Genomic DNA, 114881 nt, shown 5'->3' with positions numbered 1-114881 from the left:
GTGCGCTTGAGCAGGTCGCCGGCGAGCGGCTCCACCCAGGCGGGGTCGATCCGGCCGACGGTCCGGGCGAACAGCCGGCTGGTCTCGACGAGCTCGGCGGCCATCACGGCGTCGGGCTGCTTCTTCGCGAGCACGCTGCCCGGGAACACCACGAACCGGGTGTTCCGGGAGCCGAGGTAGTCGCGCTTCTCGCGGTCCCGCAGCCCGATCTGGCTGAGGAGTCCGGCGAGCAGTGCGCGGTGCACGGCGTCGCCGTCGTCGGAGCGGGACTGCCCGACTCGGACGTCGACCTGCTTCGCGGCACGGGAGAGCTGCCGGTACAGGTCCTGCCACTCGCGGATGCGCAGGTAGTTCAGGAACTCGGCCTTGCACAGCCGGCGGAACGCGCTCGACGAGAGTTCCTCCTGCTGGTCCTCGATGTGGTTCCAGAGGTTCAGCAGGGTCAGGAAGTCGCTCGTCGGGTCGGCGAAGCGGGCGTGCAGCTGGTCGGCGTGCGCGCGCTTCTCGAGCGGGCGCTCGCGGGGGTCCTGGATGCTCAGGGCGCTGACGATCGCGATGACCTCGCGTCCGACGCCCTGCCGTCCGGCCTCGAGCACCATCCGACCGAGCCGGGGATCGATCGGCAGCCGGGTCAGCTGTCGCCCGGACTTCGTGATGCGGCCGTCCTGGTCGACGGCACGGAGCTCGCGGAGCAGGTCGAGGCCGTCCTTCACGCCCCGGCTGTCCGGCGGCTGCAGGAACGGGAACGACTCGATGTCCCCGAAGCCGAGCGAGATCATCTGCAGGATCACCGCGGCGAGGTTCGTGCGGAGGATCTCGGGGTCGGTGTACTCGGGGCGTCGGCCGAAGTCGTCCTCGGAGTAGAGCCGGATCGCGATGCCGGCACTCGTGCGGCCCGCTCGACCGGAACGCTGGCTGGCGCTGGCCTGCGAGATCGCCTCGATCGGCAGGCGCTGCACCTTGGCCCGCGGGGAGTACCGCGAGATGCGCGCCGTCCCGGTGTCGATCACGTACTTGATGCCGGGCACGGTCAGTGAGGTCTCGGCGACGTTCGTGGCGAGCACGACACGACGGCGGATGCCCGGGGTGTGGCGGCGCTCGAAGACCCGGTGCTGATCGGCCGCGGACAGGCGGCCGTACAGCGGCAGGACCTCGGTGCCCGGGTAGCGCTTGCCCTCGATCGCGTCCTGCGCGTCGCGGATCTCGTTCTCGCCGGACAGGAACACGAGCACGTCGCCCGGGTCCTCCTGCGCCAGCTCGTCGAGGGCGTCGGTGATGCCCTGCAGGGTGTCGCGGTCGTCGGCTGCGTTGCCGCTGTCACCGGTGCGGGAGTCCGACTCGTCGTCGGCGTCGTCGTCCTGGTCTTCGGCGACGAGGGGGCGGTACCGGATCTCGACCGGGTAGGTGCGGCCGGACACCTCGATGATGGGGGCGTCGTCGAAGTGCTTCGAGAACGACTCCGGGTCGATCGTCGCACTCGTGATGATGAGCTTCAGGTCGGGGCGACGGGGGAGCAGCCGCTTCAGGTAGCCGAGCAGGAAGTCGATCGTCAGGGACCGCTCGTGCGCCTCGTCGATGATGATCGTGTCGTACCGCTTCAGGTCGCGGTCGAAGTGGATCTCGTTCAGCAGGATGCCGTCGGTCATCAGCTTCACGCGGGTCTCGGAGCTGACCTTGTCGGTGAACCGGACCTGGTAGCCGACGAGCCCGCCGAGCTCCCCGCCGCCCAGTTCTTCCGCCACGCGCTCGGCGATGGTCCGTGCCGCGATCCGGCGGGGCTGGGTGTGCCCGATGTGCTCACGACCGAGCTCGAGGCAGATCTTCGGCAGCTGCGTGGTCTTGCCCGAGCCGGTGGCCCCGGCGACGATGACCACCTGGTTGTCACGGATGGCGGCCGCGATGTCGTCCCGCCGCTGCGAGACCGGCAGTTCGGGCGGGTACGTGATGACGGGCAGCGGAGAAGACATGAGCATTCCAGGATACAGGCGCGCCGGGCGGCTGGTGCGTCAGGCGATCTGCTGGGCCAGGGCGTCCGCCGACCGGGACGGCAATTCGCACACCCGGTCGTGGCAGACGTACGCGGCAGGGTCGAGCACGTCGCGACCCTCGAACAACGAGAACCCCGCCTCGGCCCAGTCGCGTGCCTGCTCCGGCGTGGTGGTGGCGACGACCGTGCCGGGGCGCCGAGCACGGTGTGCCACGGCTCGCATCGGGTCGTCGGTGCCGCTCGTGACGACGACGACCTCGCGCGACGGCCGTTGCAGGGCGAGGGCGACACCGAGGGCGTCAGCGTGACCGAGGGGTCGCTCCGTCCCGGTGCGGGCGCGGTCGGCGACGAGTCGTGCCGCGGCGACCCGCAGTGCCCCGTCGCCCGTCAGCGCCCCGAGTGTCGCGGCGGCCGACGCCAGCGCCACGGTGCCGGACCGCATCGCGGTCTGCGGCTGTTCGCCCGTGGCCGTCCCCGCGGCGGCGAGCACCGGGTCGACGTCGAAGCGCTCGGCCAGGCCGTCGTCGACCAGCGAGCGTGCGACGGTCGCGTAGGAGACCTCGCCCGTCACCAGGGCCAGTTCGAGCAGCCCTTCGGCGAGCAGTCCGACGTCCTCGACGGTGGCCGGAGCAGAGGACGCCCCGCGCGGTGTGCTCGACCGCACCGTCACGTGGCCGTCCTGCACGTGAGCGGCGAGGACCGCGTCGGCCGCTCCCCGCGCGAGCGCGACGAGTTCCGGGTCACCGTGCCGTGCGCCGGCGATCGCCAGCCCCCGGATCGCCAGGCCGTTCCAGCCCGTGAGGACCTGGTCGTCCAGCGGTGGCGGGTCGAGCTGGGCGCGCTCGGCGACCGGTCGGCGGTACCACTCGCCCTCGACCCGACGGCCGTCGATGGTCGACTCGCTGTCCTGCGCGGCGACGAAAGCCCCGTCGGCACGGCGCAGGGTGTCCCGGAGGAAGTCCGCGATGCCGCGGGCCTGCTCGGCCCCCGCGACGGCGAGCAGCCCCGCGTTGTCGTAGAGCATCCGTTCGTAGTGCGGCACGCTCCAGTCGCGTTTGGTGGCGTACCGGAAGACGCCGCCGTCGGCGTCGGTCAGCTCGGACGCGCGGATCGCGTGCAACGACCGGTCGAGCAGCCCGTCGGCCTCGGCGTCACCGTCGGCCGCCGCGTCGGCGAGGAACTCGAGCAGCGGCGTGCTCGGGAACTTCGGCGCGCCGCCGAAACCGCCGTAGGTGGTGTCCTCTGCCTGGGACAACTGGTCCGTGACGGCCCGGATGGCGTCGACGGACGGGAGGCCCGGGTCGGCTCCGGCACCGCCCTCGCCCGAGCGGGCGGTCGCGTCCGCCACGGCGCCCTGTCGGATCGCCGTCGCGATGGCCGAGGCGTTCGCGTCGACCTCGTGCCGACGCTCGGTCCAGGCGTCGAGCACCGCGGCCAGGATCTGCCGGAACGCTGGGACCTGCCCGACCGGAGTGGGTGGGAAGTACGTCCCCGCGAAGAAGACGTGGCCGTCGGGCGTCAGGAACGTCGTCAGCGGCCAGCCGAGCTGTTGCGTGAACGCACTGGCCGACGCCATCAGGCTCGCGTCGACGTCCGGCCGTTCTTCGCGGTCGACCTTCACCGACACGAAGTCCCGCCGGAGCAGCTCGCCGATCTCCGGGTCGGCGAAGCTCTCGCGCGCCATGACGTGGCACCAGTGGCACGTGGCGTACCCGACGGACACCAGCACCGGGACCCCGCGCTCGCGCGCTTCGGCGAACGCCTCGGGACCCCACTCGCGCCAGTCGACGGGGTTGTCGGCGTGCAGACGCAGGTACGGGCTGACCGAGGTGCCGAGGCGGTTGTCGTTCATGGCTCCAGCGTGCCCGCCTGCGACTGGGGGGACCACCGCCCCGGGACATCTGTGGACGGGACGCCCGCTCTGCACAGGCCGAGCGGGGAGATCAGCGCTCGAGCCACCCCGTGATCGACGCGAGCCGTGCGGCCACCTGGGCGGGGCCCTGGCCGTCGGTGTCCACCCGGGTGACCGTCTCCGCGGTGGCCGAGTCGAGCCTCCCGGCCGTCCGCGTGCTGTGCGCGAGCTGCGACTGCGGGACCGCACCACCCGCTCGTCGTGCGAGCCGGTCAGCGGTCGCGCCGTCGGATGCGCGGAGCAGGACGACGCGCACCAGCGGATCGTCGCCCATCGCCGCAGCGAGGCGCTCGTGCTCGAGCACGGACACGGTGTTCGTGTAGACGAGCCGGTGGTGACCGATCGCCCGGTAGCCGGCCCAGATCATGGCCAGGTTCCGCTCGGCCAGGTGCGCCTCGGGGTGTTCGACGTGCGGTGCCGGGTGGGCGAGGTCGAGCACGTCGCCCTCGATCACCGCGTGCCGGACGTCCGCCGCGACGAGCAGGTCGTGCAGTGCCTCGGCCGCCGTGGACTTGCCCACGCCGGAACGTCCGCCGATGAACAGGACCTCGGACCGGAGCACCGGGTCAGCCCAGGTTGAGGGAGAGGAGCGCGAGTGCGGCATCCTCGGGGCCGTAGTCGAACAGGTGCTCCCAGAACGGGTCGTCGGCCCACGGGACGTCGCCGTCGGCAGGGGTGGCGTGGGCGGTCTCGACGAGCCATGCCAGCTCCGGGGCGACGGCGGTCCGGAACTCCGGAGGTTCCCAACCCAGGGCTCGTGCTGCCGTGGTGTCGAGGACGAACGGCGACGGCGACGACCAGGGCGTGCCGCCCACGAAGGCGGGCGCGTCCTCGTCGAGCAGGACCTCGTCGAACCGGTGGTCCAGGTGTCCGGCGATCGTGCGGACGATCTCGAGCACGGTCGGGGCAGCGGCGTCCGCGACGTTGAGGATCCGGCGGTCCGGTGCGTCCGCCACGAGGCGGACGAGCGAACCGATGCCGCTCGCCGCCGTCGTGTGGTCGACGCCGCGGCCGTGGTCGGCGAGCAGGATGCGCTCCCGGCCGTCGAGCACACGGCGGACGACGAACCACTCCCGCGGGCGGCCGATGCCGACGCCGTACACCTTCGACGGGCGGAGCACGGTGACCGGGGCGCCGTGGTCGAGCAGGACCTGTTCGGCTGCCACCTTCGCGGCGCCGTACCCGTCACGACTCGTCGGGTCGCCGTCCCCAGCGGCGACCGTGGGCTGGATCTCGGTGACCGCGCCGCCGAACACCGGCTTGTCGAGCGAGTTCGCGTGCCGACCCTGCTCGTCGGCGTAGACGGCCTTCGACGAGACGAAGACCGTCGAGCCGACGTCGTCGAGGAACGGCAGGAGCTGCTGGGCGTCGTCGCGCGTCGCGCCGACGGTGTCGACGAGCAGGTCGGCTCCGGGGCGGAGCAGGTCGCGCAGGACGGACCGGTCGCGGCGGTCACCGGACGTGCACGTGGCGCCGGAAGCGGTCAGCGCATCCGCTGCGGGGCCGCCTCGGCGTGCGAGGACGTCCACCTGCCAGTCGTCGCCGCCGCGGCCGGAGGCGTCGAGGAGCGCACGTGCGACGGCCGAGCCGATCCCGCCGGTGCCGCCGAGGATGACCGCGCGTCTGGTGCTCATGGTGCAACGGTAGTGCGGCAGGCGCGGCCGTCGTTCCGCGATCGGTTCCGTCAGGAGGCGAGCTGCTCGCGCCGCCACCAGTCGGCGAGCGAACCGTCGTAGACCTTCACCCGGTCGTGCCCGAGCACCGTCAGGGCGAGGGCGTCGACGCACGCGGCGCTGCCCACCCCGCAGTACGTGACGATCTCGTCGGCACCGATCACCGCGGCGAAGGCCCGCTCGAGTTCGGCACCGCGCAGGTACGCGTTCGTCTCGGGGTCCACCAGTGTGTCCGCCGTGATCGGGGTGCTGCCCGGCACGATCGGCGGGTGGTCGTCGCCGAGGGCGGCCCAGGGCGCGGCGAACACCAGGGACGCCGGTTCTTCGCCGGAGACCGCTCGGGTGACACGGTCGTGGTCGGCCCAGAGCGCACGTTCTTCGCCGGCCAGGAACGCGCCGGCATCGGGGTCGGACGGTGCCGCGGGGGTGCGGAGTGCGCCCACGCGGACCGGGCGGCCCTCGTCGCGCCACTTCGTGAAGCCACCGTCGAGCACCGCGACCGAGTCGAAGCCGAACGATCGGAAGATCCACCACAGGCGTGCCGACCACTCACCGACGCTGTCGTCGTAGACCACGACGGTCGAGGTGTTCGTCACGCCGAGCTGCGCCGCGGCGACCTCGAAGCGCTCGGCGCCGGGGCGGGTGAACGGGACGTCGGCGTCGGCGGCGGAGAAGTCGTCGATCAGGTCGGCGAAGCGGGCACCGGGCACGTGGCCGCGCTGCTCGTGGGCGTCCCGCCCGGGGAGCCAGGTGGTGTCGAACCCGGCCCCGACCGTGTGCACCGAGGCGTCGAGCACGACGAGCTCGTCAGCACCGAGGTGGTCTGCGAGCCACTGCGTCGACACGAGTGGTGAGGTCAGGACGGGGGCCATGCCGCACACCATAATCCGCACCCCTGACGTGGGCCAGAGTCGTGGACACACGGCGCAACCGGGGGTGGGGGCGGGGTGGCGCTGCTGACGCGGAACGACGATGTCGTCGTCGTACGACATCGACTCCGTCGCATCCGCGCGTGTGCAACTGTCGGCGCGTGCACGGAGCGACGATGTCGTCGTCGTACGACGTCGACGATGTCGTTCGGCGTTGGCACCCCCGCCGACGCTCGCCCCCGCCGACGCCCCTCCGGCACGCACGACGGCCCGCCCCGGCAGAACCGGAACGGGCCGAAGACGCGGAGCGAACCGCCGGCGTCAGTGCGCCGCGGCGGGGATGCTCCCTGTCGTCGCGGACCCGGCACGTGCGAGCCGCTCGACCCGCACCGACTGCCGGTTGATGAGCAGTCCGCCGGCCAGGGCGACGAGCACGAGCACGCCGGCCGAGATGCCGAACGCCACGTGGTACCCGTCGAGCGTGGCCTGGGCCTGCTGCAGTTTGGTCGGGGCGGCGGTCAGCCCGGACAGGCTGTTCGACACCACGTCGGCGAAGATCGTCGACAGCAGCGCCGTGCCGATTGAGCCACCGATCTGCTGCATGGTGTTGACCGTCGCCGAGGCCACACCGGCATCGGCCCGGGCGACCCCGGTCGTCGCGGTGTTCATCGCGGACGAGAAGATCGTGCCCATGCCGAGGCCGATCACGATCAGCGCCGGCAGGACGGTGCCCGCGTAGGAGCTGTCCAGGTCGGTGCGGAGCAGCAGGAGGAGCCCGGTCGCGGCGACCAGGCCACCGGCGAAGATGAGCACCTTCGGCCCGACGCGCGGCAGCAGGCGGCCACCGATCTGCGTCGCCGAGATCATGATCGACAGCGGCATCGGCAGGAACGCGAGACCGGTCTGCAGCGAGCTGAAGCCGAGGGTCTGCTCCAGGTAGTAGGTGAGGAACAGGAAGATGCCGAACATGCCGATCGCGACCAGACCGATCGCGATGAACGAGCCGCCGCGGTCACGGTCGAGCACGACGCGCAGGGGCAGCAGCGGGTGGGCGACGCGGGTCTCGATGAACACGAACGCGGCGATCAGCACGACACCGCCGGCGAGCATGGCGATCGTGACGGGGGAGTCCCAGCCGTTCGTCTCGGCGTTCGAGAAGCCGTAGACGACGCCGACGAGCCCGAGCGTGATGGTGATGACCCCGAGGACGTCGATGCGCGGACGCTCGACCTTCGGCGGCTTCTCCATGAAGACGAGGGCGCCGATCACGCCGAGCACGGCGAAGACGACGTTGACGTAGAGGCACCAGCGCCACGAGGCGTACTCGGTCAGCACGCCGCCGAGCAGCAGGCCGATGGCCGCACCCGAGCCGGCGATGGACCCGAAGATGCCGAACGCGCGACCGCGTTCCTTGGGGTCGCGGAACGTGGTGGTCAGCATGCCGAGTGCGGACGGGGCGAGCAGTGCGCCGAAGACACCCTGCAGCGCGCGGGCCGCGACGAGCAGGCCGAACGAGTCGGCCAGGCCACCGAGCACCGAGGCGACGGCGAAGCCGACCAGCCCGATGATGAAGGTGTTCTTGCGGCCGAACAGGTCGCCGAGACGACCGCCGAGCAGCAGCAGCGAGCCGAACGCCAGCGAGTACGCGGTGACGATCCACTGTCGCTGGTCGGTGCCGAAGTCCAGGTCGGCCTGGGCCGAGGGCAGGGCGATGTTCACGATGGTCGCGTCGAGCACGACCATCAGCTGTGCGAGGGCGATGACCGCCAGGGCGATCCAGCGGTGGTTGCTCTTGGCGGGGGTGGTGCCCGGAGTCGTGGGTGCGGTCCCGGTGGGGGTCGGCACGGTGTGTTCTGCCGTCACGGCAGCCTCCTTCGAGAAGGTTGGAGGGTGGGGTGGAGATGCGCGCCGTCGGGCACTCCCGAGATGTGGTGGTGACGAAACCGGATGCGAGGCATCCGTTTGTGGTCAGTGTAGACCGAAACGGAAGGAGGGCATCCACTTGTTCCCAGAAAGTGCAACTACGGTCGGATCGTGAGCACCACCGACTCCGTGTCCGACCTCGAGCGACCGCTGCGCGCCGACGCTGCGCGCAACCGCGAGCTGATCCTGCAGACGGCGCGCAAGTGCTTCGCCGAGCGCGGCCTCTCCGTCACATTGAACGACATCGCGCACGAGGCCGGCGTCGGGGTCGGCACCGTCTACCGACGGTTCGCCGACAAGGACTCCCTGATCGAGGCGCTGCTCGCCACCAAGTTCGAGGCCATGAACGACGCCGCAGCGCGCGCCGCGGACGTGTCCGACCCGCGTGAGGCGCTCCGGGTGTACCTGATGGGCGTCTTCGCGTTCCGTGCACGCGACCGAGCCCTCGCCGACGCCATCGTCCGTGCCGGCAAGGCCCGTCCGTCCATCGTGCAGGAGCGCGACCGGCTCGAACGCCAGGTCGCCGCGATCATCGGCCGTGCCGAGACCGCCGGCGTCGTCCGCCCCGGCTTCGATTACCGGGACCTGCCGATGCTCACCGCGATGGTCGGTGCGGTCGCCGACGCCACCCGCGAACACGACCCGGACGCCTGGCGCCGCTACGCGGAACTCCTGATCCAGGGCGTCCTGCCGGGCTCGGACGACACCGCGCCGATGCTCGGCGACCCGCTGGACCGCGAGTCGATCGAGCGCGCGCTGCACGCGCAGTCCTGACCACCGCCGGACTGGAGGCCCGTGGCGGCGTCGCCACGCGCCTCCAGTCCGGCGGTGGTCGCCACCAGAGCGCCCAGCGCGACGGGCGCGGCGAGCCCGGCCAGACCGGCTACAGCCAGCTGGGGACCCAGTAGTGCGACCGGACGAAGTCCCACGGCACCTGCATCGCCGTCCACATCGGGTACCAGTAGACCGAGGCCAGCACGACGACGCCCAGGTACACGCCGACCCACAGGATCGCACGCGACCGGCGTGACCGTTCGTCGCTCCGCCTGCCGAGCACCAACCCGATCGCGGCGGCCAGCGCCATCACCATGTAGGGCTCGAACGCGATCGTGTAGAACTGGAACACCGTCCGGTCGACGTACATCAGCCAGGGCAGGTACCCCGCCGCGACGCCGAGCAGGACGAAGCCGTACTCCCACTTCCGACGCAGGATCCAGAGCACGAGCAGCGCCACCGTGGCGATGACCGAGGCGTACCAGATGAACGGGTTCGCGATGCCGGTGATCGCCTCGCCGCAGCGGTTCGCCCAGCAGCCGTCCTGTCCGGCGTCCGTGCCGACGTAGAACATCGACGTGGGGCGCTGCATCACGAGCCAGAGCAGCGGGTTCGCCTGGTACGAGTGCGGGGTGTGCAGCCCGATGTTGAAGGCGTAGATCTCCGACTGGTAGTGCCACCAGTTCTGCAGGCTGTCCGGCACCCAGGCGAGCAGCCCGGTCCAGCGTTCGCCGCCCGAGGACAGCCAGTTGCGGTCCCATCCGTCCTTCGACACGAACCAGCCGGTCCACGACGCCACGTAGGTCACCGCGGCGATCGGCACGGTCAGCAGGAACGACACCGGTGCCTGCTGCAGCAGCGCGCTCGACGACCAGAACTCGACCCCGGCGCGGCGGCGCATCATCATGTCGCTGAGCACGGAGTACACGGCGAAGAACGCCAGGAAGTACACCCCCGACCACTTCGTCGCCGCTGCCAGCCCCAGGGCCAGGCCCATCGCGAACAACCACGGCCGCCACCAGAACACCGGCCCCCACAGGGTGGTCCGACCGGCGGCGGTACGGGCGGCGACCCACTCGTCGAGCCGCCGTTGACCCTGCCGTCGGTCGAGCAGCAGCGCCCCGAACCCGAGGATGACGAAGAAGGTCAGGATCCCGTCGAGGAGCGTCACCCGCGACATCACGATCGCCTGCCCGTCGATCGCGAGCAGGAAGCCGGCGAGCGTGCCGATCATCGTCGAACGGAACAGCGACCGGGCGATCACCGCGGTGAGGAACACCGTCGCGATGCCGAGCACGGCCACGGTGAAACGCCAGCCGAACGAGTTGTCCGCCCCGAACAACAGCATCCCGAGGCCGATGAGGTACTTGCCGAGCGGCGGGTGCGCGATGAACTCCGCGGCGCTCGTGAAGATGTCCGTCTCACCGCGCACGAACCGGTCGTCGGTCGTCGGGGCGGTGTCACCGCTCGGGTTCGCGGGCCAGGTGCCCTCGTACCCGAGGTGCACGATCGACCAGCCGTCCTTGACGTAGTACGTCTCGTCGAACACGAGCGAGTGGGGGGTGCCGAGGTTCACCAGCCGCAGCACGGCGGCGAGGAGCGTCACCGCGAGCGGACCCGTCCACCGCCACACGGCGACCCGCTGCGACGTGGAGAGCACCCGCCCCCACCAGTCGTCCAGGCGCGAGCCGACCGGCCCGTCGGGCACGGCCGTGCGGTCGTCGGTCAGCTCGCTGGTCATCGCTGAGCATCCTACGGATCGACCGTATGTCCCCGCTGCGACGGGGGTGCGGGGACAATGGGTGCGTGATCGTCCTCGCAGCAACGCCCATCGGCAACCTCGGGGACGCCTCGCGCCGTCTCGTCGAGACCCTCTCCAACGCCACGGTCGTCGCGGCGGAGGACACCAGGACCGCCATCCACCTGATGCGCGCCCTGGGCATCGAGAACCGTCCGCGGCTCATCGCCCTGCACGAGCACAACGAACGGGCGAAGGCGTCCGAGGTCGTCGAGCTCGCCCGCGACGAGGACGTCGTCGTCCTCACCGACGCCGGCATGCCCGCGATCAGCGACCCCGGCTTCCCGCTCGTCGAGGCCGCCGCGGCCGCCGGCGTCACCGTCACCGCCCTGCCCGGGCCGTCGGCCGTGCTCATGGCGCTCGCCGTGTCCGGGCTGCCCACCGACCGCTTCACGTTCGAGGGGTTCCCGACCCGCAAGGCCGGAGAGCGCCGCCGGGCGTTCCAGGCGCTGGCGGGGGAGCAGCGGACGATGGTGTTCTTCGAGTCGCCGCACCGGCTGGCCGAGACCCTGGCGGACATGGCCGTCGGGTTCGGGGGCGACCGCCGCGCCGCGGTCTGCCGCGAGCTCACGAAGCTGTACGAAGAGGTCCGTCGCGGGCCGCTGGACGAACTCGTCACGTGGGCGTCCGAGGGTGTGCGGGGTGAGATCTGCATCGTCGTCGCCGGCGCGGCAGAGGCCACCGAAGAAGCCACGCTCGACGACGGCGTGCGGCTGGTGCTCGAGCGGGTGGCCGCCGGCATGCGCATGAAGGAGGCCGCCGCGGCGGTCGCGGACGCGACCGGGCTGTCGAAGCGCGACCTGTACGAAGGGGCGCTCGCGGCACGCTGAGAGGGGCCCGACACGTTCGCGTCCGCCGGTCTGGAGGCGCGGGGCGGGCCCGTCACGGGCCTCCCGGACCCGGTTCTCCACAGTGCACCGCCGCACGCGTCATCGGAGTTCCGTGCGCCCGTAGGATGGTCCGCATGTCCGCCGGGTCCTCGTTCAGCATCACCACGCCGATCTTCTACGTGAACGACGTGCCCCACATCGGGCACGCCTACACCGAGGTCGCCGCGGACTTCCTCGCGCGCTGGCACCGGCAGCGCGGTGACGACACCTGGCTGCTCACCGGCACCGACGAGCACGGGCAGAAGATCCTGCGCACCGCCTCGGCGAACGACGTCTCGCCCAAGGAATGGGCCGACCGCCTGGTCAACGACGCCTGGAAGCCACTGCTCGACACGGTCGACGTCGCGAACGACGACTTCATCCGCACCACCGACGAACGACACGAGCGCGGCGTGACGGCGTTCCTGCAGAAGCTCTACGACGACGGCTTCATCTACGCCGGCGAGTTCGAGGGCTTCTACTGCGTGGGCTGCGAGGAGTACAAGCAGCCGAGCGACCTGGTCGCCGGCACCGGTGCGTACGAGGGCCAGCAGGTCTGCGCCATCCACTCGATCCCGGTCGAGGTGCTGGCCGAGCGCAACTACTTCTTCCGGATGTCCGACTTCGAGCAGCGCCTGCTCGACCTGTACGAGTCGAACCCGCTGTTCATCCAGCCCGAGAGCGTCCGCAACGAGATCATCTCGTTCGTCAAGCAGGGACTCCGCGACCTGTCGATCTCGCGCTCCAGCTTCGACTGGGGCATCAAGATCCCGTGGGACAGCGACCACGTGCTGTACGTGTGGTTCGACGCCCTGCTCAACTACGTCACGGCGCTCGGCTACGGCACCGACGACGACGAGGCGTTCCGGCGCCTCTGGCCGAGCGTGCACATCGTCGGCAAGGACATCGCCCGCTTCCACGCCGTCATCTGGCCGGCGATGCTCATGGCCGCCGGGCTGCCGGTGCCGGAGCGCGTCTTCGGCCACGGCTGGCTGCTCGTCGGCGGCGAGAAGATGTCCAAGTCGAAGCTGACCGGCATCGCTCCGTCGGAGATCACCGACACGTTCGGGTCCGACGCCTTCCGCTACTACTTCCTGCGCGCCATCACCTTCGGGCAGGACGGCAACTTCAGCTGGGAAGACATCTCGGCGCGCTACCAGGCCGAGCTCGCGAACGGCTACGGCAACCTGGCGTCACGCCTGGTCGCCATGCTGCAGAAGTACTGCGACGGCGAGGTCCCGGAGCGCGGCGCGCTCACCGAGTCCGACCAGGCGATCGACGCCCTGGCCGTCTCGGTCACCGAGCGTGCCGACGCCGCCATCGCTGCCTTCGCCCCGCACGAGGCGATCGCCATCGTGTGGGAGCTCGTCGACGCCCTGAACGGGTACATCACCGAGCAGGCGCCGTGGGCCCTGGCGAAGGACGACGCCAACCGCGAGCGCCTCGGCACGGTCCTGACCACCGCGCTCCGCGGCCTCGGCACCGTCACCGTCCTGCTGTCCCCGGTCATGCCGAAGGCGACCGAGAAGCTCTGGGCCTCGATCGGCGCCGGCGGGTCCGTCGCCGAGCAGCGGGTCGACCGCGCGTTCGAGTGGCAGGCAGCGTCGCACGTGGTGCCGCTCGAGAGCGGGCTCTTCCCCCGGATCGAGCAGGTCTCCGCGTGACCGACGCCGAGTCGCACGTCCGGTCCCGCGGGGACGGGGGGTCCGGTGGCTCGAAGCGCGACCTGACGTACCCGCCGCTGCCGCAGGCGCTCGTCGTGCCGGTGTACGACAACCACACCCACATGGAGATCGCCGACGGTGTCGGCGACGGGGGCGACGGTCCGCTCGAGTACCGCGAGCACCTCGACCGTGCTTCGAGCGTCGGCGTGCGCGGTGTCGTGCAGGTCGGCACGGACCTCGCCACCTCGGAGTGGTCCGCGTCGATCGCCGCTCGGGAGCCCCGGGTCCTGGCGGCCGTCGCGCTGCACCCGAACGAAGCGCCCGTGCTGCAGGAACAGGGGCTGCTCGACGAGCACCTCGCCGGCATCGAACGGCTCGCCGCGCTGCCGCGGGTCCGGGCGATCGGTGAGACCGGTCTCGACTTCTTCCGCACCGGCGAGGACGGCCGCGACGCCCAGGTCCGTTCGTTCGAGGAGCACATCCGCATCGCGAAAGAGCACGACCTCGCGCTGACGATCCACGACCGCGACGCGCACGACGCCGTGGTCGAGGTCCTCGACCGCGTGGGTGCCCCGGAGCGGACCGTGTTCCACTGCTTCTCCGGCGGCCCGGACCTCGCCCGGCTCTGCGCCGAGCGCGGCTGGTACATGTCGTTCGCCGGCACCGTGACGTTCAAGAACGCCGCACTGCTGCGTGAAGCGCTGCTCGTGGCCCCGCGGCACCTGATCATGATCGAGACGGACGCGCCGTTCCTGACGCCCACCCCGTTCCGTGGCCGGCCGAACGCGCCGTACCTCATCCCGCTCACCCTGCGGTCGATGGCGGAGACGCTCGGCACGGACGCCTCGATGCTCGCGGCCCAGATCGCCTCGAACACCGAGCTCGTCTACGGCGCGTGGGACGCCGAGCCCGTGACGGTGGACGAGTAGTCGTGGGTGCCCTGCTCGGCCCGGCGGAGATCCGGGAACTCGCGGCCGAACTCGACGTCACCCCGACGAAGAAGCTCGGCCAGAACTTCGTGCACGACGCCAACACCGTGCGGCGGATCGTGTCGGTCGCCGGCGTGACGCCGTCGGCACGGGTGCTCGAGATCGGCCCGGGGCTCGGGTCGTTGACGCTCGGGCTCACCGAGACCGGCGCGCCCGTCACCGCGGTCGAGATCGACAAGCGCCTGGCCGCCAAGCTCCCGTCGACGGTGTCGTCGATGCAGCCGGACGCCAGGCTGACGGTCGTGCAGCAGGACGCCATGACCGTCGCCGCCACGGACCTCGACATCGAGCCGACGCACCTCGTCGCGAACCTGCCCTACAACATCTCCGTGCCCGTGCTGCTGCACTTGCTCGCGACCTTCCCGTCGATCGAGCGGTCGCTCGTGATGGTGCAGGCCGAGGTCGGGTACCGGCTCGCTGCGGGCCCCGGCAGCAAGGTCTACGGGTCGCCGAGCGTCAAGGCCGCCTGGTACGGATCGTGGAGCACCGCCGGGTTGGTCAGCCGTCAGGTCTTCTGGCCGGTGCCGAACGTCGACAGTGTCCTGGTGGCGTTCGACCGGCACGAGCCCCCGGGGGACGAGCTCCTGCGGTCGCGGGTGTTCACGCTGGTGGACGCGGCCTTCCAGCAGCGACGCAAGATGCTGCGGCAGAGCCTGTCCGGGGTGCTCGGCGGCAGTGCGCACGCGTCCGAGGTCCTGACGGCGGCGGGTATCGACCCGACCGCCCGGGGCGAGGCGATCGGTGTGGACGACTTCGTGCGGCTCGGGCGGACGGTCCTGGCAGCCGCGGAGTAGTCCTCCTCGCGCCTGGCGCCAGCGAAATGCGGAATGTTTCGTGAAGTCCGTTCGATGCTCCTACGGTTGATCGCATCGACCGAGGGGACACCATGCAGCCGACCGAACCACGCCGACCGATCCGCCGCGGCCCGACCGAGGAACAGCTCACAGCGGGTCGTCGGCGCGCCCTGCTCAGCGCGGATCCTGGTCGGCCGCGGGGGCCGAGGATCTTCACCGACGCCGAGCGGCAAGCGCTGTTCGCTCGGACGCCGCGACCTGAAGGCACGTTCGAAGAACGCCGCGAGCGCCGACGGCGTGCGATCGAGTTGATCGATCCGGACTGCCGAGCCGAGCCCATCGCGCGCATCCGCCAGGCACGCTGATCGTGTTCGAGCGACTCAGATCCGGTGAGTTCGACGAGCATCGGGTACTGGAGTTCGACGGATGTACCAGCAGGCCGGATGTCGTGCTCGTCGAGACGAGTTTCATCGAATGCGTGCTGCACCGTGCGGAGCCGCAGCACGTCGGGGCGTCAGCGTTCAAGGGACTGCAGGCTGCACGTCGCCATGTGGCCGCATGGCGAGACCTGCTGCGGTCGACGCAACTGCACTGGGTCGGGATCGATGACGTCAGCGATGGAGTCCCAGGGCTGATCGAGGAGTTCGGCCTGACAGCCTCGGGTGCCGTGCACGTCGCCACCGCCATCTCGTCGAAGGTGGACGGTTTCGTGACGGTCGATCCTGCGTTCGGCGTCGTGGACAAGGAGCATCTCCCGCTGATCATCGACGCGAAGGGTGCGCAGCTGGCGCGTCGCCTGCGGGCCGGCTCCCGACAGTGAGCGGTGCTGCGGGGTCCTGCAGCCTACGATGACGGCATGACCGACGGAACGGTTCGCTCGCATGCACAGGGGATGGCGCCGGACCGCGTCCTTGCAGCGACGGGCAAGAAGCCCGACGACTGGCATGCCCTGATCGACCGAGCGGACGGAGCCACCATCGGGCACGCGGCGATCGCGTCCTGGTTGATCGGTCAGGGCGTCGAGCCGTGGTGGGCGCAGGGCATCACCATCGGGTACGAACAGGCCCGCGGGCTCCGCATCCCCGGTCAGCGCACGGACGGCACCTTCGCGGTGTCCGCCTCACGGCAGGTCCCGGGTGAACGAGAGGCCGTGCTCGATCGGATCGTCCCGGTGTTCACGGCGGCACTCGGATCCACGCCGACGTCCGAGCGACGCGGCGGCAGGCGCCCCTCGGCCCGCTGGACCTTCGCTGACCGCGAATCCGTGCTGCTCAACACCGAGGACGGTCCGAAGCCGGACACCGTCCGCATCTCGGTGCAGCGGGAACGGCTCGCCGGCCCCGAGCGGATGCCCGACGCGAAGGCCGAACTGCAGCAGCTCCTCGCCACCCTCTGACGCCGCGACAGGGCAACGTGCCCCTCGCACCGTGCGAGGCGCACCACGCCTGGTGCGAGGTTCCGTGTTCCGTGCGAGCCGAACTGCCTCGCACCGAACACGGAACCCCGCACCGTGCGAACGTGGGCCGTCGCCCGACTCAGTGCTCGCGGGACGCCATCATCTCGAGGATCTGCTGGTGGTTGCCGTTCCGCTCGGCGAAGCGCAGCGGGTGCACGTTCTGCACCAGGATCTCCGGGGCAGCGCCGGACTCGATGAGCGCCATGACCTCGTCGGCGAACGCGTCGAGCGGCATCCCACCGAAGTCGGCGCCGCCCATCAGGTCGGTCATGACGGCCGGCGGGGCGAGCTCGAGCACCTCGAGCGAGGACCCGACGAGCTGCTGACGGAGGGCCTGCGTGTAGGCGTGCACACCGGCCTTCGTCGCGCTGTACGTCGGCGACGCGGTGAGCGGGACGAACGCGAGACCGGACGTGACGGTCATCAGGGTGGCCGAGGGCTGGGCGAGCAGGTGCGGCAGGAACGCGTCGATGAGCCGGATCGTGCCGACCAGGTTCGTCTGGACGAGTTCGACGGCGTCGTGGATGTGCCCGGGGTCGCGGAGGTCCTCGTCGCGCATGATCCCCGACATGGTGATGAGGGCATCGAGCGACGGGTAGGCCTCGAGCACCGAGGTGGCAGCGGTCTCGATCGACGACGCGTCGGCGACGTCGATCTGCACCGTGCCGAAGCCGTGCTCGGCGGCGAGGGAGTCGAGGAGGGCCTGGCGACGGCCGCCGATGACGACGGTGCCGCCGGCGGCCTGCAGGCGCTGGGCGAGCGCGAGACCGATGCCCGAGGTCGCGCCGGGGATGAAGACGGTGGAGTTCGTGATGTCCATGACCACCACGATGCTCCGTGGGCAGGGTCGCAACCAGAGCGCGGTCATCGGGGGATCGGCGATCCCTGGCACCCGGGCCGGAAGCGGACGATGATCGACCCATGGACCGTGCCGCGCTCGCCGACTTCCTCCGCCGTCGCCGTGAGTTGCTGCGCCCCGAGGACGTCGGTCTCGGGCAGGGGCCACGACGCCGAACCCCGGGGCTCCGCCGCGAAGAGGTCGCTGCCCTCGCCGGCATGTCCGTCGACTACTACACGCGACTCGAGCAGCAACGCGGACCGCAGCCGTCCGAGCAGATGATCGCGGCGATCGCCCGGGCCCTGCGCTGCAGCCTCGACGAGCGCGACCACCTGTTCCACCTGGCCGGGCAGAACGCCCCGACCCGGATGCACCGCGCCGACCACGTCGATCCGGCGATCCTGCGGGTGCTCGACCGGCTCGAGGACACCCCGGCGATCGTCGTCAGCCACCTGGGCGAGACCCTGGTCGAGAACCGGCTCGCGGCGGCGCTCCTCAGCAGCTCGGTCGACCTGCCGGGCAACCGGCGGTACCAGGCGTGGCGGTGGTTCGTGACGGGGGAGGAGCTCGCGAAGTACGCGCCCGAGCAGCACGAGCGGCTGGGGCGGGTGGTGGTCGCGTCGCTCCGGGCGGCCGTCGGGCTCGCGGGCCCGGGCGACCGCCGGGCGACCGAACTCATCGCCGAGCTGCAGACGCGCAGCGCCGAGTTCCGCGACCTCTGGGCCAAGCACGAGGTGGCCACGCGCTGGTCGGACAACAAGACGATCGTGCAGCCGGAGCTCGGCCGCATCACCGTCGACTGCCAGGTGCTGCACACCGACGACCAGGCGCAGGCACTGCTGCTGTTCACGGCGCCCCCAGGATCGGAAGACGCGCAGAAGCTCGAGCTCCTCGGCGTCGTCGGACAGCAGACCTTCGCCGGCTGACGACCTCGCACGGTGCGAGGTCGACCACCGCCGGTACCGAACGGTGCGAGGTTCCGTACGCCGTGCGACGGCGAGCAGGTCGCACCGAGTACGGAACCTCGCACCGAGCGACGAGGACCCCGTGCGACCCGCCCCCACCGAGAAGCAACGCCACGTCACACACTTGGGCGCGTGCGGTATACCGTGCCTAGGGTGGGGGCGTGAGCACTCCGCGCGTGTACGTCATCCACGAGAACCCCGAGTGGTTCCCCCCGCTCGCCGCCGCCTTCGAGGCCGAGGGTGTCCCGGTCGAGGAGATCCTGCTGACCGAGGGGCAGATCGACCTCGCGGCCGAGCCGGCACCCGGCGTCTACTGGAGTCGCATGTCCGCGAGCTCCCACACCCGCGGCCACGAGCACAGCAAGGAGTACACCCGGGCGATCCTCGGCTGGCTCGAGCGAGCCGGCCGCCAGGTCGTCGGCGGCAGCCACGTGCTCGAGCTCGAGGTGTCGAAGGTCGCGCAGCACGGTCTCCTGCAGCAGGCCGGGTTCGACGTGCCGCGCACGACCGCCGTGTTCGGCACGACGACACTCAAGGACGCCGCCCGCACCTTCACCGACGGGCAGGACATCCCCTTCATCACGAAGCACAACCAGGGCGGCAAGGGCCTGGGCGTCCGGCGGTTCGACTCGCTCGCCGAGTTCGACGCCTACATCGACAGCCCCGAGTTCGAGGCGCCGGTCGACGGCATCACCCTGCTGCAGGAGTACCTGACGGCCCGCGAGCCCTTCATCACCCGCGTCGAGTTCGTCGGCGGCGAGTTCGTGTACGCGGTCCGCGTCGACACCAGCGCCGGCAGCTTCGAGCTCTGCCCCGCCGACGCGTGCGAGGTGCCGCAGGTCATCGCGGGTGCCGTCTGCGACGTCCCCGGCACCGAGACCGCCGGTGCGCCCCCGGCGTTCACCGTCCGGACCGAGATCACCGCCGAGCACCCGCTGGTCCAGCAGCTCCGCACGTTCCTCGCCGACCAGCGCATCACCATCGCGGGCGTCGAGTTCATGGAGACGACGGACGGCCGCACCGTCGTCTACGACATCAACACGAACACGAACTACAACCCCGCGGTCGAGGAGTCCGCGCCGGCGTCCGGCCCGCGCTCCATCGCGAAGTACCTCGGTGGTCTGCTGGAGACGCAGTACGCGGCGCAGCTCACGGCCTGAGAACGCAAGAACCACCGGACTGGAGGCCCGTGGCGGGCCCGCCACGGGCCTCCCGTCCGCCTTTCCCACACCCCCAAGGAACCAACGTGCGATTCGGATACTGGACCCCGCTCTTCGGCGGCTGGCTGCGCAACGTCGACAACGAGAACATGCCGGTCACCTTCGACTACGTGAAGCGCCTGGCGCAGCGCGCCGAGCGGATCGGCTTCGACCTGACGCTCGTGCCGGAGCTCAACCTCAACGACATCAAGGGCACGGCGGCGCCCTCGCTCGAGGCGTGGTCGCTCGCGGCGGCCATCGCGGCGACGACCGAGCGCCTGGAGATCATGGCGGCGATGCGTCCCGGGTACCACCTGCCCGCGGTGACGGCGAAGCAGGCGGCGACGATCGACGACATTTCGTGCGGACGGTTCACCTTCAACGTCGTGAGCGCCTGGTGGGCGGAAGAGGCGAAGCAGTACGGCGGGATCTTCTCGGAGCACGACGACCGGTACAAGCGCACCGCGGAGTTCGTCGAGGTCATGAAGGGCCTGTGGCGCGAGACCCCGTACTCGTTCTCGGGCGAGTACTACGACATCGAGAACGCGCACCTCGAGCCGAAGCCCCGCGTGACGCCGCGCATCTACGCCGGTGGGGAGAGCGAGGCCGGCAAGGCCGCGATCACCGGGTACGCCGACGCCTACGTCACGCACGGCGGCACGGTCCAGGAGCTCCGCGCGAAGATCGACGAGATGAAGCAGCGCCGCGTCGACGCCGGCCTGCCGCCGTTCGAGGCGTTCGGCATGGCCGCGTACGTGATCGTGCGCGAGACCGAGGAAGAGGCGCAGGCCGAGCTCGCCCGGATCACCGACGTGCAGCACGGCAAGGCGTACGAGTCGTACCAGGACTTCATCTCGAAGTCGCAGCTCGAGCACGTGCCCTCGCTCGAGGACTACTCGGTGTCGAACCGCGGCCTGCGCCCCGGTTTCGTGGGGACGCCGTCGCAGGTGGCGGACCGCATCCGGGAGTTCGAGGACGCCGGCGTCGACACGCTCCTGCTGCAGTTCTCGCCGCAGCTCGAGGAGATGGACCGGTTCGGCGAGCAGGTCATCCCGCTCGTCCGGCAGTCGGTCGGGGCGCAGTCCTGATGGGGGCCACGCCGACCAACGCCGAGGACGGCTGGGCGTTCGAGACCCGCCAGATCCGCGCCGGCTTCAAGGCCGACCCGGGCTGGGGCGCGAACGTGCCGCCGATCGCGCAGAGTGCCGCCTACGTCTACCCGTCGGGCGAGGACGCCGCCGCGCGATTCATGCTCGACGCTCCCGGCCACACCTACACGCGGGTGAACAACCCGTCGGCGGCAGCCCTCGAGCGCCGGATCGCCGACCTCGAGGGCGGGATCGGTGCGCTGGCGCTGGCGTCCGGGCAGGCGGCGACGTCGCTGGCCGTGCTCGGTGTCGCACGCGCCGGTGACCACGTGGTGTCGAGCGCCTCGCTGTACGGCGCGACCTACACGCTGTTCGCCTCGACCCTGCGGGACCTCGGCATCACCTTCACGTTCGTGCAGGACCCGACCGACCTGTCCGAGTGGGCGGCGGCGGTGCGCCCGGAGACGAAGGCGTTCTTCGGTGAGTCCATCCCGAACCCCCGCGGGGACGTCCTGGACTTCGCCGGGGTGGCCGGGGTCGCGCACGAGGCCGGTGTGCCGCTCATCGTCGACAACACCATCGCGACGCCGTACCTGGTGCGCCCGATCGAGCACGGCGCCGACATCGTCGTGCACTCGGCGACGAAGTACCTGGCCGGACACGGCAGCGCCATCGCCGGGCTCATCGTCGACAGCGGGAACTTCGACTGGGCGGCCCACGCCGACGCCTACCCGCAGCTGGCCACGACCGAGCAGTCCGGGTTCGCGAACACGAACTTCGCCGACAAGTTCGGGCGACGGGCGTTCATCCAGCGCACCCGCTCGAAGCTGTCCGCCGACCTCGGGCCCGCGATCGCACCGTTCAACGCGTTCCTGGTGCTCCAGGGCATCCAGACGCTGTCGCTCCGCATGGACCGGCACGTGTCGAACGCCGCCACCGTGGCGAGCTGGCTCGACGCCCACGACCAGGTCGAGCACGTGCACTACGCCGGCCTGCCGGACTCGCCGTGGCACCACCTGCAGCAGCGCTACGTGCCGAAGGGACCGTCGGCCGTGCTGTCGTTCGACCTGGCCGGCGGGGTCGCCGCGGGCCGACGGTTCGTGGCGGCGCTCGAGCTGTTCGACCACGTCTCGAACCTCGGGGACGTCCGATCGCTCGTCGTCCACCCGGCATCGACCACCCACGTGCAGATGACCTCCGCCGAGCGGGCGGCCGCCGGGGTGGGGGACGGACTCATCCGCCTGTCGATCGGCCTCGAGCACATCGACGACATCACCGCGGACCTGGCGCGGGGGTTCACGGCAGCCGCAGCGGGATAGGTTGGGCGCATGACCACGTTGGCCGCACCGACCCGCGTGCGGACGCGCGCCCCCGGCAAGATCAACGTGTTCCTGTCCGTCGGGGCGCTGCAGGACGACGGCTACCACGACGTCGCCACGGCGTACCAGGCGGTGTCCCTGTACGAGGACGTCACCGCCGAGGCCGCCGACGACTTCTCGGTCACCTTCACGGGGCCGATCGACACGAGCACCGTGCCGGTCGACGAGTCGAACCTCGCCATCCGTGCGGCCCGGCTCGTGGCCGACGCGGCCGGACACCGCGGTGGGGTGCGGCTGACCATCGACAAGCAGGTGCCCGTCGCCGGCGGCATGGGCGGTGGGTCCGCGGACGCCGCGGCGACCCTGCTCGCCGTCGACACGCTCTGGGGCACCGCGCTCGGTCGCGAGGAGCTGCTCCGGCTCGCCGCGCAGCTCGGCGCCGACGTGCCGTTCGCCTTCGCCGGCGGCACCGCAGTGGGCACCGGCCGCGGTGACGAGCTGAGCCCCGCGCTGGCCAAGGGAGAGTTCCACTGGGTCCTCGCCCTGAGCGACGACGGGCTGAGCACCCCCGCCGTCTACCGTGCGCTCGACGAGCACCGCGAGCGCTACCGAGCCGACATCTCCCCGGCGCCGTCGCACCCCGTGGTCGAGGCCAACGTGCTGCAGGCGCTGCGCGCGGGTGACCCCGACCTGCTCGCTGACTGCGTCCACAACGACCTGCAGGCACCGGCCATGCGGCTGCAGCCCCGGCTCGCGGCGACGCTGGAGCTCGGTGAGAAGTCCGGTGCCCTGGCCGGCCTGGTGTCCGGCAGCGGCCCGACCGTGGCGTTCCTGGTGGGCGACCGTGATGCCGCGCTCGAACTGCAGGTCGAACTCAGCGCCGCCGGCCTCGTCGCACTCCGGGCCACCGGTCCGGTGCACGGCGCACGCGTGGTGCACTGACCCGACGCCCCGGCACAGCCGTCGGCGGCTGGACCGCCACCGTCAGCGACTGGACCGCCACCGTCGGCGGTTGGACCGCCACCGTCAGCGGCTGTACTTCCAGAGGATGACCGTCCCGGTGTGCCAGTAGCGCACGACGTGGAAGCCCTCGGCTACCAGCGTCTCGGTGACCTGCGGGCGGATGTTCCGTGACTTGCCGCCGACGAACCACACGGTGTCGATGCCGGAGATCCGCTCGGGCACCGTCGTGGCCACGTCGCCGTTGACGTTCCAGAGCTGTCCGCGTTCGGCCCCGGTCTCGGCGACGGCGAGGTCGCGCATCCCGGTGAAGGCTTCGGGGTAGGAATCGGCGATGACCTGCGCGGTGGTGCCGGGGTGCCGCCAGACGCTGCCGAACACGACGCCCTCGTTCCGGTCGGTGCGCCGGTCCCGCTCGCGCTCGATGATCGCTGCGGCGTTCGCCCAGTGCGAGTCCTGCTTGGCGTGGGGCAGCCGGACGATCGTGCTCGTCGGGGCCGACACGAGCAGCATCCCGACGACCGCGAGCGCGAGCCACCGCCGGGGTCGGATCGCCGTGATCGCCAGGCCGATGAGCAGTGCGACGAACGGCAGGCTCAGGCTGGCGTACTTCGGGGTGTACAGGTGCTCCCCGGCCGTGGTCGCGCCGACGAGCAGTGCGGTGGGCAGGACCATCAGGGGGACGGCGACGCGGACGGCCTGCATCCGCAGCAGGTCGCGGGCGGCCGGGGCAGGGCGTCGGGCGGCACGCACGGCGAGCACGACCCCGACGATCATCAGGACCCACCCGAGCACCGCGTACGGCCAGACGGCACCGAACCACGCGGTCGCGACGACCTGGCGCACGGTGGCCCACCCGACGCCGGTGATCCAGCCGACCTGCTTGGCCTGCCCGGCGGCGAGCACGATGAACGGCGACACCACGAGTGCGGCGCCCACGGCGGCGACGCCCCAGCGCACGAACGCGGCTCGGTCGACGATCGGCGCGGCCACCGGACCGCTGCGCTCGGAGAGCACGGCGTCGCGCCGCGCGGCGCGGTCGGCGACGGCGGTCCAGAGGAGCACGACCCCGTGCGCGACGACGGCCAGGGCCAGGTAGACGTTGAACAGCACGGCGACCGCGGCGAGCATGCCGTAGACGACCCACCACCGGGTCGCGTGGTGCCGGATCCGGGTGCGGCGGACCGCGGTGATCCCCACGAGGGTCAGCGCGACGGCGAAGGTCGTGACGGTGGCGTACGGGCGCCCCTCGGTGCCGGCCCAGGCGACGCGGGGCAGGACCAGGAACACGATCCCGGAGACGACGCCGAGCCGCACGCCGCCGAGACGACGGCCGAGGGCGACGACGAGCCCGGCGGAGACCCCGATGGCGAGGGCACTCGGGAACCGCAGCGTGAACGGCGAGTACCCGACGAGCGTGAACCAGACGTGCATCACGGCGTAGTACAGCCCGTGGACGGCGTCGACGTTCTGCAGTTCGGCCCACAGCGCCGGCCAGCTCCGCTGGGCACTCGCGACGGTCGCGGCCTCGTCGTACCAGAGCGACGGTACCCAGCTGAAGGCCGCTGCGACGACGACGCCGAGCGCACCGACGGTGATCTCGGGGGTCCGGGCGAGGGCCCGGACGGCCGCCGCGGCGAGACCCAGCGAGCGCGCGCGCACCGACCCGTCCGACGTCGTGCGTCGGACCGGGACGGTACCGGTGCGGGGGGAACTCACGTCCGCGACCGTACCGATCTGCTCTGGGGATCCGCCGCGTCCAGGCACTGAACTCTCACATGCAGGAGTTCGGTGCGACGGGCCAGAATGACGGGATGGAACCCCTCGTCGCCCCCGCCGCCGCGCTCTCCCCGGGGCGGGTGCAGCTCGGTTCGCGGACCGCCGCGCTCGCCGAGGTCGGGGTCACCGGGCTGCGACGCCTGGCCACATCACGCGTCCTCGTCGTCGGGGCCGGCGGGCTCGGGGCGCCGGTGGTCGCGTACCTCGCCGGGATCGGTCGGCTCACCGTGGTCGACCCCGACGTGGTCGACGCCTCGAACCTGGCCAGGCAGACGCTCTTCACCGCCGCGGACGTCGGCTCGCCGAAGGCACGGGTCGCGGTCGCCCGAGCTCTCGCCGTCGACCCCGAACTCGACGCGGTCGCCGTGGTCGCGTCGTTCACGCCGGACCTGGTCGCCGGACACGACGTCGTGGTGGACGCCGCCGACTCGGTCGTGGTCACCCGAGCGATCTCGGACGCCTGCGCCGCGGCCGGCGTGCCGTTCGTGTGGGGCACCGTGCTCGGTCACGACGGGCAGGTCAGCGTCTTCCGCGACGCCGGGTCCGACGGCGTCGACTTCCACGACCTGCACCCCGACGCCCTGCCCGACGAGGGATCGTGCGCCCTCGACGGCGTCGTCCCCGCACTCTGCGGCGCGGTCGGTGCGGTGATGGCGGGACAGGTCTTCGCGATGGTCACCGGCACGGGCGACCCGCTGCTCGGACGTGTCCTGACCGTCGACGCCCGCCGGTGGCGCTGGACCGAGAGTCCCGTCCGTCGGGGGTCCGCCTCGCGTCGACCGGCACCTGCTGCCGGTGCCTCCGCGGCGCCGCGCATCGCGCCGTCCGCCCTGGCCGCCAGAGTGGCGGACCCGTCGGACCCGCTGGTCGTCGTCGACGTCCGGACCGCCGAGGAACGCGCGGACGGCGTGGTCGCCGGTGCCGTCACCGACGACACCGGCGCTGACGAGGTCGTCGTCTACTGCGCACGCGGACCCCGCGCGGACGCGTGGGCGGCTCGGCAGCCGGCCGGGAGGCGCGTGGCGGTGCTCGACGGCGGCTTCGAGGCCTGGCGTCGCGAGGGTCTGCCCGTGTCGATCGAGCACCGGTCCTGACCCAGCCTGGTCACCTCCACCGCCCCTGCCGCCGCATCCGCGGATAGGATCGGTGGATCATGACGCAACTGCGGGTACGGGAGGCTGCGGCCTTCCTCGGGATCAGTGACGACACCGTTCGTCGGCTCGTCGACGGCGGCACCTTCACCCGTGCCGCGGACGACGCGGGGCGAGCCGTGGTCGACGGTCGCGAGGTCGCCGCCTACGCACGGGAACGCAGCTCGGAGCTGACCGACCCGGCGTCCGCGGTGAAGAGCTCGGCGCGCAACCGCTTCGTCGGGATCGTCACCGACCTGGTCGTCGACACCGTGATGGCGCAGGTCGAACTGCAGTGCGGCCCGCACCGCGTGGTGTCCCTGATGAGTGCCGAGGCCGTCCGTGACCTGGGGCTCGAGGTCGGGTCCGTCGCGGTGGCGTCCGTCAAGGCCACGATGGTCGCGGTCGAGGCGCCCGCCCGGCACGAGGACGAACGATGAGCCGTCCCCGGCCGTTCGCGGCGCTGGCCCTCGCCGCCACCGTCGCGCTCGGGCTCGCTGCGTGCACGGCTCCGGACACGGGCTCGGGGGCACAGGCCCCGGCGGGCTCCGGCACCGAGGCGCCGACCGGTTCGATCACCGTCTTCGCCGCCGCGTCCCTGCAGCAGACCTTCACGACCCTGGGCAAGCAGTACGAGACCGCGCACCCCGGCGCCTCGATCCGGTTCTCGTTCGCCGGCTCCAGCGACCTCGTCACCCAGATCCAGAACGGCGCCCCCGCCGACGTGTTCGCCGCGGCGGACCAGGCGAACATGACGAAGCTGACCTCGGGTGACCTGGTGACCGGGTCGCCGCGGGCCTTCGCCACGAACACGCTCGAGATCGCGGTCGCACCGGGCAACCCGCGGGGCATCGGCGGCCTCGACGACCTGACGGCTCCGGGTGTCCAGCTCGTCACGTGCGCCGCCCCGGTGCCGTGCGGTGCCGCGACGGCGAAGGTCGAGTCCGCATCGGGCGTCGACCTCGAGCCGGTCAGCGAGGAGCAGTCCGTCACCGACGTGCTCGGCAAGGTCGAGTCCGGTCAGGCCGATGCCGGACTCGTCTACGTGACCGACGTCCGCGGGGCCGGCGGCAAGGTGGACGGGGTCCCGTTCGACGAGTCGAGCAAGGCCGTCAACACGTACCCGATCGGCGTGCTCCGGGAATCCCAGGACCCGGAGCTCGCGCAGGCGTTCTCGGAGTACGTCCGCTCCGCGGCAGGACAGCGCGTGCTCTCCGACGCGGGCTTCGGGAAGCCCTGACCCGTGGCTCCGCGCGCTGACGGACGGCCGCCGGTCGCGTGGTGGCTCCCGCTGCCCGCGGTGCTCGGCGGGCTGTTCGTCGTCGTGCCGGTGCTCGCGATGCTCGGCCGGGTGGACTGGTCGTCGTTCGTCGGGCTCGTGACCTCCACCGCGTCACTGACCGCGCTCGGGCTCAGCCTCGGCACGGCCCTCGCGGCCACGGGCGTCGCGTTCGTCCTCGGGTACCCGCTCGCCGTGCTGTTCGCGCGGTCGCGGTCGCGGTGGGTCGGCGTCGCCCGGGCCGTCGTGCTCCTGCCACTCGTGCTGCCGCCGGTGGTCGGTGGTCTCGCCCTGCTCGCGGCCTTCGGTCGGCTCGGGGTGGTCGGGGCGTTCCTCGACGACCACGGCCTGCACATCGCGTTCACCACGACGGCGGTGGTCATCGCGCAGACCTTCGTCGCGATGCCGTTCCTGGTGTCCTCGGTCGAGGGGGCGCTCCGCGTCGAGGGTGACCGGTACGAGCGGGTCGCCGCGACCCTGGGCGCCGGGCCGACCCGGACGTTCCTGACCGTCACGACGCCGCGGGTCCTGCCGGGGATCGTGTCCGGGCTCGTGCTGTGCTTCGCCCGGGCGCTCGGCGAGTTCGGGGCCACCCTGACCTTCGCCGGCAGCCTGCAGGGGGTCACGCGGACCCTGCCGCTCGAGGTCTACCTGCAGCGCGAGGTCGACCCGGACACCGCGGTGGCGCTGGCGGTCGTGCTCGTCGTGGTGGCGGTCGTCGTCATCGGGGCCTCGTCGTTCCGGACCCGCGGAGCCCTGGCGTGACGGCCGAGGCTGCGGTGGGAGTCCGGGCGCACGTCGTCGTCGGGCCGCGAGACGTCGACGTCTCGATCGAGGTCCGAGCGGGGGAGTGCCTGGCGGTCATCGGGCCGAACGGTGCGGGCAAGTCGACGGTGCTCGAGGCCCTGGCCGGGCTGCTGCCGATCGACTCTGGCCTCATCGAACTCGACGGGGTCCGTGCCTCGAGTCCACGGCACACCCTGCCCGCGCACCGTCGTCGGACCGGACTCGTCGCACAGCGGCCCGATCTGTTCCCGTTCCTCGACGTCGTCGGGAACGTCACCTTCGGGCCCCGAGCCGCCGGAGCCGGTCGCGCCGCGGCCCGGCAGCTCGCCCGCGATGCGCTCGACGCCGTCGGGGTCGCCGACCTGGCCACCCGAGACCCCGGGACACTCTCCGGCGGACAGGCGCAGCGTGTCGCGATCGCCCGGGCGCTCGCCACCGACCCGGCGGTGCTGCTGCTCGACGAACCGACCTCGGCGCTCGACGTCGGCGCGCAGGACGAGGTCCGCGCGGCACTCCGGACCGCCGTCGCCGGCCGGCCCGCGGTGCTCGTCACCCACGACCCGGTCGAGGTCGTCGCCCTGGCCGACCGCGTCGTCGTGCTCGAGGGCGGACGGGTGGTCGAGCAGGGCACCCCCGCGGCCGTGCTCGGTCGTCCGACGAGTGCGTTCGCCGCGACGTTCTCCGGACTCGCGCTGGTGCGCGGGACCGCCACCGGGGGTGGGATCGTGATCGACGGCGGGGGTGAGCTGGCGTCCGGGACGCACGCCGTGCCTCCCGGCCGGCCCGCCCTGGCCGCCTTCCACCCGACGGCCGCCGTGCTGACGCGGGACGGTGCCGGAGCCACGCGCACCGTCTCGTCGCTCGAGCCGCGCGACGGACTGGTGCGGGTGCGGGCCGGTGACCTGGTGGCGGACCTGACGCTCGCGCGGCTGACCGCGCTCGGAATCGCCCCCGGTGACGCGGTGTGCATCGACGTCCCCGCAGCCGAGGTGGCGGTCTACGCGCCCCGTGGTTGAGACAATGGTCGGATGACCTCCTGGTTCCCCAAGGTGTGGCCGGTGGCCACGCCGATCCTGGCGGCCGTCGTGCTCGCGTTCTCGTACGGCCGCTACGGGCTCGGCACCGCCGTGGTGGTCGTCGTCGCCGTCGTGCTCGCGGTCACGGTCCTGGCGGCCGTCCACCACGCCGAGGTCGTCGCACACCGGGTCGGGGAACCCTTCGGCTCGCTCGTGCTGGCCGTCGCCGTGACGATCATCGAGGTCGCGCTCATCATCTCGCTGTCGAGCTCGGGTGGTGCGCAGGCCGAGACCCTGGCGCGCGACACGGTGTTCTCGGCGGTGATGATCACGATGAACGGGCTGGTCGGCCTCGCGATCCTGATCGGGACCCTGCGGCACAACACCGTGCGCTTCAACCAGGAGGGCGCGAGCGCCGCGACCATGACGGTGGCCGCGCTCGCCGTGCTGACCCTGGTGCTGCCGACGTTCACCACCGGCACCGACGACGCCTCCTTCACGGGGACGCAGCTCGTGTTCGTCGCGATCGCGTCACTGGTGCTCTACGGGCTGTTCGTCGTCACGCAGACCGTGGCGCACCGCGACTTCTTCCTGCCGGTCAACCGTGCCGGCGGGGTGCTCGTCGAGTCCGAGGACGCCCACGCCGCCCGCCCGTCGGGACGCACCACGATGGTGTCGCTCGGGCTGCTCGTCGTCGCGCTCGTCGCCGTGGTCGGGCTCGCCAAGGTGGAGTCGCCCGCGATCGAGGCCGGGGTCGCCGCCGTCGGGTTCCCGCCGTCGTTCGTCGGTGTCGTGATCGCCCTGCTCATCCTGCTGCCGGAGGGCATCGCCGCGTCGAAGGCCGCCGCACGGAACCGGATTCAGACGAGCCTGAACCTGGCGATGGGGTCCGCGATGGCGTCGATCGGTCTGACGATCCCCTCGATCGCGGTCGCGTCGCTGTTCATGCCGGGGACGCTGCTGCTCGGGCTCGGGCCGTCGCAGATCGTGTTGCTCGCGCTGACGATCGTCGCGGCGGTGCTCACCGTGCTGCCCGGTCGTGCCACTCGGCTGCAGGGTGGGGTGCACCTGGTGATCTTCGCCGCGTTCATCGTGCTGTCCGTCTCGCCGTAGGGCTGGGCGGGGTCGGGTGCGGGCGGGGACTGGGTCCGGTCGGGGTCGGGCGCGGGCGCGGGCGGGCGGGGTCCGGGCGGGCGCGGGCTGCGCCGGGTCGTTCCGGGTGTACCTGGTCGAATCGGGCGTACCTGGTCGGAAGTTCCGACACGGTATGCCCGAAAGCACCAGGTATCGCGCGCGTTCTGGGAAGGAACGGGCGCGGGGTGCGCGGGCGCGGGCGCGGGGTCGAGTCGGGCGTACCCGGTCGTTCCGGGCGTACCTGGTCGAATCGGGCGTACCTGGTCGAAAGTTCCGACACGGTACGCCCGGAGACGCCAGGTATCGCGGGCGTTCTGGGAAGGAACGGGTGCGGGGTGCGCGGGCACGGGGTCGAGTCGGGCCTACCGGGTCGTTCCGGGTGTACCTGGTCGAATCGGGCGTACCTGGTCGGAAGTTCGCACCAGGTACGCCCGGAAACGCCAGGTATCGCGGGTGTTCTGGGAAGGAACGGGCGCGGGGTCGGGTCGGGCGTACCGGGTCGTTCCGGGTGTACCTGGTCGAATCGGGCGTACCTGGTCGGAAGTTCGCACCAGGTATCCCCGGAAGCACCAGGTATCGCGCGCGTTCTGGGAAGGAACGGGCGTTCTGGGAAGGAACGGGCGTACCGCTCAGCCGCCGAACTCAGCCGCCGGCGAAGGGCGGCATGACGTCGACGACCTCGACACCGTCGAGCGAGGTCGCCCGGTCACGCGTGGTCACGCCGTCGACCAGGTACGAGCAGCGCTCCTGCAACCCACTCCACCGCGCAGGGTCCGCCACGTCGGCCGCGTCGATCGCGGCGAGGGCGGCCTCGATGGTGGGGCCCGTCGTGGTCAGGGAGTCGACGCCCACGGCAGCGCGGGCAGCGGCGAAGAACCGGATCGTGGTCATGCCTCAGCCGCCGATCGCACTCATGCCACGCGTCGGGTGCACGAGCTCGTCGCTGTCGTCACCGTGGTCGCGCGGCTTCGCCCACATCGCGAGCCGCCAGAGCTCGGCGACCTGGTCGTCGTCCGCCCCGGAGCGCATCGGCCCGAGCACGTCGGTCTCCTCGTCGGAGAACAGGCAGCTGCGCACGTGCCCGTCGGCGGTCAGCCGGGTGCGGGTGCAGTCGGCGCAGAACGACTCGGTGATGCTCGCGATGATGCCGACGGTGCCGAGGGGCTCGCCGGTCACGGCGTCGTGCACGCGGTACCGCTCCGCCGGGGCACCGTCGCGCGGGGCGTCGTCCGGGGTGAGCACGAACGACGTCGCCAGCAGCGCGCGGATCTCGGCGGCGGTGATCATCGAGGTGCGGTCCCAGGCGTGGTCGGGGTCCAGGGGCATCTGCTCGATGAACCGCAGCTCGTAGCCACGCTCCAGGCACCAGCGGAGGAGCTCCGGAGCGGCCTCGTCGTTGATCCCGCGCAGCAGCACCGCGTTCACCTTGATGTCGAGTCCGGCGTCGTGCGCGGCCGACAGTCCGGCGATCACCTTGTCGAGGAACGGGCGGCGGGTCACGGTGGTGAAGACGTCGGGGTCGACGGTGTCGAGCGACACGTTCACGCGCCGCAGCCCGGCGTCGTACAGGCCCTGGGCGCGGTGGGCGAGGCCGATCGCGTTCGTGGTGAGCGACAGCTCCGGTGCGTCGGGCAGCGCGGCGCACCGGGCGATCACGTCGACCAGGTCGTGCCGGAGCATCGGCTCCCCGCCGGTGAACCGGACCTTGCGGACGCCGAACCGCGACGAGCCGATCCGCACCAGCCGCTCGATCTCCGTCGCCGTCATCAGGGCCTCGTCGGGGGCGAACGGCAGCCCGGCCGCGGGCATGCAGTACGTGCAGCGGAGGTTGCAGCGCTCGGTCAGCGACACCCGCAGGTCGACGGCACGACGCCCGAAGCGGTCGACGAGCCCGGCGGGAGCCGGGTCCACGGAGCCGGTCGTGCCGAGCAGGATCGCGGGTGCCATGGTCGTCAGCGTACGTGTTCCACGCGCCGGAACGACAGCCGCTCCCACCACCGCCGCCACTCGGCCCGCTCCGTGCGCAGGAGCGTGACGACCACGATGACCACCACGGCCGCGAGCAACCACCACCGGTAGGCGTCCGCCGACGGCCACACCCCGCGCAGCGCGATGGCGAGGCCGATCGACAACCACTCCCACCGCCCGGACAGCACCACGAACGGGATGAGCAGCAGCGCGTACCAGGGGTAGCGCGGCGTCACGGCGAGGAACGTCACGCCGATCATCAGGACCTCACCCGACCACGGCCGCGCCGGGTCGGACAACCGCCACGCCACGAACGCCGCCAGCAGCACCAGGAGCCCCACCACCAGGGTCGCCGCGTCGCCCTTGACCACGAGCGACACCAGCGCGAACCGGGAGCCGTCCTCGTAGCCCTCCTCGTTCAGGTAGCCGGGCAGGTACCCGAGCACGTCGAGCCCGGTCGTCAGCACGTAGGGCACGTAGAGCAGCCCGAACACCGCGATGCCGATCGGGATCGCCCACCAGGCCCGACCGCGGCCGAGCAACGGCGGGTACACGATCGCCGGGATGAGCTTCGTCGCGGTCGCAGCCCCGAGCGCGATGCCGCCCCAGATCGGCCGGCCGAAGGCGACGAGCACGACACCGGCAGTGGCGAGGGCGGCGCCGACGACGTCGACGTGCGAGTTGGTGACCGCCTCGGACGCGACGAGCGGCGACCAGGCCCAGAGCGCCGCCCACCAGGTCGGACGGCCGATGCGTCGGAGCACCAGGACGAGCCCGACGGTCACACCGAGCGACACGAGCAGCCCGGCGACCTGGAACGGCAGGTACTGCGCGGTCGCCGGCACGAAGAACCGCACCGCGGCGAACCACAGCTGCGCCATCGGCGGGTAGATCGTCGTGACGTCCGGCCGGTTGATCGCGGTGCAGTGCCCGTCGGCGCCGTCGCCGAGCCCGCGGAACCGGGGCTTCAGCGGATCGCACGTGCCGTCCACCTTGTCGGGGAACAACCAGTCGGGTCGGAGACCGGACAGTGCCGCGGACTGGGGGGTGTGCGCGTACGGTGAGACTCCGGCATGCTGGACGATGCCGTCCCACGCGTACCGGGCGGAGTCGGTGCTCGTGTTCGGCGGTCCGACCAGCGCGGCGATGCCGATCACCACCGCTCCGCCGATGACCATGGTGGTCATCCACCGGACGGGCACGAAACGCACCGCGAGCACGGCGATCACGAAGACGGTCCAAGCGATCAGCGTCCACGCAACGAATGCAGAACGATGGCCCGATCGGAGGAACCCCAGATGCGTGACTCCGACGGCGATGACGCCCGACAGGGCGAGTACTCCCACGACGGCCAGCACCGTGCCGATCCGGACGGCGGTGCCGTCGGCCAGGGACGGTCGGAAGGCACGCAGTCGGTCGCTCATGGTCCGTCGAGGCTATCCGGCCTCCAGCGCCTGCTGCACGACGGACGAGCAGCTCTGGCGTCCCCCAACCGCAACGCCCGCTCGGCGGTGGTGCTCGGGCGTCTGCTCGGCATCGCGTTCCTGATCTGCTTCGGCACCGGGATCTACAGCCACCTGCTGCAGGAACCGCTCGGCTGGATGCGGTTCCCGACCCGTCCGACGCAGCTGTACCAGTTCACGCAGGGCCTGCACATCACGACCGGGATCGCGATCATCCCGCTGCTGCTCGCCAAGCTCAACACCGTCGTGCCCGCCCTGGTGCAGGTGCCCCCGGTGCGCGGCGTGCTGCACCTGCTCGAGCGGCTGTCGATCGCGGTGCTCGTGTCCGCGTCGATCATCCAGGTCGTCACCGGCCTGCTCAACACGTACCAGTGGTACCCGTGGCCGTTCCCGTTCCGCCAGGTGCACAACGCGATGGCCTACGTGATCATCGGGTCGCTGGCCATCCACATCGCCGCCAAGCTGCCGGTCATCGCCCGCTACTGGCGGAAGCGCGACTCCTACGACGCGCACGGCCGGTTCATCGCGGACCCCGCGTCCGGCAGTGAGCTGCTCCCACCCGGCCTGGCGCAGCCCGCTCAGCGGGATCGCGCCAGCGATCCGCGGGATGCGCCGAGCGAGCTTGCGAGCGAGGGTCCCGCGTCCGCCCCGCACGCTGCGGTCGCCGAGACCACCGGGTCCACCGCCCCCGGCCTGCTGGGCCGCGTGTTCCGCTGGATCGACGGCGTCGACGCCGCCCCCGCCGGCGCCGAGTCCCGGCCCACCGGACCGGACGCGGCGCCGGAGACCCGCGAGGTGTCCGAGGAGCCGAGTACCGGCCAGCCGACGGCCGACGTGGGGGAGCCGAGCCGGGCCTCCAGGCCGACGCCGGACGCAGCCACCGGACGACGCCAGCGCATCGCCCGACGCGGGTTCTTCGCCGGCGTGACGGCGGCGACGGTCGGTGTCGTCGCGCTCACGGCGGGGCAGTCCTCGAAGCTCGCGGAACCGTTCAACGTGTTCGGCGCCCGTGGCCGCGGCATCGGCGCGAACGAACTGCCGGTGAACCGGACCGCGCGTGCGGCCGGGGTGCTCGCCACCGCGACCGCCGCCGACTGGACGCTCACCGTCGTCGGCCACGACGTGAGCCGGACGTTCGTCCGGGCGGAACTCGTCGCGCTCGGCACCGCGCAGGTCGACCTGCCGATCTCGTGCGTCGAGGGGTGGAGCCAAATGGCGACCTGGAGGGGCGTGCGGATGCGCGACCTGCTCGACGCCGTGCAGGCGCCGCAGGGGTCGCACGTGCGGGTGACGAGCCTGGAACGGCACGGCGGCTACCGGATCATGGACATGGGACCGGAGTACGCCGAGGACCCGACGACGCTCATCGCCCTCGAGCTGAACGGTGCGACGCTCGACCTGGACCACGGGTTCCCGGCGCGGATCATCGCTCCCGGGCGGCCCGGCGTGCTGCAGACCAAGTGGATCGAGAAGATCGAGGTGCTCCGGTGAAGGCCGCGCGGATCGTGCTCGTGGTGATCGGCGTGCTGGTCATCGCGTTCGGGGCGTACGTGCTCGTGACGTCCGTCAAGCCGAACCGCATCGGCGGACTCGGGGTGTGGCTGCTCGCGGCCGTGGTGCTGCACGACGCGGTCCTGTCCCCGTTCGTGGTCGGTGCCGGGTTGCTGCTGCGTCGGGCCGGACGCTCGCTGCGGGCCTGGGTGCTCGTCGTCGTGCAGGCGGCGATCGTGCTCGGCAGCGTGCTCGCCCTGGTGGTCCTGCCGGAGATCGCCGCGAAGGACCACGGGCAGAAGAACCCCACCGTGCTGCCGTTCGACTACGGCACGCGGCTGCTGCTCGTCGAGGGGGCGCTGCTCGTCGTGGTGGTGGTGGTGCTCGCGGTCGGAGTGGTGCGGTCGCGTCGCGCTGGCGGTTCGTCCGGTTCGTCTGGTTCGTCCGCCGTGCGCAGCACTGGTTAAAGGGACAACCTTTCGGTATGATCAGGTCATGACCGACGAGACCCCGTGGCTCACCCGCGAGCAGCTGCGCGCGTGGATGAAGCTCGTCGCGGTCATGGAACTCCTGCCGGCGGCGCTCGACCAGCAGCTGCAGCGCGACGCCGACCTGACGCACTTCGACTACATGGTCATCGCGATGCTCTCCGAGACCGACACCCGGACCCTGCGGATGTCGGCGCTCGCTTCGGCCACGAACGCCTCGTTGCCGCGGCTGTCGCACGTGGTGTCCCGCCTCGAGAAGCGCGGGCTCGTCACCCGGTGCCCGTCGACCTCCGACCGCCGCGCCACCGACGTCCGCCTGACCGACGCCGGGTACGCCACCATCGTCGAGGCAGCTCCGGACCACGTCCGCACCGCCCGCCGGGTGGTCATCGACGCGCTCTCCGACGAGCAGGTCGCGCAGCTCGACGGCATCGCGGCGTCGCTTCTGACTCGGCTCGACCCCGAGGGGCGTTTCGCAGCGCTGACCTACCCGCGCGAGGACGACGACACCGCGATCTGCGAGCAGCGGCTGACGGGCGCGGCGACGGACTGAGGCCGCCTGGTCTCCGCGTCCCTGCAATAGGCTCGCCGCATGACCGACCCCGCCGCGCCGTCCGACACGTACTCCTACCTCGGACCCGCAGGCACCTTCACCGAGGCGGCCCTGAAGCTCGTCGAGGCCGCCGCCGGCAAGCCCTGGCGGAGCGTCAACAACGTCGGTGAGGCCCTGGACGACGTCATGTCCGGCCGGTCGATCGGGGCCGTCATCGCGATCGAGAACAGCGTCGACGGCGGTGTCAGCGCCACGCAGGACGCCCTGGCCCGGATCCCCGGCGTGCGGATCGTGGGGGAGTACCTGGTCCCCGTCGACTTCGTGCTCGTCGCCCGGCCCGGCACGACGCTGGCCGACGTCCACACCGTGAACGCGCACCCCGTCGCCTACGCGCAGACGCACAACTGGCTCGAGGTGAACCTGCCCGGCCACGGCCACATCCCGGCGTCGTCGAACGTCGCCGCGGCCCTCGCCCTGCTCGAGGCGAACCCCACCGCCGACGCCGCCGTCGCGCCGCCCGGCATCACGGACCACCACGACGTCGTCGTGCTCGCATCGTCCATCGGGGACAACGCCTCGGCGGTCACCCGGTTCGTGCTCGTGTCGAAGACCCTCGCCCTGCCCGAGCCGACCGGCGCCGACAAGACCAGCGTCATCGTCGAGCTGCCCGCCGACCACCCCGGCGCCCTGGTCGACATGCTCGAGCAGTTCGCGACGCGGGGCATCAACATGGGGCTGCTGTCGTCACGCCCGATCGGTGACGAGCTCGGCCGCTACCGGTTCGTCATCGACCTCGACGGGCACGTGCGCGACGAGCGGGTCGCGGACGCGCTGCTCGGCCTGCGTCGGTTCAGCCCGCGCGTGACGTTCCTCGGGTCGTACCCGCGCGCCGACGGTGCCCGCCCCGAGGTGCCCGCGCGCTACTCGGACGCCGCGTTCGTCGAGGCGCGGGACTGGTTGCGCGCGATCGTGTCGGGCGAGCCCGGGGCGCGGTAGCGCGGCGCTGCGCGGCGTTCCGCCGTGCCGTGACGCCGTGTGGTGCGAGGTTCCGTAGTCGGTGAGAGCCCGCGGCCCTCGCACGGACGACGGAACCTCGCACGGAGCGACGGAGCGACGGAGCGACGGAGCGACGGAGCGAGCGATCGGGTCGGCTCAGGGCACCTGGCGCGAGCCGTGGCGGTCGTCCGCCGGATCCGGCACGCGCACGGAGAGCCCCATCGGGTCGATACGCGATCGGAAGGCGATGACCTCCCCCACCGGGTCGCCGTCGATCTCGAACTCGTCGGGCCGCTCGAGCCGCGCCGTGAACTCCTGCCCGCGCAGGTAGCGCAGGGGGCGCTCCTCGCGTGAACGCGACACGATCTTCTTGCCGACGGCGGTCTTGCCCAGGTTCGACCGACGGAACGCCCGCAGGATCCCGTTCTCCCAGAACACCCGGGCACCGATCCGCACCCAGCCGAAGAACCCGCGGGGACGCATCACGGCGATGTCGAACACGCCGTCGTCGATCTCGGCGTCGGGCAGCAAGATCGCGCCGGCCTGCAGCATCCCGCAGTTGCCGACGATGAGCGAGTGCGCCCGGAGCGAGTGGTTGCCGTCGTCGTCGAGCTGGTAGCGGAACTCGAACGCGTTGGCGTCGCGCACCGAACGGAACAGCGAGTCGACGTAGGCGAGCCAGCCGACCTTCTTCTTCAGCTCGGGGCGGGTGTTCACGAGCATCCGGGCGTCGAGCCCGAGGCCCGCCATCACCAGGAAGCCGAAGCGTTCGCGCTCACCGCCGGGGCGCTCGACCTTGAGCATGCCGAAGTCGATCTTGCGGTCGTCGCCGTGGAAGATCGTCCGGACGCTCGCGGCCAGGTCGTCGAGGGGGAGCTTCATGTTGCGCGCGAGCAGGTTGCCGGTGCCGCTCGGCAGCAGCGCGAGGGTCGAACCAGACTCGTGCACGACCTCGGCGACCGCACGGACCGTGCCGTCACCGCCGGCCGCCGCGACGACGTCGGCACCGGCCTCGATCGCCGCGCGGGCCATGCCGCCGCCCGGGTCTTCCTCCGAGGTCTCGAACCACAGGGTCTCGGCCCAGCCGGCCTGCTGCTGGTGTTCCGCGACCGTGCGCTTGAGGGTCGGCAGGTGGACCTTGACCGGGTTGTAGACCACCGCGGCCGTCCGCTGCTCGGTGGGGAGGGCGTCCTGGTCCGCGGGCGCGGTCTCCGAAGGGGTCGACATACGTCCACGCTACCGATCGAGGCTGCGTGCGGTTGCCCCCGTCTAGGATGGGGCGGGTGATCGATCCACAGCTGCTTCGCGACAACCCGGACGTCATCAAGGCTTCACAGCAGGCGCGTGGTGCCTCCTTGGCCGTCGTCGACGAAGCCGTCGCCGCCGATTCCGCCCGCCGCAGTGCGATCACCTCGTTCGAGTCGCTCCGCGCCGAGCAGAACGCCTTCGGCAAGACCGTCGCCAAGGCCCCGAAGGACGAGAAGGCCGCGCTCGTGCAGCAGGCCCAGGCCCTCGCCGCACAGGTGAAGGAGGCGCAGGCCACCGTCACCGCGGCCGAGGACACCTTCAACACCGTCGTCCGCGGTATCCCGAACGTCGTGCTCCCCGGGGTGCCCGAGGGCGGCGAGGACGACTTCGTCACGCTCCGCACCGTCGGCACCAAGCCCGAGTTCGACTTCGAGCCGAAGGACCACGCCGACCTCGGCGAGCACCTCGGCATCATCGACATCCCCCGCGGCGTGAAGGTCTCCGGCTCGCGCTTCTACTTCCTGCGCGGCATGGGCGCCCGGCTCGAGATCGCCCTGATGTCGCTCGGCCTCGACCGTGCGATCGCCGCCGGCTTCGAGCCGCTCATCACCCCGACGCTCGTCCGCCCCGAGACGATGGCCGGCACCGGGTTCCTCGGTGAGCACGCGGCCGAGGTCTACCGGCTCGAAGCCGACGACCTGTACCTGACCGGCACGAGCGAGGTCGCCCTCGCCGGGTTCCACGCCGACGAAATCCTGCCGCTCGAGGAAGGACAGGCACACCGCTACGCCGGCTGGTCGACCTGCTACCGCCGCGAGGCCGGTTCGGCGGGCAAGGACAACCGCGGCATCCTCCGCGTGCACCAGTTCAACAAGCTCGAGATGTTCGCCTACGTCCACCCGGACCAGGCCGAGGCCGAGCACGAGCGCCTCGTCTCGCACCAGGAGCAGATGCTCCAGGACCTCGGCCTCCACTACCGCGTGATCGACGTCGCCGCCGGCGACCTCGGCACGAGCGCGGCGAAGAAGTACGACATCGAGGCGTGGGTCCCGACCCAGGGCACGTTCCGCGAGCTCACCTCGACGTCGAACTGCACGACGTTCCAGGCCCGCCGCCTCGACATCCGGTACCGCACCGAGAGCGGCAAGACCGCTCCGGTCGCCACCCTGAACGGCACCCTCGCCACCACCCGCTGGATCGTCGCGATCCTCGAGACGCACCAGCAGGCCGACGGTTCCGTCGTCGTGCCCGAGGTCCTGCGCCCCTACCTCGGTGGCGTCGAGGTGATCGAGCCCCGATGAGCACCCAGGGACGGTTCGTGGACGGCACCTCGCAGGGCGCGGGCAGCGACGCGCCCGCCCGCACCAAGCGCTGGCTGGTCGCGCTCGACATCGACGGCACCACCATGCGTGAGGACGGTGTCGTGACCGAGGCAGTCGTCGCCGCCGTCCGTGACGCCGAGGCCGCCGGGCACGAGGTCATGCTCTCGACCGGCCGCAGCGAGGGCATGACCGTGCCCCTGCTCGAGACCCTCGGCATCCGGCCCAAGTACCTGGTGTGCGCGAACGGTGCGCTCATCCTGGCCCGCCGCGCCGACGGCTCCTACGTGCGCGAACACGTCGAGCGGTTCGACCCGTCCGAGGTGCTGCAGACCATCCACGGAGCGCTCGAGAACGCGGCGTTCGGCGTCGAGGACGAGACCGGTCACTTCCTGCTGTCCGGCAACTTCCCCGACGACACCATGACCGTCGAGGGCGAGCACGTGCCGTTCGAGCAGCTGCTCGGCGTCGAGGCCACCCGCGTCGTCGTCATCTCGCCCGGCCACGACACCGAGGACTTCCTGCAGATCGTCGAGCAGATGGGCCTGCACAAGGTCTCGTACTCCGTCGGCTGGACGTCGTGGCTCGACATCGCTCCTGAGGGCGTGACGAAGGCCACCGCCATGGAGCGCGTGCGCGAGTGGCTCGACATCCCGCGATCGCGCGTCTTCGCCGCGGGCGACGGCCGCAACGACATCGACATGCTCCGCTGGGCCTCGACCTCCGGTCGCGGGGTCGTCATGGGCCAGGCCCCCGACGACGTCGTCGACGCCGGCAACGAGCTCACCGGTGGCATCACCGACGACGGCCTGGCAGCGGCGCTCGACTCCCTGCCCCGCTAGTCCGCGCTCCCGCGCACCCCTGCCTGGAGGCCCGGGTAGACTTCCCGGGACGCGATCACGTCTCGCCACGTGGTTGCGTCACTGGAGGGTTGTCCGAGCGGCCGATGGAGCCTGTCTTGAAAACAGGTGGGCAGAGATGTCTCGTGGGTTCGAATCCCACACCCTCCGCGATGGCCGTTCGGAGTCCGAACAGCCCAAGAACGTGCTAGCGATCCACCACTGTTCGCGGCTGCGCTGCGATTGCTTGCACCTTGGTCCATGGACTCTCGGTAGGAGCTCCTGCCAACGTCTTCCTCCAACGATGAGCAGCTGCCCGTGCTGACTCATCGATGCGCAGCGAGTCCAGTCGAGCGCGGACTCCCCGCCAATCGGGTCGGACGGTGCCCGCATCGTGTGCCGCCCACGACGTCTCACCGCTGGTCTCGATGATTTGAGCAAGCCCGAGGCGCCGGAGGGCGTGCGCATTCGCCAACCGCTCGGGGCTTCCCCCAGGCAGGACAACCCCGGTGAGGCCGAACTGAAGGAGCAGCAAAGTTGTGCCGTGGCCGCCGTGGAAGACCACGCTGTCGCACGAAGCAAGTACATCGTCGGAGGCCAGCTCCAAGCAATCGACACCGATCGCACGTAACGTCCGCGCCAGCCGCGTCGGGGGCGTTCGCCCCCACGCCACGGACAGTGACGGGCCGAGATCAGCGAAAGCGCCAAGAAAGGCGTCCACGTCGTCGGACTCGGGAACGACGCCGTAGAAGAGCGTTCGATGGCCGTCTGGCGACGTTGGACCAGAAGGCGTCTGTCGACCCGTCAACGGTCCGAGGTACGTGACCTTCCCCCTGAAGCCCTTCGGTACCTGATCGATCTGCGGCACACTCGGAACACCAACGCCGCCTACTGCCAAGAGTTCACGGCCGTCGACGAGTCGCCCTGCGCCGAGTGAATCCGCCATGTCTGTCCAGATCTGCTCGGACGCTCGCCCGGCGTACCGGTGCCCGGGAAGATGCAGCGATTGGAGCACGGACGTCACGGGTATGCCGAACCGCGCCGCGGCCGATCCCACTGATGGGCGACCGTCGTGCACCGCGAGGTTTGCGTTGAACGCTCGCAGCGTGCTCGCGTCCCATTCGACTGACAAGGAAAAGTACGCCGGGTCGGTCCAGCGGTCCCAATAACCGGCCGAGATGAGACCCTCTGGGTACACGACGGGATGCACACCGGACCGTGCGACGAGATCGACGTGCTTCTGAGTCGAGACCGCCATCGCGCACGAATGGCCGGCTTCGTTTGCTTCACGCGCGATATGCAGAAGTCGGCCGACGTGCCCGTTCCCGCCACCCCAAGGGAAGAATAACACCCGCAAGGGAATCCCTCCGTTCCTCGATTCGTCGAGAACTGATTCGATGCGAACCGGAGCTCATGCTAGCGTGCCCTGATGGGGGTACGTTGTGGTGCCTTCACTGACCACGAGGGGGACTCAATGGCGAGTATGAAAGAAATTGCGGTGATCGGGGTTGGTGAGCAGGCCTGGACGAATCTCGTGCCCAGCCTCGCGACCATACCGAACGTGCGTATCGATTGGGTCTGTGACACCGACCCGGTCGCGCGCTCCCGAGCTGCGGAGAAGTTGAAAGCAGTTCAATTCGGATCAGTTGAAGAGCTCCTCGGCTCAGTTACACCGGATGCACTGATCGTCGCGTCGACTCCGACAGTGCACCAGCGTGTTCTGGAAATGGCTATCCCGCGCGGGATCCCGACGTTCGTCGAGAAGCCTCCTACGTTGACGACGAGTGGCCTTCAACAACTCCTGCGGCTGAATCGCACGTCGGGCACGCCTACCCGGGTGGGGCTCAACTTCAGCTACTCCGAGCCAGTGCAGATAGCGCTCCAAGCCATGCAGGACGCGGCCTTTGGCAACCTGGCGTACATGCGTATCAACCATCTGAACAACAAACCCGACCAGCCGCTTTGGTTGCAGAACAATCACCGCCGGGATTTTCTTCTATCACAAGTGATCCATGCGTTGGGTGTCGTCTTCGAGGCTGGTGCGCCTGCGAGTGATGACGAGCATTTCACTGCGTACGACAGTCAGGTTGGGGTACTCATGTCACTCAACAAACAGTTCGTGAGCCGACGATCTGGAAACCCCTTCACCTTTGAATTGGTCGCCTCGTCGTCCGCTCCGTTCTTCGATTGGAGTCTCCAAGCAATCTCTGACAACGGTTCGATGATCACGATCAACTCGCTGCTGGAGATCGAGATATCGACTCAAGGAGTCACTCATCCTCTCGGGGTCGGCCCGAAGTGGTGGCGAAGCAGCTGGCGACCGAGTCCGGTGTCGACCGGTCACAGGCGCAATGGCTTCACTCTGCAGTTCGAATCTTTTCTGAACGACAAAACCTCGCATGCTCAAATGGCTCCGACTTTGGCTGCCTGTTTGCCGATGTACGAGTTGATGGACAGGATGGAGGCGGCGAATGTCCTTGAAGCTGCTTGAGAACCGGAACATCGACATCGATGAGCAAGACGTGTCGGCAGTCGTGGCGGCCGTACAGTCAGGAGCGCTCTCGGGAACCTCGCCCCTGGTTCGAGTCTATGAGACCGAGCTCGCTGAGTACTTCGGATCGGCGTTCGCGCTTGCTGTCTCGAGCGGTACGGCGGCATTGCAAGTCCTGCTCTATGCGTACGGCATCGGCCCGGGTGACGAGGTGATTCTTCCACCGACTGCTCCGGTGATGACGGTGCTTCCGATCATCGCTTCGGGGGCGTGCCCGGTGTTCGTGGACATCGCTGCGACGACGTTCGGCCTAGACCTGCGGGGCCTCGAGCTCGCGCGTTCCGCCCGCACTCGGCTGATTGTCACGGTGCCGATGTGGGGATATCCGACGAACGTCGAAGAGGTGCAAAGCCTTGCTTCTGACTGGGCGATTCCAGTGATCGAAGACGCTTCGCACGCGCACGGGACCGTTGAGGGGAACGGGCGACTGGCCGGCCGCACCAGCCATGCCAGTTTCTTCAGCACTCAGGAGCGAAAAATGGTGTCCACCGGAGAAGGAGGCTTCATCCTTACAGACGACGTCGACCTCGCGCGTCGTGTCCGGGAGATCCGTGACTTCGGGAAGATCGACCCTGCCCATCCGTCTCTTGCGGCTCTGGCGGGGACCTACGGGCACGCATTCGGGCTGAACTTCAGAACATCAGCGATCGCGGCGGCTCTGGGAAGGCAGCAATTGCTGAAGCTCGACCGCAAGATAGCGGCAAGGACGGCGAACGCGGCACGTCTCGCTGAGGCAGTTCGTCGTTTGCGCCACGACTACCGACCACGACCTGTCGAGTCGGGAACGCCGAATCACTACTCGTTGGTGGTCGAGGGGCCCCGTGGTTCCGACGCCACGGGCGTTGGCCGTGTCCTGCACAGTCGAGGCATCGTGTCAGACATCTTCCGATTCGGAGGCGTACCGCTGAACCGCATGCCGCTCTTCGCGGAGTACAGATCCGCTGACACGCCGAATGCGGAACGAGCTCTGGCCGAGTTTGTGACCCTCCCAACGCATGAGGGGTTGACCGAGTCGGACCTCGGCCGGATCGAGCGCGCGATTGAGGAGACGATGGGAACGTCAGCGTGAGCGTGATTGAGGGAATGTACGACTACCAGCGTCACGACACTGCTTCCGGATACGTGACCACGCCGGACCAGGTGCGGCTGTTGCTCGTCGCCCACCGCAAGCTGCGGCGGTGGTTACCTCCGGGAGGGCACGTCGAGGACGGCGAACTTGCACACGACGCAGTCCTCCGTGAGGTTCTTGAGGAGACCGGGGTCGAAGCAATTCACCCCGCAGTCCAGTGGGACCTGCAACTCGGAGGTGTTATTGACGTGCAACTACCCGCACCGATCGCGGTATCCGCGCAGTTCATCGGACACGGCGACTCTCGAATCGGGAAACCGCATATTCACATCGATCACATCTTTCGGTTGTCCGTGAGAGAAGGCGCGGGTTTGACGACCACCGTCGACCTTGCAGAGGTGGAAGCGTGCGGCTGGTTCACGCGCGCCGAGATCCTCGAACAGATGGACGTCTTCGATGCCACCAGGGCATTCGCGAAGAGATTCATGGACGAGGAAGCGGGATGACGCGCACCGAGGTGTCGGTCGTCATCCCGACCTTCAACCGATCGAGGGAACTCTCCCAGACACTCGAGGCACTCGACAGGCAGACGTCGTCTTCGTTCGAGGTCGTCGTGGCTGACGATGGTTCAAAACACCCCGTTGTTGATGAAGTCGAGGGGACGTTCTCGTTCCCGATGACGCACGTTCGGCAGGAGCGTGACGGATTTCGACTGGCGGCGGCACGGAACCTGGGGGCGAGCGCAGCGAGCGGCGCGCTCCTCGTGTTCCTTGACTGCGGGACGTTGCCCGGACCGCGGTTGGTGGAGACATACCTTGCAGCAGCAGAGCGAGCATCGTCGGTTGACTTCGTTGCGATGGGGCCAACGTACGGGTATGACGTCGCGCCGCCGTACGCCTCCTACGTCGCAAGGGTCTTCTGCGACGCTGGCGCCGACTTCCAGCCGCATCGCTTCTTCGGTATCCCCGGCGTTGCGGACTACCGAGAGCTGGCCCTCGCAGCCGCAGTTCACCCTGCCGAAATCATGATGCCGTGGCGCTTGTTCTGGGGCCGTAACGTAGCGGTGGCTGCGACCGCCTTCTCCAATGTCGGCGGATTTGACGAGAACTTCAGGAGCTATGGAGTCGAGGACATCGATCTCGGATACCGTCTTCTTGCCTCCGGATGTCAGGTCAGGTGGGAACGGGCGGCCTGGGCTTTGGAGATTCCTGAAGTCGCTGATCTGAGCTCGACGCAAAAGGCGGCCGAGAACGATAGCAATCTCCGGGCGATGCAACGGAAGTACGACGATGTGTGGGTGGAGTTCTACCGCGCAGTCCGTCCCTCGGCCCGGAGCGAGCAAGTCGAAGGCGAGCTCCTCGAAGCGGAGCTTCGACGGATGACGCCGTGCGCTCCGTTACGACGCACGGAGCCCGGCCCGGAGCGGATTGTCTACTTCGGTGTCCCGGAGATTGCGATTGGCGCTGACGACGTGGTCCTCGACCCATGCGTCCACCGCAGCCGTTCGGAGCACGACCCCGGTCTCGTCTCGTCTCTCGGCATGGCGACTCTCTTCAACGAAGGTCAATTCGATCGGGCAGTCATAACGCAGCGGTTCAGACCACTCCTTGCCCATTGGTCTGAATTCGTGACCGCGGAGGCCTCACGACTCGCTCATCGAGTCGATCGGACAGGTAGCCGATGAGGCGCGGAGAGGGGGAACAAGGTCACGAGCAGGCACCTGCGCCAAGCCCATCGGGTCGCCCGGGATCTCGGCCCTACGAACTGGTTCTGCTCTTCAACGCGATGTTCGGAGGGCTCACGGCCGTCGGACTCCCACTCGCCTTGAACAGTGCAGGCCTCTCGAAGGCCGCCATAGCCGTGTTCTTCGTGTCCAATGCGTTCGTGGCAGTGTTCTACAACACTGTGCTCGTCCCGAGGATCCGCCGGGCGGGGTACCCGCGGCTGGCGTTGATCGGAACGCTCTGCTGTGTGCCGGTCGGGACTCTCCTCGTGGCGCGCTCGGCGGACCAGCCTGAGGTCCTCTACACCGGCGGAGTGCTCATGCTCTGCGTGAGTGCGGTCGTGCCCCAGATCTTCGGGCGAGCTGGAACTGCCCTGGGTGGAGAGATCACGACGACGATGGTCCTGCGGTTCAGGCGAGTGCTCATCGCGGGCTACATCGCCGGTCTCCTCCTGTACAGCGTCTGTGTAGCGCTGCACCTGGACCCTCTTCTCGTAGCGGCACTCGTCGCGAGCCTGTGCCTGACCGGACCGGTGTCCTCAGTGTTTCGAGGCAAGGTGGCTCCGTCGCCTAGGGCTTTGGGGGAGGCGACGCGCTCACCGCTTCGGCGTCCGCCAGCATTGGTGGTCTGCGCCGCGCTGGTCGTTGTCGCTCTACTCAAGTCGGTGGACACTCTTCGAGGGCTCTACCTTCCTTTGGTTGCGGCTTCCGGTGGTATCGAGCCGTCACTGATCTCGGCGAGTTTCATGGTCGGGTCACTGCTGGAGTTTGCGATGCTGCCGATTCTCGGCATGCTTATGCGACGGCAGGGATCTGCTCTCGCCTCCGTCGTCGTCGCTAGCGTTTCCATCGCCGTGTTCGTCCTGATGGCCTCATCGACCGGCATCTGGGCACTCTTCATCGTGCAAGCTCTCTACTCATTCGTCGGAGCCGGATTCCAGAGTGTCGGCCTGTTGCTGCTCTCTGACGTTCGAGGGTCGGATGCGGGGGCTGGGGCGAGCGCGTACATGGCGGTGACGCAGGTGGGGACGGTTCTCGGCGCATTGTTGCCGCTCGTGGTGCCGGGGTACTCCCCGGCAATCTTCTGGCTAGCTGCGGCGATGTCGTTTGGAGCGGCCGCACTCGGCTGGGTGGTGCACTCGAGATCTGGCGCATCGAGGTCGGTCTTCGGCAGTGTGAGCTGAATCAAGAGTGAGGAGACCTCGATCACCTGGGGGATCCACGATGCCTTCAAGAACTCACCTGGAGGCGGACCGATCGGAGGTCGTCGAGCACGTAAGCGGGCTCAGAGGACCGCCGTGCCACAGAGCCCTTGCCGCTACCGTGATGTAACGCACACCTCGCTGTCGTCCGGATGCAGTCCCCACAGGGGATGACGCCGACTGGCGGGATCTCTCTGCACAGACCGATTGGTGAACCTCCGCGATGGACACACGGTTGCGCCCACTCCGCCTCGACGACGCGGCCGTCCTGGCTGCGGTCATCACCCTGAACGCCGACCACCTGCGACCGTGGGAACCGGCGCGAGCGCCGTCGTACTACACGGAGTCCGGGCAGCGGGACGTCATCACGCAGGCCCTCGCCGCGCAGCGGGCCGGCAACGCGGTGCCGTTCGTCATCGAGTCGACCGACGGGGAACTCCTCGGCCGGATCACGTTGAGCGGTGTCGCCCGCGGTGCGCTGCAGTCGTGCGCGATGGGGTACTGGATCCGCGCCGATCGCACGCGCCAGGGCCACGCATCCCGCGCCGTCCGCGCCGCTGCGGCCCACGCGTTCGACGTGCTCCGCCTGCACCGCGTTCAGGCCGAGACCCTGCCCGAGAACGTCGGCTCGCAGCGCGCGCTCGAGTCTGCCGGCTTCACCCGCTACGGCTTCGCGCCGGAGTACATCAAGATCGACGGGGTCTGGCGCGACCACGTCATGTTCCAGCTCCTCGCGCCGACGCCGGCCCCGTGATCGAGGTCGTCGAGTACCGGCCGGCCTGGCCCGAGCGGTTCCGGCAGCTGCAGGATGCGTACGCCGCCGCGCTCGACGACGCCGACGTGCCGTTCCGGAGCATCGAGCACGTGGGCAGCACCTCCGTGCCGGGCCTGGCGGCGAAGCCCGTGCTCGACGTCGACGTCGTGGTGGAGACCGATGACGTCCCGGCTGCGGTGGCGGCGATGGCGACGATCGGGTTCGAGCCGCGCGGTGAACTCGGCGTCCCGGACAGGCAGGCGTTCCGGGCTCCGGAGCGTTTCACCCCGACGAACACTTACGTCGTCGCGGCCGGGTCGCTCGCGCTGCGGAACCACCTGGCCGTCCGCGACGTGCTGCGTGCCGACCCGGTGCTCCGCGACGAGTACGCCGCCGTGAAACGCCGGGCGGCCACCGAGGCCGAGGACATCGACGACTACATCGAGCGGAAGAGCGAGGTGCTGGGCCGGATCCTGTGCGCCGGCGGCTTGGCCGACGACGAGCGCGCCGCCATCACCGCCACGAACCGTCGGATCACCGACCGCGGCGCGGACGGCTGATCCGACGGGAGCGAGCCTCAGGCGCTGGCGAGCATCGGGTAGAGCGCGGTGAGCGGGGCGCTCAGGCCGGCACGGACGTCGCGGCTGACCTGGTCGGCGAGGACCTCGTGCTCGCCGGCCTCGACCGCGTCCCAGATCGAACGGACGATGTCGGCGGGGTCGGACTTCTCGACGTCGAGATCGGCGATCATGCCGGTGTCGGTGTAGCCGAGGTGGGCGCCGACGACCTGGGTGCCCTGGGGCGCGAGCTCGAGGCGCAGGGAGTTCGTGATCGACCAGAACGCGGCCTTCGACGCCGAGTACGCGCCGGCGAGGGCGACCCAGCTCAGGGCGGAGTGGACGTCGACCAGCGCGCCGTTGGCGATCGAGGGGGCGAACGCCTTGGCGACGCGGAGTGCACCGAAGACGTTGGTGGCGAAGATGCGCTCGACCTCCTCGACGGAGACGTCGACGAGCGGGTCGGAGCCGGCGATCCCGGCGTTGTTCACGACGATGGTCACGTCGGCTGCGCTGCGGGCCGCGGCGTCGACGCTCTCCTGGCTCGTGACGTCGAGGGCGAGCGGGACGATGCGCTCGTCGTCCCAGGTGCGCGGGTTGCGGGCGGTCGCGTAGACCTTGGTGGCGCCACGCTCCAGGGCCTGGCGGACGAACTCGGCGCCGAGGCCGCCGTTCGCTCCGGTGACGAGGACGACGGCGTTGGTGAGGTCGGTCATGAGTGCTCCAGACAAGAGAAGTTGAGTACGGAAACCGAACCTAGCACGTTGTGTCCGGAAATCGAACCCAGCTAGGATGAACACATGCTCGGCATCCTCGGCGGCGACGAGCGCTGCCCCATCGCACGCTCCCTCGACGTCCTCGGCGAGAAGTGGACGCTCATGATCGTCCGCGACGCCGTCGGCGGCTCGACCCGCTTCAGTCAGTTCCAGCGGAGCCTCGGCATCCCGCGCGAGGTCCTGACCGCACGGCTGGCGTCACTCGTCGACGGGGGAGTGCTCGAGCGCACGACCTACAAGCCCGAGGGCGCCCGTGCCCGCGAGGAGTACGTCCTGACCGACGCCGGCCGCGACCTGTCGCTCGTGCTGCTCGCCCTCGGCGGCTGGGCCGACCGGCACCGCCCGTCCGAGCGGGCGTCGGACCTGCGCTTCGTCGAGGCCGAGACCGGCGAGGCGGTCGAGGCCGCCGCCGTGACGGTGGATGCGCAGCAGCGCATCCCGACCGCGCGCCTCCGCGCCGTGATGGAACCGGCGTCCTGAACGCGACCCTCTGACGGCCAGGAGGCCCGCGGCGGCCCCGCCCCGCGCCTCCAGTTCGCTTGTTGGGTGCGTCAGCGACGCACGTCGCACCCGCAGCTCGCGCCGAGGACCAGCTCGGCGGGGACCAGGTCGCGGTGCCACTGGTTGTCGGCGTCGAGGCCGAGCACGCGATCGACCGCGGCGACCGCCATCGTCTCGATCGGCTGCCGGACCGTGGTGAGCTGCGGGTTCGTGTAGTCCGCCTCGGCCGCACCGTCGAACGACACGATCGCGACGTCCTCGGGGACGCGCAGACCGAGTTCCCACAGTGCGCGCATCACGCCGATCGCCTGCATGTCGGAGCTGACGAAGACGGCTCGGGGGCCGGTCTCGTCGGCGAACATGCGGAGGCCGGCCTCGTAGCCTCCGCGCCGGGTGAAGTCCGTGCGGACGATGGGCCCGTCGGGCAGGCCGGCCTGGCGCAGGGCACGCATCCAGCCCTGCTCGCGGAGCTCCATCGAGCCGGTGTGCCCCATCACGAGGCCGATCGAGCGGTAGCCGTGCTCGACCAGGTGCTGCGTGCCGTCGAGGGCGCCGCGCAGGGCGTCGACGCCGATGCTGGCGTACTCGGGGACCTCGAAGAACGTGTTGAGCAGGACCATCGGCAGACCGGGGTCGGTGACGGTCGACAGGTCCGGGTGGGTCATGATGCTCGTCACGATGATGCCGTCGACCTGGCGGGCGGACAGGCTGCGGAGCCGTTCGCGTTCCTGGGCGGCGTCGCCGTCGCTGTTGGCGAGCAGGACGTCGTAGCCGCGTGCAGCGGCGGCGTGGGTGACGGCGACGGCGAGCTCGGACCAGAACGGGTTGTCGAGTTCGGGCACGATCAGTCCGAGCATCTTCGACGAGCCGGTGCGCAGGGCCTGGGCGCTCGCGTTCGGGCGGTAGCCGAGGACCCGGATGGCCTCGCGCACCCGGGCGGCGGTGGCGGCGGCGACGGGGCGCGGTCCGTCGTGCACGACGTAGCTGACGACGGAGGTGCTGACCCCGGCGTAGCGGGCGACGTCCGCACGGGTGACCGCCCTGGGGTTCGTCGGGACGGTCACGGCAGCCACCTTCGTCGGGTCCGGGAGCGTCGTTCGGGTGCCGGCCCTCGACGGACCGGCACCCGAACGACACGTGTTACTCGGACGCGATCGTAGCCGACGGTGCGGCTCCGGCCGTCGTCGGTGCGCTCGTCGTCGCAGTGCTCGTCGCCGCAGTGCTCGTCGTCTCCGGGGCGTCACCGAAGTCCGGCACCTCGAGGCGGGCGCCGCCCTGCAGCGCGGACTGGTGGGCGATGATGCCCGGCAGGGTGAAGCGTGCGGCGGTCCAGGCGTTCACCGGCGGCAGGGTCCGGTCGACGACGGCGCGGACGAAGTCGTCGGCGAGGAACTGGTGGCTGCCCTCGTGTCCGGTCGGCACACCGTCGTACTCGGCGGGCAGACGGTCGGTGTCGTGCACCTCGGCGTAGCCGGAGACGAACGCGTCGCGCAGGGACGGGTCGACGTCGGCCAGGCGCGGGTCGTCGAGGGACATCGTCGCCTGGGTGTCGATCTTGTCGCTGATGTCGTACGAGTCCTCCTTGTCCTGCCAGACGCTGGTCTTCGCGAGCTGCTCGAAGCTGGCCTCGGTGCCGAAGTAGCGGAACCGTGACTCGCGGATGTGCGACGGGTAGCCGACGCGACGCATCTCGTTGATGCGCATGACCCCGCCGTTGTCGAGCTCGAACAGGGCGGTGGCGTTCGAGAAGTCGTTGTCGAACTGACTGACGTCCTTGTCGAAGACGCCGTCACCGCGATCGTCCTTCACGCCGATGCAGCTGACACTGACCGCGTGCCCGGGGATCGCGCCGAGGACCCCACCGACCGAGTGCGTCGGGTAGAGCATGGGCGGGTAGCTGGCGGTGCGCTTCCACTCGTCGCCGCCGCTGTACTGGTACGCGGCGTAGAAGCCGAGGTCCATGTCGTGCACGTAGTCGCCCTCGGCGTAGAACACCCGGCCGAAGGCGCCGGCGGCGACCTGCTTGCGGGCGAACACGGTCGCGGGGTTGTAGTAGCTCGTCTCGCCCATCATGTAGGTCAGGCCGGTCTCGCGGACCGCCTGGATGATGTCGCGGATCTCGTCGACGGAGATCGCCATCGGCACGGCGGAGTACACGTGCTTGCCGGCGCGCAGGGCCTTGACCACGAGCGGACCGTGGGTCCAGCGCTGCGTGAAGATCGCGACGGCGTCGACGTCCGAGGCGAGGACGGCGTCGAAGTCCGGGAACGTGCCGTCGAGGTGCTGGGTCTCGACGAGTTCGGACGCGCGCTCGCCGACGAGGTCGGTGACGTAGACCCGGTCGACGTCGGGGTGGAGCTTGAACAGCTTGGCGAACTGGGGGGCGAACTGGCCCGCGCCGACCATTCCGACAGAGATCATCAGTGACCTTTCCAGGGTGTGGGATGCGTCGCCGAGCGGGTCGCACCGATGCGATCGAGCGCCATCCTGACACACGTTGTCTACACGTGACAACCCCCGTCCACAGCCCGAAATCTTACTCTTGCCAGCAGTGGTCCCCACGTGTAGATTCCCGGCTCACGGACTGCTGCACGTCAGTCCACCGCAGACGAAGGAGTCGCGATGGCAACCGAGAGCCCTGTGTCGTCACCCTTGACGACCGCCAGCACGAGACGGAGGAGTCGGTCCGCCGACCTCGCCCGTGCCCGCACCACCGCACCACGGCGCCGCCCCAGGAACGACCTGTGGCTCGCGCTCGTCTTCATCGCCCCGGCAGCCGTCGGGTTCGCGGTGTTCCTCGCCTGGCCGACCGTGCGGGGCATCTACCTGAGCTTCACCTCGTACAACCTGCTCACCGAGCCCGAGTTCACCGGCCTGCAGAACTACGCCCGCCTGGTGCAGGACTCGATCTTCTGGCACTCGATGGTGGTGACCGTCGAGTACGTGCTCATCAACATCGTCATCCAGACCGTCGTCGCGCTGTTCATCGCCGTGATGATGCACCGCCTGACCAAGTCGACCTTCGTGCGCGGCATCGTGCTCGCGCCGTACCTGGTGTCGAACGTCGTCGCCGCCCTCGTCTGGCTCTGGATCCTCGACACCCAGCTCGGCATCGGCAACGAGATGCTCGCCGCACTCGGGCTCGACCGCATCCCGTTCCTGCAGAGCGACGTCTGGGGCATCCCCTCGATCGCGCTCATCAACGTCTGGCGGCACGTCGGCTACACGGCGCTGCTCATCTTCGCCGGCCTGCAGTCGCTGCCCGAGACCGTGTACGAGGCCGGACGCATCGACGGTGCGAGCGAGTGGAAGATGTTCTGGCGCATCACGGTGCCGCTGCTCCGCCCGATCCTGTCCCTGGTGCTGATCATCACCGTGATCGGGTCGTTCCAGGTGTTCGACACCGTCGCCGTCACCACGCAGGGCGGCCCCGCGAACGCCACGAACGTCGTGCAGAACTACATCTACAACCTGGCGTTCGACCGGTTCCAGTTCGGCTACGCGTCCGCGGTCTCGGTCGCGCTCCTCATCGTCCTCAGCATCATCACGATCATCCAGTACCGCCTCACCCGCTCGGGTGAGTCCGACCTGGACTGAACGGAAGCGCCATGACCACGACACTCACCCGTTCCGTCACCACGTCCCGCCCGCCGCGGATGGGGGCCGGCCACCGTCGTCGCCCGTCGCTCGGCCGCGTGCTCGCCTGGGTCGCGATGATCCTCGTCATCGTCGTCACCCTGTTCCCGTTCTACTGGATCCTGCGCACCGCGCTGTCGTCGAACACCGCGATCAACTCCGACCCCACCTCGCTGCTGCCCGTCGGGTTCAGCCTGGGCGGGTTCGAGCGGGTCTTCGGCCTGCAGTCCACCGAAGAGGCGTTGGCCCAGGGCGGCTCCGGTGCCGCGCTGAACTTCTGGCGGTACCTGCTCAACTCGATCCTGGTGTCGACGCTCGTCACCGTCGGCCAGGTGTTCTTCTCGGCAGCGGCCGCCTACGCCTTCGCCCGGCTGCGCTGGCCCGGTCGCGACAAGGTGTTCGGGGTGTTCCTGGCCGGGCTGATGGTCCCCGCGATCTTCACGCTGCTGCCGAACTTCACGCTCATCAAGCAGCTCGGGCTCGTCGACAACCTGCTCGGCATCGCCCTGCCGACGATGTTCATGACCCCGTTCGCGGTGTTCTTCCTGCGGCAGTTCTTCCTCGGCATCTCGAAGGAGGTCGAAGAGGCGGCGCTCATCGACGGCGCCGGCAAGGTCCGCGTGTTCTTCCGGCTCGTCATCCCGATGGCGGCGGCCCCGATCGCCACCCTCGCCGTGCTGACGTACATCACGAGCTGGAACGACTACTTCTGGCCGCTCATGGTGTCGTACACCGACAACTCACGGGTGCTGACCGTCGCGCTCGGCGTCTTCAAGTCGCAGACCCCGCAGTCCGGTACCGACTGGGCCGGGCTCATGGCCGCGACCCTGGTGGCGGCGCTCCCGATGATCCTGCTGTTCGGCGTCTTCGCCAAGCGGATCGTCAACTCCATCGGCTTCTCCGGGATCAAGTGACCCGGCGCTCGGACAGGACGAACACCATGACGAACCAACTGACCCGCCGCACGCTCTTCGCCGGCGGCGCCTCTGCACTGGCCCTCGGCGCGCTCGCCGCCTGCTCGTCGCCCGGTCGCCGCACGACGAACCGGTCAGGTGCGCGGACCGTGAGTTACTGGCTCTGGGACGCCAACCAGCAGCCTGCGTACCAGGCCGTCGCCGACGCGTTCCACCGCGCGAACCCGGACATCACCGTGAAGATCACCCAGCTCGGGTGGAACGACTACTGGACCAAGCTCACCGCGGGCTTCATCGCCGGCACCGCGCCCGACGTCTTCACCGACCACCTGACGAAGTTCCCGCAGTACGCCGACCTCGACGTGCTCTACAAGCTCGACGAACTCGACGCCACGAAGGGCATCCGTGACGACGACTACCAGTCCGGGCTCGCCGAACTGTGGAAGGGCCAGGACGGCCACCGCTACGGCTCCCCGAAGGACTGGGACACCGTCGCGATGTTCTACGACAGGAAGGCGATGGCGAAGGCCGGGGTCTCCGCCGAGGAGCTCGGGTCGCTCGCGTGGAACCCGGACGACGGCGGCACGTTCGAGCGGATGCTCGCGCGGCTGACGATGGACTCGAAGGGCCGACGCGGCGACGAGGACGGCTTCGACAAGGACGACGTCGCCGTCTACGGCATCTCGTCGAACGGCTCGGGCGGCGATGGCTTCGGACAGACCCAGTGGTCGCCGTTCACCGGATCGGTCGACTGGTTCTACACGAACGAGAACCCGTGGGGCGACCGGTTCCGCTACGACGAACGGGTCGTGCAGGACACCCTCGCCTGGTACTACCGGCTGGCCGAGAAGGGCTACATGGCGAAGTACGGGGTGTTCTCCACCACGACCGGCCCCGAGGTCCAGCTCGGCGCCGGCAAGTGCGCGCTGTCCTTCAACGGCTCGTGGATGATCGGCTCGTACCTCGGCATGGAGGACCTCGACGTCGCGGTCGCCCCGACCCCGATCGGCCCGTCGGGCCACCGTGCGTCGATGTTCAACGGGCTCGGCGACTCGATCACGAAGCAGGCGAAGGACCCCGAGGCCGCGGCGAAGTGGGTGGCGTTCCTGGGCAGCGACGAGGCGCAGCGGATCGTCGGTGAGAGCGGGATCGTGTTCCCCGCTCGTCCCGCGGGCACCGAGGCCGCGGTGGCCTCGTTCCGGAAGCGCGGGCTCGACGTCTCGGCGTTCACCCGGCAGGTCGAGGAGGACACCACGTTCCTGTTCCCGGTCACGAAGAACCCCGCCGACGTGCAGGCCCTGCTGCAGCCCGCCTTCGACGACGTCTACGCGAACGGCAAGCCGATCTCGACGCTGACCGGGGTCAACGAACACGTCAACAACCTGCTCGCCCTCACCTGACCGAAACCCGAAACCCGAAACCCGAAACCCGAAACCCGACACCCGACACCCCGCCCGTCGTCCGCATGCCGCACCCTCCGGTGCGGTGTGCGGACGACGCGTTGACCGTGCCACCGACCACGATCCAGACTGCAGGAGATGACTTCGCTCACCTCCCTCGTCTACATGTCCGTCGCCGTCGACGACCTGACCGACGACCAGCTGGTCGCCATGCTGCGTGAGGCGCGGCTCCGCAACCACGCGCTCGGCGTCTCCGGGCTCCTGCTCGCCAAGGGCGGCCGCTTCATGCAGGTGCTCGAGGGTCCGGTCTGGAGTGTCGAGGACCGCTTCGCCGCGATCGAGCGCGACCCGCGGCACACCGGCGTGAAGTCGCTGTCGCGTGAGTCCATCAGCACGCGTCGGTTCGACGGCTGGGCGATGGCCTTCGGCAGCCCCACCGGGGACGAGCTCCGTGACGAGCCCGGGTTCAGCACCTTCCTCAGCGACCGCACCGGTCTGCCGACCGGGGTGGCGGGCACGCCCGCCGACTGGCTGCTCCGCTGGTTCCGCGGGCGCGACCTGCAGGACCTGCCCGAGGAGCGCATCACGCTCGGCCGGCACGCGGCCTGAGACGCACCACCCCTCGGACTGGAGGCGCGGTGCCAGCTGGCACCGTCCCTCCAGACCGACAGACTGGTCCCGTGGAACGACGTGAGCAGATCCTGGTGGCTGCGGCGGAGGAGTTCGACCGCGTCGGCTTCGCCGGCGCGACCATCGCGGGCATCGCCCGCACGGCGGGCGTCTCGCAGGGCACGCTGCACTTCCACTTCCCGACGAAGCTCGCCCTGGCGCTCGGCGTCATCGGCGAGCAGAACGCCCGCACCTTCGACGTCGTCAGCCACACCGACAGCTCGCCGGTCGCCGCGCTGATCGGGGCGTCGCACGGCATCGCCGACCTGCTCCGGACCGACCCGATCGTGCGGGCGGGCATCCGGCTGTCGCTGGAGCGCGGCGAGTTCCAGACCGCGACCCTGAGCTTCTACGAGCAGTGGATCGGCGGGATCGTCGACGTGTTCCGGTTGGCGATCGCGAGCGGGGAACTCCGGACGGACCTGACCGCGGAGCAGCTCGGCTCGACGGTGGTGCCCTACTTCACCGGCGTGCAGCTCGTGTCCGACGTCCGGACGCGGCGCACCGACCTGATGCCGGCGGTGGCGACGATGTGGCGGGTGGTGATCGCGGCGACGGCGGACCCGAAGCACCGCGACCGGCTGCTCGCCGTCGTCGAGGACGCGTTCGGCATCGACTGAACCGCTGGGTACGGCGCGGGCGGAGTGCGTCGCTGCCGGCGGGTCAGAGGTCGTGCAGCTCGCGGTCGCGGAACCACTTCAGCAGCCAGGCCGCACTGGTCCGGTCGAACGAGCGCGGGAAGTCCATCGTGCCGGACAGGAAGGGACTGAAGCCCTCCTCGGAGCGGAGGTCCGAGTCGTCGAGCGCGCGGTAGGCCATCGACCAGCCGTCGAACCGTCGGCGCTCGATGTCCTCGCGCACCAGCGACTTGACCTCACCGTGACGGCGGTCCTTCGCGATCACGTCGTACCGGTCCTGCACGCTCCACGCCGGCCCCTCGAGCAGCTGCATGAACCGACCGCCCTTGGCGAGCAGGAGCCCGGAGACCCCGAGCGCCTCGTTGCGCAGCCGTGACTCCGCGAGCAGCACCGCCATGGCCTGGTCGTCGAAGGGGACGACGGCACGGCTCATGTAGACGATGGAGACGAGCACTCCTCCATCCTGCTGGGTGGAAGGCCGCTGCGCGAAGCGGATGTCCGCAACGCGCCCCGCGGATCGGCGCCGCGGATCAGCCCTGCGGCAGCTCGTGCGCGGTGACGTCCTCGTTGCGCTTCTTCCGCCACGGTCGTGCCGGGGTGTTCGGGCCGTCCCAGACCAGGATCGCGCCCCAGGCCGCGGCGATCAGCGGCACCGAGATGATCGCGCCGGTGATGCCGGCGAGGACGGTGCCGGCGGTCAGCCCGATCAGGATGACGAGGCCGTGCAGCTTGAGGGTGCGACCCATCAGGACCGGCTGCAGGAAGTTGCCCTCGAGCTGGTTCACGACGATCACGATGCCGATCACGATGAGCGCCTGCACCGGGCCGAGGGCCACGAGCGCGACGAGGGCGGCGAGGATGCCGGCCGCGGTGGCACCGACGATCGGGATGAACGCCGTGATGAACACGATGACGGCCAGCGGCAGGGCGAGGGGGACGCCGACGATCGCGATGCTGACACCGATGCCGATCGCGTCGACGGCAGCGACGGTGGCCGTACCGCGGACGTACCCGCCGAGGGTCGAGACGACCCGGTCGCCGACGCGACGTGCTCGGGCGTAGCGCTCACCGGTGAAGGGGCGGAGCAGGAACTCCCAGATGCTCGGGCCGTCCTTCAGGAAGAAGAACAGCACGACGATCATCAGGACGAGCCCGGTCAGGAAGTTCGCGGTGGCCGAGGCTCCGGCGAGGGCACCGGAGCCGAACTGCGCGCTCGTGACGAAGTCGGAGGCCGACGCGACCGCGTCGTCGATCTGCTTGTCGGAGATCGAGAACGGCAGGGTCTTCGCGAAGGTCTGCAGCTGCTCGAACCCGTCGACGGCGGACTTCTGCAGTTGCGCCCACTGGTTCTCGACCGCGACGACGATGAGCCAGCCGATCAGGCCCAGGACCGCGAGGACGCCGATGAGCACCGCGAGGGTGGCCACCACCGACGGCACCCGGTGCTTGCGGAGCCACGACACCACGGGGTGCATGGCCGACGCGATGATGAGCGCGAGGAGCACGGGGATCGTGACGACGCTCAGGACGTTGCTCGCCCAGACGATGCCGGCGACGACCACCACGACGACGATGAGCTGCAGGCAGCGGGTCGCGAGGTGCCCGGCGGAGTCGGACCACGCGGCCTGGACCCTGGACGGAGCGGCTGGGGTGATCGGGCGCGGAGCGTCGCGGAAGAACGGCATGCCCGAGACGCTACCGACCGGACGGCCGACGCGCCGGTTCCGCCGGTTCGATCGTCCGCCCGGTGTCCCGTCCCCGCGTCGCCGGGGCGACCAGGAACGCCGCGACCAGCAAGACCAGGGGCACGAGCATCGCCGTCTGCAGGCCGAGGTGCTCCCCGACGAACCCGAGCAGCGGCGGCCCCACCAGGAACGCGATGTACCCGGCCGTGGCCACCACCGACACCCGGCGGTCGCCGTCGGTGGGGTGATCGCCCGCGGCGGAGATCGACAGCGGGAACCCGAGGGCGATGCCGAGCCCCCAGACACCGGCGGCGGCCGCGGTGACGACCGGACTCGGTGACAGCACGACGAGCAGGACCCCCACCGCACCGACCGCGGCACAGACCCGGACGACCGGGGCGCGACCGAACCGGGCGACGAGCGGGGTGCCGGCCGCACGACCGATGAGCATGGCGAGGGCGAACCCGGTGAACACGAGAGACCCGACGGACTCGGGGGCGTCGTGGTCGGTGGTCATCAGCAGCGGGAGCCAATCGCTCGCGGCACCCTCGGCGAAGGCCATCGCCAGGGTGATCACGGCGATCATGGCGAGCTGCACGGTGAGGACGGAGCGGCGGGCTCCCCGACGGGTGCCACGGGCATCGGCCGGCGCATCGGTCGGTGCGTCACGGGGCACCGGCCGCAGGTTCAGCGCAGCGAACACCGCCAGCGCGGCCATCACCGCGGCGCCGACGAGCAGGTGCACCCGGACCGGGGTCCCCGCCGCCGTCATGGCGATGCCGACGACCCCACCGACCACGCTGCCGAGGCTGAAGCAGGCGTGCAGCACCGGCACGACCGGTCGCCCGATCTGCCGTTCGACCGCGGCGGCCTCGACGTTCAGCCCGATCTCGGCGACTCCCGCCCCGAAGCCGATCAGGAACAGCCCGACCCAGACCCCGGCGGCGACCTGTGCCGGGGCGAGCAGCGCGACGAGCACCATGCCGACGACGGGCAGGGCGCCCCCGAGCAGGATGAGCGGGCGGTTGCCGAGCCGCCGCACCAGGGCCCCGGCGCCGAGGATCCCGATCATCGACCCGATCGACAGCCCGAGCAGGACGAGGCCCATCGCCTCGATCGAGGCACCGAGCTCGTCGCGGATCGCGGGCGTCCGGGTGATCCACGTCGCGATCCCGAACCCGGTCACCGTCGACGTGGCGAAGAGTGCGAGTCGATGCCGCCCGGCCATGCCCCCATCTGATCGGTCCCCGGGCGGCCCGTCAAGGGAGACCGCGTCCCGCGCCTAGGATCGGGCGCATGGCGACCGTCCTCCTCGTCCGTCACGGACGCACCACCGCGAACGCCACCGGCGTCCTCGCCGGACGCACCGCCGGCGTGCGACTCGACGCCGTCGGCCGCACCCAGGCCGAGCGGACCGCGGAGCGCATCGCCGCGGTGCCCGTCGTCGCCGTGGTGTCGAGTCCGCTCGAGCGCTGCCGGCAGACCGCCCGCGCGATCCTGGACCGGCAGACCGACCGGCCGGCCGGGCCACCCGCCTCGCTGATCGAGCGGGCCATCACTGAGGCCGACTACGGGCAGTGGCAGGGCCGGAAGCTCGCCGACCTGGCGAAGGAGCCCCTCTGGCGCACGGTGCAGGCGAACCCGAGCGCCGTCGTGTTCCCCGGTGGTGAGTCCATGCAGACGATGCAGTCCCGGGCCGTCGCGGCCATCCGGCGCATCGACGCCGAGGTCGAGGCGGAGCACGGACCCGGCGCCGTCTGGGTCGCGGTGAGCCACGGCGACATCATCAAGAGCGTCCTCGCCGACGCGTTCGGCATGCACCTGGACCTGTTCCAGCGCATCGGCGTCGGCCCGGCCTCGGTGTCCGTCGTGCGCTACGGCGAGCACCGCCCCGAGGTCGTCGCGACGAACACCGAGTCCGGTGACCTGTCCTGGCTGCGCACCGCCTCGGCACCCAGCGGGGACGCCGCGGTCGGCGGCGGCGCGGGCCACCCGGCACCCGACGCGCCCGCGGGTCCTGCCCGACCCTGAACGGCCGGAGCCGAGCGCTCCTACAATGCGGGTATGCCCACCATCGTCCACGGCTTCGACTGGCCGGACCGCCTCGTCGTCGGCACCATCGGCCGTCCGGGTGAGCGCGCCTTCTACATCCAGGCCCGCTCCGGTCGGCGCGTCACCAGCGTCGCGCTCGAGAAGGAGCAGACCGCCGTGCTCGCCGACAAGATCGACGAGCTCCTCGACGAGGTCGCGACCGTCGACGACAACCGCTTCAGTGTGCCGCCGTCGGTGCCTGCCGAGCTCCGCGACCCGGAGCCGCTCGACCAGCCCGTCGAGGCCGAGTTCCGCGCCGGAGCCCTGAGCCTGGGCTTCGACCCGGCCACCGCGCAGGTCGTCATCGAGGCGTACCCGATCGACGACGAGGTCGAGATCGTGTCCGAGGAGAGCGAGGACGGCATCGAGATCGAGGCCGTCGTCGAGATCCCCGAGCCCGCCGAGCTGTTCCAGGTGAAGATCCCGGTCGGCACCGCCCGGGCCTTCGTCGAGCGCACGCGCGAGGTCGTCGCCGCCGGTCGTCCGCCCGGCGACGCATGAGCGACGGCTCGCTCTCCGTCCGGGCGCGCATCCGCGAGGCGTCCAACGCCACCTTCCTCGCCGAACTCGACGGTGCGACCGTCGTCTACAAGCCCATCGAGGGCGAGCGCCCGCTGTGGGACTTCCCGGACGGCACGCTCGCCGGCCGCGAGATCGCCGCGCACCTGGTCTCCGAGGCGTTCGGCTGGGCGGTCGTGCCGCCCACGTGGATGGGTGACGGTCCGTTCGGGCCCGGCATGGTGCAGCGCTGGCAGGACGTCGACCCCGAGCAGGACGCCGTCGACCTGGTGACGCCGGAGCTCGCCGAGGCAGCGGATTCGCCCTGGCTGCCCGTGCTCGAGGCGATCGACGAACACGACCAGCCCGTCACGCTCGTGCACGAGGACTCCGAGGCCCTGCGCCGGATGGCCGTCTTCGACGTCGTCGTGAACAACGCCGACCGCAAGGGCGGGCACGTGCTGGCGATGCCCGACGGCCACCGCTTCGGCGTCGACCACGGGCTCACCTTCCACGTCGAGCACAAGCTCCGGACGGTCCTGTGGGGCTGGATCGGGGAGCCCCTCGGTCCGGACGAGCTCGAGGGCCTCGACCGCGTGTCCGAAGCCCTGCGCGGTGGTCTCGGCGACGAGCTCGCCGAGCACCTGACGGACGAGGAGATCGACACGCTCCGGGCGCGCTGCGCGGCCCTGCGTGCCGTCGGGATCTTCCCGCCGCCGCCCGGTCACGGCCCCGCCGTGCCCTGGCCACTGTTCTAGACGCACCCGACAACGGACGGGAGGCCCGTGGCGGTCTCGCCACGGGCCTCCAGTCCGTTTCGTGTGGGCTTCAGAGCCCCCAGTCGTCGCGGAAGAGCGCGCCACCAGCCCCGCGACGCGAGCCGAGGTACGAGCCGACCACGGCGACCCCGAGGTCGTCGTTCTCCGGTGCCACGACGCTGCCGTCCACCCGCTTCGCCATCGCGTCGATGAACCGGGCGAGCCCCGGGTCCTCTCCGAGCCGGAAGAACGTCGTCTGGGCGCCGAGGCGTCCGGCGTTCTCGAGCTCCCGCACGGTCAGCGCGATCGTGACCGGGTCGGGTGGGTAGTCGAACCAGACCTGCCCGTTCGGCTCGAGGTGCGACGTCGGCTCGCCGTCGGTGACGATGAGGAGCACCGGTTGGGCCGTGGGGTGCTTGCGGAAGTGCCGGTTGGCGAGCAGCAGGGCGTGGTGCAGGTTCGTGCCCTTGTCCCACATCGCGTCGAGACCGACGAGCTGTTCGACGTCCATCACCTCGGCCTCGCGACCGAAGGCGATGAGCTGCAGGTCGTCGCCGCGGAACCGGGTCGACACCAGGGTGTGCAGCGCGAGGGCTGTGCGCTTCATCGGCACCCAGCGGTCCTCCATCGCCATCGAGAACGACGTGTCGACGAGCAGCGCGACGCAGGCCTGGGTGCGTGCCTCGGTCTCCTGCACCTCGACGTCCTCGATGCTCAGGCGCACGCCCGCACCCTGTCGACCGCTGGCCGCCGTCCGCACCACGGCGTTCGTGATCGTGCGGGGGATGTCCCACGGCTCGGTGTCGCCGAACGCCCACTGCCGCGACGCCCCCGAAGGTTCGCCCGCGGCGCCCGAGCGACGGAGGTCCCGCGCGCCCTGGCGACCGGACATCCGCTGGGCGACGTCCTTGAGCAGGCTCTTGCCGAGCTGCCGCATCGCCTTCGGGGTGAGCCGGAGCTGCCCGTCGGCTCCGCGGCGCATCGCCCCGGAGTTCCGGAGCGCCTGTTCGAGGCGCTGCAGGGTCTTCGCGTCGACCGCCGCCTCGTCGCCGAGCTGCCGGGACAGCGCGTCGAGGTCCAGGTCGTCGAGCTCCGAGCCCGGCCCGGACTGGGCGAGCTGGTCGGCGAGGGCGTCGAGGTCCGCGATGTCCTGGAACACCCCGGTGCCGTCGCCCAGCCCGAGGCCCTGTTCGCCCTCCATGCGCTCGGATCCGCGCCAGTCCTCGCCGGGACGCAGCGCGCGCAGGGTGCCGTCGAGCTGGGACAACTGCCCCATCAGGTCGGGGGAGCCGAAGGCCTGCTGGGCGAGGGCGTCGAGTTCGTCCCGCTGCTCCTGGGTCATCGAGTTCCGCATGCGCTGTGCCGCGGCCGCGCGGGCTGCCAGGTCGTCGAGCAGCTCGTCGACGTTCGCAGGGTTCGACGGGAAGTACTCGCCGTGCTGGTCCATGAAGTCGTCGAACTGCTGCCGGGTGTCCTCGCCGCGGGCGTGCGCCTCGAGCAGGGCGTTGAGGTCCTGCATCATCGCGCTGACCGCGGCCCGGTCCTGGTCGGTGGCACCCTCGAGCGCCTGCTTCATGCCGGCGAAGCGCTGGTCGAGCACCTCGCGGCCGAGCAGGTCCTTGATCTCGTCGTACTTCTGGCGCGCGGTCGGGCTCGTCCAGTCGTAGTCGCCGAGTTCCTGCACCGCGGCGGCGGGAGAGAGCGACAGGCTGTCGAGCTGCAGTTCGGCCAGGGCCCGGTCGCCGTCGTCGAGGTCGACGTTGCGGGCGAGCTCCCCGCGCTCGGCGAGCAGCGCCTGGTCCAGGAGCTCGCGCACCTGCTGCAGGGTGCCGTCGAGGTTGTTCTTGCTCGTCAGCTCACGGCGGCGCTCGGCCACCCGTCGGGCCAGGTCGTCGAGGCCGCGCTGCGTCCGGCCGCCGCGTCGCAGGAACTCCCGCATCGCGCGCTCGGGCGACGTGCCGCCCATCACGTCCTGCCCGATGGCGTCGAGCGCCTCGGCCAGGTCGACCGGGGCGGCGAGCGGGTCGGGTCCGTCGGTGTACCGGCCGTACCGGGTGTCGCGCGTCAGGCGCCGGTTCTGCCTAGCCATAGACGGCTTCGCCCCCGCCGGACTCCTTGCTGATGCGCCGGGCCAGGAACAGGCCCTCGAGTGCGAGCTCGATCGCGCCGGCGCGTTCGCCGTCGTTCGTGGCACCCATCCTGTCGCACACCTGGTCGTACAGGTCGGACTCACCGATCGACGGCAGGCCCTCGAGGAACGCCCGGGCGCTGACCTGCTCGCCCGTGGTCACCATCGTGCCGCCGTCGAGCGCGTCCACGAGCACCGCGAAGTCGAGGCCTTTGAACCGGGAGCGCACGGTCTCGGCGGTCGCGGTGCGGAGCAGGTGCTCGAGGACCTCGTCGGCCCGGTCCTCTTCGCCGTTCTCGAACTCGATCTTGCCGCCGAGGACGTCCACCGCGGTCTCGAGGTCGATCGGCCGCGCGACCGCCTCGTCCTCGCCCTGGCGTGCTGCACGGTGCACCGCGGCGGCGGACACCGTCTCGGCACCGGCGATCGCGAACCGGGCGCTCACACCGCTGCGCTGGTCGACGGCGCTCGAACCACGCAGTGCCCGGGTGAACCGGGCGAGGATCTCGATCAGGGCGTCGGGGACCTCGGCCGTCAGCTGGGCCTCCTGCCGGATGACGGCGATCTCGTCGTCGAGCTCGATCGGGTAGTGCGTGCGGATCTCGGCGCCGAAGCGGTCCTTCAGCGGTGTGATGATCCGGCCGCGGTTCGTGTAGTCCTCGGGGTTCGCGCTCGCCACGACGAGCACGTCGAGCGGCAGACGCAGCACGTAGCCGCGGATCTGGACGTCGCGCTCCTCCATCACGTTGAGCATCGCGACCTGGATGCGTTCGGCCAGGTCGGGCAGTTCGTTGATCGCGACGATGCCACGGTGCCCGCGGGGGACGAGCCCGAAGTGGATGGTCTCCGGGTCGCCCAGGCTGCGGCCCTCGGCGACCTTCATCGGGTCGACGTCGCCGATCAGGTCGGCGACGCTCGTGTCCGGCGTCGCGAGCTTCTCGACGTAGCGGTCGTCGCGGTGCCGCCAGCTGATCGGCAGGGCGTCGCCGAGGTCGTCGGCACGCCGGATGCTCGCGGTGGTGATCGGTTCGTACGGGTGCTCGCCGAGTTCGGAGCCGGTGATGACCGGTGTCCACTCGTCGAGCAGGCCCTGCAGGGTGCGGAGCAGCCGGGTCTTGCCCTGGCCGCGCTCGCCGAGCAGGACGACGTCGTGGCCGGCGATCAGGGCGCGTTCGAGCTGGGGGATGACGGTGGTCTCGAAGCCGTGCAGGCCGGGCCACGGATCGGTGCCCTGGCGCAGGGCGGTGAGCAGGTTGTCGCGGATCTCGGCGCGGACCGTCTTCTGGACGTGACCAGAGGTGCGGAGCTCGCCGACCGTGCGGATGTCAGGTCGGGTCACGTTCTGGACGTTACGCCTTGTGGGACGGGAGGCCCGTGGCGGGGCCCGCCACGGGCCTCCCGTCCGTCCGCTTGTGGGTTTCCATCGCACTTGCGATCATTGAGATCCCGGCGACGGAGCCGGATTCGAAGTAGGGGGATCCGGCTCCGCCCCCGGTTGCTCGTTCCGCATCTGAACCACATCGGCGATCTCGGCGTACGGTCCCATTTCGTGAGCAGCGCGAACGCAACCATCAAGAGCCTGGTGCCCGCCAGGATGGACCGCTTGCCGTGGACCCGGTTCCACTGGAGCGTCGTCGTCGGACTCGGCGTGTCCTGGATCCTCGACGGTCTCGAGATCCAGATCGTGTCGAACGCGGGCTTCCAGGCGGACCTGAACCTGTCCACGCAGCAGGTGACGTCCCTCGGCACGATCTACCTGGTCGGCCAGGTCGTCGGTGCCCTGGTGTTCGGGCGCATGTCCGACCGGTTGGGGCGCCGCAAGCTGTTCATCCTGACGCTCGCGATCTACCTGGTCGGTTCGGGCATCGCGGGCCTCGCGCAGGACTTCTGGTTCCTGGCGGCCTTCCGGTTCGTCGCGGGGTTGGGCATCGGCGGTGAGTACGCGGCGATCAACTCGGCGATCGACGAACTCATCCCGGCGAAGTACCGCGGCCACGTCGACATCGCCATCAACGGCACGTACTGGGGCGGTGCGGCACTCGGCGCGTTCGCGAACATCTACCTGCTCGACACGTCCTACTTCGCCGAGAACATCGGCTGGCGCATCGGGTTCTTCCTCGGCCCGGTGCTCGGCATCGCGATCATCTTCCTGCGACGGCACATCCCGGAGAGTCCGCGGTGGCTGATGACGCACGGGCGCGAGGAAGAGGCCGAGGCCACCGTCTCCCGCATCGAGGAGTCGGTGGAGAAGGCGACCGGCAAGCCCCTGCCGGCGGTCGACCAGTCGAAGGCGATGACGGTCACGCCGAGCGACCGCGTCGGGTTCCTCGCCATCGCGCGCGTGCTGCTGAAGCAGTACCCGACCCGCACGCTCGTCGGCGCGACGATGATGATCACGCAGGCGTTCCTGTACAACGCGATCTTCTTCACCTACGCCCTGGTCCTGACGAACTTCTTCGGCCTGAAGACGGCGGAGACGGCGGTCTACTTCTTCCCGTTCGCGATCGGCAACCTGCTCGGTCCGATCATCCTGGGGCGCTTCTTCGACACCTGGGGTCGTCGCCAGATGATCTTCCTGACGTACCTGGTGTCCGGCCTCGTGCTCGCCACGTCGGCGTTCCTCTTCCGGGCCGACGCGATCTCGGCGACGGTGCAGGTCGCGTTCTGGTGCGTCTCGTTCTTCTTCGCCTCGGCCGGGGCGTCGAGCGCCTACCTGACCGTCAGTGAGATCTTCCCGCTCGAGCTGCGGTCGCAGGCCATCTCGTACTTCTTCGCCCTGGCGCAGATCTTCGGTGCGGTCGCGCCGGCCATCTACGGCGCCTTCATCGGTGACGGGTCGTCGCGGGAGCCGCTGTTCTGGGGGTACTTGCTCGGATCCGCGGTGATGATCGGCGGCGGCGTGGTGGCCCTGATCTTCGGGGTCGACGCCGCACGGAAGGGGCTGGAGGACGTCACCCAACCGCTCTCGGTGCTCACCGGGGACGCGAAGTCCGACCGGAGGTGAGCCCGGCGGCGGCGGTCTGACATTCTGTATTCAGAGTGTTTAGCGCCGCCGTCGCAGCGCTGTCACTGTGCGTGCATGGCACTCCTCCACAGCACGACACCGGCGACCACGATCCACGGCAGCGACCGCCCTCGCCTCGGGGGTGCCGCCCGTGCGTGAACCTGGGGTGATGGAGCACACTCCCGCCCGAGCCGGGGCCGACGGCCTCGATCCCCACGGCCTGCGCCGCAGTCTGCTGCGCGACGCGGTGTTCCTGCGACTGCTCGACCACGTCCTGCGGGGGGAGTACCGCCGTGGGCAGCGGCTGCGGCTCGACACTCTCGCATCGGACATGCGGGTGTCGCGCACACCGGTGCGCGAAGCCCTCGTGACCCTCGAGTCCCTGCAGCTGGCCAGCGTGCAGCGGTACGTCGGTGTCGTGATCGCGCAGTGGTCCGTCGACCAGATGATCGAGCGACTGCGGATCGCCCAGGCCCTGCTCGTCGATCCGCCGTCGAACTCCGTCGGGTACCACGACCGGTTCGACAAGGCGTGGCTGCGCGAGTGCTGGACCGAAGCCGGTGCCTTCGTCGAACTCGGGGCCTGGTACCTGCGGCGGCGCGGGTCGTCGGTCAGCGGTGACTGGTTGCTGTCGCAGCGCATCGTGCTCGACATGTTCTTCACCGACGACGTCGCCCTGGCGAACGGGATCGATGCGGTGGTCGACCGGCGACGACGGGTCGAGATCGTCGAGCGGGCCGCGGACGCCGCGGAGCGAGACGCCCTCGACGACTGCGCCGCGGCGCTCCTCGACCTGTCGTCGGCCCTGGTCGCGCTGCCGGACCGCTTCCGGGTGGTCGTGTCGGCCTGAACCGGCGGCGGCTGCGGATCCGCTCAGGTCCGCGTCCGCCGCCGTGTTCCGCAGGTCCCGCCGCCGCGCAGTGCGCGGTCGCGGTGCCCCTCGCACTGGATCGTCAGGCAACGTCGTGGCAGCCTTGACCGGTTGCCGTCCCCGGCGTGTCCACCGACGACAGGAGTGCCCGTGAACGACGTCCGCGATCGATCCCACCGCTTGAACCGAGCACCCGGGATCGCACGGCACGGACGTCTGCGGCGCTCGAGCCCCCTGGCGACCGCGGCCAAGACGGTGTCCGCCGTCGTCGCAGTGGCCCTGGTGAGCTCGGTCTCGGTGACGGCGATCGCGGCGAAGCAGGTCACGGACGACCTCGGTGACGGCGTGGAGATCCAGGGCCAGCCCGCACCGCAGGCGCAGGGTGGTGCGAAGCCGCTCAGCGCCTTCACGGGCGGGTTCAACATGCTCGTCGTCGGCACCGACAACGACCCCGACCAGAGCGCGGCGTTCGGGGAGCGTGACGCGACCCTCAACGACGTCAACATCCTGCTGCACGTCTCGGCCGACCACACCAACGCGACCGCGGTGAGCATCCCGCGCGACCTCGTCACGCCGATCCCGGCCTGCAAGAAGACGGACGGCACGGGCACGGCCCCGGCGATGGCCGCGCAGCCGATCAACACCTCGTTCGGCGAGGGGGGCCTGAACTGCGTCACGCAGACGGTCGCCGGGCTGACCGGGCTCGACATCCAGTACTCGGCGGCGGTGTCCTTCAAGGGTGTCATCGAGATGTCGAACGCGATCGGCGGCGTGCCCGTCTGCGTCGCCCAGCCGATCACCGACTCGTACACCGGGCTGAACCTGCCCGCCGGCACCTCGACCCTGCAGGGCGACGAGGCCCTGGCGTTCCTGCGCACCCGGCACGGGGTCGGCGACGGGTCGGACCTCGGTCGGATCTCGAGCCAGCAGGTGTTCCTGTCGTCGCTGCTCCGCACCGTGAAGTCGAACGACACCCTCGGTTCGCCGGCCCGCCTGTACAAGCTGGCCCGGGCGGCGGCGTCGAACATGCAGCTGTCCCAGAGCCTGAACGACATCGGGACGATGGTGCAGATGGGCCTGGCGCTGCGGGACCTGCCGCTGGCGCAGGTGAACTTCGTGCAGTACCCGGGCACCACGGGCGGCACCGGCGTCTACGAGGGCAAGGTCGAGCCGACGACGTACCTGGCCGACCGGCTGTTCGCGAAGATCAAGGCCGACCAGTCGTTCTCCCTCGGGGCGGACAGCACGGGCATCGGGTCCGAGACGAGTCCGACGCAGCCGAACGCGGCACCCTCGTCGCCGGCCGCTGCGCCGGAGCCTGCCACGCCGGCGACCCCGGCGGCGCCGTCGTCCGCCGCGCCGCGCACCCCCTCGGCGACGCCCGAGACCATCGACGGGCTCGAGGGCCAGTCCGCCGACCAGCAGACCTGCTCCAAGGCGTTCGGGTACTGAGGCGCGGCGCGGGGGCTGCGACTGGCCCCTCGCCCCTTTCGCGAAAGCGACAGTCTGCCGCCGAACATCCGCGGCACTCTGTCGCCCTGGCGCCAGTGACGGCCGAGCTCGGCGGCGCAGTGTCGCTTTCATGGGCCCACCCGTTGCCGTGCGTGCGTGCGCCGGAACGTCAGCAGTGCACCCGCCCCGAACGCAGAAACGGGGGCGCGGTGGTGGGCCGCGCCCCCAGGGGAGTCGCTCCCCGCCGGGCGCCACGCGATCGGGCGCGCCGGGCCCGCACGGGGAACGACGTCGGGTGCTGTGTCGCGACGACGGGGACGAGCCCCGGAACGTGATTGCCGCGTCCCGATGATGCTATGCAGTGGGGTACGCCCCGACAACCCCCACGTGTCCCCACTTCGGGGGACCGAGTATGACGGGTCGTGCCACGCGCGGGCGTGCGTCGGGTCGAGAGTGGCGCGGTCCTCCTGTATGGTGGTCGCAGCGCTCGCGAGAGTGCTTGGAGACGTCGCATAGTCCGGCCGAGTGCACCACCCTGCTAAGGTGGAGTCCCCTTTGAGGGGACCGAGGGTTCAAATCCCTCCGTCTCCGCACACGAGAAGCCCTTTCGATCCGCATGAACACGCGGGACGGAGGGGCTTCCGCCGTTTCAGGAAGCGGCAGAGCCCCACAGATCGAACACATCCGCTAACAGCATCGACCTCAAGATGTTCGTCCAGCCGGGGACCGCGGCGTTCGCGGTCGGGCAGCTCACGGCCTACGACCTCACCGCTCAGTCGCTAATCTGACGCCCGAACGCACAGACCCCCTCGGCCTCCTTCAGACGCTCGAGGGGGTCTTCGCGTGACCCGCGCTCGCTCAGCTCGGGTCTGGATCGAATCCGCCGAGGGACCGCCAGTGCGTGACGAGCGGCGCCAGCGGCTCGGAAGCCAGAAGCCGGGATCGGACTTCTTCCGCTTCGCGCACGGAGCGGGCGTTGCTCTCGTCGACGCGCGCATCGAGCTCTCGGCCGCTCTCGGTCCATCCTGGTGTGAGCGCTTCCAGGAACGCCTCGAGTTGCGGCGTGTACGCCTTCGCTCGGGCCTCAACTAGGTCGGCGTGGATCGAGCGAAGTTCCTGTGCCTTCTGCTCCGCGTAGAGAACGATCCCGGGCAGGACGATCCCGGTCGAACACGCGACGCCGTGTCGCAGGGCAAGGCGGACAACATCCAACGTCAGCTCCCGCTCTGCGGGTTCCCAAGCTAGGTCGGCGAGATCCACACCCCGCTCCCTCGCTGCATCGAGCACTGTGTTCGTGGGGAGGTCGTTCCAGGCGAGGCGAGTGTTCGGTCGGACGAGGTAGAGCATTCGGCTCCTTCGGGTGAGCGGGGCAGTCATCGGCACACTACACAGCACCGACAACGGACCCAGGCGAGCTCCTTCCCAGCGACTGCCCGCCGCAGTAACCTCCAGCTATGAGCATTCTTCGAGAGGGTGACCAGTGACACCTTCTGACGCTGACACCATCGCAAGCTTCATCACTCAACGCCTGACGTTCCTCGATGGCGGGTCGTGGGAGGACCAGTCCATCCGTGAGGATTCTCGATGGGGAGATACCGCGCTCGCGCCGGTCGCATCCCTTGTGGGAGACGTCAGTCGCATTCGCTACGCGGGTGGATTCGTCGGGAGGCCTTCACAGGGGGACCAGAAGGTCACGGAGGTGCGAATCGTCGTCTTCACCGACACGCAGATCATCCGGGTGGAAGCTGCGACAGACGTTGACGCCCCGTCCCTCTTTCTCAACGCCGCGAAGGTCTGGGCGGTGCGACGCGACTCGGTCACGAGTGTTGCTGTGACGAGGTCGAGCCGCACGGACGACGACTCGTCCAAGGACTGGCCGCGCCAGCTCGACATCGAGATCAGTCTCAGCGATGGGACCACGGTGTCTCTGCCGTTGAACCCGGAGCGATACAACCGGGACTACGAGGGCTTGCAGTTGCTTGCGCAAGAGCTGTTCGCGCGCGAGTGAAGTCACGGCTCGGATCGCAGTGACCGCAACCAGCGGATTCCGTCCTCCCGCGTGATGATCGGCTTCATCTTCGCCGGGTAGCAGGGGATCAGCTCGCTGCGCCGGATCGCGCCACGAATCGTCGTCTCCGAGAGGTCGACGGCCTTCGCGAAGTTCAGGATGGAGTAGGCGAGCTGTTCGATGGGAGGCTGCTCGTTCACGCCGGCCCCGAGGGCAGGAAGAACGAGAAATCCCGACCGGTGAGCTTCACCATCCGGTCGAGTTCGTCCAGCCACAGAGGTTTCTCTCCGCGGAGCTTTCGGTACAGGCTGACCGACGACCGTCGCGGGCTCTACACGGAGCTCACGCACGCCGGGCAGGTCCTGCTCGAGCGTGCGACACCGATCCACGCCGCGGCGCTCGAGGGCGCCCTCGCCGAGGCGCACGAGGTCCCCGAGCTCGCCGACCTGGCCGAGTCCGTCGAGCGGCTCGAGGGCGCGCGCGTCTGACCTCGGGTCACCTCGCACCCGGCCTGGAGGTCCGGCGCACCTCCGCCCCGCCGGCGTCGGCCCCGGGGCGGTCACCACTCAGGCGCGCGGCGGCCCCGTCGTCGACCGCACGACGAGCGTCGGTGGCACGAGTGTCCTGATCGGATCCGTCGGCGTCCCCGCTGCGGCGCCGATCCGCTCGACCAACCGCGCAGCCGCCAGGCGCCCCACCTCGTCGTTGTGCGGGTCGACCGTCGTCAGGCGCAGCAGGGGTGACGCGGCGAGCGGGGTCTCGTCGTTGCCGATCACCGAGACGTCCTGCGGCACGCGGAGTCCGGCTTCCTGCACGGCGGCGATCGCGCCCATCGCCATGACGTCGTTCGCGGCGAACACCGCGGTCAGGTCCGGGTGCTCCCGGAGTGCGAGCCGCATGCCCTCGTAGCCGGTCGTCTCCGAGGTCGGGCCGGAGCCGTAGACCAGCGGCTCGATGCCGGACGCGGCCAGCTGCGCGACGGTGGCCTGACGGCGGACTGCAGCCGGGCCTCCCGAGCCGGTGACGTGGGCGATGCGGCGGTGACCCAGGCCGATCAGGTGATCCGCTGCCAACCGCCCGCCGGCGGCTTCGTCGGAGGCGACCACGTCGAGTCCGCCCGGTACGTCCGCGCGCGCGCCGGCGATCACGACCGGGGTGTCGGCGGGGACGACGACGTCGGGGAAGCCCTCGGCGGCGAGCACCACGCCGTCGACCCGCAGGGAGACCAGGTCGTCGAAGGGCGAGGAGTCGAGGTGGGCGTTGGCCCGGGTGTCGGCCAGGGTGAGGCGGAGTCCGTGCGGGGCGAGGGCCTCGCGGATGCCGTCGAGCATCGGGACGTACCAGGGGTTCCGGAAGTCGTCGACGATGACCCCGATGGTGCGGGTCCGGGTGCCGGCGAGGATGGCGGCGGCGCGGTTCGGGCGGTAGCCGAGTTCCGCGACGGCGGCGAGCACCGCGGAGCGCCGGGCCGGGGAGACCCCGGGATCGTCGCGCAGCACCATCGACACCAGGGACTTCGAGACGCCTGCGCGTGCGGCGACGTCGATGATCGTCGGCGGGCGAGGGGTCACGCTGAGCCTTTCCGGCACGGTGCTTGACAGGACATGGGCTTGTGCGGCTACAGTCTACCGACACGTTCTGGAACGTTCCAGAATCGGGATCCAGCGACCTTCTCGAAGGAGAGAACATGAGCGACAGCATCGGCGTCGCCGTCATCGGCGCGGGCATGGCGGGCAAGGCCCACATGGCTGCGTGGCGGAACGCACCCTCCCTCTTCACCGCGACGCTGCCGCCGGTCCGGCTCGTCTCGGTCGGCGACGTCTACGAGCCCCTCGCCGTCGAGGCCGCACGGCGCTTCGGCTACGAGCGGCACGACACCGACTGGCGCGCCGTCGCGGCGGCGGACGACATCGACGTGGTGAGCGTCGTCGTCGCGAACACCCTGCACCGCGAGATCGTCGAGGGGCTGCTCGCCGCCGGCAAGCACGTGCTGTGCGAGAAGCCGCTGTCCGACTCGCTCGACGACGCACGCGCGATGGCGTCCGCCGCTGCCGAGGCCGCGCAGCGCGGGGTGCTCGGCCGCATCGGGTTCACCTACCGCCGGGCTCCCGGGCTCGCGGCCATCAGGGAGCTCGTCGAGGACGGCACGCTCGGCCGGGTGCTGCACGTCTCCGGCCGGTACTGGGCCGACTACGGCGCCTCGCCCGACGTCCCGTTCTCGTGGCGGTTCGCGGGGGAGCCGGGGTCCGGCGCGCTCGCCGACGTCGGCTCGCACCTGTCCTACGTCGCCGAGTTCCTGGCCGGTCCGGTCCGGAGCGTCAGCGGTGGGACGTTCACCACGTCGATCACCGAGCGCCCCGTCGCCGCCGGACACGCCCTGCGCGGGCAGGCCGTCCCGCTCACCGGTGAGACCGCGGCCGTCGGCAACGACGACTACGCCACGTTCAGCGCACGGTTCGGTGACGGCACGGTCGTCGGGTCGCTCGAGGCCTCGCGCGTCGCGGCCGGGCACCCGAACGGCCTCGTGATCGAGGTGTTCTGCGAGCGCGGCGCCGCCCGCTGGGACCAGGAGCGCGCCTCCGAGATCGGCCTCGCGCTGCAGTCCGACGGCTCGCGCACGGGTGGGTACCGACAGGTCGTGCTCGGCCCGGACCACCCCTACGTCGCGGGCGGCATGGCGATGGACGCCCCGGGCGTCGGCTGGGGGCAGAACCAGATGTTCGAGTACCAGGCGCGGGCGTTCCTCGACGAGATCGCCGGGCTGACCGGCGCCGTGCCCGACGCCCTGCCCGCGAACGCCACGTTCGACGACGGCGTGCACAACATGGAGGTCCTCGACGCGGTGGCACGGTCCGCCGCGGCCGGGGGTGCATCCGTCGACGTGGCGGAGGCCGACGCGGTGACCGCCACCGCGGTGACCGCCGAGGGGGTCCGCGCATGAAGCTCGGTCTCTACAACGCGATCCTGCACGACCGGCCCCTCGCCGACGCACTCCGGGTCATCGCGGCCAACGGCCTCACCGGCATCGAGCTGAACACCGGCGGGTTCCTGCCCCCGGTGCACGTGCCCGACATCGACGCGATCCTGCAGGACGACGGGGCGCGTGACGCGTTCCTCGCGCAGTTCGCGGGGACCGGCGTCGAGATCGCCGGGCTCAACTGCAACGGCAACCCGCTGCACCCCGATCCGGCGATCGGCCCCGCGCACGCCGAGGACGTCCGGCGCAGCATCCGCCTCGCGGCGCGCCTCGGGCAGGACCGCGTCGTCACGATGTCCGGACTGCCGGCGGGGGAGCCGGGCGGGACGCGGCCGAACTGGATCGTGAACGCCTGGAACTCGGCGGCGCTCGACGTCCTCGAGCACCAGTGGAGCGTCGCGGTGCCGTTCTGGCAGGAGATCGACGCCCTGGCCCGGGAGCACGGCGTCAAGGTCGCGCTCGAGCTGCACCCGCAGAACCTCGTGTTCAACCCGGCGTCGATCCGGGAGCTCGTCGAGCGCGGCGGGCTGACCAACGTGGGGGTCGAGCTGGACGCCTCGCACCTGTTCTGGCAGCAGATGGACCCGGTGGCGGTCGCCCGCGACCTCGGTCCGCTCGTGTTCCACGCCGCCGCGAAGGACGTCCGGATCAACCCGCACGCCGCGATCAACGGGGTGCTCGACAACTCGTTCCGCCGTTCGTCGCCGGACGAGCCGCGCACGAACCTCGGCGGCGACGAGTGGGCGAACGAGTGGCCGAAGCCGTCGGCGTGGGACTTCGTCGCGCTCGGCAAGGGGCACGACGAGGCGTACTGGACGACGTTCCTCGAGGCCCTGCGGACCCGGACATGTGGGTGAACATCGAGCACGAGGACACCGAGCTCGGGCGCGAAGACGGGGTCGCGGTCGCCGCGCGCGTGCTGCGCGCCGCGGATGCGGCGCTGGGGCCCCGGTCCTGACCGTCCGTCAGCCGGCCCGGACACCGCCTGGAGGCCCGTGGGCCGTTCCGCGCACGGGGTGACGGATCGGCGTGTGGTGGGGTCGTGCCTCCCGGCCCCACCACACGCGGATCGGCCGCCGGTGCGCGGAACGACCAGTCCGTGCACCCGTACCGGGTGCTGTCACCGGCCCGATGTAGCATGCACGACACCTGTCCCCGACGATGGAGCCCTGCGTGCCGGACCCGACCGACCCCGCCTTCCCGCTCGAACACGTGCGGGCGGTGGGCGACGACATCGTGGCCTCCGTCGCCACGGTGATCGACGGCAAGGCGGAAGCCATCCGCACGGCCCTGACGGTGATGCTCGCCGAGGGGCACCTGCTCGTCGAGGACGTCCCCGGCGTCGGCAAGACCGTGCTCGCCAAGGCGCTCGGTGCCTCGGTCGGCGGATCGGTGAACCGCATCCAGTTCACCTCGGACATGCTGCCGTCCGACGTCACGGGCGTGAACATCTTCGACCAGTCGTCCGGCACCTTCCGGTTCTCGCCCGGCCCGGTGTTCGCGAACGTGGTCATCGGCGACGAGATCAACCGCACCAGCCCGAAGACCCAGTCGGCGCTGCTCGAGGCGATGGCGGAGTCGCAGGTCACCGTCGACGGTGTCACGCGCCCGCTCGACCGGCCGTTCATGATCGTCGCGACGCAGAACCCGATCGACATGGAGGGCACGTACCCGCTGCCCGAGGCGCAGCGGGACCGCTTCATGGCGCGCATCGCGATGGGCTACCCGAGCGTGGACGCCGAACGGCAGATGCTCGCGAACCGCGGCGGCAGCGACCCGCTGTCGCGCCTGCGGCCGATCGTCGACGTCGGCACGCTGCGGGCGATCATCCAGACCGTCGCCGGTGTGCACATCGCCCCCGACGTCGAGGCGTACATCATCGCGATCGTCCGGTCAACGCGCACCCACCCCGACCTCGTGCTCGGTGCGAGTCCCCGCGCGACGCTGCACCTGGCGCAGGCCGCGCGTGCGCACGCCGCCCTGCTCGGCCGCCCGTTCGTCACCCCCGACGACGTCGCGACGCTCGCCCCGATCGTGCTCGCGCACCGGCTCGTGCCGGTCGCCCGTGGGCTCGGCGGCACCGGCGAGGACACCGTGCGCGAGATCGTCGTCCGGATCGTCTCCGACACCGCCATCCCGTTCACGGCCACCCCCGTCCGCTCCTGATGGCCGGTCCATCGGCACCGCCGTCGCTGCTGCGACGCGTCGGTGCCGCGCGGTCCACGGCGGCACGGTTCGGCCGCCGCGGGCTGTCACTGGCACGCCGCACCCCGTTCCCGCGCCCGACGATCCGGGGCTGGACGGTCATCGCCGTCGGCATCGGCCTGGTCGGCGGCGGCCTGGTCGGCACCACGAGCGTCGCCGTCACGGCCGGCCTGCTGCTGCTCGTGCTCGTCGTGCTCGGCATCGCGATGGCGTTCGTCGTCGCCACCCCGCTCCGCGGCAGCCGCAGCACCGCTCGGGCGATCGTCCAGGTGGGCGAGGTCTACCGGGAACGCATCACCCTCGGCAGCACCAGTCTGCGGATCGGCCCACGGGCGACGCTGCTCGTGCGCGAACAACTCGAGGACGCCTTCGCCAGCCTGGCCGAGGCGGAGACCTACGCCGAGGTCGGGCCGAACCTGCCGCCGGCCGTGCTCGACGTCGAGGCGCTCGCGATGCACCGTGGCCGGACGCTGGTCGGGCCGGTGACGATCCGGGTGGAGGACCCGTTCGGCCTGCTCCGGATCGACCGTCCCGTCGTCCCCGCTGAAGAGGTCGTCGTCGTCCCGGCCTCGGCACCCCTCGGGGCGATCGACGCCGGGGCGCTCGCCGGTGCGGTCTCGGCCGACGAGGGCCGGGTCGGACAGGGCGGCTCCGCTGACGACAGCGAACTCCGCCCGTACCGACCGGGCGACCCGATCCGCCGGGTGCACTGGGCCCAGAGTGCACGGCGCGGTGAACTCCACGTCCGCCAGACCACCCAGGCCCAGCCGCCCGAGGCCGTGATCGCCCTCGACGTCCGGCGGGAGTCCTACCAGCGGCTCGGTCGCGAGGACCTCGCCGAGCTCTCCGACCTGGGCGGCGACCAGGCCTTCGAGCACGCCGTCGTGGTGGCCGCCAGTGTCGCCCGGGCGCTCGCCGCCCGGACCTCCCGCGTCGTGCTCGTGTTCGACGGTCCCGAAGGCGCGACCCGGCACGCGGGCGACGTCGGCGGGCTCACCGACGTGCTCGTCGGGCTCGCCGACGTCCGGCTCCGCTCCGACGCGCGACAGGTGACCGACGTCCTGCCCGAGGTCCGGGGCCGCGACGTGCACGGCATGACCGCCGTCGTGACCGGCACCTGCACCGCGGACGAAGCCGCCGAGCTCGTCAGCGCGACCAGCGGGTCGAGCCGCGGCATCCTGGCGACGATCGTGCCGCCGGACCCGGCCGTGCGGGGCATCCTCGACCGTGGCGGCTGGCGGACCCTCGTGGTGCCGGTCGTCGGCGCGACGCCGTCCGGAGCCGCACGGTGACCGGGGTGAGCGCACCCGCGCGTGGCCGTGCCGACGTGCGCGAGATCCTCGAGCGCGACGACGACCTGCGTGACGTCCCGAGCGCCTGGGTCGTGGCCCTCGCGCCGGTGCCCGTGCTCCTCGCCGCACTCGCCATCCGGCCGCTCGTGCAGGGCATCGCCTGGTGGGCATCGGGCGTCGTCGTCGTCGCCGTGCTCGTCGCCGTGATGCTCGCGGTGCGCCGCCAGACGCCCGGTATCCGCTTCGTCGTCCTGGTCGGCACGGTCATCGCCTGCTCGTGCGCCGCCGCCCTGGTCAACGACATCCAACCGCTCGGGTGGCTCGACGCGGACGGGGCCCTCGGGGAGACGCTCGCCGCGATCCGCCTGAACCCCGCACCGCTGCCGCAGACCGACGCGATCCGGCTCGTGGTCACCGCGTCGATCGGCTGGGTCGCTGCGGTCTCGCTGTTCCTCGCCGCCATCGCGCGGATCCCGTCGCTCGCCGCCGCCCCGGCCCTCGTCATCCTGATCGTTCCGGGTGTCATCACCGGGCAACCCGCCGGCACCCCGCTCGTCGTCGCCACGGCGGTGGCGTTCCTCGCCCTGCTCTGGCTGTCCGTCCGCCCCGTGCAGCGCGCACTGCCGGCCGCCGTGGTCGGGGCGATCGGGCTCGTCGTGGCCATCGGGCTGCCGACGATCGTGCCGCTCAACGCCAGCTGGTTGTCCGGCGTGACCGGTGCGATCCAGTCGCCGATCCAGCCCGGACGGCCCGGCACCCTGCTCGAACTCGGCAACGACCTGCGCCGCCCGAGCGAGCTCGAGGTGTTCCGCTACCGCTCGTCGGACGGGCAGCCCGAGTACCTCAAGCTCGCCGACCTGGACGAGTTCGGCACGGGGGACTGGGTGCCGACCGTGACGAACGCGGCCGAGGCCGACACCGCCGACGAGCAGCAGTGGGCCGAGGGCGTCAACCCGCGCCTCGCGAGCCGCGGCGACGTGACCGTCCGGATCACCGGGCTGTCCAGCACCTACCTGCCGGTGCCGTCGGGTGCGGTGTCGATCGAGTCGCAGTCCACCAACCTCGACCTGTCGCAGTGGCGGTGGATGGGGAACTCGAGCACCGTCCGGTCGACCGGAGCCGCGACCGCCCGCGGTGCGATGTACGAGGTCTACGGGGCCTCGACCTTCGCCAACGACTACCTCGACGCGGTCGCCGCCTCGGGGGTGCTCGCCCGCTCCGACGGCCGTGGCTTCCGGGAGCCCAGCCGCCAGCAGCTGCGCACCGACCTCGCCCTGCCCGACGACCTGCCGGCGAACATCTCGACCACCGCGACCCGCGTCGCCGCAGCCGCGACCGACGACTACGGGCGTGCGCGGGCACTCGAGCAGTGGTTCCGCAGCGACCTGTTCACGTACTCCGAGACCGCCCCCGTCGAGCAGGGGTACGACGGCGACAGCATGGACGTCGTCTCGACGTTCCTGAAGGTCCGCGACGGGTACTGCGTGCACTTCTCGTCCGCGATGGCCGTGATGGCCCGCACGCTCGGCATCCCTTCGCGCATCGCGGTCGGGTACCGGGCCGGGTCGCCGCAGCCCGACGGCGAGTACGCGGTGTCGAACCGGCAGCTGCACTCCTGGCCCGAGCTGTACATCCGGGGCGCGGGGTGGGTCGCCTTCGAGCCGACGCCCGATTCTGACGAGGCCGCGCCGTCCGAGGAACCCTCGGCCTCGCCGACCGCGGCCGCACCGGAGACCCCGCTGCCGGCGCCCGAGCAGACCACCCCGGCGCAGGATTCCGCGTCACCGACCCCGTCGGCCTCCCCGGCGCCGGGTGCCGCGGGTGCGTCCGGCTCCGGCGACGCAGGTGGCCCCGTCGGGCTGCTCGTGGGGCTGCTGCTCGTGCTCGCAGTCCTCGTCGCCCCGGGCCTCGTGCGCGCGGTCCGCCGCCGGTCGAGGCTGTCGGCGATCGCCGCCGGCCGGTCGCCCGCCGTGCAGGCCTGGCGGGAGTTGCTCGACGACGTCGCCGACCACGGGTACGCCCCGGGCATCGCGCCGCCGGGTGATGCCGCCGCCGTGGCCCGGACGGCCCGAGCCGTGCTCGGACGACTGCGGCCCGGGTTGCCGGCGTCGGTCGTGCCCCACCTGGAGGCCACGGTCGACGCGGTCGATCGGGAGCGCTTCGCCGCCGACGGGGTCGCATCGGTGGACACTTCGGCGCTGGAGCGGCACGTCCGCGAAGCTCGTGGCGCACTCGACGCGTCGGTGCCCGCCCTGCGTGTCGTGCGGTCGCGCCTGCTGCCGCCGAGCCTGCTGCCGTCGTCCGCCTGGTCCCACGACGGGCCGAAGCCCCGGCGTCGCGACCGTCGCACGGCCTGACGCGGGCGCGAGGGGTGCGCCGAGTGGTGCGAGGTTCCGTACTCCGTGCGACCGGCGCGGCCTCGCACGGACTACGGAACCTCGCACCGTTCGAGCGGGGCGGCCGCGGCACCGCCGCGCCGGGGCGCGGGGCGTCAGCGCCGGCGGACGACCGCCTCGACCAGCGTCGCGACGAGCTCGCCCGGGTCGACCCCGGGCAGCGCCGGCGCGTCGAACACCAGGCCGACGTTCGCCCCGATGAGCACGGTCGCGAACTCCTCCGGGGTCATGCCGACGTCGACCTCGGGGTGGGCACCGAGCCACAGCCGCACCAGCTCGAGCACCCCGTCCTGCAGGACCCTGCGCTGCCGGATGAACTCGGGCAGGAACTCCGGGTGGCGCACGGCGTACCCGCGGAACGCCGAGAGCAGCGCGAACTGCTCGCTCTGGTCGTGCTGGCCGAACGCAGCGCGCAGGACGTCGCCGACGTCGACGGCGGCGATGTCGGCGTGCACGAGCTCCTGCAGTGAGCCGAGCACCAGGTTCGTGGACCGCTGCATGACCTGCGCGAGCAGGTCTTCCTTGGACGAGAAGTTCGAGTAGACCGCACCCTTGCTGAACCCCGCGCGCGCGGCGACGTCGTCGAGCCGGGCGCCGTACACACCCTGTTCGGCGAAGACCGCGGCTCCGGCGGCGAGAAGGCGTTCCCGGACCTCGGCGCGCGGGATGCGCTGGGTGGGGGAAGCGTCGTCGCTCATCGGTTGCTGCTTTCGACCTGTGCAGGTGGTCGTCGGGGAGAGCATCGTGGTGGAGACCTGCCGCGCCGCGCGTCTGATCCCGCGCGGCATCAGCGAAGCCCCCATCCCCACGTCTGCTCGGAACCGGCGCGTTCGGGTCGCGTCGGTGCTGTGCGGACAGCGTTCACCGGGATCATCCCCGGTAGAACTGCCAGGACGATACCCGGCGGTACTGATCGTAGCGTCGCGACGCCGCGGATGACAGCCCCTCAGTCCTCGTGCTCTTCCCGGACACTGCCGGCGCCGGTTCGACCGCCCGGACGCCGGAGCAACCGGAGCGCGTCCGGCCGCAGGCTCCGACCCCGCCGGAGCAGCGAACCGAGGGTCGACTTCGGCTGCCAGTCACGGCCGTTCGGCAGCCCCCAGCCGCGGCGGACCGCTCCCCAGCGGAGCCCGAGCGACAGGGTGATCGCGAGCAGGATGCCGAGCGACGGCGACCCGAGCGCCGAGGCGATCACCATCACGGCCGACGCGGCGACGGCCACGGTGGCGTACAGCGCGTTCCCGCCGAACACCGCCGGCACCCGCCGCAGCAGCAGGTCGCGCATGGCCCCGCCGCCGACCGCGGTGATGGTCCCCATGATGATCGCGGCCGGCCATTCGAGCCCGGCGTCGTAGGTCCGCTGCACGCCGACCACGGCCCAGAACCCGATCACGGCGGCGTCGAGCACGGTGAACAACCGGTCCCACGTCACCTCGGAGAACGACACGAGGAACGCGATGAGCGCCCCGGCGACGGCGACCGGCACGTACAGCGGGTCGACGAGCGCGACGGGAGGTCCGTTCTGCAGCAGGGTGTCGCGGAGCATCCCGCCGCCGAGTCCGGAGACGAACCCGACGACCAGGAACCCGAACAGGTCGAAGTCCATCGCGCGGGCGATGGAGCCGCCGAGCAGGGCGGACGCGAAGACCCCGGCGAGGTCGAGCACGTTCGTGACCGACGCCAGGCCGTCGACGGACAGCAGGTTCATGAGAACCATCAAACATCACGTCGCACGACTGGCGGGCCGTTCGGCGGTTAGGTTAGCCTCACCTTCGTCATGCTCGCCACTCTCGTCATCGGTCTCCGTGAAGGCCTCGAAGCCACGCTCATCGTCGGCATCATCGCCGCGTTCCTGCGTCGCAACCGCGTCCCGCTCGCCCCGATGTGGTCGGGCGTCGGGCTCGCGGTGCTGCTCAGCATCGCCGTCGGCTTCGGGCTGCAGGCCGTCGAGCAGGCGCTGCCGCAGGCCCAGCAGGAGGGCATGGAGGCGGTCATCGGCATCGTCGCCGTCGTCTTCGTGACGGGCATGATCGTCTGGATGCGCACGCACGCGCGCACCCTGACGGCCGACCTCGAGGCCAGTGCCACCGCGGCGCTCGGCCGGGGCACCGCCTGGGCACTCGCCGGCATGGCGTTCCTCGCCGTCCTGAAGGAGGGCTTCGAGACCGCGGTGTTCCTCCTCGCCACGTTCCAAGCGTCGTCGGACACCGGCCTCGCCGCCCTGGGTGCCGTGATCGGCATCGCGGCCGCGGTCGTCGTCGGCTTCGGCATCTACACCGGTGGCGTCCGCCTCAACCTGTCGCGGTTCTTCACCGGCACCGGGGTCTTCCTGGTCTTCGTCGCCGGCGGCCTGGTGCTGACCGTCCTCCGCCGCGCGCACGAGGCCGGCTGGATCGTCATCGGCCAGCAGCGCACCGTCGACCTGTCGTGGCTCGCCCCGAACGGTTCGGTGCAGGGCGCCCTGGTCACCGGCGTGCTCGGCATCCCGCCGGACCCGCGGGTCATCGAGGTGCTCGGCTGGTTCCTCTACGTCGTCCCGGTGCTGGCCCTGACCCTCTGGCCGCGCGCCTGGCGTCCGTCGCCGGACCGCGTGCCCCGGGTGCGCGCCGTCGTCGCCGGTGCACTCGCCGTGGCCGCAGCGGCGCTCGCGATCGCCGTGCCGACGGGCGGGGTCGACCTGCCCCGCACGACCGCGGTCAGCGGCGACGCCAGCTCCGTCTCCGCCAGCGTCGACGGTGCGTCCGGTGTCCTGCGGGTGGCCGGCACCGGAACCGGCCAGGAGGCCCGGATCACCCTGCCGACGTCGGCCCACCGCCGCGTCACCCGCGCGGGCGTGACCGCCGACCGGTGGCGCGTCGTGCAGGACGGGGCCGGTGGGCAGGGGAGCGGTGCCGACCGTCCGTCGACGCTGACCCTGGACGACCTCGTCACCCTGTTCGGCCGCCTGCCCGTCGGGGTCTCCCCGTCGACGAACCCCGGTCCGTTCGCGGCCCGCTGGGCCGTGCGCGACACGGTGACCCTGTGGACGGTCCGCGGTGGGGTCCTGGACGCGACCCGCGACGAACGCGAGGTGCTGACGCTGAGCGGTGGGGGCCTCCCGTCCGCGCGCACCACGACCCTGGACCGCACCGTCTGGTCCGTCCCCGACGCCCGCGTCGAGCGGTCGGCCGCCTCGGTGGCCGCAGCGGACTCACGATCAGCCGACCTGCTGCTCTGGAAGGCCTGGCTGCCGATCGCCCTCGGCGCCGCGGCCGCCGTGCAGGCGATGCTGGCCCTCCGTGACCGCCGTCGCCGGCGACTCCCCACCGTCCCCACCCCCGAACCCGTCCCCGCTCGTGGCCCTCCGGCCGCGGACCCTGCAAGGAGCACCGACCATGTCCTTCGGTAAGCCCGTCCGACCCCTGATCACCCTGGGCGCCCTCGGCGCCGTCACCGCCCTCGCACTCACCGGTTGCGCCGGTGGGTCCGCCGAGGCCGGCGGCTCCGGCTCCGGCGACGCGAAGGTCTCCCGCGTCACCATCACGCTCACCAACGACGGGCAGGACGCCTGTGCGGTGTCCTCGACGAAGGTCCCCGCGGGCCCCGTCACCTTCACGGTGAAGAACGAGTCGTCGACCGCGATCACCGAGGTCGAGCTGCTGGAGGACCAGCGGATCCTCGGCGAGAAGGAGAACCTGGCGCCCGGCCTCGACGCCGTCCGCTTCACCGCCACGCTGACCGGCGGGAAGTACCAGGTGTACTGCCCCGGCGCCGAGACCGAGCTGACGGACTTCACCGTCACCGGCAAGGCCGCGTCGACCGCGAACAGCAGCGCCTCGACCCTGCTCCGCGACGGGACGAAGGGCTACGCGACCTACGTCGACGGCCAGGTCACCGACATGGTCGCCGCGGTCCAGCAGCTGCAGAAGGACATCGACGCCGGTGACCTCGACGCGGCGAGGACCGACTACGCGAACGCCCGCCCGTTCTACGAGCACGTCGAGAGCGACGTCGACGGCTTCGTCAAGAAGGGGTTCAAGGCCACCGACAACGCCGGCAACCTCGACTACCTGATCGACATGCGCGCCTCGAACCTCGACCCGGCCGTCGGCTGGAGCGGGTTCCACGCCGTCGAGAAGGACCTGTTCCAGGCCGGGAAGATCACCGCGTCGACCAAGCAGACCGCCGCGGACCTGACCGAGGACGTGCAGCTGCTCGCGAAGCTCGTGCCGACCCTGGACTACAAGCCGGAGGACCTGGCGAACGGTGCCGCCGGGCTGCTCGAAGAGGTGCAGTCGAACAAGATCACCGGCGAGGAAGAGGCGTACAGCCACATCGACCTCGTCGACCTCGCCGCCAACGTCGAGGGTGCCCGTCAGGCCTTCGCGTACCTCAAGCCGGGGCTGACCAAGCTCGACCCGACCCTGACGAAGCAGATCGCGAAGCAGTTCGACGCCACGAACACGCTGATGGACGGCTACCGCGACGCCGATGACCTGGGCGGCTTCGCCAGCTGGGACGCCGCCACCAAGAAGTCCGACGCGAACACGATCTCGCAGCAGATCCAGGCGCTCCAGGACCCGCTGTCCCGCCTGGCCGAGAAGGTCGCGACCGCGTGACCGAGCCGGACGAGGCACCCCGGGCGAACGTCTCCCGCCGCGGGCTGTTCGGCGCCGGCCTGGCCGTGGCCGGTGCCGGGGTCGGCGCGGCAGCGGGGATCGGCGGCGCCACCGCGGCGACCGGCGTGAACCCGTTCACGGCGGCGACGAACGGTGACGAGTCGATCGACCTGTCGCAGAGCCAGCCGTTCTACGCCACCGCGGCACGGCAGCCGCAGGGCGGGATCCGCACCACTCCGCAGCGGTACTGCGTGTACATGACGTTCGACCTGTCGACCACCGTCACGACCGACCTGCAGGTGCTCCTCGCCCGCTGGTCGGCCGCGATCGCCCAGCTGCAGGCCGGCAAGACCATCGGCAGCGTCGAACCGGCGCACGGCAACGGGGTCGGCGCCGACACCGGCGAGGCGCTCGACCTCGGGCCCGCGTCCCTGACCGTCACGGTGGGGCTCGGCCCCGGCGTCTTCGACGAGCGCTTCGGGCTGGCCGACCGGCGCCCGGCGTCGCTCGCCGACATCCCGACGCTGCCGAGCGACAACCTGCAGCAGGGGCTGACCGGCGGCGACCTGTCCCTGCAGGCCTGCGCCGACGACCCCCAGGTGGCGTACCACGCGGTGCGCGACCTGGCACGGATGGCCCGCGGCACCGCGACCGTCCGCTGGACCGTGCTCGGCTTCGGCCGGGCATCGGCGGGACCGCACCAGAGCACGCCCCGCAACCTGATGGGGTTCAAGGACGGCACCCGGAACATCACGACCGACGCCGACCACGACCGGTTCGTCTGGCTCGACCGCGACGCCGGGTGGATGGCCGGCGGCAGCTACCAGGTGGTGCGGAAGATCCGGATGAACATCGAGACCTGGGACGCCGACGTCGTCAGCGACCAGCAGCGGGTGTTCGGGCGGACGAAGATCCAGGGCGCACCGCTCTCCGGCGGACAGGAGCACACCACGCCGGACTTCCACGCGAAGGACGACGACGGTGCGACGAAGATCGACGCGACGTCACACATCGCCCTCGCCGCGCACGAGGCGAACGGCGGCGTGAAGATCCTGCGGCGGCCGTACAACTACACCGACGGGCTCAACGAGTACGGCCAGCTCGACGCCGGGCTGCTGTTCATCGCCTACGTGAACGACCCGGACCACTTCACGCGGCTGCAACGGAAGCTCGGCGCCTCGGACCGGCTGAACGAGTACGTCTCGCACATCGGGTCCGCGGTGTTCGCCGTCCCGCCGGCACCCCGCAAGGGGTCGTACATCGGCGAGCAGCTCTTCCGATGAGCTGAGTCGCTGCGACGCCAGGGTGGGCGCCCTCCGCCGTTTCCCTGGAGGCGGAGGACGCCCGCGTCGCGGAGTCTCGCCGAACGGAACCACCGTCGACTTGCTGAAAGCGACCCGGCACGACGCGTCGCGGTGCGACAACCCCGAGAGTACCCCGCGGATCCGCGGATCCGCAGTGATCGACCGGGATGGGACAGCAACCGTGACCGCCGGGTCGCGCGACGCATGCGCCGGAGCTGTGCCGGGCCTCCTGACCGACGCGAACGGGCCGCCTCACCAGGGTGAGACGGCCCGTTCGCGTGTGTGCCCGCAGGCTCGGGGTCAGTCCGTCAGGACCGTCGTGGCACGTCGTGCGCGGTTGCGGCGGAGGACCACGAGCGCCGTGATCCCGGCGAGCAGGAGCAGGCCCGCCGCGATCGCCGGAGCGGTCAGGTCCGCACCCGTGTAGGCGAGGTCGCCACCGGCGCGCGGGTCGTCGTCGGTCCCGCCGACGCCACCGATGCCGGCGTCGTCACCGCCACCCGCGCCGGGGCCGGGGGTGACCCCGCCGCCCGTGCCCGGGGTCGGGTCGACCGGGTCCGTCGGGTCCGTCGGGTCGGTGGGGTCCGTCGGGTCGGTCGGGTCGACCGCTGCGGCGACCGGGATCGTCACGGCGAGGGTGATGGTCTGGCCGGGCAGGGTGACGACGAGCGGTGCGTCCGTCGTGGCGACGGGCTCGGCCACCGCGGCGAGCGAGACGGAGCCGGCGCTGCGGGCGGCGGCGCGTGCCGCCGGGGCCTCGATCTCCGGGACCGTGACGGTCAGGGTCGCGCGACCCTGCTCGTCGTTCTTGTCGGTGATCGTCGGGTCGATCGCCGACGACGCCAGCTCCTTGCCGTCCGCGCTGACCGAGACGGTGCCGGCCTTCGCGGGGTCCTCGCTGCTGAACACGAGCGACGACAGGTCGAGCTCGATCTCGTCACCGGGCTGGAACCCACCGGCCGGGGTCGGCGTGACCGTGACGCCGACGGCGCGCTGGTCGACCTGGGGTGTGACCTTCTTGTTCGCCACGAAGTAGTCCACCTGGGCCTGCAGGTCGACCTGGCCGGAGTCGGCGACGTTCGTGCCGGTCGCGAAGGCGGCGAAGTTGTCGCCACCGGTCGACAGGAACGAGTTGACGGTCACCTTGAGGGTGTCGGTCAGCGCGATCGGCTTGCCGTCGAGGGTCATGCCGGTGATGCGCTCGCCGCGGCCCTTCGACGGGTCGTAGGTGTACGCGAAGCCGTCCGAGACGCCGAGCTTCAGGAACGGACGCTCGAGGCCGTCCGGCTGCCACTGCTGTTCGAGGGCGTTCTTGATCTGCTGGCCGGTCATGTCCTTCGTCACCAGGGTGTTGGCGAACGGTTGGACGAGCGCGGCCTCCTTGTAGGTGACGGTGCCGTCGGGGTCGCCGGCGCCGCTGGACGCGTAGACCATGTCGGTGCGGAGGCCGCCCGGGTTCATGAAGGCGACTTGCGAGCCGTTCCGCTCGGTGGCGCTGCGTTGGACCTCGGCGATGTAGTTGCCCAGGACGGACTCGCCACCGCGGTTCTCGGCCTTGCGGTCGGACTGCACGGCGCGACGCAGGTCACCCGTGATCTCGCCGAGCTTCTCGCCGCCCTTGACGTCGGCGACGGCCTTCGCGGCGGTCACGATGTCGCTCACCTCGGTCACCGAGGTGGTGTCGGCGGGGACACGCTTGTCGTCGTTGACGGAGGTGACCGAGGACGTGATGCCGGTGAGCTGCTTGTCCGCGTCCACGGTGAGGCGCAGGTGTCCGAGGTTCACCCCGTAGGACCCGGCCTGGATCACGGGACGCTTCGTGCCGTCGGGTCCGGCGATGGAGTGGTTGTACGTCGCGTGGGTGTGCGCCGAGACGATGGCCGAGACCTTCGACGAGACGCCGGAGGTGATCTTGCCGAAGGCGCCGGTGCCGGTGGCGTCGGCGAGCGCGCTCGTGGTGGCGCCCTCGTGCACGAGCAGGACGAGCACGTCGGCCTCGTCGTTGTCGTCCCTGCCGTCGGTGAGCTGCACGGCGTACCGGTTGACCTGGCTGACGATCGGGGCCATCGCGAGGCCCTCGACCCCGCCGGGGCTGACGAGCCCGGGGATGAGGTCCTCGGTGGTCGCGCCGATGAAGCCGACCTTGACGCCGCCCTTTTCCACGATGGAGTACGGCGTGAACGCGGGGTCGGTGGTGCCGGCCTTGACGATGTTCGCCGAGACGTACGGCCATTCGGCGCGGTCGTCGATGCGGTTCTTCAGGTCGTCCTGGCCCTTGTCGAGCTCGTGGTTGCCGATCGCGCTGACGTCGAGGTCCATGGCGTTCAGGGCGTCGATCGTGGGGGAGTCCTGCTGGATGAGCGAGGTGAAGGTCGAGGCGCCCACGTTGTCGCCGACGCTGGCGAAGATCGTGTTCGGGTTGGCCTCGCGGTACGACTGCACGACGCCGGCGAGCTTCGCGGCGCCGGCGGCCTTGTCGGCGGCGGTGCCCTCGGACTCGATGCGACCGTGGAAGTCGTTGACGTCGATGATGTCGATCGTCGTGTCGCCCTCGGCGGCGACGGCTGCGGACGGGACGGAGAGTGCGACCAGGACCCCGGCGGTGGCGAGGGCCGCGCCGGCGCCGAGGCGTCGTCGGGTCGTCGCACCGGCGGTTCCGGTGGTGTGGGAAGTGTTCATCGCCGTCGAACCTACGAAGACGCACAGGCGACTCGCCAGACTCCGTCGCAAGTCGTCACACGACGTTCACACGGCCGTCCCCCTGGGGCCGCCCGACCCGGTTCAGTCGCGGCCGAGGGCGCCCTTCACCCGCTCGGTGACCTCGGTCGCCATCGCCTTGGCAGAGTCCTTCACGACGTCGAACTCGACCGGGTCGCCCTTCAGCAGGCTCTTCGCCGTGTTGATCGCGTACTCCTTCGTGATGTGCGGGGGCAGCGGCGGGACGCTCCGGCTGACGTACGCGTCGATGAGGGTCACCCCCTGGTGGGCGAACGCCCGATCGACCGCGGCCTCGACCTCGGAGTCCTCGTGCACGGCGATGCCCTGGAACCCGAGCAGCGTCGCGTACCCGGCGTAGTCGATCGACTCGACGTCCTGCGAGCCGCGCCACATCGGGTTGCCGTCCTCGGTGCGCATCTCCCACGACACCTGGCCGAGATCGTCGTTGTGCATGACCACGATGACGAGCTGCTGGTTCGGCCAGGCCGCCAGGTACTTCTTCACGGTGATCAGCTCGTTCATGCCGAGCATCTGGAAGGCACCGTCGCCGATCGTGCACACCGCCGGACGGTCCGGGAACGCGAACTTCGCCGTCACCGCGTACGGCATGGCCGCGAGCATCGTCGCGAGCCTGCCGGACATGTCGCCGCGCATGCCCTCGCGCAGCCGGATGTGGTGGCCGTACCAGTCGGCGGTCGTGCCGGCGTCCGCGGTGACCGTGACGCCGTCGGGCAGCCGGTCGTTCACGGCCTGGATCACCCGGCGCGGGTTCACCCCGTCGTCGTAGGCGACCTCGGACTGCGCACGCATCTCCGACTCCCACTCGCGCATCTCGTGTGCGACGGTCTGCTGGAAGGACCTGTCGGTCTTCTGCTCGAGCAGCGGGAGCACGGCGTCGAGGGTCGAGCCGACGTCGCCCCACAGGTTCAGCTCGGTCGGGTACCGCAGGCCGAGCTGCTCCGGCTTGATGTCGACCTGGATGCCCCGGGCCTGCCCCGACTTCGGCATGTACTCGCCGTACGGGTAGTTCGTGCCGAGCAGCACGAGGGTGTCGCAGTCGCGGATCTGGTGCAGTGACGGCAGCGACCCGAGCAGCCCGAGCTGCTGCGAGTGGTACGGCACGTCGGACGGGATCACGTCCTTGCCGCGGAGCGCCGTGATGATCCCCGCGCCCGCCTTCTCGGCGGCGGCGAGCACCTGGGCCGTCGCGCCGCGCGCGCCCGCACCGACCAGGAACGTCACCTTCGACCCGGCGTTGATGATCTCCGCCATCTTCCGGACCTCGTCGGCGGGCGGCGTGATCCGGGTGGACGCGGGGACGTCGCTCGACCGCGAGGCCCAGTGCTCCAGCGGCGGTGCGTCGTACTGCATCGCCTGCACGTCGTGGGGCAGCACGACGACGGCCGGCTGCTTGCGCAGCGACGCGGTGCGGAACGCGGTGTCGAGCACCACGCCGACGGCCTCGGGCGTGGCCACCGTCTGCACGTAGCAGGCGACGTCGGCGAACACGCGCTCCAGGTTCGACTCCTGCTGCGTGAACGACCCCATCGCCGCGAGCCCCTGCTGGCCGACGATCGCCACCACCGGCTGGTTGTCCATCTGCGCGTCGTACAGCCCGTTCAGCAGGTGGAAGGCGCCGGGACTCGACGTCGCGACGCAGACCCCGACCTCGCCGGTGAACTTCGCGTGCGCGGTCGCCATCAGCGCCGCGATCTCCTCGTGCGTGGGGCGGACGTACTCCAGGCCGTCGCCCGTCGACGCCGCCTTGCCGAGCGCGCCGTCGAAGGCGCCGATCCCGTCGCCGGGGTACCCGAACACGCGGGAGACCCCCCACGCCTTGATGCGGTCGATGACGAAGTCGCTCACGGTCGTGCTCATGGCACCAGCGTGCGCGGGCGCGCACGGGTCCGTTCACAGGCACCGGCCTGGAGGCGCGGATCACGTGACCGACGTCGGTCCCGTGATCCGCGCCTCCAGACCAGGGCGCCTGTGCTGGCCGGTGCTCGGTGTCGGCTCCTGCTCGGTACCGGCTACGGCTCCTGCGCGATCAGCGGACGCAGCGTGCGGTGCGCGATGCGCAGCCCCTCGAGCACCCGGTCGTCTGTGCCGCCCCAGAGCGGGTCCTCGTGCTCGACGCTCAGCGTGCCGTCGAAGCCGGCCTCGTAGAGGCGGTCGACGACGCGCGGCCAGTCCACGACACCGCGGCCCGGCACGCGGAACCGCCACCAACCCATGTCCCACGGGTCGTCGCCCTTGTCGACCTTGCCGAAGAACCCGTACTCGTTGCGCCGCTCGGGGAAGAGCTCGAGGTCCTTCGCCTGGGCGTGCACGATGTGCTCGGCGAACGGCAGGATCGTCTCGACCGGGTCGATGCCGATCCACGTCAGGTGCGACGGGTCCCAGTTCAGCCCGAAGCCCAGACCGGTCACCCAGCCCCAGAGCTCGGGGGAGTACGCGAGGTTGCCGGGGTACCCGTCCGGGTGCCAGCCCTCCATCACGCAGTTCTCGATGACCAGCCGCACACCGCGCTCGCCGGCGTAGTCGACGAGCTCGGGCAGGACCCGGTTCCCCTCGGCCATGTTCTCGCGGACGGACTTCGTGGTGTCGCGCCCGATGAAGGTGCCGACGTACGGGATGCCGAGCGTCTGCGCGGTGTCGATCGCGTGCTCGAGGTGGGTCCGCACCGCGGCACGGTGCTCGAGGTCCCGGTGCAGGTTGTTCTCGTAGTAGGCGAGCGCGGAGATCTCGAGCCCGGTGCGGTCGAGCAGGTCGCGGGTGGCCAGGGCGTCCTCGTCGGTGAACGTGGCGACCGGCAGGTGCGCCGCCTCGAAGTCACGGCCGCCGGTGCCCGGCCAGACGGCGACCTCGAGCCGCTCGTAGCCCTGCTGCTGGGCGAACCCGGCGATCCGGTCGAGCGACCAGCCGGGCAGGCAGGCGGTCAGCATGCCGAGCTTCACCGGATCTCCCGCCAGGTCGTCTCGGCCGCGCTGCCGATCACGGCCTCGATGATGTCGGCGGAGCGGGCACCGTCCGCGAACGTCGGCAACCCGTCGGGGGCCACCCCGGTGCTGACCGCGGTGTAGGTGTCGGCGACGAAGGCGGCGAAGGCGTCGAGGTACCCCTGCGGGTGCCCGGCCGGCACGATCGCCAGCCGGCGCTGGTCCGGGTACCCCTGCGACGGGTCGCGGACCACGATCTGCGCGCCGCGCTCGTTGCCGAACCAGGCCGACTCGGGCTGCTCCTGGTCGAACGCCGCGCTGCCGCGGGTGCCGTCGACCTCGAACCACAGGCGGTTCTTGCGTCCCGAGGCGACCTGCGAGATCACGACGTTGCCGATGCGGCCCGTGGCCGTGCGGAAGGTGGCGACGGCGGTGTCCTCGGTGGTGACCTCGGCGCGTTCGGCCGCGTCGGCCACCGGATCCGGGTCCGGGGAGCCGGAGAACGACGGACCGGACGCCGCCGGCCGGGTCGGGTAGACGATGTCGGTCGCCGCGGACACCGAGGCGAAGCGCTCACCCGTCACGAACTCGACCAGGTCGCACCAGTGTGAGCCGATGTCCGCGAACGCGCGGGACAGCCCGCTCGAGGTCGGGTCGACCCGCCAGCTCGAGGCGTCCTCGTCGAGCATCCAGTCCTGCAGGTAGTGGCCGTGCACCGCGAGCAGCCGGCCGAGCTCCCCGTCGGCGATGCGCGCCCGGATCTCGCGGACCATCGGGTGGTACCGGTACACGAACGGCACCGTGGCCACGACACCGGCCTCGGCAGCGGCGGCGACGAGTTCGGCGGCCTGCGCGGGGTCGATCGCCAGGGGCTTCTCGCACACCACGTTGATGCCGGCCGCGATCACCGCGAGCGCCTGCGGGTGGTGCTGGTCGTTCGGGGTGCAGATGTGCACGACGTCGGGGGCGTCGGCGATGACCTCGTCGAGCGAGGCGTAGCCACGGGGCAGGTCGAGCTGCGCCGCCACCTGCTCCGACCGGGCGGCGTTCCGGCCGAGCACACCGAGCACCTCGGCACCGGAGGCCCGGGCTGCCCGCGCGTGGACCCCGGCGATCATGCCCGTCCCGACCACGGCGACACGGAGGCGTCGCCCTTCGTACCCACTGCTCATGGTGCTCCCTCGCGCCGGACTGACACCACCGTAGCGGCCCGGCCGTCCCCGGGGGACGGTGAGTACGGTCTGGTGCATGTCGAGCCTCCAGACCAGCCTGCTCATCCTCGGAGCCAGCGGCGACCTGTCCAAGCGCCTGCTCCTGCCCGGCCTCGCCACCCTGCTCCAGGTGAAGGACGACTGGGACGTCCAGCTCGTCGGGGCCGGTGTCGAGGACCTGTCCGACGCCGACTGGAAGGCGCAGGTGCGCGAGTCCTTCGAGAACGCGCAGGCGTCCAAGAACGAGGAGGACGAGGGCGCCTCGGGGGAGACGTCACTGCCGGACCGACTGCAGGCCGTGGTCGACGCCTCGACCTACCGGAAGGCCGACGTCACGGACCCGGACGACCTGCGAGCGCTGCTCGCCGCGTGCGAGCACGACCCGGCGATCTACTTCGCACTGCCGCCGGCGGTCACCGAGAAGAGCTGCGAGCAGCTCGCCCACCTCGACCTGCCCGCCGGCACCCGCCTGGCGCTCGAGAAGCCGTTCGGCACGGACGCCGACAGCGCCTCGCACCTCAACGACCTGCTGCACTCGTTCATCCCCGAGGAGCGCATCCACCGCGTCGACCACTTCCTCGGCCGCTCCACCGTGCTCAACCTGCTCGGGCTGCGCTTCGCCAACCGCATCATCGAGCCGCTGCTGTCGTCGCAGCACGTCGAGCGGGTCGACATCGTCTACGACGAGACCCTCGGGCTCGAGGGCCGGGCGCGCTACTACGACAAGGCCGGGGCGCTCACCGACATGATCCAGAGCCACCTGCTGCAGGTGATGGCCGTCGTCGCGATGGAGGCCCCCGCCTCGATCAAGGCCGACGACCTGCGCACCCAGAAGGAGCTCGTGCTGCGGGCCGTCCGGCCCTGGGGTGGCGACGTCGTCACCGCGGGCAAGCGCGCCCGGTACACCGCCGGCACCGTCGGGGACCGCCAGCTGCCGTCGTACGTCGACGAGGACGGCGTGGACCCGTCGCTCGGCACCGAGACCCTCGCCCAGCTCACCCTGGAGATCGCGAACTGGCGCTGGGCCGGCGTCCCGTTCACCCTGCGGTCCGGCAAGGCGCTCGCCGCGCAGCGCCGCGAGATCGTCATCACGTTCAAGGACTCCCCGCACGTGCCCGAGGGGCTCACCGGCACCGAGCTGCCCGACCGGCTGCGCATCTGGATCGCCCCGGACGAGATGCAGCTCGAGCTCAACGTGAACGGCGCCGGAGACCCGTACACGATCGACCACACGAGCCTCGAGGTGACCTTCAACCCCGGGCGTCTGAGCGCCTACGGCGAGGTGCTGGCCGGCGTGCTCGAGGGTGACGCCACGCTGTCGGTCCGCGGTGACAGCGCCGTGCAGGGCTGGAAGGTCGTCGGGCCGTTCCTCGACGCGTGGAAGGCCGGCAAGGCGCCCCTCGACGAGTACGCCGCCGGGTCCGTCGGCCCCGACGGCTGGGACAACATCGAGGCCTGAGCCCGAGCGGCGGCGTAGCGTCGGGCGACGTGAACACCACCGACGACGTCCTGCAGACCGTTCCCGAACCCGCCGGCGCCGACATCCGTGTCGACGACGTCCCCTACGACCACGAGGGCACCGAGCTGCTCGGCGTGCTCGCGAAGGACGCCGCGATCGCGGGCCGTCGTCCGGCCGTCCTCGTCGTGCACGACTGGCACGGCGTGAACGAGCACGTCGAGGCCCGGGTGACGATGCTCGCCCGACTGGGCTACGTCGCCTTCGGCGCGGACATCTACGGAGCGGGCGTCCGCCCCGGTGACGACACCGCGGCCCAGGTCGCCGGCGGTTTCTACCAGGACCTACCGCTGCTGCGCGCCCGCGCCACCGCCGGACTCGAGCGACTGCTCGCCGACCCCGACGTCGACCCTGCCCGCGTCGTCGTCATGGGGTACTGCTTCGGCGGCTCGACCGCACTCGAACTCGCACGGACCGGGGCCGACCTGGTCGGTGCCGTGGCGTTCCACGGCGGCCTCATCGCGCACGACCCCTCGGACGCCGCCGACATCCGGGCGAAGCTGCTCGTCCTCACCGGGGGCGCCGACCCCGTCGTGCCGGACGAGGCCGTGCACGCGTGGCAGGACGAGATGCGGGCGGCGCCGGACGTCGACTGGCAGGTCGTGACGTACTCCGGTGCGATGCACGCGTTCGCGGTGCCCGGCACCGACGCCCCGGACCACGGCGCGCAGTACCAGGAGCGCGCCGACCGCCGATCGTGGCAGGCGCTCCGCGTGTTCCTGGCCGAGGTGTTCGACGAGGAGCCCGCGGCGCTGTGACGGTGCGGCCGTCGGAGACCGCTCGCGACACGCCGAGCACGGGGGCCGGAGCGCCTCGATTGGCGCCCGGGCCGCACCTGTTGTAGAGTCTTCCACGGCCGCAAGGCCACGCGCTCGTAGCTCAATGGATAGAGCATCTGACTACGGATCAGAAGGTTGGGGGTTCGAGTCCCTTCGAGCGCACAGGCAAGCAGGACGACGAAGGGCCCCGGTGGATTCCACCGGGGCCCTTCGTCGTTCATCAGCAGCGTTCGCGCCCGGGTCCACCCGTCGCGCGCCACGTCCGTGCGACTCGGTGAGCAGGAACGGTCGAGTCCCGGAGCCGGACTCGACCGTTCCTGCTCACGAAGTGGCGGGGGAGTACGGCTGGGCCGCCGCGATGACCTCCGACGCACCGGCGATGCCGAACGACGTGAAGAGCGGTGCCCACAGCGCCTTGAGCTGCGCCACGAGCTCGTCGTCGGTCAGCTGCGTCGAACCGTCCACCATGCCCAGCGTCGTGTTGAGGAGCAGCAGGACTGACGGCTGGACCGCGGCCGCGTCGACGTCCGCCGCCGCGACCCCGGCGCTGACGAGCTCGCCCCGCGTCATCTCGAACCAGTCGAAGCCGCGCGGCACCGGCACGCCGGCCTTGCCGAGTTCGTGCAGGAGCCGGACCGCGCCGCCAGCCACCGAGCCCCGGCGGACGTCCATCCCGGTGGTCAGGAGGAACACCGTCAGCCGCTCGATGCCAGGCTGCGCGGGGAGTGCGTCGAAGAGTTCACGCCACCGCTGCTGCTGCAGTTCGATGACCGCCGTCGCCAGGTCCTTCTTCGACGGGAACAGGTGGTACCCGATCGCCGACTTCGGCTTGCCCATCGCCTCGGCGACACGGGAGAACGTGGTCGCCTCGTAGCCGAAGGCCGCGAACTGCTGCCCCGCGGCGTCGATGATGGCTCGACGAGACGCCTCCATGGCGAGCTGCCGCTGGTTCATCTGGCGTGGTGTCCTTCCTCGCCCGGAGCTGAGCGATCAGTGAACACCACATCCTAGGGCCGCTCATGATGACGGCCCGTCCCCTGCCCGCGTCAGGCGGCGCAGAACGTGTGCCAGGCCACGTCGATCCCCTTCCGGTGCAGCGAGTCGAGTCCGACGTCGAGGTGCTTCCGCTCGGCGTCCACCAGGTGTGCGCACCGGTGGTCCTGGGCGACGGTCTGGACTTGGCCGAGCGCGGTCACCAGGTCGGTGTCGATGGCGTCGAGCTGGGGCCGGATGGTCGTCAGGTCCGGCGCCGTCGTGGGTGCGGTCCACGGGTTGTGCGTCCAGTGGTTGATGAGGCCACGCTGGACGACCTTGCTCGCGGCGATCTGCGCGCGGATCACCCGGGTCACCAGCACGGGGTCGACGCCCTGCTGCTCCGCCAGGGTCACCGCTTCGTCGACGACGGCCTGTTCGCGCACCGGGTCGGCGATCGGCTTGCCGCTGAGCCACTTCGACTCCGCCACCGGATCCGCGAGCTCCAGCCGTCGGAGGATGAGCGCGCCGATGGTGTCGAGCTCTGCCGTCGACGCCGCGGGGAGGGAACCGTCGTGGGAGATGGTCATCGTGGAACCCGTCGGTTCGGCGGACGTGGGCAGGGGGTCGGCGTTCGCCGCCGTGGTCGGCAGGGCGATGCCCGCCGCGAGCAGCCCGAGGGTCAGGGCCGTCGCGGCGGTCCGACGGCTGCGGTGCCGGGCGGTGGCCGGGGTGGTGGGGTGTGCGGTGTTCACGGGGTTTCCTTCCCGAACCGGCGCCGGACGCGTCGGGTCAGATCGTCGATGATCGGTTTGATGACCTCGTCGTAGAACGGGTAGACGCCGAAGTGGTCGGCGCCCTCGTCGCAGTAGCAGTCCATCGAGATCGCCTCCTCGAAGTTCGAGAAGACGTAAGTGGCACGGTGCGGGAACGCGGCGTGCGGCTCGTCGTCACGCGGGGTCGTGGTGGTCACGGCGGTGCTCGATCCCGGTCGGCAGCCGGTCAGTCGACCAGCCGAGCCGCGGGGACGCCGGGGTCGCGCCCGGAGTCCACCACGGCATCGATCTCGGTGGATCCGTTGCCCGACCCGACCGTGCGGTTCTGGATCTGGTTGAGCGACCAGTTGCCCGGCAGGGGCTCGAGCTGGTTGCCCGCCCAGGCCGGCGACATCCCGGCGACGAACGAGAAGTGCGCGAGTCCGGCGCTGCTCACGGCGGTGCACGTGGCGCGGGAGCCGTAGACGCCCGCCTTGTACAGGTTCCCGCGGTCCCGCAGGCCGGCGGCGACGCCACGGAAGTACGGCACCACGAGCGACTCGTCCTGCGCCGCCGAAGCGTCGAAGTCGGCGGCGAAGTAGACGGTGGTCTGCTTCGGGATCCCGAGCTGTCGGGCGGCGTCGTGGGCGCGGTGGGCGTCGCGGACACCCTGCTCCTCGGTGAACCACGAGGCAGTGAACCCGCCTTCCTCGAAGATCGGCCACAGCCCGAGCCCGGCGCTCGCCATCGCACGGAGTTCGTCGGGGGTCAGGGCCTTGTCGAGCGCTCCGGACTGCTGGTGGTTGGTGAGGTAGCGGCCGACGCCGGTGGCACCGGACGCACGGACGGCGGCCGCGCGCGCGTCGTCGAGGCGCACCGCGGTGTCGGCACCGGTCGTTGCACGGTCCGGGTCGCCCGTGCTCGCGGCCAGGGCCGCCCACGTGCCGGCGTCGCACGTCCCGGTCTGCTCGGCCGGCGGGAACGCCTGGAACTGCTGGAACGCACGGACCACCGCGGCGTCCGCTGCCGAGTAGGCACTGCTGAACACGACGCGCTCGCCGTTCAGCACCAGGAGCGCCTTGACGAGCAGCACCCAGGCGCCGGTGGCCCCGACCCCGACGACGCTCGGTCCCGCGGCACGGAGCGCGGCAGCCGTCCCCGGTCCCCAGGCGCCGTCGACCGTGACGCCGACCGCGACCTGCACCGCGCGGATCGCCGCCGAGTACGTGCTCGTGTCGACGAGTCCGCTCGTGCTGCCGTACGCGCCGCCGGTCGCCTCGGCGTAGGTGCGGTTGAGGTACTGCTGCACCGCGCGCACCGCTCGGGATCCGCCGGAGGCGAGCCGGACCGCGTCGACGGTCAGGAGGGCGCCGAACAGGTGGGCCGACAGCGGGAGTGCGCCGGGCTCGGCACCCAGGTCGGAGCGGAGCGCCTGCACGGCCGAGACGGTGGCCGCGTCGTACTCGCCGGTGAGCGTCACGGTCGCCGCACCCTTGCAGACGAGTCCGGCCTGGACGAGCCGGCACCAGGTCGCGGCGTCGGAGCCCGTCTCGGCCCCGACGTCACCGTGCTGCTCGAGCTTCCGACGGGTCGTCGGCCCGAACGTCGCGACGACGGGGGAGATGCCGAGGAGCGACTGGGTGGCCTGCACGATCCCGAGCACGGTGCCGCTGCCGGTCAGCCCGTCCTCGTCGACGTGCACCCACCCGTGCAGGTGCCCGAAGGTCGTGTTGAGCCAGCGCTGCACGGCGAGCACGCCCGAGTCGGCGGCGCCGGACGGGGTGGCGGCGTCTGCCGGGGCCGCGAGTGCGGTCGTGACGAGCGGGACGGTGGCGGTGATGCCGATGAGCGCAGTTCGGCGCGAGATGTGCACGGGGGTGCCCCTTCAGTTGCCTCGAGCGTCCGCTGGCCGTTGATCGCACTGTGCGATGCTGATGGCCGCGGCATGGTCCGAGCAACTTCGTCCCTCAACTTGGGACGGCCCTGCAATTCGGCAGACGATCGTCTGATGAAGCGCTCAGTCCGACCTCCGCGCCCCGCCGACTACGATCCTGATCCGGAGGGGGACTCGATGGATCTGCGCTGGTTGACCGCGCCCGACGACGTTGTGGCAGCGAAGACGGCGCGACGACCGCGGATGCGCCGCCCGCGACAGGCCCCGTGGTGGTGGAACGCGCTGCTCCTGGCGATCGAGGTCCCGCTCGCGTGGCTCGCGTCCGCGCTCGTGATCTGGGGCACCGGGCTCGTCCACAACGGCGCGGGTGTCGGTGACGTCGTCCGCTGGGCGGCCTGGTTCGTGGTGCTCGTCGCCGGCGTGGTCGGGCTCGTCGTGCTCCTGGTCCGCGGCGAACGACCTCGGACCCTGCGTCCGGACGAGGCTCGGGCAGTGCTGACGGGGGAGGCCAGTGGGTACCCGGCGCGTCCGGTCCGTCCGAAGCCGCTCGACTCGATGATCACCCCGCGCTACTCCGGCATCCGCGTCCACCCCCGGTTCGGCACCGCCCCCGTGCACGTCGACGGCGTCCCGGACGTCGAGTTCGGCTGCGTCCTGCGGCGCTGGATGGTCTCGCGGGACTGGACGTACCTGACCGTCCGGCTACCGGGCACGCTGCCGCACCTGCTCCTCGACGCGACGGCGAACGACGGTCGACGCAGCGACCTGCCCGTGGTGCTCCGTCACCGGCAACGGATGTCGCTGGAGGGCGACTTCGACCGGCACTTCCGCGTCTGGGCGCCGGAGGACTACGGCCAGGACGCGCTGTACGTCCTCACCCCTGACGTGATGGCAGCGCTCGTCGACCACGCGGCCGGCTGGAACGTCGAGATGGTCGATGACCGTCTGGTCTTCTCGGCGCCGGGGACCGCGGACTGGTCGCGCCCTGCGCCGTGGATGCAGGTCGAGGCAGTCCTGGGAGAGGTCGTGCCCCGTGTCGTGCGCGCCGCCTCCCGGTACCAGGACGACCGCTCGCTGCTCGAGGACGGGCACGCCGACGCGATCGCCGCCGCGGGGCGTCGCCTGGTGCTGCGCGACCGGCGGAAGAGCCGTCTGCGAGCGACGTGGGCGGGGGCCGTGTGGATGGGCGTCGTCTGCGTGTCCTACAGCGGACCGTTGGCCGTCGCGGTGGTCGGTTCGCTCTCGGTCCTCGACCACTGACCGTCGGCGCACGCCTACGACGTGGCCCCGGTACGGACGGGAGGCCCGTGGCGGTGTCGCCACGGGCCTCCCGTCCGTCAGGTGGTGCGTCGACTACGCGACGGTCGCGCGCGCCTCGGCCAGCGACGGGTAGTCGGTGTAGCCCTCGGCGGTCGCGCCGTAGAAGAGCTCCGGACGGGGCTCGTTGAGCTCGGCGTCGTGCTCCCAGCGGTGCGCGAGGTCCGGGTTGGCGATCGCGGCGCGGCCCACGGCGACGGCGTCGGCGTGGTCGCCCTCGACGATCGCGATGGCCTCGTCGCGGGTGGTGAGCGACGAGAAGCCCGAGTTCACGATGAACGGCGCACCCGCGGTGCGGCGGACGTGCTGCACCAGGTCGCCGGTCGGCTCGGCGTGCAGGACGTCGACGAAGGCGAGCCCCAGCGGCGCGAGGCCCTCGGCGACGGCGGTGTAGGTGGCGCGGACGTCGGCGGCGTCGTCCTCGATGACGCCCTGGATCCCGTGCTCGGGCGACAGGCGGATGCCGGTGCGGCCGGCGCCGATGGCCTCGGCGATGGCGGTGGTGACCTCGATCGCGAAGCGTGCGCGGTTCTCGGGGGAGCCGCCGTACTGGTCGGTGCGGGTGTTCGACACCGGCGACATGAACTCGTGCACCAGGTAGCCGTTGGCGCCGTGGACCTCGACGCCGTCGAGCCCGGCGGCGATCGCGTTGCGGGCGGCCTGCACGAAGCCCTGCACGGCCTCCTGCACCTCGGCGGTGGTCAGCTCGTGCGGGACGGGCATGTCGGCCTTCGAGCCGTCGGCCAAGTGCGTCTGCCCGGGGGCGGCGATGGCGGACGGGGCGACGATGCGCGGGGTCTGCGAGATGTCGGTGTGCGAGACGCGGCCGCCGTGCATGAGCTGCATGACGATCGTGCCGCCGGCGGCGTGCACGGCGTCGGTCACGCGGCGCCAGCCGGCGATCTGGTCGTCGGTCTCGATGCCGGGCTGCCCGGGGTAGGAGCGGCCCTCCTGCACGGGCCACGTGCCCTCGGTGATGATCATGCCGAGGCCGGCGCGCTGCCGGTAGTGCTCGACGAGCAGGTCGTTCGGGACGCCGTGCTCGCCGGCGCGGGTGCGCGTGAGCGGGGCCATGACGACGCGGTTCGACAGGGACAGGGCGCCGATGGAGGCGGGTTCGAAGAGCTTCACCTCAGGGCGAACGACGAGTTGTCCGATGCAATTCCGCCTCGGAGCACTTCTTCAGGCAGCGCGGTCAGTCGCGCGGGCACACCAGCGTCGACGAGCGGACCTGGCCCTCGGGCCGGATCACCTGGTGCTGCGAGAGTGGCTTGCCGCACAGGGGGCACCCCCGGTCGATCGTCCGGTCGTCGATGCCCTCGGGGCGACCGGCGCCGATCTGCGAGGGGCCCATCTTGTTGATGAGCGTCGTGTTCCACCGTTCGTACCACTGGCCGAAGCGTCCCACGGTGCATCCTTTCGTTCGTGCACGAACCATTATGGCACCGATGGCCGCGGATCACACCTGGTCGACGCGCTCCAGCAGCTCGGTCAGCTCGTCCTTCAGGGACTCGAGCCGGGCGAGTGGCCACCCGAGCCGGTCGGCGACGGCGAGCGGGACCGCCTGGGCCCGGTCGCGCAGGGCGTGCCCGGCGGTGGTCAGGGAGACCTCGAGCTGGCGTTCGTCGGCGGCGCTGCGGGTACGGCGGACGTAACCGGAGGCCTCCAGCCGCTTGAGGAGCGGGCTGAGCGTCGCGGAGTCGAGCCGCAGTTCGCGGGCGATCTCGCGCACCGACCGGGGGTCCCGCTCCCACAGGGCGAGCATGACGAGGTACTGCGGGTGGGTCAGGCCCATCGGTTCGAGCAGGTCGCGGTACAGGCCGATCACGCTGCGGCTCGTCGCCGCGAGTGCGAAGCAGAGTTGCCGGTCGAGCGCGAGCGGGTCCGGGGCGGTCTGGGTCATGCGTTCAGGGTACTTCGTTCGTGCACGAAGTGGCGTGGTCGCGACTCGGGGCGGTGGGCGCGACGGCCTGGAGGCCCGGTGCCGGTCTCGTGGACCGGCACCGGGCCTCCAGGGTGGTGGCGCTGGTGCGTCGACTACGCGCGGTGCGCGGGCGGGTGCCCCGAGTCGTGCGCGTTCGCGTCCGGCTCCACGGGGAGCGCGTGGGTGCCGGTGTGCGTGTCCTCGTGGCCGGCGACCGGGTGGGTGCGCTCGAGCTTCGCGCCCTCGACGTCGACGTCCGGCACGATGCGGTCGAGCCACTTCGGGAACCACCAGGCGCTCTTGCCGAGCAGGTGCATCGCCGACGGGATGAGCAGCATGCGGACGACGAAGGCGTCGATCAGCACGCCGAACGCCAGCCCGAAGCCGATCGGCTTGATGGTGGACGAGTCCGAGAAGATGAAGCCCGCGAACACGGAGATCATGATGATCGCCGCCGCCGTGACCACCGCGCGACCCGCGTGCAGACCGCGCTGGACGGCCACCTTCGCGCTCGCACCGTGGGCGTATGCCTCACGCATGCCGGACACCAGGAACAGCTGGTAGTCCATCGCCAGACCGAACAGGATGCCGATCTCGATGATGGGCAGGAAGCTCAGGATCGGTGCCGGGTCGTGCACACCGAAGACCGAGCCGAGCCAGCCGAACTGGTAGATCGCGGTCAGCCCGCCGAACGACGCCAGCACGGACAGGATGAACCCGGCGGTGGCGGTGATCGGCACGAGGAACGACCGGAACACGATGATCAGGATGATCAGGGACAGCCCGACGACCACCACGAGGTAGAGCGGCAGCACGTTCGAGAGCTTCTCGGACACGTCGATGTTCGCCGACGCGTTGCCGGCGACACCGAGGGTGACCTTGCCGTCGTCGGTGGAGACGGTCTGCTCGCGCAGGTCCTTCACGACGTTCTCGGTGGAGACGCTGTCCGGGCCGCCGGCGGGCTTCACCTGGAACGCGATGATGTCGCGGTCCTTCGAGGCGCCGATGGGCAGGACGGCCTTCACGTCGTCGTTCTTCGCGATCGCCTGGCCGATGGTGACCTCGGTCGCGGTGACGTCGCTCTTGCTGATCGACTCCGGCAGGGTCGCCACGACGAGCAGCGGGCCGTTCTGACCGGCGCCGAACTCCTTCTCGAGCGTCTTGTAGGCCTTGTACTGGCTCGACTCGACCGCCTCGGACGAACCGCTCGGCAGGCCGAGGCGCATCTGCGTCGCGGGCAGGGCGATGGTGCCGAGCACCGCGACGCCGAGGACGAGCGTGATGACCGCGCGCCAGCTCGACATCGGCTTGTTCGGGATCCGCGTGGAGTCGGTGTTGCCGATCTTCGCGCGCTCCTTCTTCCGCAGGATCCGCATGCCGATGAGCGACAGCAGGGCCGGGGTGAACGAGGTCGCGATGAGGATCGCAAAGAGCACCGCGACCGCACCGACCGTGCCCATCAGGCCGAGGAACGGGATGCCGGTGATGTTCAGCGCGAGCAGCGCGACGATGACCGTCGCACCGGCGAACACCACGGCGTTGCCCGAGGTGCCGTTCGCGAGCCCGATCGACTCGTGCACCTGCATGCCCTGCTTCAGCTGGGTCCGGTGCCGGTTCAGGATGAACAGCGAGTAGTCGATGCCGACCGCCAGGCCCAGCATCACCCCCAGCACCGGCGTGACCGAGATGAACTCGACGACGCTCGAGAACGACAGGGCGGTGAGCGAGGCGACGCCGACGCCGAGGACGGCGCTGACGAGCGGGACCGCGGCACCGATGACCGTGCGGAGCATCAGGAGCAGCACGATCGCGGCGATGATGACACCGCCGATCTCACCCGGGCCGAGGATCGACGGCACGCCCTGGGCGATGTCGTTCGAGACGTACACGTTGACGCCCTGGATGTCGGCCGACTCGGCGTCGTCCGCGATGGCGGTCTTCGTGTCCGCGGGGACCTCGTAGGTCGACTTCGTGAACTGCACGGTGCCGATCGCTGCGCTGCCGTTGTCCGACACGAAGCGGATGTCCTTCGACAGGTCGAGCAGGTCCGAGCCCTGTTCGAGCTGCTGCTCGTTGTCGTCGAGCTTCTGCTTGTTCGTGTCGATCGTCTTCTGGGCGGTCGCGATCTGCTGCTCACCGGCGTCGATCTGGGCCTGCTGGGCGTCGATCTGTGCCTGCGCCTGCTGGAGCTGGGCGGCCGCGGCCTGCGCCTGTGCGGCGGGGACGGCCGCGCCGCCGGCGGCCTGCGCCTGGGCCTTCTGCGCGTCGAGCTGCGCCTGGGCGGTCGCGATCTTCTGCTTGCCGGACTCGAGCTGCGCCTTCTGGGCGTCGAGCTGCTGCTGGCCGGTCTCGATCTTCGCGCGACCGGACTCGATCTGGTCACGCCCGTCGACGATCTTCTGCCGCTGGTCGTCGAGCTGCTGCTGCGTGGCGAAGCCGCTCGTCGTGCCCTTGACGCCGTCGAGCTTCTCGAGGCTGGTCAGGAAGTCGTCGATCTCGGACTGCTGCGACGACGAGATCGCCTTGCCGTCCTTCGTCTCGAAGACGATCGTGCCGTTGCCGCCGTTCGCCGACGGGAACTTGTCGGCGAGCTGGTCCTGCACCTGGCTGGTCTTGGTGTTCGGGATCGTGATCGACGACGAGATGGTGCCGGCGAAGAGCGTGTACGTGACGCCCGCGACGGCCATGATCGCGACCCAGGTGATGATCACGAGCCAGTGGCGTCGTGCGGAGAACCGTCCGAGACGGTAGAGGAGACCGGCCATGCGGGTGCCTGCGGTCCTTTCGTTGTCAGGTGCTGGTGGTGCGGGGTGCGCCGGTGGACCCCTGGGGGATGAGGAGGTGGGGCGGTGTCAGTCGTCGGCCATGTAGCCGCTGCGGACGCTGTGCACGAGTCGGGCGAGCAGGTCGTCCCACGCGTCGAGCGCCGGCTGGTCGAGCTCGGGGCCGGACGTCGCCAGCCAGTGCTCCGCGATGACGACGATGCCGCTCATGAGCGACTCGACGAGCAGCGCGGCGTCGAGGGGGTCGGCGGCCGGGTAGCGCCGGGCGACCTCGTGCCGGAGCCGTTCGGTCACACGCGAGAACGCCGTCTGGGTCAGGACCGCCGCCTTCGGGTCGTCCTTGCCGGGGTCGCCGAGGATCCGGTACATGCTGGCGATCGCCGGAGCCAGGTCGGCGCCGCGGGCCGCGGACTCGAGCTCGTCGAACATCGACGCCCGGCTGCCGTCGCCGACCGGGGTCCGGGCCATGTCGGCGAGGAACCGGTCGATGATGACGGACAGCTCCTGTTCGCACACGGCCAGCAGGACCTCGTCGAGCGAGGCGAAGTGGTTGAACACGGTGCGGCGGGCGATGTCCGCCCGGGCGGCGAGGTCGTCCACGCTGAAGTCGCGGCCGCCGCGCTCGTCGATCAGGTCGCGAGCGGCCTGCAGGATCGCCGCACGGTGCTTCGCCTTGAGGGCAGCACGGCGGTCGGTCGCGATGGTCACGAGATGGAACACTAGGTGCATCGATGCACTCGGTGCAACGAGGTTGAGTGCATCCCCAGGTTCGTCCCCCGGAGCAGAACGCCTGTGCTGCACCACTGTTCTGCCGGAGGTGGCGGGTGCCAGACTGGACGGACGAACCGCCGCGTCACCGCCCGCGGATCCGCCGCCGTACGAAGGAGTACCCGATGCCCGTCCGCCTGTCCCCGGAGACCCTCGACGAGATCGCCGCGAGCGGTGTCGCCGTGCCCACCTACGACCGCGACGGCATCACCGCCGGCATCGTCCACTTCGGCGTCGGCGGGTTCCACCGCGCGCACCAGGCGATGGTGATCGACCGGCTCCTGCAGCAGGGCGACGCCCGCGAGTACGGCATCTGCGGCGTCGGCGTGCTCGAGCAGGACCGTCGGATGGCGACCGCGATGGCCGAACAGGGCGGGCTGTACACGCTCGTCCTCAAGCACCCGGACGGCACCCGCGAGTCCCGTGTCGTCGGCAGCATCGTCGAGTACCTGCTCGCCGTCGACGACCCCGACGCCGTCGTCGAGAAGATGGCGCACCCGGACACCAGGATCGTCAGCCTGACCATCACCGAGGGCGGCTACAACTTCGACCACGTCACCGGCGAGTTCGTCGCCGACGAGCCCGGCGTCGCGGCCGACCTACGCGGCGACGGCCCACCCCGCACGGTGTTCGGCCTGGTGGTCGAGGCACTGCGCCGCCGACGGGACCGCGGCCTCGCCCCGTTCACCGTGATGTCCTGCGACAACATCCAGGGCAACGGGCACGTCGCCCGGTCGATGTTCACCGCCTACGCCCGGCTGCAGGACCCGGCCTTCGCGGACTGGATGGACGAGCACGTGGCGTTCCCGAACTCGATGGTCGACCGCATCACCCCGGTCACCGCCGACGAGGACCGCGCCTGGGTCCGCGACGAGCTCGGCATCGACGACGCCTGGCCCGTCGTCGCCGAACCGTTCTTCCAGTGGGTGCTCGAGGACGACCACCCCGCTGGCCGCCCGCCCTACGAGGACGCCGACGTCCAGCTCGTCGACGACGTCGAGCCGTACGAACTCATGAAGCTCCGGCTCCTCAACGCCAGCCACCAGGGGCTCTGCTACTTCGGGTACCTGTCCGGGTACCGCTACGCGCACGAGGCCACGCAGGACCCGGCGATCGCGACCTTCCTGCGCCGCTACATGGACGAAGAGGGCACGCCGACGCTGCACCCGGTGCCCGGCATCGACCTGGAGGACTACAAGTCGACCCTCATCGAGCGCTTCCAGAACCCCGAGGTGCGCGACACCCTCGCCCGGCTCTGCGCCGAGTCGAGCGACCGGATCCCGAAGTGGCTGCTCCCCGTCGTGCGCGAGAACCTGGCGGCCGGTCGCCCCGTCACGCTGTCCGCCGGCATCGTCGCGTCGTGGGCCCGCTACGACGAGGGCACCGACGAGTCCGGTGAACCCATCGAGATCGTCGACCGGCTCGCCGAACCCCTGCACCGCATCGCCCTGACCCAGCGTGAGGACCGCCTCGCCTTCATCGCGAACCGCCAGGTCTTCGGCGACCTGGTCGACGACGAGCGGTTCGTCGCCGCGTACCGCGACGCCCTGGACGGGCTCATCGCGGACGGCGCGCACGCCACCGTGGCGCGCCTGTCGCGGTCCTGAGACGCGACCGACCGACGGACGGGAGGCCCGTGGCGGCGCCGCCACGGGCCTCCCGTCCGCCTTCTGGCGGCTGCCGTCAGCTGCTCACCGCGCGACGTCGTCCCACGGCACCGGGGTGGTCTCGCCCGTCTCCCAGTCGCGGCGCAGCATGCCGTAGCCGACCGACCCGACGGCCGGGCCCCCGTCGACGGGCCATGCCTCGCGGTAGTGGGCCTCCTGCACCCACCCGGCGCGGACGAAGACCCGGCGCATGGCGGTGTTGTCCTCGCGGGTCTGGCCCTCGAAGCGCGTGATCGCCGGCATCGTCGTGAACACGTGGTCGGTCACCGCACGCAGGGCGGGGACCCCGAGGCCCCGACCCCGGAACCGACCGGCCAGCCGCAGGTCGAACAGGGGGACGGGGTCGGCCAGGTCCTCGAGGCGGACCAGACCGATCCGCCCGTGGTCGTCGTGGTCGAGCCAGGAGGTGTCGTGCTCGTCGTCGCGGTAGGCACCGGAGTCGACGGCGCTCGCCGCGTCGGCCGCGCTGATGCGGCGTCGGACGTGGAACGGGAACTCCTCGGACGTCAGGAACGCGAGCAACTCCTGGCGGTCGGTGCCGGTGGGGTCCAGGCGGGTGAGGTGGACGGCGGGAGCTGGCATGCCGCTCAGGGTAGTTGCACGGTCATCGGGCAGGCTCGGGGTGTGCGAGGTGGGACGAGGACGACGACCGCGGCCCTGACGGCCCTGGTGCTGGCCGGGTTGGTGGGGTGCTCCGGCGGCCCGGATGGGGCGTCGACCGGGCCGACGTCGTCGGCGTCGGCGTCTTCGTCCGCGTCTGCGTCGGCTTCTGCGGGACCGTCGACCGACCCGGCCACCGCCCGGGCCTTCGCGGCGCTGGAGCGGCGGTACGACGCACGGCTCGGGGTCGTCGCCGTCGACACCGGGGACGGTCGGACGATCGCGCACCGTGCGGGGGAGCGGTTCGCGTTCGCGTCGACGATCAAGGTGTTCATCGCGGCTGCGGTCCTCGGCGCCTCGTCCGACACCGACCTGGCGACCGTCGTGCACTACGACCGCGGCGATCTGCTCGAGTACGCGCCCGTGACGAGCGAGCACGTCGACACCGGGATGACGGTGCGCGAGCTCATCGACGCCGCGCTCCGCTCCAGCGACAACACCGCGGCGAACCTGCTGGTGGAGCGGCTCGGCGGGCCGGACGCCGTCGAGCGGTGGCTGCGCGGCATCGGGGACCGGACGACGCGTGTCGACCGGGTCGAACCCGACCTGAACGAGGCGACCCCGGGCGACCCACGGGACACGACGACACCGGAGCGGTTCGCGGCGGACCTCCGGACCGTGCTGCTCGGGAACGCCATCGACGCTGCCGACCGGCGGGTGCTCCGCGAGGCGATGCTCGGCAACACGACCGGCGACGCGACGATCCGTGCCGGGGTGGACCCGTCGTGGCGGGTCGCCGACAAGACCGGCACGGCGTCCTACGGGGTGCGGAACGACATCGCGGTCGTGACGCCGCCGGGGCGGGCGCCCATCGTGCTCGTCGTGATGACGAGCCGGGCCGATCCCGGTGCGGAGCCGTCGGACGCGCTCGTCGCCGCGGCGACCCGTGCCGCGGTCGCCGGGCTGAGCGACTGAGTCGCACGCGTCGCACGCGTCGCACGCGTCGCGGGACTAGCGGAGGGTGGTCGCCCAGCGCCCGATGGCGTCGTACGCCCGTTCCCGCACCTCCGGCGCGGACAGCACCACGTCGTGCAGGGCACCTTCGAGCCGGCGGACCGTGACCTCCTCGCCGAGGGAGAGCGAGCGGTGCGCCACCGTGTCGACGTTCAGGGCGACGTCGGCGCGCGCCATCCCGGGGTCCCACCGCGGCTGGAGCATGCTCTTGTCGCTCAGCATCACCAGGGTCGGCACCCCGATGCCGAGGCCCTTCTCGACCTGTGCCTGGCCGTCGAAGACCGCGGCGAGCCACCCGGGGTGCAGGGGGAAGCCGCGCTCCGGCCGCCACTTCTGTTCGTAGGTCCACGACCCCTCGCCCTCGGCCGAGACGGTGCGGGTGTAGAAGCCGGGGTCGACGGCGGGCATCGGAGCGAGGGGGTTCCGACGGGCACCGAGCTTGATGACCGGTGCGACGATCGCCCGGCCGACCGCGGTGGCCTGGAACTCGAGCCACGGGCTGTTCAGCACGAGGCCGTGCACGAGCTCCGGGTGCCGGGCTGCCCAGAGCGACAGGGTCAGGCCGCCGGTGGAGTGGCCCATCGGGACGAGCCGGCGGCGGTCCGAGCCGGGGTGCTCGGCCGAGATCGCGTCGAGCGCCGCGGCGATGTCCTCGTCGTACACCGCCAGGTCGTCGACCATGCCCGGGGTCTGGTACGGGCGCAGGCTCCGACCGTACTTCCGCAGGTCCAGCGCGTGGAACCGGGCACCGAGCCGCTCGAGGCGTTCGGCGAGCTCGACCTGGAAGAAGTAGTCCGACCAGCCGTGCACGTAGAGCAGGTCGACCCCGTGCAGGGGCCCACGGCCGTGCAGCAGCAGGTCCGTCGGGGTGTGCCGGCGGCGGACCAGGGTGGCGACGACGGGTCCCTCGGAGTCGGTGCCGAGCGGCAGTTCGAGCCGTTCGTACGGTGCTCCGAGCACGTCCTCGTGCCACCCCTGGTCCGTCATGCGCCGAGCGTATCCGGCGCTGCTGCGGGTGGTGCTGGTGCGGCGGGGTCGCGCGGCCGTCACCCGGCCAGGACCACGACCTTGCCGCTGACCCGTCCCGCGGCCGCCTCGGCGTGCAGCGACGGCAGTTCCGCCAGTGGGATGCGCCGGGTGACCTCGACCGTGAGCGCGCCGGCGTCGACCAGGGACACCAGCTCCGCCAGGCGTTCGCGGTTGCGCAGGACGAACACCGTCGCGGCCCGGACCCCGCGGGACTCGTCGCCCGGCGTGGACATGAACGCCGTGGTGCTCACGACCGCGCCGCCGTCACGCACGACGTCGACCAGTGCCGCGAAGTCCTGCGGGTCGATCGGGGCGAGGTTGAGCAGCACGTCGACCGGCTCCGTCACGGCGGCGCGGACGGCGGTCGTGGTGTGGTCGATCACCTCGTGGGCGCCGGCTGCCCGGACGGCCTCGATGCTGCGCGGACTCGCCGTCGCGATGACGTGGACCCCGGCGCGCACGGCGAGCTGGATCGCGTACTTCCCGACGACGCCTCCGGCGCCCATGACCAGCACGCGCTGGCCAGCCTCGAGCCGCCCGTCGTCGAACAGTGCCTGCCACGCGGTGAGTGCCACCGAGGGCAGGGCCGCCGCGTCGGGCAGCGGGATGCTCGTCGGTGCGGCGACGACCGCGTCCGCCGGGGCGACGACGTACTCGGCCGCCCCGCCGTCGCGTTCCATCGGCAGGAACGCGATGACGGCGTCCCCGACCGCGATCCCCTCGACGCCGTCGCCGAGCGCGTCGACTGTGCCGGACACGTCGTAGCCGGGGACGTGCGGCAGCTGGACCGGGATCGGCAGGAACCCGCCCCGCATCCCGTTGTCCGCCGCGTTGAACGCCGAGGCGGCGACGCGGAGTCGCACCTGCCCGGCGCCCGGGTTGGGCTGCTCGACGTCCTCGGTGCGGAGCACCTCGGGACCGCCGACCTCGTGGAACCGTACTGCCTGCATGATCGTGCCCTTCGTCGGTGTTGCTCGTTGTGCTTCGAGTTCGAAGCAACTGACGGAGACGCTAGCACTGCTTCGAACTCGAAGCAATGGGTAGGATGGGTTCCGTGACCGATGCGCCGAACTCCCTGACCCCGACGCAGCTCGGGGCGTACTTCGCCTTCACCGAGGTGAGCAGCCTGCTGCGCCACGCGGTCGAGCGGCAGCTGCGCGACGTGGGCGGCCTGAGCTACGTGCAGTTCCAGCTGCTCGCCCGGCTCGGTGACGCACCGGGCGGGCAGCAGCGCATGACCGACCTCGCGGACGGGGTCGTCTACAGCCGCAGCGGGTTGACGTACCAGGCGCAACTGCTCGAGCAGCGTGGGCTGGTCACCCGCGGGCCCTCGCCCGACGACGAACGCAGCACGGTCGTGACGATCACCCGGGGCGGTCGTGACGTCCTCGCCGCCGTCTTCCCCGGGCACATCGAGGCGCTGCACACCCTGCTGTTCGCGTCGATGTCGGACGCGGACGTCGACGACCTCGCGCGGATCCTCGGGGGAGCGGCCGAGCACCTGCGTGCGGACCCGCCTCGATCGGCGGCGTCCCGGAAGCGCAGCTGATCGCAGGACGACGGCCGACTGCTCGTGGAGCAGCCGGCCGTCGTCCGTCAGGAGCGGACGCTCCCGAGCGCACCGTCAGGAGCATCCGCTCCCACGGGTGCCGATCAGTTGTACGACGCGAGTCGGTTCGGAGCGGTGTTGCCCGCAGGGGTGGGAACCGCGCCGCCGACGCCGTTGATGATGCTCGAGATGGTGCCCTTGTCGCCGAGCGAGACCGTGACGAGCCCGTGGGCGCGGACGCCGGCGGTCTGCGGGACCTCGAACGCCCGGTCGGCGTGCACGGACGGGTTCGTGTTGAAGAAGGCGTAGACGCCGCCGCCCCAGATCTCGTGCTTCGTGACCGAGGACGCCACCTTGTAGGCCGCGTAGCCCGCGCCGGTCGGACTCTGCCAGGATGCGTTGTCCGGGACGTCGTACGGCATCTCGTTCTGGAAGAAGATCGTCCTGCCGTTCTCACCGTTCCAGAGCACTTCGTACTTCTGGTAGTGCTCGACGAAGAGCCCGGTAGCGAGCACGTCGTTGCCGTTCACCTCGACCCCGGTCGCGCCGGTGTTGACGTTCCAGCCCGTCGGCGCGCCGCCGTGGTCGGCCCGCCAGGCCCAGATGTGGTCGATGAGTGTGTCGTCGGCGTTCACCTGCAGGGTGGTCGTCGCCCTGCCCTGCACGCTCGAACCGACGCGGAAGAAGACGTCCTGGATGCTCTGCGGATCTCCCGCGTGGTCGACGTGCGATCCAGCGCTGCCGAGGCGGACGAGCTGTGCGCTGTTCTGCGCGCCGGCGTCCACGACGAGGTTCGACACGTTCACCCCGGCGACGTCCGTCGACGTCAGCACGGCGTTGCCCCTGGTGGGGACGAGGGTCGGGAAGCCGATGCCCGTCACGACGGTGTCCGCCCTGGTGACGGCGATCGGCGAGTCGAGCTGGTACGTGCCCGGCGTGAAGAAGAGGTTGAGGCCCTGCGCCAGAGCGGCGTTGATCGTGGCGGCCGAGTCGCCCGGGTGAGCGACGTAGAAGTTCCGCATCGGGAGGTCGGTGCCAGCGGTGTTCGGCCACGTGACACCGCTCGCGTTCTGCTTGAGCGAGGGGACGAACACGTGGTACTTGTTCGACGAATCCACGTACAGGTACGGCTTCTCCCGTGTGGTCGGCGTGGTGGCGAGCGTCGTGTAGCTCTTCGAGAAGTCGTTCGCCGGGGCGCCCTGGACCCCGGAGAAGGTCATGTTCCAGTTGCCGCCCTGCCACGCCCCGATGGTCGAGTTCCGCGTGTACCACTGCTGTTGGGACCCGGAGGTCACCGTGCCGTCGACCCTGGTGTCGGCGATGTAGCCGCCGGACGAGTACCCCTGCCCACCGTCCTGGTTCGACGGGCCCATCGTCAGGTTGCCCTTCACATGTACGCGGCGCATCGGAGCGGCCTGGGACACCGCCCACCGGTCGGTTCCGCTCTCGGGCGCGATCGCCACGTTCTCGACCGACCGCCAGAAGTTCTGTGTCGCGTTCTTCTCGTCGCCGGCATTCCACCCGGAGTCGACGTTCACCGCACCGTTGATCGTGACGTCGTCGGGGTTCTTGCCGAGCCCGGCGACCGACGTGTAGAAGCCGAGGTTCGCCCAGACCCGGCCGTAGCTGCCGGGCTTGAACAGGAAGGCGTGCCGCTGCGTGCCGAACTGCGCCGTCGTGCTGCGGAGCTGGCTGGTGAACGCCGCGTCGACGTCGGCCTGGATGGTCGACGCCGGCACCGTGGGGTCGTAGATCTTCACGTTGCTGCCGAAGTCCGGGGTGTCGCTCGTGGCGACTGCCTGGGCCGAGATCGCCGGAGCCAGTGCCCCAACGACACCGACGCTCAGGGCGAGCGCGAGGACTCGCTTCATCCGTCGTTGCATGATGCTCGATTCGTCATCGTGCGGCGTCGTTGCCGCACGGGACAGACCGTAGACCCGTTGCCGCGCTCGGACAGTCGGGAGAAAAGGGGACAAGTGCCCCCGGTGGGGCACTAGCTGCGGGGAGCCCGCACGAAGAACAACGTGATGGCGCCGAGGACGACCGCGGCGACGATGAGCGCCCAGGCGAGCACGATGACCGGCCCGTCCCAGGGGGTGAAGAGCAGGCCGACCCCGATCACCAGGGCCACGGCGGCGCCGATGAGGGCGAGGCGGTGCGGTCGTACCGGAGCGGTGCGTGTCACGGTGCCCACGGTACGCGCGCCGGCCTGGCAGTGCGGCGTCGAGCGGGCACGCCGGTCACACCGTCGTGCGCATCACCCACCGCCACTTGGCGATGCGGCGGTCGCGCACGAACCCGAACTGCGTGAACAGTTCTTCCGGTCCGGTGTGCAGGTAGGCCCCGCGCTGTGGCTTCCGCTCGAGGGTCTGCTCCGGGTAGGCCTCGACGGTCCCGCCACCCGCCCGCCGGATCTCCTCGAGCGCGGTCGTGACCGCGGCGCGTGCGACCCCCTGACCGCGGTGCCGGGACTCGACGAACACGCAGCCGATCCGCCAGTCCGGCGGCGCCTGGGCATCCCGGGCGTAGGCGCCGGGGTTCAGGATCGTCGGCAGCTCCACCGGCCGCCCGAACTGGCACCAGCCGACCGCCGTGCCGTCGGCGTAGACGAGCACCTGGTGGTTCGTGCCGTTCCGCACGTGTCGGTGCTTCGCCTCCTGGTGGGACACCGCCGGATCGGGCGTCCCGCGTGGACCGTCCGGGTGGAAACCGATGCACCAGCACCCGCCCCACACGCCGTTGCTGCGGGTCACGAGCGCGGCGAAGTCGGGCCACGTCTCCTCGGTGAGCATCGCCGTCGAGTACTCCATGGGCCGATGATCCTCCGGCCCCGGCGATCCCGCCACCACCGCGACCGTGGTGTCCGGAACGGCGCGCGACCGGTGGTCAGGCTGCGCTGCGCCGGGCGGTGACGAGGCCGGAGACGAGCGCCGTGACGCCGAGCCCGATGCCGACCGCGCCGGCGAGTGCACCGAAGAACATCAGGGCACCGGCACCGATGTTCGCGCCGCCCTCGCCGGAGTCGTTCGCGTTCGCGTACCCACCAAGGAACGAGGCAAGGAACGCCACGACGAGGAACGCCGTGCAGAGGATGTGCAGCACACGTGGCGCGAGCGGGGTCATGCCCGGATCGTAGCGCGGCGGTCCGGACGCGGTCGGCTGACGGCCCGGAACGGGACCACGAACGGCCTGGAGGCGCGGTGCCAGCTGGCACCGCGCCTCC

The 114881-nt window shown here is 71.0% G+C and carries 105 protein-coding genes, 3 tRNA genes and 1 pseudogene (1 of these 109 running past the window's edge); 63 read left to right on the top strand and 46 right to left on the bottom strand.

Annotated features, from left to right (window positions below; translation table 11 throughout):
- From hrpA to BIU89_RS12635, 6 genes are all read right to left on the bottom strand, one after another.
- A protein-coding gene (hrpA, locus tag BIU89_RS12660) for an ATP-dependent RNA helicase HrpA (protein WP_071246989.1) crosses the window boundary here: on the bottom strand, positions 1–1967 show its 5' portion. It extends 1885 nt beyond the left edge of the window; the window shows 1967 of its 3852 coding nt (coding positions 1–1967); the start codon lies at positions 1965–1967; its stop codon lies off the left edge, out of view.
- 39 nt (positions 1968–2006) lie between these two features.
- Positions 2007–3839 carry a thioredoxin domain-containing protein gene (locus BIU89_RS12655; RefSeq protein WP_071246987.1) on the bottom strand — a complete coding sequence of 611 codons (1833 nt, stop codon included), beginning with the start codon at positions 3837–3839 and terminating at the stop codon, positions 2007–2009.
- 91 nt (positions 3840–3930) lie between these two features.
- Complete coding sequence (locus tag BIU89_RS12650; RefSeq protein ID WP_139179100.1) at positions 3931–4461, bottom strand: ATPase; 531 nt, start codon at positions 4459–4461, stop codon at positions 3931–3933.
- Between the two features lie 4 nt (positions 4462–4465).
- On the bottom strand, positions 4466–5533 hold the full coding sequence (locus BIU89_RS12645; RefSeq protein WP_071247098.1) for an NAD-dependent epimerase/dehydratase family protein: 1068 nt from the start codon (positions 5531–5533) through the stop codon (positions 4466–4468).
- Between the two features lie 50 nt (positions 5534–5583).
- A complete protein-coding gene (locus BIU89_RS12640) occupies positions 5584–6444 on the bottom strand; it encodes a sulfurtransferase (RefSeq protein WP_175475026.1) in 861 nt (286 codons plus the stop codon).
- Positions 6445–6762: 318 nt separating this feature from the next.
- Entirely contained in the window at positions 6763–8304 is a 1542-nt protein-coding gene (locus BIU89_RS12635; RefSeq protein WP_027466052.1) for an MFS transporter, read from the bottom strand.
- A gap of 171 nt (positions 8305–8475) precedes the next feature.
- Between BIU89_RS12635 and BIU89_RS12630 the strand changes: the two genes are divergently transcribed.
- Positions 8476–9138, top strand: coding sequence for a TetR/AcrR family transcriptional regulator (locus BIU89_RS12630; RefSeq protein ID WP_139179097.1), 663 nt, complete (start codon positions 8476–8478; stop codon positions 9136–9138).
- Positions 9139–9247: 109 nt separating this feature from the next.
- Here BIU89_RS12630 and BIU89_RS12625 read toward each other — a convergent pair whose 3' ends face one another.
- On the bottom strand, positions 9248–10879 hold the full coding sequence (locus tag BIU89_RS12625; protein ID WP_071246983.1) for a dolichyl-phosphate-mannose--protein mannosyltransferase: 1632 nt from the start codon (positions 10877–10879) through the stop codon (positions 9248–9250).
- 65 nt (positions 10880–10944) lie between these two features.
- Here BIU89_RS12625 and rsmI point away from each other — a divergent pair, with 65 nt between their 5' ends.
- The 7 genes from rsmI (at position 10945) to BIU89_RS12590 (ending at position 16648) form a co-directional block, all read left to right on the top strand.
- Positions 10945–11766, top strand: a complete 822-nt coding sequence (gene rsmI / locus BIU89_RS12620) for a 16S rRNA (cytidine(1402)-2'-O)-methyltransferase (protein WP_027466054.1) — start codon at positions 10945–10947, stop codon at positions 11764–11766.
- A 134-nt stretch (positions 11767–11900) separates the two neighbouring features.
- Positions 11901–13469: a methionine--tRNA ligase gene (gene metG / locus BIU89_RS12615; RefSeq protein ID WP_071247092.1), complete on the top strand. Its 1569-nt coding sequence runs from the start codon at positions 11901–11903 to the stop codon at positions 13467–13469.
- Complete coding sequence (locus tag BIU89_RS12610; protein ID WP_071246981.1) at positions 13466–14398, top strand: TatD family hydrolase; 933 nt, start codon at positions 13466–13468, stop codon at positions 14396–14398. The genes metG and BIU89_RS12610 overlap by 4 nt, the downstream gene beginning before the upstream one ends.
- Before the next feature lie 2 nt (positions 14399–14400).
- The gene (rsmA, locus tag BIU89_RS12605; RefSeq protein ID WP_071246979.1) at positions 14401–15252 is read left to right on the top strand and encodes a 16S rRNA (adenine(1518)-N(6)/adenine(1519)-N(6))-dimethyltransferase RsmA; all 852 of its coding nucleotides are present in this window, start codon (positions 14401–14403) and stop codon (positions 15250–15252) included.
- 92 nt (positions 15253–15344) lie between these two features.
- A complete protein-coding gene (locus BIU89_RS12600) occupies positions 15345–15617 on the top strand; it encodes a hypothetical protein (protein WP_071246977.1) in 273 nt (90 codons plus the stop codon).
- Positions 15618–15619: 2 nt separating this feature from the next.
- Positions 15620–16072, top strand: a complete 453-nt coding sequence (locus BIU89_RS12595) for a hypothetical protein (RefSeq protein WP_139179094.1) — start codon at positions 15620–15622, stop codon at positions 16070–16072.
- A 36-nt stretch (positions 16073–16108) separates the two neighbouring features.
- Positions 16109–16648, top strand: a complete 540-nt coding sequence (locus tag BIU89_RS12590) for a hypothetical protein (protein WP_139179091.1) — start codon at positions 16109–16111, stop codon at positions 16646–16648.
- A 139-nt stretch (positions 16649–16787) separates the two neighbouring features.
- On the opposite strand, the gene BIU89_RS12585 is transcribed toward BIU89_RS12590, so the two are convergent.
- Positions 16788–17528 carry an SDR family oxidoreductase gene (locus tag BIU89_RS12585; protein WP_071246971.1) on the bottom strand — a complete coding sequence of 247 codons (741 nt, stop codon included), beginning with the start codon at positions 17526–17528 and terminating at the stop codon, positions 16788–16790.
- Between the two features lie 101 nt (positions 17529–17629).
- Between BIU89_RS12585 and BIU89_RS12580 the strand changes: the two genes are divergently transcribed.
- The 5 genes from BIU89_RS12580 (at position 17630) to BIU89_RS12560 (ending at position 23059) form a co-directional block, all read left to right on the top strand.
- On the top strand, positions 17630–18472 hold the full coding sequence (locus tag BIU89_RS12580) for a helix-turn-helix transcriptional regulator (protein ID WP_071246969.1): 843 nt from the start codon (positions 17630–17632) through the stop codon (positions 18470–18472).
- A 200-nt stretch (positions 18473–18672) separates the two neighbouring features.
- A complete protein-coding gene (locus BIU89_RS12575) occupies positions 18673–19671 on the top strand; it encodes an ATP-grasp domain-containing protein (RefSeq protein ID WP_071246967.1) in 999 nt (332 codons plus the stop codon).
- An 86-nt stretch (positions 19672–19757) separates the two neighbouring features.
- The gene (locus tag BIU89_RS12570; protein WP_071246965.1) at positions 19758–20798 is read left to right on the top strand and encodes an LLM class flavin-dependent oxidoreductase; all 1041 of its coding nucleotides are present in this window, start codon (positions 19758–19760) and stop codon (positions 20796–20798) included.
- Positions 20798–22117 carry an O-acetylhomoserine aminocarboxypropyltransferase/cysteine synthase family protein gene (locus tag BIU89_RS12565; RefSeq protein ID WP_071246963.1) on the top strand — a complete coding sequence of 440 codons (1320 nt, stop codon included), beginning with the start codon at positions 20798–20800 and terminating at the stop codon, positions 22115–22117. The genes BIU89_RS12570 and BIU89_RS12565 overlap by 1 nt, the downstream gene beginning before the upstream one ends.
- 9 nt (positions 22118–22126) lie before the next feature.
- The gene (locus tag BIU89_RS12560; RefSeq protein WP_027466065.1) at positions 22127–23059 is read left to right on the top strand and encodes a 4-(cytidine 5'-diphospho)-2-C-methyl-D-erythritol kinase; all 933 of its coding nucleotides are present in this window, start codon (positions 22127–22129) and stop codon (positions 23057–23059) included.
- Positions 23060–23143: 84 nt separating this feature from the next.
- On the opposite strand, the gene BIU89_RS12555 is transcribed toward BIU89_RS12560, so the two are convergent.
- Positions 23144–24796 (bottom strand): glycosyltransferase family 39 protein, encoded by a 1653-nt coding sequence (locus BIU89_RS12555; protein WP_071246961.1) that lies wholly within the window; start codon positions 24794–24796, stop codon positions 23144–23146.
- A 95-nt stretch (positions 24797–24891) separates the two neighbouring features.
- Between BIU89_RS12555 and BIU89_RS12550 the strand changes: the two genes are divergently transcribed.
- From BIU89_RS12550 to BIU89_RS12525, 6 genes are read left to right on the top strand one after another with little or no spacing between them, the layout of a single operon-like run.
- Complete coding sequence (locus tag BIU89_RS12550; protein ID WP_071247090.1) at positions 24892–25950, top strand: ThiF family adenylyltransferase; 1059 nt, start codon at positions 24892–24894, stop codon at positions 25948–25950.
- 59 nt (positions 25951–26009) lie between these two features.
- On the top strand, positions 26010–26426 hold the full coding sequence (locus tag BIU89_RS12545; RefSeq protein ID WP_071246959.1) for a TOBE domain-containing protein: 417 nt from the start codon (positions 26010–26012) through the stop codon (positions 26424–26426).
- The gene (modA, locus tag BIU89_RS12540; RefSeq protein WP_071246958.1) at positions 26423–27226 is read left to right on the top strand and encodes a molybdate ABC transporter substrate-binding protein; all 804 of its coding nucleotides are present in this window, start codon (positions 26423–26425) and stop codon (positions 27224–27226) included. The genes BIU89_RS12545 and modA overlap by 4 nt, the downstream gene beginning before the upstream one ends.
- 3 nt (positions 27227–27229) lie before the next feature.
- Positions 27230–28030, top strand: coding sequence for an ABC transporter permease (locus tag BIU89_RS12535; RefSeq protein ID WP_071246956.1), 801 nt, complete (start codon positions 27230–27232; stop codon positions 28028–28030).
- Positions 28027–29067 carry an ABC transporter ATP-binding protein gene (locus tag BIU89_RS12530; protein WP_254791624.1) on the top strand — a complete coding sequence of 347 codons (1041 nt, stop codon included), beginning with the start codon at positions 28027–28029 and terminating at the stop codon, positions 29065–29067. The genes BIU89_RS12535 and BIU89_RS12530 overlap by 4 nt, the downstream gene beginning before the upstream one ends.
- A 12-nt stretch (positions 29068–29079) precedes the next feature.
- Positions 29080–30180, top strand: a complete 1101-nt coding sequence (locus BIU89_RS12525; protein WP_017888287.1) for a calcium:proton antiporter — start codon at positions 29080–29082, stop codon at positions 30178–30180.
- 663 nt (positions 30181–30843) lie between these two features.
- Here the strand turns inward: BIU89_RS12525 and BIU89_RS12520 are convergent.
- Genes BIU89_RS12520 through BIU89_RS12510 form a run of 3 tightly spaced genes read right to left on the bottom strand, consistent with a single transcriptional unit; the run spans position 30844 to position 33398 of the window.
- Positions 30844–31092, bottom strand: coding sequence for a MoaD/ThiS family protein (locus BIU89_RS12520; RefSeq protein WP_071246954.1), 249 nt, complete (start codon positions 31090–31092; stop codon positions 30844–30846).
- Positions 31093–31095: 3 nt separating this feature from the next.
- The gene (gene moaA, locus BIU89_RS12515; protein WP_071246952.1) at positions 31096–32148 is read right to left on the bottom strand and encodes a GTP 3',8-cyclase MoaA; all 1053 of its coding nucleotides are present in this window, start codon (positions 32146–32148) and stop codon (positions 31096–31098) included.
- 5 nt (positions 32149–32153) lie between these two features.
- The gene (locus BIU89_RS12510; RefSeq protein WP_139179088.1) at positions 32154–33398 is read right to left on the bottom strand and encodes a glycosyltransferase family 87 protein; all 1245 of its coding nucleotides are present in this window, start codon (positions 33396–33398) and stop codon (positions 32154–32156) included.
- A gap of 69 nt (positions 33399–33467) precedes the next feature.
- Here BIU89_RS12510 and BIU89_RS12505 point away from each other — a divergent pair, with 69 nt between their 5' ends.
- From BIU89_RS12505 to pheA, 4 genes are read left to right on the top strand one after another with little or no spacing between them, the layout of a single operon-like run.
- Positions 33468–35123: a molybdopterin-dependent oxidoreductase gene (locus BIU89_RS12505; RefSeq protein ID WP_175475025.1), complete on the top strand. Its 1656-nt coding sequence runs from the start codon at positions 33468–33470 to the stop codon at positions 35121–35123.
- Positions 35120–35590: a hypothetical protein gene (locus BIU89_RS12500; protein WP_071246949.1), complete on the top strand. Its 471-nt coding sequence runs from the start codon at positions 35120–35122 to the stop codon at positions 35588–35590. Before BIU89_RS12505 ends, BIU89_RS12500 begins: the two co-directional genes overlap by 4 nt.
- 28 nt (positions 35591–35618) lie before the next feature.
- Positions 35619–36164 (top strand): MarR family winged helix-turn-helix transcriptional regulator, encoded by a 546-nt coding sequence (locus BIU89_RS12495; protein ID WP_027466075.1) that lies wholly within the window; start codon positions 35619–35621, stop codon positions 36162–36164.
- Positions 36165–36203: 39 nt separating this feature from the next.
- Positions 36204–37160, top strand: a complete 957-nt coding sequence (gene pheA / locus BIU89_RS12490) for a prephenate dehydratase (RefSeq protein ID WP_071246946.1) — start codon at positions 36204–36206, stop codon at positions 37158–37160.
- Between the two features lie 156 nt (positions 37161–37316).
- On the opposite strand, the gene BIU89_RS12485 is transcribed toward pheA, so the two are convergent.
- Entirely contained in the window at positions 37317–38387 is a 1071-nt protein-coding gene (locus tag BIU89_RS12485) for a diacylglycerol/lipid kinase family protein (RefSeq protein ID WP_083404356.1), read from the bottom strand.
- Positions 38388–38443: 56 nt separating this feature from the next.
- Between BIU89_RS12485 and serS the strand changes: the two genes are divergently transcribed.
- The 10 genes from serS to BIU89_RS12440 all read left to right on the top strand — a co-directional run bounded on the left by serS (position 38444) and on the right by BIU89_RS12440 (position 48425).
- Positions 38444–39709 (top strand): serine--tRNA ligase, encoded by a 1266-nt coding sequence (gene serS / locus BIU89_RS12480; protein ID WP_071247077.1) that lies wholly within the window; start codon positions 38444–38446, stop codon positions 39707–39709.
- Positions 39706–40569, top strand: coding sequence for an HAD family hydrolase (locus BIU89_RS12475; protein WP_083404355.1), 864 nt, complete (start codon positions 39706–39708; stop codon positions 40567–40569). Before serS ends, BIU89_RS12475 begins: the two co-directional genes overlap by 4 nt.
- 83 nt (positions 40570–40652) lie before the next feature.
- A tRNA-Ser gene (locus tag BIU89_RS12470) sits at positions 40653–40737 on the top strand.
- Between the two features lie 1303 nt (positions 40738–42040).
- Positions 42041–43057 (top strand): Gfo/Idh/MocA family protein, encoded by a 1017-nt coding sequence (locus tag BIU89_RS17780; protein ID WP_175475024.1) that lies wholly within the window; start codon positions 42041–42043, stop codon positions 43055–43057.
- Positions 43038–44186, top strand: coding sequence for a DegT/DnrJ/EryC1/StrS family aminotransferase (locus BIU89_RS12465; protein ID WP_083404353.1), 1149 nt, complete (start codon positions 43038–43040; stop codon positions 44184–44186). The genes BIU89_RS17780 and BIU89_RS12465 overlap by 20 nt, the downstream gene beginning before the upstream one ends.
- Complete coding sequence (locus BIU89_RS12460; protein WP_139179084.1) at positions 44183–44692, top strand: NUDIX hydrolase; 510 nt, start codon at positions 44183–44185, stop codon at positions 44690–44692. Before BIU89_RS12465 ends, BIU89_RS12460 begins: the two co-directional genes overlap by 4 nt.
- Positions 44689–45870 carry a glycosyltransferase gene (locus BIU89_RS12455; RefSeq protein ID WP_071246944.1) on the top strand — a complete coding sequence of 394 codons (1182 nt, stop codon included), beginning with the start codon at positions 44689–44691 and terminating at the stop codon, positions 45868–45870. Before BIU89_RS12460 ends, BIU89_RS12455 begins: the two co-directional genes overlap by 4 nt.
- A 101-nt stretch (positions 45871–45971) precedes the next feature.
- Entirely contained in the window at positions 45972–47093 is a 1122-nt protein-coding gene (locus BIU89_RS12450; protein ID WP_027466093.1) for a hypothetical protein, read from the top strand.
- A gap of 241 nt (positions 47094–47334) precedes the next feature.
- Positions 47335–47865, top strand: a complete 531-nt coding sequence (locus BIU89_RS12445; protein WP_071246942.1) for a GNAT family N-acetyltransferase — start codon at positions 47335–47337, stop codon at positions 47863–47865.
- Positions 47862–48425 (top strand): GrpB family protein, encoded by a 564-nt coding sequence (locus tag BIU89_RS12440; RefSeq protein WP_071246939.1) that lies wholly within the window; start codon positions 47862–47864, stop codon positions 48423–48425. The genes BIU89_RS12445 and BIU89_RS12440 overlap by 4 nt, the downstream gene beginning before the upstream one ends.
- A gap of 17 nt (positions 48426–48442) precedes the next feature.
- Here BIU89_RS12440 and BIU89_RS12435 read toward each other — a convergent pair whose 3' ends face one another.
- A complete protein-coding gene (locus tag BIU89_RS12435) occupies positions 48443–49138 on the bottom strand; it encodes an SDR family oxidoreductase (RefSeq protein WP_071246937.1) in 696 nt (231 codons plus the stop codon).
- Positions 49139–49222: 84 nt separating this feature from the next.
- Between BIU89_RS12435 and BIU89_RS12430 the strand changes: the two genes are divergently transcribed.
- The gene (locus tag BIU89_RS12430) at positions 49223–49678 is read left to right on the top strand and encodes a winged helix-turn-helix transcriptional regulator (protein WP_071246935.1); all 456 of its coding nucleotides are present in this window, start codon (positions 49223–49225) and stop codon (positions 49676–49678) included.
- Positions 49679–49749: 71 nt separating this feature from the next.
- Here BIU89_RS12430 and BIU89_RS12425 read toward each other — a convergent pair whose 3' ends face one another.
- Both BIU89_RS12425 and BIU89_RS12420 read right to left on the bottom strand, forming a co-directional pair.
- Positions 49750–50763, bottom strand: coding sequence for a LacI family DNA-binding transcriptional regulator (locus BIU89_RS12425; protein WP_232536521.1), 1014 nt, complete (start codon positions 50761–50763; stop codon positions 49750–49752).
- Between the two features lie 76 nt (positions 50764–50839).
- The gene (locus BIU89_RS12420; protein WP_372496080.1) at positions 50840–52120 is read right to left on the bottom strand and encodes a Gfo/Idh/MocA family protein; all 1281 of its coding nucleotides are present in this window, start codon (positions 52118–52120) and stop codon (positions 50840–50842) included.
- Between the two features lie 201 nt (positions 52121–52321).
- Here BIU89_RS12420 and BIU89_RS12415 point away from each other — a divergent pair, with 201 nt between their 5' ends.
- The 5 genes from BIU89_RS12415 (at position 52322) to BIU89_RS12395 (ending at position 56938) form a co-directional block, all read left to right on the top strand.
- Complete coding sequence (locus BIU89_RS12415) at positions 52322–53296, top strand: carbohydrate ABC transporter permease (protein WP_254791622.1); 975 nt, start codon at positions 52322–52324, stop codon at positions 53294–53296.
- Between the two features lie 11 nt (positions 53297–53307).
- Positions 53308–54249 carry a carbohydrate ABC transporter permease gene (locus tag BIU89_RS12410; protein ID WP_175475023.1) on the top strand — a complete coding sequence of 314 codons (942 nt, stop codon included), beginning with the start codon at positions 53308–53310 and terminating at the stop codon, positions 54247–54249.
- Between the two features lie 26 nt (positions 54250–54275).
- On the top strand, positions 54276–55649 hold the full coding sequence (locus BIU89_RS12405; RefSeq protein ID WP_071246928.1) for an ABC transporter substrate-binding protein: 1374 nt from the start codon (positions 54276–54278) through the stop codon (positions 55647–55649).
- 138 nt (positions 55650–55787) lie between these two features.
- Entirely contained in the window at positions 55788–56258 is a 471-nt protein-coding gene (locus BIU89_RS12400) for a BLUF domain-containing protein (RefSeq protein WP_051596847.1), read from the top strand.
- 71 nt (positions 56259–56329) lie between these two features.
- A complete protein-coding gene (locus BIU89_RS12395) occupies positions 56330–56938 on the top strand; it encodes a ScbR family autoregulator-binding transcription factor (protein ID WP_071246926.1) in 609 nt (202 codons plus the stop codon).
- Positions 56939–56981: 43 nt separating this feature from the next.
- Here BIU89_RS12395 and BIU89_RS12390 read toward each other — a convergent pair whose 3' ends face one another.
- The 3 genes from BIU89_RS12390 to BIU89_RS12380 all read right to left on the bottom strand — a co-directional run bounded on the left by BIU89_RS12390 (position 56982) and on the right by BIU89_RS12380 (position 59869).
- Positions 56982–57410 (bottom strand): BLUF domain-containing protein, encoded by a 429-nt coding sequence (locus tag BIU89_RS12390; protein WP_027466101.1) that lies wholly within the window; start codon positions 57408–57410, stop codon positions 56982–56984.
- Positions 57411–57486: 76 nt separating this feature from the next.
- Complete coding sequence (locus tag BIU89_RS12385) at positions 57487–58641, bottom strand: AI-2E family transporter (RefSeq protein WP_071246924.1); 1155 nt, start codon at positions 58639–58641, stop codon at positions 57487–57489.
- Positions 58642–58651: 10 nt separating this feature from the next.
- Positions 58652–59869 carry an MFS transporter gene (locus BIU89_RS12380; RefSeq protein WP_071246919.1) on the bottom strand — a complete coding sequence of 406 codons (1218 nt, stop codon included), beginning with the start codon at positions 59867–59869 and terminating at the stop codon, positions 58652–58654.
- A 68-nt stretch (positions 59870–59937) separates the two neighbouring features.
- Here BIU89_RS12380 and BIU89_RS12375 point away from each other — a divergent pair, with 68 nt between their 5' ends.
- The 3 genes from BIU89_RS12375 to BIU89_RS12365 are packed head-to-tail and all read left to right on the top strand — an operon-like array spanning position 59938 to position 61988.
- Complete coding sequence (locus BIU89_RS12375) at positions 59938–60672, top strand: MSMEG_4193 family putative phosphomutase (protein WP_071246917.1); 735 nt, start codon at positions 59938–59940, stop codon at positions 60670–60672.
- A 33-nt stretch (positions 60673–60705) separates the two neighbouring features.
- Entirely contained in the window at positions 60706–61233 is a 528-nt protein-coding gene (locus BIU89_RS12370; RefSeq protein WP_027466105.1) for a DUF3090 domain-containing protein, read from the top strand.
- On the top strand, positions 61230–61988 hold the full coding sequence (locus BIU89_RS12365) for an SCO1664 family protein (RefSeq protein ID WP_071246915.1): 759 nt from the start codon (positions 61230–61232) through the stop codon (positions 61986–61988). Before BIU89_RS12370 ends, BIU89_RS12365 begins: the two co-directional genes overlap by 4 nt.
- Positions 61989–62058: 70 nt before the next feature.
- Here BIU89_RS12365 and BIU89_RS12360 read toward each other — a convergent pair whose 3' ends face one another.
- Both BIU89_RS12360 and BIU89_RS12355 read right to left on the bottom strand, forming a co-directional pair.
- A complete protein-coding gene (locus BIU89_RS12360; protein ID WP_071246913.1) occupies positions 62059–64077 on the bottom strand; it encodes a vWA domain-containing protein in 2019 nt (672 codons plus the stop codon).
- On the bottom strand, positions 64070–65455 hold the full coding sequence (locus BIU89_RS12355; RefSeq protein ID WP_027466108.1) for an AAA family ATPase: 1386 nt from the start codon (positions 65453–65455) through the stop codon (positions 64070–64072). The genes BIU89_RS12360 and BIU89_RS12355 overlap by 8 nt, the downstream gene beginning before the upstream one ends.
- A 210-nt stretch (positions 65456–65665) precedes the next feature.
- Here BIU89_RS12355 and BIU89_RS12350 point away from each other — a divergent pair, with 210 nt between their 5' ends.
- The 4 genes from BIU89_RS12350 to BIU89_RS12335 all read left to right on the top strand — a co-directional run bounded on the left by BIU89_RS12350 (position 65666) and on the right by BIU89_RS12335 (position 70034).
- Positions 65666–67120, top strand: coding sequence for an MFS transporter (locus BIU89_RS12350; protein ID WP_441294451.1), 1455 nt, complete (start codon positions 65666–65668; stop codon positions 67118–67120).
- Positions 67121–67289: 169 nt separating this feature from the next.
- Entirely contained in the window at positions 67290–67970 is a 681-nt protein-coding gene (locus BIU89_RS12345; RefSeq protein ID WP_071246909.1) for a GntR family transcriptional regulator, read from the top strand.
- Positions 67971–68171: 201 nt separating this feature from the next.
- Positions 68172–69443 carry an LCP family protein gene (locus BIU89_RS12340; RefSeq protein WP_254791620.1) on the top strand — a complete coding sequence of 424 codons (1272 nt, stop codon included), beginning with the start codon at positions 68172–68174 and terminating at the stop codon, positions 69441–69443.
- Between the two features lie 501 nt (positions 69444–69944).
- Positions 69945–70034, top strand: a tRNA-Ser gene (locus BIU89_RS12335).
- Positions 70035–70301: 267 nt separating this feature from the next.
- On the opposite strand, the gene BIU89_RS12330 is transcribed toward BIU89_RS12335, so the two are convergent.
- Complete coding sequence (locus tag BIU89_RS12330; RefSeq protein WP_071246907.1) at positions 70302–70790, bottom strand: hypothetical protein; 489 nt, start codon at positions 70788–70790, stop codon at positions 70302–70304.
- Between the two features lie 133 nt (positions 70791–70923).
- Between BIU89_RS12330 and BIU89_RS12325 the strand changes: the two genes are divergently transcribed.
- The gene (locus tag BIU89_RS12325; protein ID WP_071246905.1) at positions 70924–71451 is read left to right on the top strand and encodes a hypothetical protein; all 528 of its coding nucleotides are present in this window, start codon (positions 70924–70926) and stop codon (positions 71449–71451) included.
- 2 nt (positions 71452–71453) lie between these two features.
- Here BIU89_RS12325 and BIU89_RS12320 read toward each other — a convergent pair whose 3' ends face one another.
- Complete coding sequence (locus BIU89_RS12320; protein ID WP_071246903.1) at positions 71454–71651, bottom strand: hypothetical protein; 198 nt, start codon at positions 71649–71651, stop codon at positions 71454–71456.
- A gap of 39 nt (positions 71652–71690) precedes the next feature.
- Here BIU89_RS12320 and BIU89_RS18940 point away from each other — a divergent pair, with 39 nt between their 5' ends.
- On the top strand, positions 71691–71939 hold the full coding sequence (locus BIU89_RS18940) for a hypothetical protein (protein WP_071246901.1): 249 nt from the start codon (positions 71691–71693) through the stop codon (positions 71937–71939).
- Between the two features lie 78 nt (positions 71940–72017).
- Here the strand turns inward: BIU89_RS18940 and BIU89_RS12310 are convergent, their stop codons facing one another.
- Positions 72018–73022 carry a LacI family DNA-binding transcriptional regulator gene (locus BIU89_RS12310; RefSeq protein WP_083404350.1) on the bottom strand — a complete coding sequence of 335 codons (1005 nt, stop codon included), beginning with the start codon at positions 73020–73022 and terminating at the stop codon, positions 72018–72020.
- Between the two features lie 116 nt (positions 73023–73138).
- Here BIU89_RS12310 and BIU89_RS12305 point away from each other — a divergent pair, with 116 nt between their 5' ends.
- The 5 genes and pseudogenes from BIU89_RS12305 to BIU89_RS19055 all read left to right on the top strand — a co-directional run bounded on the left by BIU89_RS12305 (position 73139) and on the right by BIU89_RS19055 (position 80282).
- Positions 73139–74392, top strand: coding sequence for a Gfo/Idh/MocA family protein (locus tag BIU89_RS12305; RefSeq protein ID WP_071246896.1), 1254 nt, complete (start codon positions 73139–73141; stop codon positions 74390–74392).
- A pseudogene (locus BIU89_RS12300) lies at positions 74389–75386 on the top strand (sugar phosphate isomerase/epimerase family protein). Before BIU89_RS12305 ends, BIU89_RS12300 begins: the two are co-directional and overlap by 4 nt.
- A 203-nt stretch (positions 75387–75589) precedes the next feature.
- Complete coding sequence (locus tag BIU89_RS12295) at positions 75590–76594, top strand: AAA family ATPase (RefSeq protein ID WP_071246894.1); 1005 nt, start codon at positions 75590–75592, stop codon at positions 76592–76594.
- Positions 76594–77925, top strand: a complete 1332-nt coding sequence (locus BIU89_RS12290) for a DUF58 domain-containing protein (protein WP_027466116.1) — start codon at positions 76594–76596, stop codon at positions 77923–77925. Before BIU89_RS12295 ends, BIU89_RS12290 begins: the two co-directional genes overlap by 1 nt.
- Before the next feature lie 5 nt (positions 77926–77930).
- On the top strand, positions 77931–80282 hold the full coding sequence (locus tag BIU89_RS19055; protein WP_139179081.1) for a transglutaminase family protein: 2352 nt from the start codon (positions 77931–77933) through the stop codon (positions 80280–80282).
- A gap of 134 nt (positions 80283–80416) precedes the next feature.
- Here the strand turns inward: BIU89_RS19055 and BIU89_RS12280 are convergent, their stop codons facing one another.
- Together BIU89_RS12280 and BIU89_RS12275 are read right to left on the bottom strand one after the other, a co-directional pair.
- Entirely contained in the window at positions 80417–81019 is a 603-nt protein-coding gene (locus tag BIU89_RS12280) for a TetR/AcrR family transcriptional regulator (protein ID WP_071246890.1), read from the bottom strand.
- Positions 81020–81267: 248 nt separating this feature from the next.
- Positions 81268–82029 (bottom strand): trimeric intracellular cation channel family protein, encoded by a 762-nt coding sequence (locus BIU89_RS12275; RefSeq protein WP_071246888.1) that lies wholly within the window; start codon positions 82027–82029, stop codon positions 81268–81270.
- Between the two features lie 69 nt (positions 82030–82098).
- On the opposite strand from BIU89_RS12275, the gene efeU reads away from it, so the two are divergent.
- Genes efeU through efeB form a run of 3 tightly spaced genes read left to right on the top strand, consistent with a single transcriptional unit; the run spans position 82099 to position 86202 of the window.
- Positions 82099–83709 carry an iron uptake transporter permease EfeU gene (gene efeU / locus BIU89_RS12270; protein WP_071246886.1) on the top strand — a complete coding sequence of 537 codons (1611 nt, stop codon included), beginning with the start codon at positions 82099–82101 and terminating at the stop codon, positions 83707–83709.
- Positions 83696–84919: an iron uptake system protein EfeO gene (gene efeO, locus BIU89_RS12265; protein WP_071246880.1), complete on the top strand. Its 1224-nt coding sequence runs from the start codon at positions 83696–83698 to the stop codon at positions 84917–84919. The genes efeU and efeO overlap by 14 nt, the downstream gene beginning before the upstream one ends.
- A complete protein-coding gene (gene efeB / locus BIU89_RS12260) occupies positions 84916–86202 on the top strand; it encodes an iron uptake transporter deferrochelatase/peroxidase subunit (RefSeq protein ID WP_071246878.1) in 1287 nt (428 codons plus the stop codon). Before efeO ends, efeB begins: the two co-directional genes overlap by 4 nt.
- A 321-nt stretch (positions 86203–86523) precedes the next feature.
- Here the strand turns inward: efeB and BIU89_RS12255 are convergent, their stop codons facing one another.
- From BIU89_RS12255 to BIU89_RS12240, 4 genes are all read right to left on the bottom strand, one after another.
- Positions 86524–88902, bottom strand: coding sequence for a bifunctional metallophosphatase/5'-nucleotidase (locus BIU89_RS12255; protein ID WP_071246876.1), 2379 nt, complete (start codon positions 88900–88902; stop codon positions 86524–86526).
- 102 nt (positions 88903–89004) lie between these two features.
- On the bottom strand, positions 89005–90819 hold the full coding sequence (locus tag BIU89_RS12250) for a thiamine pyrophosphate-requiring protein (protein WP_071246874.1): 1815 nt from the start codon (positions 90817–90819) through the stop codon (positions 89005–89007).
- A gap of 152 nt (positions 90820–90971) precedes the next feature.
- Positions 90972–91898 (bottom strand): sugar phosphate isomerase/epimerase family protein, encoded by a 927-nt coding sequence (locus BIU89_RS12245; protein WP_027466121.1) that lies wholly within the window; start codon positions 91896–91898, stop codon positions 90972–90974.
- Entirely contained in the window at positions 91895–93052 is a 1158-nt protein-coding gene (locus BIU89_RS12240; RefSeq protein ID WP_071246872.1) for a Gfo/Idh/MocA family protein, read from the bottom strand. Before BIU89_RS12240 ends, BIU89_RS12245 begins: the two co-directional genes overlap by 4 nt.
- 76 nt (positions 93053–93128) lie before the next feature.
- Between BIU89_RS12240 and BIU89_RS12235 the strand changes: the two genes are divergently transcribed.
- The 3 genes from BIU89_RS12235 (at position 93129) to BIU89_RS12225 (ending at position 95548) form a co-directional block, all read left to right on the top strand.
- Positions 93129–94550 carry a glucose-6-phosphate dehydrogenase gene (locus tag BIU89_RS12235; RefSeq protein WP_027466123.1) on the top strand — a complete coding sequence of 474 codons (1422 nt, stop codon included), beginning with the start codon at positions 93129–93131 and terminating at the stop codon, positions 94548–94550.
- A 29-nt stretch (positions 94551–94579) separates the two neighbouring features.
- Complete coding sequence (locus BIU89_RS12230) at positions 94580–95365, top strand: dienelactone hydrolase family protein (RefSeq protein WP_071246870.1); 786 nt, start codon at positions 94580–94582, stop codon at positions 95363–95365.
- Positions 95366–95475: 110 nt separating this feature from the next.
- A tRNA-Arg gene (locus BIU89_RS12225) sits at positions 95476–95548 on the top strand.
- A 159-nt stretch (positions 95549–95707) separates the two neighbouring features.
- Here BIU89_RS12225 and BIU89_RS12220 read toward each other — a convergent pair.
- The 4 genes from BIU89_RS12220 to BIU89_RS12205 all read right to left on the bottom strand — a co-directional run bounded on the left by BIU89_RS12220 (position 95708) and on the right by BIU89_RS12205 (position 98986).
- On the bottom strand, positions 95708–96340 hold the full coding sequence (locus tag BIU89_RS12220) for a TetR/AcrR family transcriptional regulator (protein ID WP_051596854.1): 633 nt from the start codon (positions 96338–96340) through the stop codon (positions 95708–95710).
- A gap of 92 nt (positions 96341–96432) precedes the next feature.
- A complete protein-coding gene (aroQ, locus tag BIU89_RS12215) occupies positions 96433–97113 on the bottom strand; it encodes a gamma subclass chorismate mutase AroQ (RefSeq protein WP_071246868.1) in 681 nt (226 codons plus the stop codon).
- Complete coding sequence (locus BIU89_RS12210; RefSeq protein WP_027466125.1) at positions 97110–97331, bottom strand: hypothetical protein; 222 nt, start codon at positions 97329–97331, stop codon at positions 97110–97112. The genes aroQ and BIU89_RS12210 overlap by 4 nt, the downstream gene beginning before the upstream one ends.
- 29 nt (positions 97332–97360) lie before the next feature.
- Positions 97361–98986, bottom strand: a complete 1626-nt coding sequence (locus BIU89_RS12205; RefSeq protein ID WP_071246866.1) for a glycoside hydrolase domain-containing protein — start codon at positions 98984–98986, stop codon at positions 97361–97363.
- Between the two features lie 264 nt (positions 98987–99250).
- Between BIU89_RS12205 and BIU89_RS12200 the strand changes: the two genes are divergently transcribed.
- Positions 99251–100267 (top strand): hypothetical protein, encoded by a 1017-nt coding sequence (locus BIU89_RS12200; protein ID WP_027466127.1) that lies wholly within the window; start codon positions 99251–99253, stop codon positions 100265–100267.
- Positions 100268–100360: 93 nt separating this feature from the next.
- Here BIU89_RS12200 and BIU89_RS12195 read toward each other — a convergent pair whose 3' ends face one another.
- From BIU89_RS12195 to BIU89_RS12175, 5 genes are all read right to left on the bottom strand, one after another.
- Positions 100361–101455: an alkene reductase gene (locus BIU89_RS12195; protein ID WP_071246864.1), complete on the bottom strand. Its 1095-nt coding sequence runs from the start codon at positions 101453–101455 to the stop codon at positions 100361–100363.
- A 64-nt stretch (positions 101456–101519) separates the two neighbouring features.
- Positions 101520–101732: a hypothetical protein gene (locus tag BIU89_RS12190; RefSeq protein WP_027466129.1), complete on the bottom strand. Its 213-nt coding sequence runs from the start codon at positions 101730–101732 to the stop codon at positions 101520–101522.
- A gap of 51 nt (positions 101733–101783) precedes the next feature.
- Entirely contained in the window at positions 101784–102227 is a 444-nt protein-coding gene (locus BIU89_RS12185; protein WP_071246862.1) for a MarR family winged helix-turn-helix transcriptional regulator, read from the bottom strand.
- A gap of 134 nt (positions 102228–102361) precedes the next feature.
- Positions 102362–105013 carry an MMPL family transporter gene (locus BIU89_RS12180; RefSeq protein ID WP_027466130.1) on the bottom strand — a complete coding sequence of 884 codons (2652 nt, stop codon included), beginning with the start codon at positions 105011–105013 and terminating at the stop codon, positions 102362–102364.
- Between the two features lie 87 nt (positions 105014–105100).
- Positions 105101–105739 (bottom strand): TetR/AcrR family transcriptional regulator, encoded by a 639-nt coding sequence (locus BIU89_RS12175; RefSeq protein WP_027466131.1) that lies wholly within the window; start codon positions 105737–105739, stop codon positions 105101–105103.
- 185 nt (positions 105740–105924) lie between these two features.
- Between BIU89_RS12175 and BIU89_RS12170 the strand changes: the two genes are divergently transcribed.
- Positions 105925–107406 (top strand): mannitol dehydrogenase family protein, encoded by a 1482-nt coding sequence (locus tag BIU89_RS12170; RefSeq protein WP_071246858.1) that lies wholly within the window; start codon positions 105925–105927, stop codon positions 107404–107406.
- A gap of 84 nt (positions 107407–107490) precedes the next feature.
- On the opposite strand, the gene BIU89_RS12165 is transcribed toward BIU89_RS12170, so the two are convergent.
- Entirely contained in the window at positions 107491–108048 is a 558-nt protein-coding gene (locus BIU89_RS12165; RefSeq protein ID WP_071246857.1) for a GNAT family N-acetyltransferase, read from the bottom strand.
- Between the two features lie 42 nt (positions 108049–108090).
- On the opposite strand from BIU89_RS12165, the gene bla reads away from it, so the two are divergent.
- Positions 108091–109041 (top strand): class A beta-lactamase, encoded by a 951-nt coding sequence (bla, locus tag BIU89_RS12160; protein ID WP_083404347.1) that lies wholly within the window; start codon positions 108091–108093, stop codon positions 109039–109041.
- Positions 109042–109077: 36 nt separating this feature from the next.
- Here the strand turns inward: bla and BIU89_RS12155 are convergent, their stop codons facing one another.
- On the bottom strand, positions 109078–110067 hold the full coding sequence (locus tag BIU89_RS12155; protein ID WP_071246856.1) for an alpha/beta hydrolase: 990 nt from the start codon (positions 110065–110067) through the stop codon (positions 109078–109080).
- A gap of 59 nt (positions 110068–110126) precedes the next feature.
- Positions 110127–111059 carry an NADP-dependent oxidoreductase gene (locus BIU89_RS12150; RefSeq protein ID WP_071246855.1) on the bottom strand — a complete coding sequence of 311 codons (933 nt, stop codon included), beginning with the start codon at positions 111057–111059 and terminating at the stop codon, positions 110127–110129.
- 104 nt (positions 111060–111163) lie between these two features.
- Between BIU89_RS12150 and BIU89_RS12145 the strand changes: the two genes are divergently transcribed.
- Positions 111164–111658 carry a MarR family winged helix-turn-helix transcriptional regulator gene (locus BIU89_RS12145; RefSeq protein ID WP_071247064.1) on the top strand — a complete coding sequence of 165 codons (495 nt, stop codon included), beginning with the start codon at positions 111164–111166 and terminating at the stop codon, positions 111656–111658.
- A gap of 104 nt (positions 111659–111762) precedes the next feature.
- On the opposite strand, the gene BIU89_RS12140 is transcribed toward BIU89_RS12145, so the two are convergent.
- From BIU89_RS12140 to BIU89_RS12125, 4 genes are all read right to left on the bottom strand, one after another.
- Positions 111763–113529 (bottom strand): hypothetical protein, encoded by a 1767-nt coding sequence (locus BIU89_RS12140; RefSeq protein WP_071246853.1) that lies wholly within the window; start codon positions 113527–113529, stop codon positions 111763–111765.
- A 122-nt stretch (positions 113530–113651) separates the two neighbouring features.
- Positions 113652–113843, bottom strand: a complete 192-nt coding sequence (locus tag BIU89_RS12135) for a hypothetical protein (RefSeq protein ID WP_027466139.1) — start codon at positions 113841–113843, stop codon at positions 113652–113654.
- Between the two features lie 55 nt (positions 113844–113898).
- Entirely contained in the window at positions 113899–114468 is a 570-nt protein-coding gene (locus BIU89_RS12130; RefSeq protein WP_071246850.1) for a GNAT family N-acetyltransferase, read from the bottom strand.
- Positions 114469–114544: 76 nt separating this feature from the next.
- Complete coding sequence (locus BIU89_RS12125; RefSeq protein WP_071246847.1) at positions 114545–114781, bottom strand: hypothetical protein; 237 nt, start codon at positions 114779–114781, stop codon at positions 114545–114547.
- Positions 114782–114881: the final 100 nt, after the last annotated feature.

Source organism: Curtobacterium sp. MCBA15_005 (genome assembly GCF_001864855.1).
In the GTDB taxonomy this organism is placed as follows: domain Bacteria; phylum Actinomycetota; class Actinomycetes; order Actinomycetales; family Microbacteriaceae; genus Curtobacterium; species Curtobacterium flaccumfaciens.
Note: the sequence above shows the minus strand (reverse complement) of the source record. Positions and strands in the feature narration are given on the sequence as shown.

Coding starts and splice junctions, on each gene's coding strand:
- BIU89_RS12655 (WP_071246987.1), bottom strand. CDS start 3,839: ATGAACGACAACCGCCTCGGCACCTCGGTCAGCCCGTACCTGCGTCTG.
- BIU89_RS12645 (WP_071247098.1), bottom strand. CDS start 5,533: ATGAGCACCAGACGCGCGGTCATCCTCGGCGGCACCGGCGGGATCGGC.
- BIU89_RS12640 (WP_175475026.1), bottom strand. CDS start 6,444: ATGGCCCCCGTCCTGACCTCACCACTCGTGTCGACGCAGTGGCTCGCA.
- BIU89_RS12625 (WP_071246983.1), bottom strand. CDS start 10,879: ATGACCAGCGAGCTGACCGACGACCGCACGGCCGTGCCCGACGGGCCG.
- metG (WP_071247092.1), top strand. CDS start 11,901: ATGTCCGCCGGGTCCTCGTTCAGCATCACCACGCCGATCTTCTACGTG.
- BIU89_RS12600 (WP_071246977.1), top strand. CDS start 15,345: ATGCAGCCGACCGAACCACGCCGACCGATCCGCCGCGGCCCGACCGAG.
- BIU89_RS12590 (WP_139179091.1), top strand. CDS start 16,109: ATGACCGACGGAACGGTTCGCTCGCATGCACAGGGGATGGCGCCGGAC.
- BIU89_RS12585 (WP_071246971.1), bottom strand. CDS start 17,528: ATGGACATCACGAACTCCACCGTCTTCATCCCCGGCGCGACCTCGGGC.
- BIU89_RS12580 (WP_071246969.1), top strand. CDS start 17,630: ATGGACCGTGCCGCGCTCGCCGACTTCCTCCGCCGTCGCCGTGAGTTG.
- BIU89_RS12565 (WP_071246963.1), top strand. CDS start 20,798: ATGGGGGCCACGCCGACCAACGCCGAGGACGGCTGGGCGTTCGAGACC.
- BIU89_RS12560 (WP_027466065.1), top strand. CDS start 22,127: ATGACCACGTTGGCCGCACCGACCCGCGTGCGGACGCGCGCCCCCGGC.
- BIU89_RS12550 (WP_071247090.1), top strand. CDS start 24,892: ATGGAACCCCTCGTCGCCCCCGCCGCCGCGCTCTCCCCGGGGCGGGTG.
- BIU89_RS12545 (WP_071246959.1), top strand. CDS start 26,010: ATGACGCAACTGCGGGTACGGGAGGCTGCGGCCTTCCTCGGGATCAGT.
- modA (WP_071246958.1), top strand. CDS start 26,423: ATGAGCCGTCCCCGGCCGTTCGCGGCGCTGGCCCTCGCCGCCACCGTC.
- BIU89_RS12525 (WP_017888287.1), top strand. CDS start 29,080: ATGACCTCCTGGTTCCCCAAGGTGTGGCCGGTGGCCACGCCGATCCTG.
- BIU89_RS12520 (WP_071246954.1), bottom strand. CDS start 31,092: ATGACCACGATCCGGTTCTTCGCCGCTGCCCGCGCTGCCGTGGGCGTC.
- moaA (WP_071246952.1), bottom strand. CDS start 32,148: ATGGCACCCGCGATCCTGCTCGGCACGACCGGCTCCGTGGACCCGGCT.
- BIU89_RS12505 (WP_175475025.1), top strand. CDS start 33,468: ATGCGTGACTCCGACGGCGATGACGCCCGACAGGGCGAGTACTCCCAC.
- BIU89_RS12495 (WP_027466075.1), top strand. CDS start 35,619: ATGACCGACGAGACCCCGTGGCTCACCCGCGAGCAGCTGCGCGCGTGG.
- pheA (WP_071246946.1), top strand. CDS start 36,204: ATGACCGACCCCGCCGCGCCGTCCGACACGTACTCCTACCTCGGACCC.
- BIU89_RS12485 (WP_083404356.1), bottom strand. CDS start 38,387: ATGTCGACCCCTTCGGAGACCGCGCCCGCGGACCAGGACGCCCTCCCC.
- BIU89_RS12475 (WP_083404355.1), top strand. CDS start 39,706: ATGAGCACCCAGGGACGGTTCGTGGACGGCACCTCGCAGGGCGCGGGC.
- BIU89_RS17780 (WP_175475024.1), top strand. CDS start 42,041: ATGGCGAGTATGAAAGAAATTGCGGTGATCGGGGTTGGTGAGCAGGCC.
- BIU89_RS12465 (WP_083404353.1), top strand. CDS start 43,038: ATGTCCTTGAAGCTGCTTGAGAACCGGAACATCGACATCGATGAGCAA.
- BIU89_RS12455 (WP_071246944.1), top strand. CDS start 44,689: ATGACGCGCACCGAGGTGTCGGTCGTCATCCCGACCTTCAACCGATCG.
- BIU89_RS12450 (WP_027466093.1), top strand. CDS start 45,972: ATGTTCGGAGGGCTCACGGCCGTCGGACTCCCACTCGCCTTGAACAGT.
- BIU89_RS12445 (WP_071246942.1), top strand. CDS start 47,335: ATGGACACACGGTTGCGCCCACTCCGCCTCGACGACGCGGCCGTCCTG.
- BIU89_RS12435 (WP_071246937.1), bottom strand. CDS start 49,138: ATGACCGACCTCACCAACGCCGTCGTCCTCGTCACCGGAGCGAACGGC.
- BIU89_RS12430 (WP_071246935.1), top strand. CDS start 49,223: ATGCTCGGCATCCTCGGCGGCGACGAGCGCTGCCCCATCGCACGCTCC.
- BIU89_RS12420 (WP_372496080.1), bottom strand. CDS start 52,120: ATGATCTCTGTCGGAATGGTCGGCGCGGGCCAGTTCGCCCCCCAGTTC.
- BIU89_RS12415 (WP_254791622.1), top strand. CDS start 52,322: ATGGCAACCGAGAGCCCTGTGTCGTCACCCTTGACGACCGCCAGCACG.
- BIU89_RS12410 (WP_175475023.1), top strand. CDS start 53,308: ATGACCACGACACTCACCCGTTCCGTCACCACGTCCCGCCCGCCGCGG.
- BIU89_RS12405 (WP_071246928.1), top strand. CDS start 54,276: ATGACGAACCAACTGACCCGCCGCACGCTCTTCGCCGGCGGCGCCTCT.
- BIU89_RS12400 (WP_051596847.1), top strand. CDS start 55,788: ATGACTTCGCTCACCTCCCTCGTCTACATGTCCGTCGCCGTCGACGAC.
- BIU89_RS12385 (WP_071246924.1), bottom strand. CDS start 58,641: ATGCCGTTCTTCCGCGACGCTCCGCGCCCGATCACCCCAGCCGCTCCG.
- BIU89_RS12380 (WP_071246919.1), bottom strand. CDS start 59,869: ATGGCCGGGCGGCATCGACTCGCACTCTTCGCCACGTCGACGGTGACC.
- BIU89_RS12375 (WP_071246917.1), top strand. CDS start 59,938: ATGGCGACCGTCCTCCTCGTCCGTCACGGACGCACCACCGCGAACGCC.
- BIU89_RS12370 (WP_027466105.1), top strand. CDS start 60,706: ATGCCCACCATCGTCCACGGCTTCGACTGGCCGGACCGCCTCGTCGTC.
- BIU89_RS12365 (WP_071246915.1), top strand. CDS start 61,230: ATGAGCGACGGCTCGCTCTCCGTCCGGGCGCGCATCCGCGAGGCGTCC.
- BIU89_RS12360 (WP_071246913.1), bottom strand. CDS start 64,077: ATGGCTAGGCAGAACCGGCGCCTGACGCGCGACACCCGGTACGGCCGG.
- BIU89_RS12345 (WP_071246909.1), top strand. CDS start 67,290: ATGGAGCACACTCCCGCCCGAGCCGGGGCCGACGGCCTCGATCCCCAC.
- BIU89_RS12330 (WP_071246907.1), bottom strand. CDS start 70,790: ATGCTCTACCTCGTCCGACCGAACACTCGCCTCGCCTGGAACGACCTC.
- BIU89_RS12305 (WP_071246896.1), top strand. CDS start 73,139: ATGAGCGACAGCATCGGCGTCGCCGTCATCGGCGCGGGCATGGCGGGC.
- BIU89_RS12295 (WP_071246894.1), top strand. CDS start 75,590: ATGGAGCCCTGCGTGCCGGACCCGACCGACCCCGCCTTCCCGCTCGAA.
- BIU89_RS12290 (WP_027466116.1), top strand. CDS start 76,594: ATGGCCGGTCCATCGGCACCGCCGTCGCTGCTGCGACGCGTCGGTGCC.
- BIU89_RS12280 (WP_071246890.1), bottom strand. CDS start 81,019: ATGAGCGACGACGCTTCCCCCACCCAGCGCATCCCGCGCGCCGAGGTC.
- BIU89_RS12275 (WP_071246888.1), bottom strand. CDS start 82,029: ATGAACCTGCTGTCCGTCGACGGCCTGGCGTCGGTCACGAACGTGCTC.
- efeU (WP_071246886.1), top strand. CDS start 82,099: ATGCTCGCCACTCTCGTCATCGGTCTCCGTGAAGGCCTCGAAGCCACG.
- efeO (WP_071246880.1), top strand. CDS start 83,696: ATGTCCTTCGGTAAGCCCGTCCGACCCCTGATCACCCTGGGCGCCCTC.
- BIU89_RS12255 (WP_071246876.1), bottom strand. CDS start 88,902: ATGAACACTTCCCACACCACCGGAACCGCCGGTGCGACGACCCGACGA.
- BIU89_RS12250 (WP_071246874.1), bottom strand. CDS start 90,819: ATGAGCACGACCGTGAGCGACTTCGTCATCGACCGCATCAAGGCGTGG.
- BIU89_RS12240 (WP_071246872.1), bottom strand. CDS start 93,052: ATGAGCAGTGGGTACGAAGGGCGACGCCTCCGTGTCGCCGTGGTCGGG.
- BIU89_RS12235 (WP_027466123.1), top strand. CDS start 93,129: ATGTCGAGCCTCCAGACCAGCCTGCTCATCCTCGGAGCCAGCGGCGAC.
- BIU89_RS12220 (WP_051596854.1), bottom strand. CDS start 96,340: ATGAACCAGCGGCAGCTCGCCATGGAGGCGTCTCGTCGAGCCATCATC.
- BIU89_RS12200 (WP_027466127.1), top strand. CDS start 99,251: ATGCGCCGCCCGCGACAGGCCCCGTGGTGGTGGAACGCGCTGCTCCTG.
- BIU89_RS12185 (WP_071246862.1), bottom strand. CDS start 102,227: ATGACCCAGACCGCCCCGGACCCGCTCGCGCTCGACCGGCAACTCTGC.
- BIU89_RS12180 (WP_027466130.1), bottom strand. CDS start 105,013: ATGGCCGGTCTCCTCTACCGTCTCGGACGGTTCTCCGCACGACGCCAC.
- BIU89_RS12170 (WP_071246858.1), top strand. CDS start 105,925: ATGCCCGTCCGCCTGTCCCCGGAGACCCTCGACGAGATCGCCGCGAGC.
- BIU89_RS12165 (WP_071246857.1), bottom strand. CDS start 108,048: ATGCCAGCTCCCGCCGTCCACCTCACCCGCCTGGACCCCACCGGCACC.
- BIU89_RS12155 (WP_071246856.1), bottom strand. CDS start 110,067: ATGACGGACCAGGGGTGGCACGAGGACGTGCTCGGAGCACCGTACGAA.
- BIU89_RS12150 (WP_071246855.1), bottom strand. CDS start 111,059: ATGCAGGCAGTACGGTTCCACGAGGTCGGCGGTCCCGAGGTGCTCCGC.
- BIU89_RS12140 (WP_071246853.1), bottom strand. CDS start 113,529: ATGAAGCGAGTCCTCGCGCTCGCCCTGAGCGTCGGTGTCGTTGGGGCA.
- BIU89_RS12130 (WP_071246850.1), bottom strand. CDS start 114,468: ATGGAGTACTCGACGGCGATGCTCACCGAGGAGACGTGGCCCGACTTC.
- BIU89_RS12125 (WP_071246847.1), bottom strand. CDS start 114,781: ATGACCCCGCTCGCGCCACGTGTGCTGCACATCCTCTGCACGGCGTTC.